General features: G+C 69.8%; 79 protein-coding genes and 1 tRNA gene. 26 read left to right on the forward strand and 54 right to left on the reverse strand.

Annotation, left to right across the window (positions count from 1 at the left end; genetic code table 11):
* Nucleotides 1-742: 742 nt before the first annotated feature.
* Both WBG06_RS25200 and WBG06_RS25205 read left to right on the forward strand, forming a co-directional pair.
* Complete coding sequence (locus tag WBG06_RS25200; protein WP_336740380.1) at nucleotides 743-2,965, forward strand: DEAD/DEAH box helicase family protein; 2,223 nt, start codon at nucleotides 743-745, stop codon at nucleotides 2,963-2,965.
* A gap of 24 nt (nucleotides 2,966-2,989) precedes the next feature.
* The gene (locus WBG06_RS25205; protein ID WP_336740382.1) at nucleotides 2,990-3,112 is read left to right on the forward strand and encodes a hypothetical protein; all 123 of its coding nucleotides are present in this window, start codon (nucleotides 2,990-2,992) and stop codon (nucleotides 3,110-3,112) included.
* A 205-nt stretch (nucleotides 3,113-3,317) separates the two neighbouring features.
* Here WBG06_RS25205 and WBG06_RS25210 read toward each other — a convergent pair whose 3' ends face one another.
* The 3 genes from WBG06_RS25210 to WBG06_RS25220 all read right to left on the reverse strand — a co-directional run bounded on the left by WBG06_RS25210 (nucleotide 3,318) and on the right by WBG06_RS25220 (nucleotide 5,676).
* Nucleotides 3,318-3,821 (reverse strand): RDD family protein, encoded by a 504-nt coding sequence (locus tag WBG06_RS25210; protein ID WP_336740384.1) that lies wholly within the window; start codon nucleotides 3,819-3,821, stop codon nucleotides 3,318-3,320.
* 20 nt (nucleotides 3,822-3,841) lie between these two features.
* Nucleotides 3,842-4,321 (reverse strand): hypothetical protein, encoded by a 480-nt coding sequence (locus tag WBG06_RS25215; RefSeq protein WP_336740386.1) that lies wholly within the window; start codon nucleotides 4,319-4,321, stop codon nucleotides 3,842-3,844.
* A 422-nt stretch (nucleotides 4,322-4,743) separates the two neighbouring features.
* The gene (locus WBG06_RS25220; RefSeq protein ID WP_336740387.1) at nucleotides 4,744-5,676 is read right to left on the reverse strand and encodes an AraC family transcriptional regulator; all 933 of its coding nucleotides are present in this window, start codon (nucleotides 5,674-5,676) and stop codon (nucleotides 4,744-4,746) included.
* A gap of 80 nt (nucleotides 5,677-5,756) precedes the next feature.
* On the opposite strand from WBG06_RS25220, the gene WBG06_RS25225 reads away from it, so the two are divergent.
* A complete protein-coding gene (locus WBG06_RS25225; protein ID WP_336740389.1) occupies nucleotides 5,757-6,404 on the forward strand; it encodes an NAD(P)H oxidoreductase in 648 nt (215 codons plus the stop codon).
* Between the two features lie 149 nt (nucleotides 6,405-6,553).
* Here the strand turns inward: WBG06_RS25225 and WBG06_RS25230 are convergent.
* Both WBG06_RS25230 and WBG06_RS25235 read right to left on the reverse strand, forming a co-directional pair.
* Nucleotides 6,554-6,627, reverse strand: a tRNA-Pro gene (locus WBG06_RS25230).
* Nucleotides 6,628-6,704: 77 nt separating this feature from the next.
* Nucleotides 6,705-7,424, reverse strand: coding sequence for a FadR/GntR family transcriptional regulator (locus WBG06_RS25235; protein WP_336740390.1), 720 nt, complete (start codon nucleotides 7,422-7,424; stop codon nucleotides 6,705-6,707).
* A 95-nt stretch (nucleotides 7,425-7,519) separates the two neighbouring features.
* Here WBG06_RS25235 and WBG06_RS25240 point away from each other — a divergent pair, with 95 nt between their 5' ends.
* From WBG06_RS25240 to WBG06_RS25250, 3 genes are all read left to right on the forward strand, one after another.
* Nucleotides 7,520-8,047, forward strand: coding sequence for a gluconokinase (locus WBG06_RS25240; protein ID WP_442945506.1), 528 nt, complete (start codon nucleotides 7,520-7,522; stop codon nucleotides 8,045-8,047).
* Nucleotides 8,044-9,432, forward strand: coding sequence for a GntP family permease (locus WBG06_RS25245; protein ID WP_336740392.1), 1,389 nt, complete (start codon nucleotides 8,044-8,046; stop codon nucleotides 9,430-9,432). Before WBG06_RS25240 ends, WBG06_RS25245 begins: the two co-directional genes overlap by 4 nt.
* 81 nt (nucleotides 9,433-9,513) lie before the next feature.
* Nucleotides 9,514-10,107 (forward strand): hypothetical protein, encoded by a 594-nt coding sequence (locus WBG06_RS25250; RefSeq protein WP_336740394.1) that lies wholly within the window; start codon nucleotides 9,514-9,516, stop codon nucleotides 10,105-10,107.
* Nucleotides 10,108-10,148: 41 nt separating this feature from the next.
* On the opposite strand, the gene WBG06_RS25255 is transcribed toward WBG06_RS25250, so the two are convergent.
* Nucleotides 10,149-10,643, reverse strand: coding sequence for a VOC family protein (locus WBG06_RS25255; protein WP_336740395.1), 495 nt, complete (start codon nucleotides 10,641-10,643; stop codon nucleotides 10,149-10,151).
* A 125-nt stretch (nucleotides 10,644-10,768) separates the two neighbouring features.
* On the opposite strand from WBG06_RS25255, the gene WBG06_RS25260 reads away from it, so the two are divergent.
* Nucleotides 10,769-11,260 (forward strand): MarR family winged helix-turn-helix transcriptional regulator, encoded by a 492-nt coding sequence (locus WBG06_RS25260; protein ID WP_336740397.1) that lies wholly within the window; start codon nucleotides 10,769-10,771, stop codon nucleotides 11,258-11,260.
* Nucleotides 11,261-11,321: 61 nt separating this feature from the next.
* Here WBG06_RS25260 and WBG06_RS25265 read toward each other — a convergent pair whose 3' ends face one another.
* Entirely contained in the window at nucleotides 11,322-15,071 is a 3,750-nt protein-coding gene (locus WBG06_RS25265; protein ID WP_336740399.1) for a S8 family peptidase, read from the reverse strand.
* A 164-nt stretch (nucleotides 15,072-15,235) separates the two neighbouring features.
* Here WBG06_RS25265 and WBG06_RS25270 point away from each other — a divergent pair, with 164 nt between their 5' ends.
* A complete protein-coding gene (locus WBG06_RS25270; RefSeq protein ID WP_336740401.1) occupies nucleotides 15,236-16,267 on the forward strand; it encodes a DUF7436 family protein in 1,032 nt (343 codons plus the stop codon).
* On the opposite strand, the gene der is transcribed toward WBG06_RS25270, so the two are convergent.
* Genes der through WBG06_RS25290 form a run of 4 tightly spaced genes read right to left on the reverse strand, consistent with a single transcriptional unit; the run spans nucleotide 16,264 to nucleotide 20,182 of the window.
* The gene (gene der / locus WBG06_RS25275; RefSeq protein WP_336740509.1) at nucleotides 16,264-17,640 is read right to left on the reverse strand and encodes a ribosome biogenesis GTPase Der; all 1,377 of its coding nucleotides are present in this window, start codon (nucleotides 17,638-17,640) and stop codon (nucleotides 16,264-16,266) included. The genes WBG06_RS25270 and der overlap by 4 nt on opposite strands.
* A 19-nt stretch (nucleotides 17,641-17,659) precedes the next feature.
* On the reverse strand, nucleotides 17,660-18,400 hold the full coding sequence (locus WBG06_RS25280; RefSeq protein ID WP_336740403.1) for a lysophospholipid acyltransferase family protein: 741 nt from the start codon (nucleotides 18,398-18,400) through the stop codon (nucleotides 17,660-17,662).
* Nucleotides 18,397-19,092, reverse strand: coding sequence for a (d)CMP kinase (cmk, locus tag WBG06_RS25285; RefSeq protein WP_336740405.1), 696 nt, complete (start codon nucleotides 19,090-19,092; stop codon nucleotides 18,397-18,399). The genes WBG06_RS25280 and cmk overlap by 4 nt, the downstream gene beginning before the upstream one ends.
* Before the next feature lie 10 nt (nucleotides 19,093-19,102).
* On the reverse strand, nucleotides 19,103-20,182 hold the full coding sequence (locus WBG06_RS25290; protein ID WP_336740407.1) for a prephenate dehydrogenase: 1,080 nt from the start codon (nucleotides 20,180-20,182) through the stop codon (nucleotides 19,103-19,105).
* A 189-nt stretch (nucleotides 20,183-20,371) separates the two neighbouring features.
* On the opposite strand from WBG06_RS25290, the gene WBG06_RS25295 reads away from it, so the two are divergent.
* A complete protein-coding gene (locus tag WBG06_RS25295) occupies nucleotides 20,372-21,004 on the forward strand; it encodes a type 1 glutamine amidotransferase family protein (protein ID WP_336740409.1) in 633 nt (210 codons plus the stop codon).
* On the forward strand, nucleotides 21,001-21,471 hold the full coding sequence (locus WBG06_RS25300; RefSeq protein WP_336740410.1) for a MarR family winged helix-turn-helix transcriptional regulator: 471 nt from the start codon (nucleotides 21,001-21,003) through the stop codon (nucleotides 21,469-21,471). Before WBG06_RS25295 ends, WBG06_RS25300 begins: the two co-directional genes overlap by 4 nt.
* A gap of 28 nt (nucleotides 21,472-21,499) precedes the next feature.
* On the opposite strand, the gene WBG06_RS25305 is transcribed toward WBG06_RS25300, so the two are convergent.
* From WBG06_RS25305 to WBG06_RS25365, 13 genes are all read right to left on the reverse strand, one after another.
* Complete coding sequence (locus WBG06_RS25305; protein ID WP_336740412.1) at nucleotides 21,500-21,883, reverse strand: VOC family protein; 384 nt, start codon at nucleotides 21,881-21,883, stop codon at nucleotides 21,500-21,502.
* A 4-nt stretch (nucleotides 21,884-21,887) separates the two neighbouring features.
* The gene (locus tag WBG06_RS25310) at nucleotides 21,888-22,682 is read right to left on the reverse strand and encodes a helix-turn-helix domain-containing protein (RefSeq protein WP_336740415.1); all 795 of its coding nucleotides are present in this window, start codon (nucleotides 22,680-22,682) and stop codon (nucleotides 21,888-21,890) included.
* Between the two features lie 94 nt (nucleotides 22,683-22,776).
* The gene (gene thrS, locus WBG06_RS25315) at nucleotides 22,777-24,036 is read right to left on the reverse strand and encodes a threonine--tRNA ligase (protein WP_336740417.1); all 1,260 of its coding nucleotides are present in this window, start codon (nucleotides 24,034-24,036) and stop codon (nucleotides 22,777-22,779) included.
* Nucleotides 24,037-24,238: 202 nt separating this feature from the next.
* Nucleotides 24,239-25,006 (reverse strand): pseudouridine synthase, encoded by a 768-nt coding sequence (locus WBG06_RS25320; protein WP_336740418.1) that lies wholly within the window; start codon nucleotides 25,004-25,006, stop codon nucleotides 24,239-24,241.
* A 79-nt stretch (nucleotides 25,007-25,085) separates the two neighbouring features.
* Nucleotides 25,086-25,751, reverse strand: coding sequence for an SMC-Scp complex subunit ScpB (gene scpB, locus WBG06_RS25325; protein WP_336740419.1), 666 nt, complete (start codon nucleotides 25,749-25,751; stop codon nucleotides 25,086-25,088).
* Nucleotides 25,744-26,661, reverse strand: a complete 918-nt coding sequence (locus WBG06_RS25330; protein ID WP_336740511.1) for a segregation and condensation protein A — start codon at nucleotides 26,659-26,661, stop codon at nucleotides 25,744-25,746. Before WBG06_RS25330 ends, scpB begins: the two co-directional genes overlap by 8 nt.
* A gap of 11 nt (nucleotides 26,662-26,672) precedes the next feature.
* On the reverse strand, nucleotides 26,673-27,023 hold the full coding sequence (locus tag WBG06_RS25335; protein WP_336740421.1) for a hypothetical protein: 351 nt from the start codon (nucleotides 27,021-27,023) through the stop codon (nucleotides 26,673-26,675).
* Complete coding sequence (locus WBG06_RS25340; protein ID WP_336740423.1) at nucleotides 27,005-28,000, reverse strand: ParA family protein; 996 nt, start codon at nucleotides 27,998-28,000, stop codon at nucleotides 27,005-27,007. The genes WBG06_RS25335 and WBG06_RS25340 overlap by 19 nt, the downstream gene beginning before the upstream one ends.
* A gap of 511 nt (nucleotides 28,001-28,511) precedes the next feature.
* A complete protein-coding gene (locus WBG06_RS25345; RefSeq protein ID WP_336740425.1) occupies nucleotides 28,512-28,658 on the reverse strand; it encodes a hypothetical protein in 147 nt (48 codons plus the stop codon).
* Between the two features lie 29 nt (nucleotides 28,659-28,687).
* Nucleotides 28,688-31,294, reverse strand: a complete 2,607-nt coding sequence (locus WBG06_RS25350) for a DEAD/DEAH box helicase (RefSeq protein ID WP_336740428.1) — start codon at nucleotides 31,292-31,294, stop codon at nucleotides 28,688-28,690.
* Complete coding sequence (gene xerD / locus WBG06_RS25355) at nucleotides 31,291-32,187, reverse strand: site-specific tyrosine recombinase XerD (protein WP_336740429.1); 897 nt, start codon at nucleotides 32,185-32,187, stop codon at nucleotides 31,291-31,293. Before xerD ends, WBG06_RS25350 begins: the two co-directional genes overlap by 4 nt.
* A 327-nt stretch (nucleotides 32,188-32,514) precedes the next feature.
* A complete protein-coding gene (gene ald / locus WBG06_RS25360; protein WP_336740431.1) occupies nucleotides 32,515-33,630 on the reverse strand; it encodes an alanine dehydrogenase in 1,116 nt (371 codons plus the stop codon).
* A gap of 145 nt (nucleotides 33,631-33,775) precedes the next feature.
* Nucleotides 33,776-34,417 carry an NUDIX hydrolase gene (locus WBG06_RS25365; RefSeq protein WP_336740433.1) on the reverse strand — a complete coding sequence of 214 codons (642 nt, stop codon included), beginning with the start codon at nucleotides 34,415-34,417 and terminating at the stop codon, nucleotides 33,776-33,778.
* A gap of 22 nt (nucleotides 34,418-34,439) precedes the next feature.
* Between WBG06_RS25365 and pepN the strand changes: the two genes are divergently transcribed.
* Nucleotides 34,440-36,881 (forward strand): aminopeptidase N, encoded by a 2,442-nt coding sequence (gene pepN, locus WBG06_RS25370; protein ID WP_336740435.1) that lies wholly within the window; start codon nucleotides 34,440-34,442, stop codon nucleotides 36,879-36,881.
* 99 nt (nucleotides 36,882-36,980) lie between these two features.
* A complete protein-coding gene (locus tag WBG06_RS25375; protein ID WP_336740436.1) occupies nucleotides 36,981-37,454 on the forward strand; it encodes an SRPBCC family protein in 474 nt (157 codons plus the stop codon).
* 113 nt (nucleotides 37,455-37,567) lie between these two features.
* Here WBG06_RS25375 and WBG06_RS25380 read toward each other — a convergent pair whose 3' ends face one another.
* The 7 genes from WBG06_RS25380 to WBG06_RS25410 all read right to left on the reverse strand — a co-directional run bounded on the left by WBG06_RS25380 (nucleotide 37,568) and on the right by WBG06_RS25410 (nucleotide 46,457).
* Nucleotides 37,568-39,298, reverse strand: a complete 1,731-nt coding sequence (locus tag WBG06_RS25380) for a CTP synthase (RefSeq protein WP_336740438.1) — start codon at nucleotides 39,296-39,298, stop codon at nucleotides 37,568-37,570.
* Between the two features lie 14 nt (nucleotides 39,299-39,312).
* On the reverse strand, nucleotides 39,313-41,247 hold the full coding sequence (gene steA / locus WBG06_RS25385; protein WP_336740440.1) for a putative cytokinetic ring protein SteA: 1,935 nt from the start codon (nucleotides 41,245-41,247) through the stop codon (nucleotides 39,313-39,315).
* A 206-nt stretch (nucleotides 41,248-41,453) separates the two neighbouring features.
* Nucleotides 41,454-43,217 carry a DNA repair protein RecN gene (gene recN / locus WBG06_RS25390; protein WP_336740442.1) on the reverse strand — a complete coding sequence of 588 codons (1,764 nt, stop codon included), beginning with the start codon at nucleotides 43,215-43,217 and terminating at the stop codon, nucleotides 41,454-41,456.
* Nucleotides 43,210-44,190 carry an NAD kinase gene (locus WBG06_RS25395; RefSeq protein ID WP_442945507.1) on the reverse strand — a complete coding sequence of 327 codons (981 nt, stop codon included), beginning with the start codon at nucleotides 44,188-44,190 and terminating at the stop codon, nucleotides 43,210-43,212. The genes recN and WBG06_RS25395 overlap by 8 nt, the downstream gene beginning before the upstream one ends.
* Nucleotides 44,191-44,269: 79 nt before the next feature.
* Entirely contained in the window at nucleotides 44,270-45,133 is an 864-nt protein-coding gene (locus WBG06_RS25400; RefSeq protein ID WP_336740443.1) for a TlyA family RNA methyltransferase, read from the reverse strand.
* Between the two features lie 11 nt (nucleotides 45,134-45,144).
* Nucleotides 45,145-45,411: a hypothetical protein gene (locus WBG06_RS25405; RefSeq protein WP_336740445.1), complete on the reverse strand. Its 267-nt coding sequence runs from the start codon at nucleotides 45,409-45,411 to the stop codon at nucleotides 45,145-45,147.
* Entirely contained in the window at nucleotides 45,408-46,457 is a 1,050-nt protein-coding gene (locus WBG06_RS25410; RefSeq protein ID WP_336740447.1) for an HAD-IIA family hydrolase, read from the reverse strand. Before WBG06_RS25410 ends, WBG06_RS25405 begins: the two co-directional genes overlap by 4 nt.
* Nucleotides 46,458-46,522: 65 nt before the next feature.
* Between WBG06_RS25410 and WBG06_RS25415 the strand changes: the two genes are divergently transcribed.
* Entirely contained in the window at nucleotides 46,523-47,683 is a 1,161-nt protein-coding gene (locus WBG06_RS25415) for a DUF1015 family protein (RefSeq protein ID WP_336740449.1), read from the forward strand.
* Here the strand turns inward: WBG06_RS25415 and WBG06_RS25420 are convergent.
* The 9 genes from WBG06_RS25420 to argC all read right to left on the reverse strand — a co-directional run bounded on the left by WBG06_RS25420 (nucleotide 47,680) and on the right by argC (nucleotide 56,464).
* Nucleotides 47,680-48,099, reverse strand: coding sequence for a single-stranded DNA-binding protein (locus WBG06_RS25420; protein WP_336740451.1), 420 nt, complete (start codon nucleotides 48,097-48,099; stop codon nucleotides 47,680-47,682). The genes WBG06_RS25415 and WBG06_RS25420 overlap by 4 nt on opposite strands.
* Before the next feature lie 146 nt (nucleotides 48,100-48,245).
* Complete coding sequence (locus tag WBG06_RS25425) at nucleotides 48,246-48,815, reverse strand: DNA-3-methyladenine glycosylase (protein ID WP_336740453.1); 570 nt, start codon at nucleotides 48,813-48,815, stop codon at nucleotides 48,246-48,248.
* Entirely contained in the window at nucleotides 48,815-50,239 is a 1,425-nt protein-coding gene (argH, locus tag WBG06_RS25430) for an argininosuccinate lyase (RefSeq protein ID WP_336740455.1), read from the reverse strand. The genes WBG06_RS25425 and argH overlap by 1 nt, the downstream gene beginning before the upstream one ends.
* On the reverse strand, nucleotides 50,239-51,699 hold the full coding sequence (gene argG, locus WBG06_RS25435; RefSeq protein WP_336740457.1) for an argininosuccinate synthase: 1,461 nt from the start codon (nucleotides 51,697-51,699) through the stop codon (nucleotides 50,239-50,241). Before argG ends, argH begins: the two co-directional genes overlap by 1 nt.
* A gap of 25 nt (nucleotides 51,700-51,724) precedes the next feature.
* Nucleotides 51,725-52,267, reverse strand: a complete 543-nt coding sequence (locus tag WBG06_RS25440; RefSeq protein WP_336740459.1) for an arginine repressor — start codon at nucleotides 52,265-52,267, stop codon at nucleotides 51,725-51,727.
* Nucleotides 52,268-52,289: 22 nt separating this feature from the next.
* Entirely contained in the window at nucleotides 52,290-53,213 is a 924-nt protein-coding gene (gene argF, locus WBG06_RS25445; RefSeq protein ID WP_336740461.1) for an ornithine carbamoyltransferase, read from the reverse strand.
* Nucleotides 53,210-54,409 carry an acetylornithine transaminase gene (locus WBG06_RS25450; protein ID WP_336740463.1) on the reverse strand — a complete coding sequence of 400 codons (1,200 nt, stop codon included), beginning with the start codon at nucleotides 54,407-54,409 and terminating at the stop codon, nucleotides 53,210-53,212. Before WBG06_RS25450 ends, argF begins: the two co-directional genes overlap by 4 nt.
* Entirely contained in the window at nucleotides 54,406-55,347 is a 942-nt protein-coding gene (argB, locus tag WBG06_RS25455; RefSeq protein ID WP_442945508.1) for an acetylglutamate kinase, read from the reverse strand. The genes WBG06_RS25450 and argB overlap by 4 nt, the downstream gene beginning before the upstream one ends.
* Nucleotides 55,348-55,426: 79 nt before the next feature.
* A complete protein-coding gene (gene argC, locus WBG06_RS25460; protein ID WP_442945509.1) occupies nucleotides 55,427-56,464 on the reverse strand; it encodes an N-acetyl-gamma-glutamyl-phosphate reductase in 1,038 nt (345 codons plus the stop codon).
* Between the two features lie 74 nt (nucleotides 56,465-56,538).
* Between argC and WBG06_RS25465 the strand changes: the two genes are divergently transcribed.
* From WBG06_RS25465 to WBG06_RS25480, 4 genes are all read left to right on the forward strand, one after another.
* Entirely contained in the window at nucleotides 56,539-57,369 is an 831-nt protein-coding gene (locus tag WBG06_RS25465; RefSeq protein WP_336740467.1) for a maleylpyruvate isomerase N-terminal domain-containing protein, read from the forward strand.
* Nucleotides 57,370-57,378: 9 nt separating this feature from the next.
* Nucleotides 57,379-57,933, forward strand: coding sequence for a TIGR00730 family Rossman fold protein (locus tag WBG06_RS25470; protein WP_336740469.1), 555 nt, complete (start codon nucleotides 57,379-57,381; stop codon nucleotides 57,931-57,933).
* Nucleotides 57,934-58,013: 80 nt separating this feature from the next.
* Nucleotides 58,014-59,021 carry an ATP-binding cassette domain-containing protein gene (locus WBG06_RS25475; RefSeq protein ID WP_336740471.1) on the forward strand — a complete coding sequence of 336 codons (1,008 nt, stop codon included), beginning with the start codon at nucleotides 58,014-58,016 and terminating at the stop codon, nucleotides 59,019-59,021.
* Nucleotide 59,022: 1 nt separating this feature from the next.
* Nucleotides 59,023-59,841: an ABC transporter permease gene (locus tag WBG06_RS25480; RefSeq protein ID WP_336740473.1), complete on the forward strand. Its 819-nt coding sequence runs from the start codon at nucleotides 59,023-59,025 to the stop codon at nucleotides 59,839-59,841.
* Between the two features lie 20 nt (nucleotides 59,842-59,861).
* Here WBG06_RS25480 and WBG06_RS25485 read toward each other — a convergent pair whose 3' ends face one another.
* The gene (locus WBG06_RS25485) at nucleotides 59,862-62,846 is read right to left on the reverse strand and encodes an ATP-binding protein (RefSeq protein WP_336740475.1); all 2,985 of its coding nucleotides are present in this window, start codon (nucleotides 62,844-62,846) and stop codon (nucleotides 59,862-59,864) included.
* A gap of 123 nt (nucleotides 62,847-62,969) precedes the next feature.
* Nucleotides 62,970-64,100 carry an FAD-dependent monooxygenase gene (locus tag WBG06_RS25490; protein WP_336740477.1) on the reverse strand — a complete coding sequence of 377 codons (1,131 nt, stop codon included), beginning with the start codon at nucleotides 64,098-64,100 and terminating at the stop codon, nucleotides 62,970-62,972.
* 145 nt (nucleotides 64,101-64,245) lie between these two features.
* Here WBG06_RS25490 and WBG06_RS25495 point away from each other — a divergent pair, with 145 nt between their 5' ends.
* Genes WBG06_RS25495 through WBG06_RS25505 form a run of 3 tightly spaced genes read left to right on the forward strand, consistent with a single transcriptional unit; the run spans nucleotide 64,246 to nucleotide 68,463 of the window.
* Nucleotides 64,246-65,187 (forward strand): GntR family transcriptional regulator, encoded by a 942-nt coding sequence (locus WBG06_RS25495; protein WP_336740478.1) that lies wholly within the window; start codon nucleotides 64,246-64,248, stop codon nucleotides 65,185-65,187.
* Entirely contained in the window at nucleotides 65,184-66,206 is a 1,023-nt protein-coding gene (locus tag WBG06_RS25500) for a threonine aldolase family protein (RefSeq protein WP_336740479.1), read from the forward strand. Before WBG06_RS25495 ends, WBG06_RS25500 begins: the two co-directional genes overlap by 4 nt.
* Before the next feature lie 52 nt (nucleotides 66,207-66,258).
* Nucleotides 66,259-68,463 (forward strand): acyltransferase family protein, encoded by a 2,205-nt coding sequence (locus tag WBG06_RS25505; RefSeq protein ID WP_336740480.1) that lies wholly within the window; start codon nucleotides 66,259-66,261, stop codon nucleotides 68,461-68,463.
* 66 nt (nucleotides 68,464-68,529) lie between these two features.
* Here WBG06_RS25505 and pheT read toward each other — a convergent pair whose 3' ends face one another.
* Complete coding sequence (pheT, locus tag WBG06_RS25510; protein WP_336740481.1) at nucleotides 68,530-71,025, reverse strand: phenylalanine--tRNA ligase subunit beta; 2,496 nt, start codon at nucleotides 71,023-71,025, stop codon at nucleotides 68,530-68,532.
* Nucleotides 71,022-72,128: a phenylalanine--tRNA ligase subunit alpha gene (pheS, locus tag WBG06_RS25515; RefSeq protein WP_336740482.1), complete on the reverse strand. Its 1,107-nt coding sequence runs from the start codon at nucleotides 72,126-72,128 to the stop codon at nucleotides 71,022-71,024. The genes pheT and pheS overlap by 4 nt, the downstream gene beginning before the upstream one ends.
* Nucleotides 72,129-72,350: 222 nt before the next feature.
* On the opposite strand from pheS, the gene WBG06_RS25520 reads away from it, so the two are divergent.
* The 3 genes from WBG06_RS25520 to WBG06_RS25530 are packed head-to-tail and all read left to right on the forward strand — an operon-like array spanning nucleotide 72,351 to nucleotide 76,288.
* Nucleotides 72,351-73,148, forward strand: a complete 798-nt coding sequence (locus WBG06_RS25520; protein WP_336740483.1) for an ABC transporter ATP-binding protein — start codon at nucleotides 72,351-72,353, stop codon at nucleotides 73,146-73,148.
* 27 nt (nucleotides 73,149-73,175) lie between these two features.
* Nucleotides 73,176-74,192, forward strand: coding sequence for an iron-siderophore ABC transporter substrate-binding protein (locus WBG06_RS25525; protein WP_336740484.1), 1,017 nt, complete (start codon nucleotides 73,176-73,178; stop codon nucleotides 74,190-74,192).
* A complete protein-coding gene (locus WBG06_RS25530) occupies nucleotides 74,189-76,288 on the forward strand; it encodes an iron ABC transporter permease (protein WP_336740486.1) in 2,100 nt (699 codons plus the stop codon). The genes WBG06_RS25525 and WBG06_RS25530 overlap by 4 nt, the downstream gene beginning before the upstream one ends.
* A 24-nt stretch (nucleotides 76,289-76,312) precedes the next feature.
* Here WBG06_RS25530 and WBG06_RS25535 read toward each other — a convergent pair whose 3' ends face one another.
* The 10 genes from WBG06_RS25535 to WBG06_RS25580 form a co-directional block, all read right to left on the reverse strand.
* Nucleotides 76,313-77,353, reverse strand: a complete 1,041-nt coding sequence (locus WBG06_RS25535) for a sensor histidine kinase (protein WP_336740487.1) — start codon at nucleotides 77,351-77,353, stop codon at nucleotides 76,313-76,315.
* Between the two features lie 37 nt (nucleotides 77,354-77,390).
* The gene (locus WBG06_RS25540; RefSeq protein WP_336740489.1) at nucleotides 77,391-78,590 is read right to left on the reverse strand and encodes an oxygenase MpaB family protein; all 1,200 of its coding nucleotides are present in this window, start codon (nucleotides 78,588-78,590) and stop codon (nucleotides 77,391-77,393) included.
* A 106-nt stretch (nucleotides 78,591-78,696) separates the two neighbouring features.
* A complete protein-coding gene (locus tag WBG06_RS25545) occupies nucleotides 78,697-79,893 on the reverse strand; it encodes an MFS transporter (protein WP_336740491.1) in 1,197 nt (398 codons plus the stop codon).
* A 3-nt stretch (nucleotides 79,894-79,896) separates the two neighbouring features.
* On the reverse strand, nucleotides 79,897-80,934 hold the full coding sequence (locus tag WBG06_RS25550) for a MerR family transcriptional regulator (protein ID WP_336740493.1): 1,038 nt from the start codon (nucleotides 80,932-80,934) through the stop codon (nucleotides 79,897-79,899).
* Between the two features lie 33 nt (nucleotides 80,935-80,967).
* Nucleotides 80,968-81,309, reverse strand: a complete 342-nt coding sequence (locus tag WBG06_RS25555) for an iron chaperone (RefSeq protein WP_336740494.1) — start codon at nucleotides 81,307-81,309, stop codon at nucleotides 80,968-80,970.
* A 102-nt stretch (nucleotides 81,310-81,411) separates the two neighbouring features.
* On the reverse strand, nucleotides 81,412-82,182 hold the full coding sequence (locus WBG06_RS25560) for a TrmH family RNA methyltransferase (RefSeq protein ID WP_336740496.1): 771 nt from the start codon (nucleotides 82,180-82,182) through the stop codon (nucleotides 81,412-81,414).
* A gap of 148 nt (nucleotides 82,183-82,330) precedes the next feature.
* Nucleotides 82,331-82,714, reverse strand: coding sequence for a 50S ribosomal protein L20 (rplT, locus tag WBG06_RS25565; protein ID WP_336740498.1), 384 nt, complete (start codon nucleotides 82,712-82,714; stop codon nucleotides 82,331-82,333).
* A gap of 57 nt (nucleotides 82,715-82,771) precedes the next feature.
* Nucleotides 82,772-82,984 carry a large ribosomal subunit protein bL35 gene (locus tag WBG06_RS25570; RefSeq protein ID WP_008359371.1) on the reverse strand — a complete coding sequence of 71 codons (213 nt, stop codon included), beginning with the start codon at nucleotides 82,982-82,984 and terminating at the stop codon, nucleotides 82,772-82,774.
* Nucleotides 82,985-83,059: 75 nt separating this feature from the next.
* On the reverse strand, nucleotides 83,060-83,743 hold the full coding sequence (gene infC / locus WBG06_RS25575; protein WP_336740515.1) for a translation initiation factor IF-3: 684 nt from the start codon (nucleotides 83,741-83,743) through the stop codon (nucleotides 83,060-83,062).
* Nucleotides 83,744-84,106: 363 nt separating this feature from the next.
* Nucleotides 84,107-84,601 (reverse strand): SseB family protein, encoded by a 495-nt coding sequence (locus tag WBG06_RS25580; RefSeq protein ID WP_336740502.1) that lies wholly within the window; start codon nucleotides 84,599-84,601, stop codon nucleotides 84,107-84,109.
* Nucleotides 84,602-84,689: 88 nt separating this feature from the next.
* Here WBG06_RS25580 and WBG06_RS25585 point away from each other — a divergent pair, with 88 nt between their 5' ends.
* From WBG06_RS25585 to WBG06_RS25595, 3 genes are all read left to right on the forward strand, one after another.
* Nucleotides 84,690-85,154: a hypothetical protein gene (locus WBG06_RS25585; RefSeq protein WP_336740503.1), complete on the forward strand. Its 465-nt coding sequence runs from the start codon at nucleotides 84,690-84,692 to the stop codon at nucleotides 85,152-85,154.
* 1 nt (nucleotide 85,155) lies between these two features.
* The gene (locus WBG06_RS25590; RefSeq protein ID WP_336740505.1) at nucleotides 85,156-85,695 is read left to right on the forward strand and encodes a uridine kinase family protein; all 540 of its coding nucleotides are present in this window, start codon (nucleotides 85,156-85,158) and stop codon (nucleotides 85,693-85,695) included.
* Between the two features lie 75 nt (nucleotides 85,696-85,770).
* On the forward strand, nucleotides 85,771-86,676 hold the full coding sequence (locus WBG06_RS25595; protein ID WP_336740507.1) for an aldose 1-epimerase family protein: 906 nt from the start codon (nucleotides 85,771-85,773) through the stop codon (nucleotides 86,674-86,676).
* Nucleotides 86,677-87,018: the final 342 nt, after the last annotated feature.

Below are 87,018 nucleotides of genomic sequence, written 5' to 3' on the forward strand. Positions count from 1 at the left end.
GAGTACGAGACAATCATGACCACACCAGCCACTCAGGCTGCGTGACCCAATCTGTCACCAGATCCTGCAGCAGTCCCATCTCCTCGGCGCGCGGTCTGAGACAGTGCTCGACCGTCCGCTCACACTCCTGGAGCGCAGTGCGATCGACGTCCCGCTGGACGACACCGTCCGCACCACCGACGTGCTGTCCTCCCTCTCGTGGTCGACCGGCTCCTCTCCGCGACCCCGCCGACGATCACGATCACCAACTCAACCACCAACTCACCGAGACGTCGGCTCGTCGCCGATGCATGCTCACCTGTCGATGGCCGGTTCAGGCGGCGGAACCGCGGCGGCTCGTGGGGGATCGCGCCATTCCACCAACCGGTCCCTGCTTCTATCGAGAACGTACAGCCCGAAGTAATCGTGCTCTGGCCCGAGTGGCCAGGCATTTAGCGTTCCGGGAGTGTGCGCCCGGCCAGACAAGAACATGAGGGCCATCCTCACAATTGGGTATCGCGCAGCGGTCCCATGCACGTGTGTCCCACGGGGCAGCGAGAGTAAAGAACCAGTCGCGGTGCCGTTGCGAGCTTCACCTTGGTCGAGTCCGGCGCATCCACGACTGGGCGAACTGTCGGCCACATTTTTGATAGGAACAACGGCTGTGCGCGGCCCGGACGCTTCACGTAACGAACCGACCATCACCCCCACGTCTTCTCTCTCTGGAACATGTCGAAGCCGACTACGTCAGTTGCTGAGTCGAGTGGAGGCAGACCACTCTCTCCTCTGGACGCAGGTTGAACACGAGATCGATCAGACGACCTGCGCGGCAGCGCACGGATTCCAGGCAAGCGAGGTTGGAGGCGAGTTTCTCGCTGTCGACAGTCACGGCCGCGTTCGTCTGACAGCCGAGGGCTCGGATTGGCTCGTCGAAGCCCTGCGACCCGCCCCTGACTGGCAAGCATGCGCGCCTGAGGCGAGCTCCCTGCTGCGAAAGTGGCAGTGCGAGGCGCTCAATGCATGGAGCGATCACGGACGCCATGGAGTTATCGAGGCGGTCACGGGCACGGGCAAGTCACGCGTGGGGGTCGAAGCGGCGCGGGAGGCGATCGGCGACGACTACAGCGTCGTCGTGGTGGTGCCGACCATCGACCTGGTCGACCAGTGGGTCAAGACGATGCGTGAGCACGGCATCCGTGATGTCGGGGCGATCGGAGACGGCCGAACCGCGACGCTGAGCACCAACCAGGTCATCGTCGGCACGGTGCAGTCGCTCTACCTGGCACCACCGACCCGCCCCGACGGCAAGGTGCTGCTCATTGCCGACGAGTGTCACCGCTACGGCGCTGGCCAGTGGGGTAAGGCGTTGCATTCGTCGTACCGCCGGCGGCTCGGGCTGACCGCGACCTTGGAGCGCAACGATGACGGTCTCGACGCGCTGTTGGCGTACTTCGGCGGGCAACCGGTCTTCAAGATTGGCTTCGGCCGCGCGATCGATGACGGCATCGTCGCGCGCTACGACGTCAAGCTCCTTGGCGTGGAACTGACCCCAGCCGAACGCCACCAATACGACGAGGCCGACGATGCGTTGAAGGATGCCCGTCTCAAGCTGCTGTCCGCAGGGCTGTGCCCCGAGCCGTTCGGTATGTTCCTGCACGAGGTTCAGCAGGCCGCCGATGATGACGATGACCCGACCCTCTGCGACGCGGCACGCCGCTACCTGAAGGCGTTCTCGGAACGAATCGACGTGATGACTGGCGCGTGGAACAAGCTCAACGCGATGGAAGTGCTCACGCCGACAGTCCGCGACTCGAAGGGCGCGATTGTCTTCACCCGTCGCGTCGACATGGCAGAAGACCTCGCGTCGGTTCTGGCAGAGCAAGACGTAAGGGCTGCGGCGGTCCACAGCAACCTCACGCGTACCGAACGCAAGGAGCGACTCCTCCGCCTTAAGGCCGGCGGGCTGAAGGCCCTAGTCGCTCCTACCGTGCTCGATGAAGGCATCGACGTCCCGGACATCGATCTCGCCATCGTCACGGGAGGGTCCAAGTCTCGACGCCAGATGATCCAACGCATGGGCAGGGTGCTACGCCTCAAGCGCGACGGGCGCAAAGCGACGTTCATCGTCGTCTATGCCATGAACACTGCGGAAGACCTCACCGAGACCGACGGCACCGAGGGCTGCCTCGACCTCATCGTCGAAAATGCCGACCACGTCCAGGCGCTCACCGTCCGTGACGGCGCCCTCGCCCCGTCGAAGATCGTCTACCGTCGCAAGACCATGGAGCAAGCCTCCATACCTCCAGTGCCTGGGCAGCCCGACCTCGACCGCCTCCATCTCGACGTCGACCCTGACAAGGTGTCGGTGACGCAGCATGTCATCGACCAGTACAAACGGATCCACCCCATCGTCAATGACGAGACCGCGAAGCTCGATCTGGAGGTTCTCCTACGGGCGCTTTTGGAAGGCGGCACGTACGCGATGAGCAGGAAGACTCCTGGAGCGTTCGTCCTGCGCGCCCGTGGGTACGTGCTCGTGATCAAACGAGACCGCTTCGTCCAATACGACTGCAGCCGTGGCGACCGGGCGCGTTGGACCGATCTTCACCCCGCGCAGCCGGACAGGAGCGGGCCAGCTACTGTCGGCGAGCCAACGACCACAGCCGCAACGGCGACGCGACCGGCGGTGCCAGCCGCATCCCCGTTCTCAGCCAAGGCGACCAAGAACCGCGGCACCGTCGTGCGCAGGCCGTCCCAGCCTGTCGACATTCCTTTCCGAAAGCACGCGCCTATCCCAGCCGACGAGGTCGAAACCCCGACTCCCGAACCAGTCCCTGAACCGCCTTCACCGGCACAGCCTGCGGCTGACGATGCCAATGCCGGAGGCCTGCTCGTCGATCAACTCGAACGGCTCGCGGCACTCAAGAAACAAGGCCTGCTGACCGACGACGAGTTTCACCAGGCCAAGAAGCGCCTACTCGGCTGATGAACTCCTGCACTCAAGGAGACGATGAGTCGCGAGCAGGTCGAGCGGCTCAACCGCGACCTCGCCGACGCCTGCGCGACCCTGGACGAGAAGGACGGCACCCATCCATCCGAGCGGGCGCAGGTCATGCGAGAGACCGGGTACTGAAGAATCGCTACCCTCTCACCACGGCGCCGACGTCAGCGCTTCTTCCCTTGGAGCGTGGCGAACACGTCGTTCGCCAGCTTCGCGCACTTCTGCTCCGTATAGAGCCGATTCAATACGCGCTCGAGCCGATGGTCAAGCACCAGCTCGCGCGGTCCGCGGGGCAAGCGACGACACGACCGGTCGCCACCTGCTACCTGCAGCATCGTCAGGGCTGTGGAAGGCCGGATTCGGCGCGGTTGAGGAAGTCCGAGAGCGGCCCCGGCATCTCAGCGCTCCGGTCACCCCAGTCGTAGACGACGCAGGTCTTGGCGATCAAGTCGTGGAGAGAACGATGTTCACGCTGCACCACGATCAAGAGCAGGCCGATCCCGAAGAACATCACACTGAGCGGGAACACGAGCGTCCTGACGAACATGGTTCGCACCCCTGGCGCAGTGCCGTCGGCACGTACGACGCGCAGTCCGGCCAGCCCCTTCCCGATCGTCTGTCCGCTGATGGCGAGGCTGATGAAGACGTAGAAGAAGGCCCAGGCCACGAAGGCAGAGAGCCCGAGCAGGGTCGAGCGGTCGCCGGTGAACGATAGGGACGTGAACGTCTCCAGCAGGAAGCCGAGCCCGGCGACGCCCAGGGTGTAGAGGCCGGCGATGAGAAGGCCGTCGATGGCAGCGGCCGCTGCCCTGCTGATCGCTCCCGCATAGTGTCCGGACACTGAGCGGCGCATCCGGCGGGTCATCGCGCTGCCGTTCCGGTGTCGTGCGCCTCTCCCCTGGCCGCAACCAGACTGAGCGGCCCTTCCCGTCGCTCGTCCGCGCTCCGTCGCATCAGCCGGTCCACGATTCGATCGACGATGACATCGAGTCCCACCAATTGTCGCCGCGCGAGGTCGAGGGCTGAACCAGCCATCGAGTAGGTGCTCTCCGCGACGATGTCGGGGATGCCGGAGCGGCGTACGAGCGCCTCGAGATCGACATTCCTCAGCAGCGCGTCCAGGTCCACGTCGGCGAGAAGCGTGTTGAGATCGACCCGCGCGAGCAACGCATCCATATCGACCCGCGCCAGGACCGCGTCGAGGTCCACCCGGCTGAGCAGCGCATTGAGGTCGACGTGCTCCAGGACGATATCGGGATCGACGGTGACGACGACCCTTTCCGTGACCGCCCCGGCGACTCGGCCGAGAAGCCTCTTGCTGCTCTGCCGACCCTCGGTCATGACTTCGCCGGTTCGGACTCGCGGACCGTCACGACCTTCAGGCCGTCCACGGCTCGGGGGCGACAACCGTGTCGGTCCCGGATCCAGGAGTCGTCGCCGACCGATGCCGCTTGCTGTCTCATCCGGAACCGACGACGCATGTCTGGGTCGTGGTGTCGTCGTGCGCGCAAGATTCCCATCGCAGGCTCCGCCTCTTCCAGTCGTGAATCGCTCGCAGCCTAGAGCCGTCCGATCCGCCTCTTCTCACCCACGTCGGGTGATTCAGCGGTCTGGAAGTGCCCGGTCGCTCAGCTTCTAGCTGTGCTCACCTACGGCCTTGGGCCGACGAACAGGCATTCACACGCTGTTCTGACCGGGATGGATGATGCGCTTCACGCTTCCTCGGCCCCAGTGCGGCCATCGGTGTCAGGTGATGTCTCGGCTCAGGCGGACACGGGCTTCGAGGCTGACAATGAGCGTCTGAACGCGGTGGGACTGCTGCCGCGGACCCGTTTGAATGCCGCGCTGAACCCGAACGAGTCGGCGTACCCGACCGCCTTGGCGATCTGCGCGACGCCCAGGTCCGTACTCAGCAGAAGGTCGGATGCCTCGTCGAGGCGATGCTCGGTGACGTACGTCAGGGGAGGACGGCCGACGACCTCGCGGAATCGGCGCGCGAACAGCGCTCGAGACACGCCCGCCTCGGCCGCCATCCGAGCCACCGTCCATCCCTCGTTCGGTCGGCGGTGGACCGCATCGAGGGCTGGTCCGACCACCGGGTCCGCCAGCCCGCGGTACCACGCCGGCGCCTCGGCGCCAACCCGTTCGAACCAGGTACGCAGCGTGCACACCAGGGCCCAGTCGAGCATCCGGTCCATGAGCGCCTGCGATCCAGGTCGATGGTTCGCGGCGTCACAGGCCACCGATTCCATCCAGTCGCAGACACCGGGCTCCTCCTGGACGATCAGCACTGTCGGAAGCGTGTCGAGAACCCTGTGCGATCGATGACCCACCGTTCGGTATACGCCGACCACGAGGGTCGTCGCGTCCTCGTGGGTTGATGGCGCCGCGTAGTGGTCCTCGTCCTCGCACAGGAAGCAGGCGACCTCGTAGCTCGTTGCGGGGTCATCGACAACGTCGGCACCGTCGGCGAGCAGGAACGGAGCAGGACCGCGTACGACAGCGGTCTCGCCCGGCCTCACCCTCCGTTTGTCTCCGTCGGGGAGGTGAAGCACCCCGCCGCCACGCAGCACCGTGACCATCGTCAGAACCGCCTCGTCCACAAAACGGATGGACCACGGCGTGCTCAGCACGGCCGAGGTCACGACGGAGCCTTCAGCACGGATGCCTGACAGGAGCGAGCTCAATGGATCCATGGCCAAAACGTAGACGAATCCCTATCGATCGGAGCCTTAAACCCATGGATCGTCTACATACATCGCGATGTACTGATCTCATGGCTTCCACACGAACGCTCGTCGTCCTCGCGCATCACCGACCCGACTCACGAACCGCGCACGTCGCCGACCTGGTCGCCGTACGACTCCGCGCGGCCGAGCATGAGATTGATGTCCTCGACCTGCGCGCCGAGGGATTCGACCCCAGGATGACGGTCGAGGACGAGCCCGACTGGGCCAACCGGGACAAGACATACTCGATGCAGGTGCAGCAGCACATGGAACGAGTCCTCGCCGCCGACCTGCTGGTCGTGGTCTTCCCCATCTACTGGCAGAGCACGCCGGCGCTCCTCAAAGGATGGATCGACCGCGTGTGGAACTACGGGTTCGCCTACGGTCGCAGCGCCCCGCGGCTGGCAGGGAAACGCATTCTGTGGCTCGGGCTCGCCGGCGCCACAGCCGAGGACCCGATCGTCGCGCCCATGGTCGACCTTCTGGAGGCTCAGCTGAGCGAGGGCATCGCCTACTACTGCGGGTTCGCGAAGTCTGCCGTCGCAGTGCTTCCGGATGCCGAGGACCAGCCTCAGTCGGTGGACGACCTGGGGAACCTCGTCGTCGGTGAAGCGCCAACCGGGGAGGAACTCGCCGGTCAGCGCCGAGTCTTTGACCGCCGGGTACTGACTGCGGTCGACGAGTTCGCCACGTGAGGACGGCTGCTGCGACTGAAGTCCCGCGTAGACCCGCACTCGACGGAAGACAGCCGGACGGACCGCGACTCCGACGGGCAACGTGGTGACCCTCGCGGACAGACACAAAAATCGCCCCTGACCTGCGATGCAGGTCAGGGGCGAATCTGTCGGGCTGACAGGATTTGAACCTGCGGCCCCTTGACCCCCAGTCAAGTGCGCTACCAAGCTGCGCCACAGCCCGAAACTGCGAGTGGATGACTCCCCTCGAAGCGATCCGAACATTACCGCACAGTGCCGCGCGGCCTCCAATCGGTACCCCTACGGCGGGTCGCCGGCAGACGCGAGGGCTTCGGCGGCCTCGTCGATGATGGCGCGCATGGCTTCCTCGGCCCCGGCGGGATCGCCGCTGCGCACGCAGAGAGCGACTTTCTCGTGCAGCTCGATCGCGGTCGGGTTGGGCGTCGCGGGCATCAGGTGGTGGTGCGTACGCCCGGCGAGGAGCTCGGCGACGAGGTCGCCGAAGGCGGCGAGCATCTCGTTGCCGCAGGCGTTGAGGAGGACGCGGTGGAAGGTGGTGTCGGCCTCGAGGTAGGCCTCGAGGTCACCGGCAGACGCGTGGACGACCATGTCGGCGACCGACCGGGCGAGGGCGCCGTGATGTTCGGGGGCGGCGCGCTCGGCGGCCAGGCGGGCGGCGATCGGCTCGAAGCCGCGCCGCAGCTCGGAGAGTGACAGCAGCTGCTCGCGCCGGCCTTCGCCGTCGAGCCGCCAGCGGATGACGAGCGGGTCGAAGACGTTCCACTCCTGGCGGGGCAGGACGGTGATGCCGACACGTCGGCGGGTCGCGACCATGCCCATGGCCTGGAGCACGCGCACGGACTCGCGGGCGATGGGGCGCGAGACGTCGTACGTCGCCTGGATCCCTTCCAGGGTGAGAACCGCTCCGGCCGCGAGCTCCCCGGAGACGATCTTGCGGCCGAGGGCGTCCCGGACGCTCTGATGCAGACGATGTACGCCATCACCGCTGGAAGTCGTCACGGCGGCATCGTCCCACATCTCACGATCCCGGCAATCAGAATCCGTTTGATCGTTGCGCTTGCGTAACGGATGCCTTTTGATGCACGCTGTGACGCGTGGCACACAACCCTCTCCTCCTCGTCATGGGAGTCTCCGGCTCCGGCAAGTCCACCGTCGGCGCGGTCATCGCCCAGCGTCTGCGGCTCCCGTTCGCCGACGCCGACGACTTCCACCCGCCGGAGAACATCGCGAAGATGTCATCGGGCCGTCCGCTCGATGACCACGACCGACGCCCGTGGCTGGAGTCGCTCGGTGACTGGCTGGCCGAGCACGAGGACACCGGTGCCGTACTCAGCTGCTCGGCGCTCAAGCGCAGCTACCGCGACCTGCTCCACAGCCGCGCCCACGGCCTCCACCTGCTCCACCTGAGCGGCAGCCTCGAGGTGATCGAGGCTCGCCTCGCCGCACGGGCAGGGCACTTCATGCCGCCGGCGCTGCTGCGCTCACAGTTCGCCACCCTCGAGCCGCTCGCTCCCGATGAGCAGGGCACCACGATCGACATCGACCAGGACGTCGACGCGATCGTCGACAGCTACCTCGCCACGGTGACCCCCACTTCGAACCTCACCAAGGAATCCGTATGAACATCCTCGCCGCCGCGACCGAGCCGGTCGCACCGGTCGCTTCAGGAGGCGTGCTCCTGGCCGCAGCAGTGGCCTCGATCGCGCTGATCGTCGTCCTCATCACCTACGCGAAGCTGCACCCGTTCCTCGCGCTGCTGCTCGGGGGCGTCGCCGTCGGCGTGCTCTCCGGCCGGAACGTGATGGACGTGATCACGTCCTTCGGCAACGGCTTCGGGGCGACCGCCACCAGCGTCGGCCTGCTGATCGCGCTGGGCGCGATGTTCGCCAAGCTGCTGGCCGACTCGGGCGGTGCGGACCAGATCGTCGACACGATCGTCGGGCGGTCCTCGGTGCGTACGCTCCCCTGGGCGATGGCGCTCGTCGGCGCGATCATCGGCCTGCCGATGTTCTTCGAGATCGGCCTGGTGCTGCTGATGCCGGTCATCTACCTGGTCGCCCGGCGCGCGCAGGTCTCCCTGATCACCGTCGGGATCCCGACCCTGGCGGGCCTCTCCGCCATGCACGGCCTGGTGCCGCCACACCCGGGCCCGCTCGCCGCGATCGGGGCGCTGGAGGCCGACCTGGGCACGACGCTCGCGCTCGGCGTACTCGTCTCCATCCCGGTCATCATCGTCAGCGGGCCGCTGTTCGGAAAGCTCGCGGGCCGCTGGGTCGTCGTCGACGCGCCGCACACGTTCGACGCCGCTCCGGTGACGGCAGACTCGACCGACGCCCGGCGCCCCTCGTTCGGCATCACCCTCTTCAGCGTCCTGCTGCCGCTGGTGCTGATGCTCGCCAAGGCGATCGTCGACATCGTCATCAACGACCCCGCCAACCAGGTCCAGCAGGTCTTCGACGTGATCGGCTACCCGCTCGTCGCGCTGACCATCGCCGTCCTCGTCGCCATGTTCACCCTCGGGCGCGGCTCCGGGATGGACCGTCGCGGGATCGCCAAGACCATCGAGCAGTCGCTGCCGCCGATCGCAGGCATCGTGCTCATCGTCGCCGCGGGCGGCGGGTTCAAGCAGTCGCTGATCGACACCGGCATCGGGACCCAGCTCGCCGAGTGGGCGCAGGGCTCCGGCGTCTCGGCCATCCTGCTGGCGTGGGTGCTCGCAGTGCTCATCAGGCTCGCAACCGGGTCCGCCACGGTCGCCACGATCACGGCGTCGTCGCTGGTCGTCGACCTCGTGGCCGGTATGCCGGCAGCCGAGGTCTCGCTCGTGGTGCTCGCCGTCGGCGCCGGCTCGGTGTTCTTCTCGCACGTCAACGACGCCGGGTTCTGGCTGGTCAAGGAGTACTTCGGCCTCGACGTCGGCCAGACCATCAAGTCCTGGTCGCTGATGGAGACGGTGCTCTCCGTGTCCGGCCTGGCGTTCGTCCTGGCGCTGAGCCTGGTCATCTGACGCAGGCTGTCGCGAAACTGTCGGTGCCGTCCGACACAATCACTCCTGACACATGGATCACACCCACCACAGGAGCTCACCGTGTCGGATACACCTTCCCCATCCAACACAGCCCCGTCCAACACCGCCCCGTCCACCACGGTCCCGCCCAGCAAGCTCGACCCGATCTCCCGCAAGGGCGCTCCGGCCCACCGGACCAAGTCCAAGCGCGAAGGTGCCGGGCGACGCCAGGGGATGCCGGTGCAGGCGATCAGCCTCTCCGTGCCGGCATCCCTGGCGGCCCAGTGGAAGACCTACAGCCAGGAGGTCCCGCGCTCCCTCGTCGATGTGATGCTCGACGCCGTCGCGGCGACCCGTCCCCGGCTCCCGGTCCTCCTGCGCGCCCACCAGGCAGCTCTGCGGGAGAAGACCAGGCCGGTCTCCGACGGCACCTTCATGCGCAACGTCCCGAAGCCGAAGCGCCTCGAGGACCCGTACGTCACGATGCCGCTGCGCCTGCTCGCGACCAACGTCGACGTGCTGGACGCCATGGTCCACGAGATGGCCGCGGAGTCCCGCTCACAGCTGGTCGTCGTGGCGCTGACGGCGTGGCTGGCCGACCGACGGGCCGAGGAGCAGGTCTATGAGGAGCAGCTCGAGCTCGAGGTGCCCGAGGATCCGTTCGACCGTCCGTGATGGCCGGCGGGACGGGTCGACGACCCGTCCCGGCGGACCGTTCAGAGCACCTTGGTGCCGTACATCTCACCCAGCGGGTCGGCGAGAAGCTCGAGCCGCTCCCCGTCGGGGCCCTTGAAGTAGATCGACGACTTCGACTCGACGATGTAGTCGACCTCCGCGTCGTCGAGCTTGGCGCGCAGGTAGTCCCACGTCTCCCGGGTCACCGAGATCGCGATGTGGTGCAGTCCGCCGAGGACCTCCGCATAGTCCCCGAGGTCGAGCCCGGGGAGCGTGAAGAACGCGAGCAGGTTGCCGGCGCCGACGTCGAAGAAGAAGTGGTCGGAACCGGCGTAGTCGCGGTTCTCGAAGATCTCCGTCAGCGGGAACTCCAGGAGCCCCTGGTAGAAGTCGATCGAGCGGCGTACGTCCGAGGAGAGCAGCGCGGTGTGATGGATCCCGCGAGCCGTGCTGGCCGGTCTGGCTCCCTCCTCGCGGAGGTATTCCTTCTTGATCCGCTCACGATCCTTCGTGATGGAGTCCGTGTCGATGCTCATCGTGCTCTCCCTGCCCTGACTCTTCAGATCCCGAAGAATGACGCCAGGGACCAGTCTAGTTTCTACATCAACCGCTTAGCACGGCAGGCACCGACCCGCGGCGGGGAGTCGGTAAGGTATTCCTCATGGACGAGGTCAAGTGGCTCAGCAACGACGAGCAGGTCGCGTGGCGTGCCTGGCTCGCCGTCAACGCACAGCTCACCGCACGGATGAATCGCGACCTCCAGGCCAAGAACGGGCTCTCCCTCGCCGACTACGACGTCCTGGTCAACCTGACCGACGTCCCGGACCGCTCGCTGCGGATGTACGAGCTCGGTGACAAGCTCCAGTGGGAGAAGAGCCGGCTCTCGCGTCAGGTGATGCGGATGGCCGCACGTGGCCTCGTGGAGCGTCGCGAGTGCCTCGACGACCGACGCGGCGCCTTCGTCGACCTCACCCCGGCCGGGCTCGAGGCGATCGAGGCTGCCGCCCCCGAGCACGTGAAGCTGATCCGCCACGTCATGTTCGACGCGTTCACGCCCGAGGAGGTCGCCGCGTTGACCAAGCTCTACCAGGGCGTGCTCGAGCGCTTGGAGACCTCGCCCGCCGAGTCCGCCGCGGACGGATCCGCAGCCTAGGACGTGCGTCAGGCCCGCAGGTCACCCGTCGGTGACCTGCGGGCCTGTTCCGTCCGGTCTGCTAGCGCGCGACGCCGAACGCCGAGACGATCTTCTGGGTCACCGAGTTGCCGGCGTCGTCACGGGCGGTGGCCCGCAGCGACACCAGGGCGGCCCCCCGCGCCGGGATCCGCAGGCGCGTCTCCCAACGGTCGCCGTCCTTGCGCAGCTTCGCCGGAGCCCAGGTCGAGCCGCCGTCATAGCTGACCTCGAGAGTCGCACCGCTCACCGAGCCGGCACGCTTCGCTCCGGGCACGGTGTAGGGCAGCACCGCGAACGGGACCTCGGATCCTGCGCGCACCGTTCCGTCCAGCGCCGTGTCCACGTCGTAGTCGAGCTGGATCAGCGGCAACGCCGCACCCTGCTCGCCGGACGGGACGGGGTCCGCCTGGTCGGCGACGAACGTCCAGGACGTACGCGTGCTGGTCGAGTAGCGGTGGGTGTCGTCGGCCGCGTCGGTGTCGATCTCGAACCGGTACGTCTGCGGGCCCGCGACCTCGGGAACGGCTGTCTGGACCGCGTGGCTGATGCTCTCACGCACCAGGGTGTCGCCCTGGAAGAGGCGGGAGGTCACCGGGGTCTCGCCCCACGGGAACCCGCCGGTGATGCCGCCCGGCCCGCTGGAGTCGGGGACGTTCACGGCGAACCAGTCGCCGCTGTGCCGCGGTCCCCAGTAGCCGTCGCCCGTGCGGGGCGCAACCACCGGCGCGAACCAGTTGCGCACCGTGGTGCTGCGCGGCTCGTACGCCTGGCGCACGCCTCGCTGCTCCCAGCCGCTCTCGTGGACCACACCCTCGTACCAGGTGACGTCGTCGTAGGTCGAGACGTAGTCGGTCCGCTCGGTGGCCGTAGGCTGCAGCGCCGGGACGCTGAGGCACGGCGGCCACTGGTAGTCGCGACAGTCGGCGCGGTCGTCGACGGCGAGCCGCTTCTCGGTGTCGGTGTAACGGCTCGTCACCGTGGCGAGCTGCTTGGCGGTCGGGGCCAGTGCCAGCTCGGCCGGGATCTCACCGGGCCAGCTCTTGGAGACGTCGTAGAGGTAGGACGGGAACTCCACGGCCTTGCCCTCCAGGGTCAGCCGACCCTTGTCCGCTGCCGCCAGGAGCTTCACTCCCTGCTCGGACCGGACCGACACGACTGGCACATCGTCCTGGGTGGCGATGCCGACCAGCGGGCCGGGTCGGTCGTTGACGACGACGAGCAGAGCAGCGCCGGCGGCCTGGGCGGCCGCCTCCCGCTCCTCGGCGGTGACCGCGTCGTCCCTGGTCACCAGGACGGCCCGGCCCTTGGCCTCGACGCCCTCGTAGTCAGCCGTGGTGCCCGTGCCCGCGGTGACAGCCCGCAGCGCGACCCGGCCGTCGAGCTTGGTCGAGCCGAGCTGGTAGACCGGGTCGAAGCCGACCGGCCGCGGGCTCCGCGCAGTCACGTCCAGTGCCGGCTCGGTCGCCCGCCAGCGTACGGCGAAGTCGAACTCGGCGCTCTCGACGGGGCCGGTGGCCTCGGCGTAGATCGAGTCCACGTCGACCGGGACCGCGTAGGTGGCGCCGAAGGTCGCGTAGAGCCCGCCGATGCCGGAGTCGTTGAAGAACTGGAACCGGCGGTAGGTGACCTCGCTGTCCTTGGGCGTCTTCAGGGTGAGCTCGTCGGCCTGGCGCGCGTCGAGGACGAGTGACCGGTCCTGGTCGGTGATGACGACCTGCGGGTCGCCGACCAGAGCGACGCCGGTCGAGCCGGGGCCCTGGGAGCCGGCGACGTCGAGGAACGCCGTGGCCGAGTAGGTGCCGGGCTGCAGACGCTGGGTCGCCACCGTGCCCGTCTCCGGGTCGATCGGCAGGGTGCTGACGAACTGGTCGCCGTAGCGGTAGAAGTCGACGAAGCCGCCGGTGGGCTTCCCGGACCGGTCCAGGGCGGAGATGTCGAGCGCGTACCGCTCCTCCTCCTTGACCAGTGCAGTCGCGGTGCGCACCGTCACCTCGCCGGAAGCATCGGTCGCGACGACGGCGCCGCTGTACTTGCCTGCGGACGGGGCGTCGTCGGCGTCAGCCGAGATCGTGACCTCGGCGCTGCCGCCGGCCGGGACGACCACCTTGTCGGTCGAGAGCGAGACGAGATCGCTCGCCTTGCCGTCCGGCCCGACGACGTCCGTGCTCAGTGCGAGCGTCACGTCGGCGTCGGTGGAGTTGGTGTAGGTGATGGTGCCGTCGGCCGGCTCGTCGCCGTCGTGCGGCCAGCCGTAGAAGCCGAGGAACCCATCGCCGGACCCGTCCACGCCGTCGAGCGCGGCGGGCACGTCGAGTCGACCGGTGCCGACCTCGTACGCCGGTGCGTCGATGTCCGCCGCCGAGGAGACCAGCGCGTTCTTGAGCTCCTCACCGGTGAGGTCCGGTTTGGCTCCCTTCACGATGGCGGCGGCCCCCGCGACGTGCGGGGTGGCCATCGAGGTGCCGTTCATCGAGCGGTACCAGCCCTCGCCCGACGACTGCTGGGAACGGGCCGCGAGGATGCCGACGCCGGGCGCGGTCAGGTCAGGCTTGATCGCGTGGTCGCCGACCCGCGGGCCGTAGCTGGAGAAGTCGGCACGTACGTCGTCGTCGTCGACGGCTCCGACGGTGAGGGCGGCGTCGGCGGTCCCCGGGCTGCCGAGCGAACCCTCGGCGTAGCTGTTGCCGGCCGCGACGACGAACAGCGCGCCGGTCTCCTCGCTCAGCGCGTTGAGCGCCTGCGCCATCGGGTCGGTGCCGTCGTTGAGGCTGGAGTCACCGAGGCTCATCGAGACGATGTCGGCGTTGGCCGCGCCCCACTCCATGCCGGCGATGATCCAGGAGTCCTGGCCGTAGCCGGCGTTGTCGAGCACCCTGCCGACCAGCAGGTCGGCACCCGGGGCGACGCCCTGGTAGAGACCGTCGCTGGCGGAGCCGGTGCCGAGGACCGTCGAGGCCACGTGCGTACCGTGGCCGTGCACGTCGCTGGTGGCCTCCTCCCCCGGGACGAACGACTTCGCCTCGTCGACCTGGTCGGCGACGTCGGGGTGAGTGGCGTCGATGCCGGTGTCGAGGACCGCCACCGTCGCACCCTTGCCGTCGAAGCCCGCCGCCCACGCCTCGGGCGCGCCGATCTGGGCGGTGCTGCGGTCCAGGGTCGTCTCGGCCTTGCCGTCGAGCCAGATCTTCTCGACGCCACCTGCGAGCTTGCCGGCGTCCGGCCTCGCGGTGTGCGCGCTCGTGCCAGCGGCTGTCACGGCCGACCAGAACGCGGTCGACTTCTTCTTGCTCAGCGCCACGGCATCGGCGTCGATGCTCGGCAGGTCGAGCGTACGCTCCGCCCCCGGCAGCTTCGCCGCCTTCGCGCGGGTGGTGGCCTGCTCCAGGATGAGCGGGGTGGCCTCGACGGTCTCGTCGTCGTACCGCATCTCCAGGAGCGCGGTGACGTCGAACAGCCGACGGTCCAGGGTCCCCGCGGCCAGGAAGGGCTTGGCGGAGGCCGGGGTCGCGTAGACGTGGCCACCCACCTGCTGGGTCTCGACCGCGGTGGCAGCGGCGTCGAGCCCGAGGGTCAGGACGCCGTCGTCGGTGGCGGTCACGTCGATGACATCGCCGGTCACGAGGGTGATCGTGGTCCGGCCGTCCTCGAGGGCGGGCGTACGTGGTGCCGTGCCGGCCGTGGTGCGGCCGGCGTCGGTCCGGGGGCCCTCAGGCGTGGGGTCGGCGCCTGGGGTCGCGTGGGCGCTGCTGGCCACGGTGGCGGCCAGAGCGGTGGCCGCGGCAGCTGCCACGACGGCCTTGGTTGCGGCGGATAAGCCGGATCTGGTTGGGGGTCTCATGGAGATGGACCATGTCAATGCGGTGCGACAGGCGACAAGAGCGATGTCGTGGCGGTTTTACGGCATGGCGCGACTCCGTCAACGCCAGGAAGTCCACTGCGTGTCGCAGAAGTGCCATGCTCGGCAACGTGCTCGGTCTGACCCCTGATGAGACTCTCGCCTACAGCGAGCTCATCGCCATACCCTCCGCCACCGCGGCCGAGTTCGCTGCCGCGCTCAGCGCCTTCGGGACCTCGCCGGGAGAGGCCCAGCTGCTGCTGCGCCGGCTCGAGGAGCACGGCCTGGCCGCGCGGATCACCGGCGACGAGCGGCGCTTCGCCGCCGCTCCGCCCGCGATCGCGCTCGGCGCGCTGCTCGCCCGGCAGCAGGACGACGTGCGGCAAGCGGAGATCGAGCTCAGCCGCCTCGATGAGGCCTACCGGCTGGCGGCCGCCGGTCGCGGACCCACCGATGTCGTCGACGTCATCCACGGCGAGGACGCCGTCCGGCACCGGTTCGAGCAGGTCCAGCTCGGGGCCCGCGAACGGGTCGACGCCTTCGTCCGCCCGCCCGTGATCGTGACCTCCAGCCAGGAGAACTCGGCCGAGCACAAGGCGGTCGAGCGGGGCGTGAAGTATCGCGTCGTCGTGGAGCGCAGCATGCTCGAGAGCCACGACGTGACCGTCGACGAGGCGATCGAGGCCACCGAGGCCGGGGAGGAGGTCCGGTTCACCGACGAGGTGCCGCTCAAGCTCGTCATCGTCGACCGTCGGCTCGCGTTGATGCCGCTGACGTCGTCGGGAGATGTGGTCGGAGCCCTGCTGGTGCGGGAGAGCACGCTGCTCGACGCGTTGATCGCCCTCTTCGAGAACATCTGGGACCAGGCGACGCTGATGCTGGTCGGGACCTCCGGGCTCACCGGGGACGTCGCTGACAAGGTCGACGACGAGGACGCGCAGGTCCTCGGACTGCTGCTCGCCGGGCTCACCGACCAGGCCGTCGCCAAGCAGCTCGGGATGTCGCTGCGTACGGTGCAGCGACGGGTGCGGGCCCTGCTGGACCTGGCGGGTGTCGAGACCCGGATGCAGCTGGGATGGCACGCCGCGAACAACGGCTGGGTGCAGTCCGGGGTGGACGGCCAGCTGCCCTCCACCCCGGAAACGGACTAGCGCTTGCGCTTCTCCCGCACCCGCTGCTGCAGCACGATCGGGGTGCCGACGAAACCGAACTCCTCGCGCAGCCGGCGCTCGATGTAGCGCTCGTAGCCCTGGTCGAGCTTGCCGCTGGTGAACAGGATGAACGTCGGCGGAGCGGTCGAGGGCTGGGTGGCGAAGAGGATCTTCGGCTGCTTGCCGGAGCGGACCGGGTGCGGGTGCTCGGCGACGAGGCGGCCGAGGAACGAGTTGAGCGCCCCGGTGCCGATCCGCGTCTCCCAGCCCTCGAGCGCCTTGTCGAGCGCCGGGACCAGGCGGTCGACGTGCCAGCCGGTGCGCGCGGTGATGTTGATCCGCGGGGCCCACTGCACCTGGACGAGCTCGCGCTCGATCTCACGGTCGAGCTGCCAGCGGCGGTCCTCGTCGACGAGGTCCCACTTGTTGAAGGCGATCACCAGCGCGCGACCGGCCTCGCGGACGGTCTGCAGGATGCGGATGTCCTGCTCGGAGATCTTCTCCCCGCCGTCGAGGACCAGCACGGCCACCTCGGCCCGGTCGATCGCGGTGGTGGTGCGCAGCGACGCGTAGTATTCGTGGCCGCTCGACTCCTTGACCCGCTTGCGGATGCCCGCGGTGTCGATGAAGCGCCACTCGCGGCCGCCGAGCTCGATCAGCTCGTCGACCGGGTCGACGGTGGTGCCGGCGACGTTGTCGACGACCGCCCGCTCCTCCTTGGCCAGCTTGTTGAGCAGGCTCGACTTGCCGACGTTGGGCTTGCCGACCAGGGCGATCCGGCGCGGGCCCCCGATCTCGGTGCCCTCGGGGAGCGGAGGCGGGTCGGGGAGCACCTCGAGGATCGCGTCGAGCATGTCGCCCGAGCCGCGACCGTGCAGCGCGGAGACCGGCCAGGGCTCACCGAGCCCGAGGTTCCACAGTGCGGCCGCCTCCGCCTCGGTGCGCAGGTCGTCGACCTTGTTGGCGGCCAGGACGACCGGCTTGCCGGACTTGCGCAGGATGCGCACGACCGCCTCGTCGGCGTCGGTGATGCCCACCGTCGCGTCGACGACGAAGAGGACGGCGTCGGCCAGGGACACCGCGATCTCGGCCTGGGCCGCGATCCGCTCGGCCAGACCCTGGGCGTCCGGGTCCCAGCCGCCGGTGTCGACCAGCGTGAAGGCCTTGCCGTTCCAGTCGGCGTCGTAGGAGACGCGGTCGCGGGTCACACCGGGGACGTCTTGGACGACCGCCTCGCGGCGGCCGATGATCCGGTTGACCAGGGTCGACTTCCCGACGTTCGGGCGGCCGACGACCGCCAGCACCGGCAGAGGCCCCTGCGGGGCCGTCTCGTCGGACTCGGTGGTGTCTCGCACGCCCTCGGCTGTGTACATCGACACGGGAACGTCGGGGTCAGTCATTGTTCTCCTCGGTAGGTAGCGGACCGGGCAGCTCGCGACCGGTCAACGCCAAGGCATGGTCCAGCTGGACCTGCATGTGCTTCTGGATCAAACCCGAGACATGCCCGACTTGTTCCCTGGTACGCGGCCAGCCTACGCGCTCGACCGGGAAAGGCTCACCATAGACGATGTCGATGCGGGCACCTTTGTGCGGCAGCGACGAGACCCCGCCCCCCGGGTCGCGGCTGCCGATCATGGTCACCGGCACCACCGGAGCGCCCGAGGCGAGGGCGAGGTAGGCAGCACCGCGGTTGAAATGAGCCAGGTCGCCCGCGCCGCGGGTGCCCTCGGGATAGATCCCCATGGCGTTGCCCTCGCGCAGCACCTTCAGCGCCATCTTCACCGCCGCCGGGTCGCTGCCGAACCGGTAGAGCGGGATCTGTCCCGCCCAGCGCAGGAACGGCCCGAGGAACCAGTGCTCGAACATCTCCAGCTTGGTCAGCGCGTGCACCGGCCGGGGCGTGAAGATCGCCAGCAGCGGGCCGTCGATGATGCCGATGTGGTTGGAGGCGAAGACGACCGGCCCGGTCGTCGGGATGTTGCCGGTCTCGTGCAGCCGTACGTCGTAGCGGCGCCGGATCAGCCAGCGCGACGGGCCGTTGAGATGGTTGAGCGGCCACCGGGTGGGGTGCGGGACCCCATCGGTGCGCGGAAGGTCGGTGCGGGGTGCGCCCGCGAGCGGACTCGCGCTCACTCCCCCGCCTTCTCGGCGAGGTCGACGACGAGGTCGATGACCTCCTCCAGCGTGTAGGGCGTGGTGTCGATGTGGGTGGCGCCTTCCGGAACCGCCGCGCCGCCCTGGGTGGAGTCGATCTTGTCGCGGTTCTCCAACGACGCCCGGACGGCCTCCGCGTCGGTGCCACCCTCCTCGGCCGCGCGACGCGCGGCGCGGGCGGCGGGGTCGGCGGTGACGTACAGCTTCAGCTCGGCCTCGGGCCACACCGCGGTGCCGATGTCACGGCCTTCGACGACGATGCCCGACCCGGCGGCGAGCGCCTGCCGGATCTCCTGCTGCTGCAGCGCGACCAGGCGCGCGCGGACCTCGGGGACCGTCGCGACCGGGGAGACGGCGCCGTTGACGCGGTCGCTGCGGATCTCGACCGAGACGTCGGCCCCGTCGAGGGCGATCGTGGGACCGAGCGGGTCGGTGCCGGAGGTGATCACCGGCTTGCCGGCCGCAGCCGCGACCGCGTCGGCGTCGTGCACGTCGACGTCGTTGCTGAGCATCCACCAGGTCATCGCCCGATACATCGCACCGGTGTCGAGGTAGCGCATCCCGAGGCGGTCGGCGACCCCGCGCGAGGTGCTCGACTTCCCGGAGCCGGAGGTGCCGTCGACGGCGATGACGAGGCGGGCGGGGTCGGTGGTGGGGTTGCTGCTGCTCACGGGCGGGAGCCTACCGGTGAGCGACCCAACCCCGAGACTCCAGAACATCTTGCATCCGATCGGCCGCGTCGGCCGCCACGATCAGCTCCATGACACCGACCGGACGACCCGGGTCGTGGTCGATGCGTACGTCCTCGATGTTGACGCCGCTCTCCCCCGCGTCGGCGAAGAGCCGGGCCAGGTTGCCGGGCTCGTCGGGGACCGTGACATAGACGGTCGCCTGGGCCGTCTGCGGTCGGCCGTGCTTGCCGGGGATGGCCCGGGTGCCGGCTTGCCCTTCCTTGAGGAGCACGTCGAGCGCGGCCGCGTCGCCGCTGCCGACGGCCGCGATCATCTCGTCGAGCTGGGCGCGCACCTCGGTCAGCAGGTCGGTGACCGCGCGCGCGTTGCCGGCGACGATCTGGCCGTAGAGGCCCGGGTCGCCGGCGGCCACCCGGGTCACGTCGCGCACCCCCTGGCCGCTGAGGCCGAGGTGCCCTTCCGGCGCCACCGCGAGCCGGCCCGCCACGAGGGCCGCCATCAGGTGCGGTACGTGGGAGGTGCGGGCGACGGCCTGGTCATGGTCGTCGGGGGTGAGGGTCAGCGGGACCGCACCGCACAGCGAGGCCAGCTGCTCGACGAGCTCGGTGGCGCTCGGATCGGCCTCCGCGTGCGGGGTGACCGCCCAGGGACGCCCTTCGAAGAGCGTCGCGGTCGCGGCCAACGGACCGGAGCGCTCGCTCCCGGCCATCGGGTGCCCTCCGACATAGCGGCGTACGTCTGCGGGACTGTGCTCGCGCACGTAGGCCAGCGGCGACGCCTTCACGCTGCCGACATCGGTGACGACCGCATCCGGGTTGTCGGCCAGCGAGCGGGTGATCACCTCACCGAGGTGCGCCGGCGGGACCGCGACGACGACGAGCTGCGGCGCGTCACCGGGCTTGCGGCGTCGGCCTGCCCCGAGGCCTGAGGCAGTGCGAACGTGGCTGGCGACCGAGTCGCTCAGCAGCACCTCGAGCCCTGCCGCCGCGCAGGCCAGCGCCACGGAGGTGCCGAGCAGGCCGACCCCGACGATCTCGACGGGGCCGTGCAGCGCTCGGGGGTTGGTCATGGGTCCAAGGCTACGAGACCGGGCCGGTCGAGGCCGCGCTCGCGGACGCCGTGAGACGGACCACCTCGTCCCCGGCGGGCTGTGCGATGGCGCGGTCGGCGACCCTTGTGTGCGATAGCGCTATGCAGGACCATAGGCAGCATCGAGCAATTCTTTGACAGGATGCTGTCAATATGACAGACTGCTGTCATGTTTTCGACCACACCGCTCGCCGTCCACCTGGCCGTTCCGGAATCCATGTCCGACTGGGAGACCGGCCATGCCACCGCACACATCAACAAGCCCGACTGGCAGGCCCAGCCGGGTCGCTACCAGGTGGTCACGGTCGGACTCACCGACGAATCCGTCACCACCATGGGTGGCCTCCGCGTCGCCCCGGATGTCACCGTCGACCAGGTCGACCCGGCCGACAGCGCGATGTTGATCCTGCCGGGTTCCGACATCTGGCACTCCGCGGACGCCACCGCACCGTTCGTCGACCTGGCACGGCGTTTCCTCGACGCAGGGACGCCGGTGGCCGCGATCTGCGGTGCCACCTACGCGCTGGCTGCCGCCGGGCTGCTCGACGAGCGTAGGCACACCAGCAACGATCCGCGCTACCTCGCGATGAGCGGCTACCGCGGCGCCGAACGCTACGACACCGAGCGGACGGCCGTCACCGACAGCGGCCTGATCACCGCGACCGCGACCCGGCCGGTCGACTTCGCCGCCGAGATCTTCAGCACGCTCGGCCTCTACGAGCCGAGCGTGCTCGAGTCCTGGCTGAAGCTGTATCGCGACAACGACCCGCAGGGCTTCTACGAGCTGATGGCGGTCCAGTGAGCAGCGCCGAGCAGGAGCTGCTCTCGAACGCCGCGATCACCAGCTTCCGCCTCAACGGCCAGTTCCTCGCGGTCGCCGAGCAGCTGGCGGCACCCTCCGGGCTGACCGCTGCCCGTTGGCAGGTGCTCGGCGCGGTGCTCTCCGCGCCTGCGACGGTCTCCGAGATCGCCCGGACCATGGGCATCACCCGGCAGAGCGTCCAGCGCATCGCCGATCTCCTGGTCGCCCAGGGGCTGGCCGAGTATCAGCCGAACCCGGCCCACCAGCGGGCGAAGCTGCTCTCCGCCACCGATGCCGGGCGCGACGCCGTCGCCAGGATCGGCCCCGGCCATGCTGCGTACGCCCGACTCCTCGCCGAGAACCTCGGCGAGGAGCGGCTTCGAGACGCGGTCGAGCTGATGGGCGTGCTCTCGCGGGCGCTCGACGAGCTCGGCCTCCCCGACCAGGCATCGGCCCGGAACCGATGACGGCGAACGGCACGCCGAGCCCGTGCCGTCAGGACGGCTGATAGCTCCCGAAGGACCAGTGGTTGCCTTCCGGGTCGACGACGCTCCCGCCGCGGCCACCGTAGTCCTGGTCGACCATCGGCCGGTCCACGGTGGCGCCGGCGGCGAGCGCCTTGTCGAAGACGCTGTCGGGGTCCTCGGTGACGAGGTAGGCGTTGGCGCCTCCAGGCGATCCGACACCGCCGCCCTCTCGGACCTGCCCGAACATCAGGCCACCGCCCTCGGGCCAGAGCCACTCCGCGTGGTGGACGACGCCGCCCTCGCGGTAGGTCGCGTGCTCGACGAACCCGATCGCGCTCAGCCACGTCATCATCGCCTCGGCGTCGTGGAACGCCATGCACTGCCAGTACTTCACCTTCGCTGCTTCACTCATGACCTCAGCCTTGCTCAGACGCATCGGCGAGGTCTTGAACGAATGGGAACTCCTCCCGCAGCCAGGTCGTCGGCGTGCACCCCGCGAACTCCCGCCACTCGCGGGTCAGGTGCGCCTGGTCGGCATAGCCACAGGCGGTGGCCGCCCGCGCCAGCGGCATCCGGCCGATGAGGCCACGGGACCGGTCGAAGCGCGCCAGCCGCTGGAACTGCTTCGGCGCGACCCCGGTCTCGGCACGGACCAGGTCGCTGATCCTCCGGCGGCTGTAGCCGACGTCGTCGGCCACCTCCTGCACCCCCGCGCCCCCGGTCAGCAGTGCCAGCGCCCGCCCCACCTCCGCCCTCGGCCCGGGCTCGCCGTGTCGCGCCAACGCCGCGACCAGGCTCCTCACGACCAGCCATTCCCACCGCCGCGGGTCGGCACCGGCCAGCTGCTCCGGAAGATGCCGTACGCCGCCAGGACACGCCACCTCGTCGAGGTCCAGCAGCTCGCCGTGCCAGGCCGCTGCCGGCATCCCGAACAGCGCCCGCACCCCGGCGGTGGTCAGCCCCAGCTGTACGCCGCGCTGATAGCCCTGGTGATGGATCGTCGCCGGCCGGGTGTGCAGCCCCGAGACCATCGACCAGGCCGTCACCGGCTCGGCCCCGCTCCCCCAGGACGTGACCAAGGGGTCGTCGACCGACAGCACGAACGTGATCTCGGTCGACGGCATCCCGCGGTGCACCCCCGGCGCCCCGAAGTCGACGTCGTAGGCGACCAGCGAGGTGACGTAGGGCCGCAGGACCTCCGGCACGGTCATGCGTTCGATGGTGCCACGGTTGCTGCAGGTTGCCTATGCGCTATCGCCGCACGCTGACCGGATGTGCGATAGAGCCATGCGGTGTGCAGTTCTCTCACCATGCCAAAGAAGCAGCCCGAGTCACGTACGCCTCCTTCACCGCCCCCACCAGACCAGCGACAGGGACCCGCCCCTCGACACCGGCTCCGACGTCGCGTACCTGCACCTCACCCGCTTCCGCCTCGGCAGGACCGATGACCGCGATCAGCGGCTCGCGCCGACGCCGGGACTCACGGATCCGGGCGCCCAGAGAGCCATCTGGATCCAGGCGCGGGCGAAGGCCTTCGGCAACAAGCGCGTCGACGAGCGCCTGCGCAGCCGCATCCTGGCCCGGAGAGACCGGGAGGATGGCGACCTGGGTCGGGGCCAGCCACAGCGGGAGCCGACCCTGATAGCGCTCGAGCACCGCAGCGGCGACGCGCTCCATGGAGCCGACGGTGCCGCGGTGGACCATCACGACCCGCTTCCGCGAGCCGTCGGCATCGTCATAGGTCAGGTCGAAGCGCTCCGGCTGGTTGAAGTCGACCTGGACGGTGGCGATGGTCTCCTCGTGGCCACGCGGGTCGATGACCTGGAGGTCGAGCTTCGGCCCGTAGAAGGCGGCCTCGCCCGGCGCCTCGACGACCCCGACACCAGCCTCCGAGGCCGCCTTTCTCAGTGCCTCCTCGGCGCCGCGCCACTGCTCGGCGGAGCCCAGGTAGGCCGGCGAGGAGTCCCGCAGGGAGAGACGTACGTAGTCGCCCCGCAGGCCGAGGATCTCCTGGGCCTTCAGTGCCGACCGCAGCGCTTTCGCCGCCTCATCGGCGACCTGGTCGGGGCGGCAGAAGACGTGGGTGTCGTCGAGGTTGATCTGACGGACCCGGCTCAGTCCGGACAGCACCCCGGAACGTTCCGCACGAAACATCGGGGCGAGCTCATGGAGCCGGATCGGGAGCTCGCGGTAGGAGTGCGGGCGCGCGCGATAGACCAGCGCATGGTGAGGACAGTTCGCGGGGCGGAGCACCAGCTCCTCCCCCGCTGCGTCCGACCCCACGGCCATCGGCGGGAACATGTCGTCGGCGAACTTCGCCCAGTGGCCCGAGCGCTCGAACAGGGCCCGTTTGCCGAGGACCGGGGTCTTGATGGGTACGCAGCCGTCGGCCGCGGCCAGCTCGGCGGCCAGCCGTTCCAGCTCGGCGAAGACCACCGCCCCGTCGGGCAGCCACAGCGGCAGCCCGGACCCGGCCAGCGGATCGGTGGCGAAGATGTCGAGGTCGCGGTTGAGGTCTCGATGGTCGAGGCGAAGCCCGAGACGGTCAGCGGGGTCGAGGTTCATGGGTGTGCTCCTGGGGTGAAGCCCGGAGCACCGCCGCCAGAGACGCGAGACCGCCCCGGAGCACTGCTCCGGGGCGGTCTGCGAAAAAGTGGTCAGCAGGTCAGCGCCGGAGTGGGTCCGGCGTCGTCGTGCTCATCGCGCGCTGCTGCATGCCCTTCACCTTAGCGGCCCGAGATCGCGTACGCATCCGAGATTCCGAGCCTCAGAGCTCGGTGGTGTCGAGGAGCTCGCCGAGCTCCTCGCGCGAGAGGTCGCGCATGTCGCCTGGTTTCATCGTGCCCAGGCGCACCGGTCCGATCCGGGTGCGGGTCAGCCGGGTGACCGGGTGCCCGAGGTGGTCGAGAAGGCGGCGCACGATGCGGTTGCGTCCCTCATGGATGACCAGCTCGACGATCGACTTGTCCTTGCGGGTCTCCATGATCCGGGCCTTGGTCACCGTGACCGGGCCGTCCTCGAGGGTGACGCCGGCCAAGAGCCGCTTGCGCACGTTGGGGAAGACCTCACCCTTGACCTCGGCGACGTAGGTCTTGTCGACCTCATAGCTCGGGTGGGCCAGCCGGTGAGCGAAGTCGCCGTCGTTCGTGAGGATGATCAGGCCCTCGGTGTCGGTGTCGAGGCGGCCGACGTGGAAGAGCCGCTCCGGGCGGTCGGCGACCAGGTCGGACAGGTTGCGCCGGCCCTCCGGGTCGCTCATCGTCGAGACCACGCCGCGTGGTTTGTTGAGGACGAGGTAGACCTTGCCGGAGATCGGCGGGAGGCGCTTGCCGTCGACGCGTACGACGTCCTTGGCGGGGTCGACCTTGGTGCCGAGGCGGGTGACCACCTCGCCGTTGACCTCGACGGAGCCGTTGAGCATCAGGATCTCGCTGCCGCGGCGCGACGCGATGCCAGCCAGGGCCAGCAGCTTCTGGAGCCGGATCAGGCCCTCGTCGTCCAGCGGCAGATCGTCTCGCTCAGGAAGGTCACTCACGCGGCCACCTCCGTAGCGCAAGCGCCAGTGTACGGACGCGGCCGCGTGATGATTGTCTGGTTCACTCGCTGACGCTCACTCACGGTGTCGATTCTCCCGCATCCTCGGAGCCGGACCCATTCGCCGCAGCCTCCTCGGGCTGCGCGGCCAGCGCCTCCTGGCTGACCTGCTCGGTCAGCTCCTCCTCCATGTCGGCGAGGTCGGGCAGGTAGGGCGCCAGCTCGGGCAGCTCGCCGAGATCGGTGATGCCGATCCGCTCGAGGAAGTAGCCGGTGGTGCGGTAGAGGTTGGCGCCGGTCTCGTGGTCCTGGCCGGCCTCCTCGACGAGGCCGCGGGTGAGCAGGGTGCGCATCACGCCGTCGACGTTGACGCCTCGGATCGCGGAGACCCGGGCGCGCGAGACGGGCTGCTTGTAGGCCACCACGGCGAGCGTCTCCAGGGCCGCCTGGGTCAGCCGGGCCTGCTGGCCCTCGAGCACGAAGCCGCCGACGACATCGGCGTACGCCTCACGGGTGTAGAACCGCCAGCCGCCGGCCACGTTGCGCAGGTCGAAGCCCCGACCCTGCTCGGTGTATTCGGCCGACAGACCCTCCAGCGCCTCGACCACCGCAGTCGTCGGGTGGGCCACGGCCGAGGCCAGCGCGGCCGCCTCGAGCGGCTCGTCGGCGACCATCAGCACGGCCTCGAGCGCCGGGCGCAGATCAGCCAGCTCGATCGCGAGCGTCTCCTCGGAGGCCTCAGTCATCGTCCTTCTCCCCATCGTCGGCGCCACCCTCGGCAGGCGGCTGCCCCTCGAACTCGTCCTGGATCAGCTCATCGACGTCGAGCGCCTCGTCGCCGGTCCAGCGTACGGTCAGCTCGCCCAGCGCGGTGACCTGGTCGAAGGCGACCGCACCTTCCCGGAACAGCTCGAGGAGCGAGAGGAACCGGGCCACCGTGGTCAGCGTGTCCGGCGAGTCGGAGCACAGGCTGCGGAAGGTGACCTGTCCCGAGGCACGGAGCCGCTCGATGACCAGTGCCGCCTGCTCCTTGACCGACACCTTCGAGCCATGGATGTGGGACAGGCCGATCTCGGGCGGCCCTGGTTTCGGCGCCATCGCGGCCGCAGCCAGCTGGGCGAACTGCTCCAGCCCGATCCCGATCAGCACCTCGGGCAGCAGACCGGCATAGCGCGGCTCGAGCTGGACCGAGCGCGGGTGGCGCTTGGACTCCTTCGCGAGCCGTTCGCCGAAGACGGCCGCGACCTGCTTGAACGCCTTGTATTGCAGCAGCCTCGCGAAGAGGAGGTCGCGGGCCTCGAGCAGGGCCAGGTCCTCCTCGTCCTCGACGTCACCCTGAGGCAGCAGCCGGGCCGCCTTCAGGTCGAGCAGCGTGCTCGCGACCAGCAGGAAGTTGGAGGTCTGCTCGAGGTCCCAGGCACCCGTGCCCCCGTCCGAGGAACGTTCCGCGGCGCCCTTCTTGACGTAGGCGATGAACTCGTCGGTCACCGTGGCCAGGGAGACCTCGGTGATGTCGAGCTTGTGCTTGGCGATCAGGCTGAGCAGGAGGTCGAAGGGACCCTCGAAGTTGCCGAGGTGCACCTCGAAACCCCCGGCACCGCTCGACTCCTGCTCGTCGCCCTCCGCAGGGCCAACCGTCGTCGGCTCTGCCGGCATCTGCGTGACCGTCACTCGGCGAGTCGGTGCACGAGGGCGCTGTCGTCCCCGTACTCCTCCAGGTCGGCCAGCACGATCGCGAGCGCTTCGCGCACCAGCCGGCCGCGGTCGACCGCGATGCTGTGCTTGGCCCGCAGGTTGAGCCGAGCGTGCTCGAGGTCGAGGAGCTCCTCGGAGGTGATGTAGACCGTCATCTTCTCGTCGTGCCGTACGCGGCCGCTGGACCGCTTCTTCGCGGCCGGAGCCTCCGTGGTCGGCTCGGGCACGGCGTGCACCGGGCGGGCCTTCGCCTCAGCAGCGCTGTCGGCCGTACGCCGGAAGAGGTCGTCGGCGGCCGGGACCCTCACTCGCCTCGTTGCCATCGGGCCAGCACCTCCTTGGCGAGCATCCGGTAGGAGTCGGCGCCGGTGGAGGTGGAGGCGTACTCCGTGATCGGCTCGCCGACCACGGTCGAGTCGGCGAACTTCACGGTGCGCCGGATGACGCTGTGGAAGACGCGGTCGCCCCAGCCGTTGACCAGCGTCTCCATGACCTCGCGGCTGTGCATGGTGCGGCTGTCGTACATCGTGCCCAGTATTCCGTCGATCTTCAGACGCGGGTTGAGCCGCTCCTGAACCTTGTCGATGGTGTCCTTGAGCAGGGCGACGCCCCGCAGCGCGAAGTATTCGCACTCCAGCGGCACGACCACCGAGTCAGCAGCGGTGAGCGCGTTGACGGTCAGCAGACCGAGGCTCGGCTGGCAGTCGATGAGGATCACGTCGTAGTTGGCCACGGCGGGAGCCAGGGCGCGGGCCAGGGTCTGCTCGCGCGCGACCTCCTGGACCAGCTGCACCTCGGCCGCCGAGAGGTCGATGTTGGCCGGAAGCAGGTCGACACCGTCGATGCCGGAGGGGACGACGACGTCCTCGAGCGTGATGTCACGCTCCATGAGCAGGTTGTAGACGGTCAGCTCGATCTCGTTGGGCTGCAGCCCGAGGCCGACCGAGAGCGACCCCTGCGGGTCGAAGTCGACGAGGAGGACCTTGCGGCCGTGCTCGGCCAGCGCGGCACCCAGGTTGATGGTGGTCGTGGTCTTGCCGACCCCACCCTTCTGGTTGACCATCGCGACCGTACGCGCCGGACCGCCGGTGGCGGGGCCGGGCTCGGGGAGGTGCGGCCAGGGACGACCGGTCGGCCCCAACTTGTTCTTGCCCGGGTAGTCGAACGAACCCGCGTCGGGCTCAGGGGCGTTGGCACGCAGACGGGCCGAGGGCGGATAGGCCGGCGGCGGTGCTGCCGGCGTCTGCGGAGGCATCTGTGGTGCGGTCGCACCACCTGCTCCGAAATAGCTGTCTTCCATTCCTCCACCCCCGGTTGAGTTGCCGCGGCCCTGGGACGATCACGGCGAGCGGGTCTATATGTCGACACGGCGACTCTAAGACCCGGATCTGCGCGACTGTAGGAGCCGCGCCGGGCGTGTCACAAGGCAAATCCTGATGATTCTGCTACGGGAGGGAAATCTGTTGACGGCCTGTGCATTCCGCCCCGCTCAGCCCCCACAGGTGGCAACGACGAGGTGCAGAACTCTGTGGATAACTGCCAGCGGCCCAGCCGGTCGATCTGGCGATTCCATCCGCCAGTTCCCCGCGCTGCGGCGTCCTGCCCGATCCTGTCATCGGTCGTCGAGAATCAGCATATCGGCGACGAAGCAGACCACGTCGCCGGCCTCGTCGCGCCCGATCCACACCGTCGTTCCTCGATCCGAGCGGGCGGCCATGGAGCAGGCGAAAAGGTGCCGCGACACGCCGAGGCTCGGCGTGTCGCGATCATTCTGGATGCTGCTGTGGCCCTCAGCAGGGCCTCGGCCCGGCTCAGCGCGACTTGCGGCGCTTCTGGAACTGGTCGTAGGCCTTGGTCGCAGCGTCCTTGATCTTCTTCTGGTTCTCGGGCTTGCGAGCCTCGTTGGCGATCTTGGCGACGGCCGCGACGACGATGGGGTTCTTCATCAGCTTGCGCACGGCGCAACGCTAGCGGACCGCCGCAACCCTCACAGCCGGCGCATCGCGACCGTCGCCAGGACGAGCTCACCGGCCTCGTCGCTCGCATCCAGGTCGGCGATCGCCTCGATGACCCAGTCGTGGTCGCCGGCCGGGTCGTCGATGGTCTGGGTGATCCGCCAGATGCGGGTCTCGTCGTACGTCTCGTCATCCTCGTCCACGCCCGCGGGAGCTCCGCGCTCGGCGGTCCAGGTGAGCAGCTTGGGCGAGCGCGAGTCGGCGGAGATGCCGACGTCGTCGTGCTCGCCGAAGTAGGCCTCCAGGGCGTCGTCCCAGCGTGACCTGGTCATCACCACCTCGCGCGCGGGCTCGAAGCGGTCGGCAGCCGCGCGCTCGAGGCGCATCAGGCCGTCGAGATCGTCGCGGGAGACCGCGTCCACCCTCGCCCACATCGCGTTGCGGACCATGATCTCGAAGGCCCGAAGCTGTTGGGACAGGGACCTCGGGGGCGGCGGCGCCTCGTGATGGGCCACGGCCGAGGGGATGTGCTCGGGGTCGGAGAGCGCCTCCCACTCGTCCAGCAGGCTCGAGTCGGTCTGCCGGATCGTCTCCCCCAGCCACTCGACCAGGTCCTCGACCTCGGGGCTCTTGTAGGTCTCCGGGACGGTGTGGCGGAAGGTGCGGTAGGCATCGGTCAGGTAGCGCAGCACCAGGCCCTCGGAGCGGGCGAGCTGGTAGCGGCGTACGACGTCGGTGAAGCTCATCCCCTGCTCGTACATCTCGCGCAGGATCGACTTCGGGTCCAGCGCGTCCTCGGGCAGCCACGGGTGGGTGCCGCGGTAGACCTCGAAGAGCGCCTCGAGCCGCTCGGCCATCGGCTTGGGCCAGGTGATCTCCTCGATGAGCGCCATCCGCTCGTCGTACTCGACGCCGTCGGCCTTCATGTTCTCGATCGCCTTGCCGCGGGCCTCGTGCTGCTGGGCGAAGAGGATCTGGCGCGGCGGCTCCAGGACCGACTCGATCACCGAGACGATCTCGAGGGTGTGCTCCGGCGACTCGGGGTCGAGCGTGTCCAGCGCGGCGAGGGCGAAGTGGGCCAGCGGCTGGTTGAGCGCGAAGTCGGCCGGGAGGGCCTCGGTGAGGACATAACGGCGTCCGTACGCATCGGGCTCGGCCAGCCTCGTCAGGACCCCGCTGTGGACCAGGGAGCGGGTCAGGCGCAGGGCGCGACGGGCGAGCTTGAGCTGGGTGCGCCGGTCCTCGTGGTTGTCCATCGTGATCCGGCGCATCACCGCGAAGGCGTCCTCGTCGCGGGCGACGACGTTGAGGATCATCGAGTTGTCGACCTTCATCCGGCTCTGCAGCGGCTCGGGAGCGCCGTCGACGAGCTTGGTGAAGGTGGCCTCGGTCCACACGACGGTGCCCTCGCGCGGCTTCTTGAGCTGTGCCTTGGAGTTCTTCTTGCCGGCCTTGCGGCGCTCCTCGGACTTCGCCTTCGCCTTCTCGTTCTCGATGATGTGCTCGGGGGCCTGGACCACGACGTAGCCCTGGGTGTCGAAGCCGGCCCGGCCGGCTCGTCCCGCGATCTGTAGGAACTCGCGGGTGCGCAGGATGCGCTGGCGGCGGCCGTCGAACTTGGCCAGCCCGGTGAAGAGCACCGTGCGGATCGGGACGTTGATGCCGACGCCGAGGGTGTCGGTGCCGGCGATGACCTTGAGCAGACCGGCCTGGGCGAGCTGCTCCACCAGTCGCCGGTAGCGGGGCAGCATGCCGGCGTGGTGCACGCCGATGCCCTTGCGCAGCAGCTTGGACAGCGTCTTGCCGAAGCCGGCGGCGAACCGGACCGGCTCGAGCCGCTTCGCGATCTGCTCCTTCTCCTCGGTGGACAGCTTGAGCCAGCCGGCGTTGAGCAGCGAGGTGCCGTGGGTGACGGCGTCCTTCTGGGTGAAGTGGACGACGTAGACGGGTGCCTGTCCGGTGGTGACGAGCTCCTCGAGGGTCTCCTGGAGCGGCGTCAGGCGCCAGTCGAAGGTCAGCGGAACGGGTCGTTCCGCCTGGTCCACGAGGACGGTGTCGCGGCCGTTTCGCCTGGTCAGGTCCTTGGCGAGAGCGCTGGTGTCACCGAGCGTCGCGCTCAGCAACAAGAACTGGGCCTGCGGGAGCTCGAGCAGCGGCACCTGCCACGCCCAGCCGCGGTCGGGCTCGCCGTAGTAGTGGAACTCGTCCATGATCACGAGCCCGACGTCGGCGTGCTTGCCCTCGCGCAGGGCGAGGTTGGCGAGCACCTCGGCGGTGCAGCAGATGATCGGGGCGTCGGCGTTGACCGACGCGTCCCCGGTGAGCATGCCGACGTTCTCCGCGCCGAAGGTCTCGACCAGGTCGAAGAACTTCTCGCTCACCAGCGCCTTGATCGGCGCGGTGTAGAAGGAGACCTTGTCCTCGGCCAGCGCCGCCGCGTGCGCACCCGCCGCGACCAGCGACTTCCCCGAGCCGGTCGGCGTGGCCAGGATGACGTTGTCCCCGGCGAGGATGGACATGATCGCCTCGTCCTGGTGGGGATAGAGGCTGCGGCCGCTCCCCTCGGCCCACTCCACGACCGCCTCGTAGACCTCGTCGGGGCTCGCCCCGACCTCGGGGATCCAGCTGGTGTCGGTCACAGGGCCCTCGGGTGTGCGGTCGCGAAGACCTCTCGGAGATTGTCCACGGTGACAAGAGTGTAGATCTGCGTCGTGGTCACCGACGCATGGCCCAGCAGCTCCTGCACGACACGTACGTCGGCACCACCGTCGAGCAGGTGGGTCGCGAACGAGTGGCGCAGGGTGTGGGGCGAGACGTCCTTGTCGATCCCGGCACGCTCGGCGGCGCGGGTGAGCACCGTCCAGGCCGACTGTCGGGAGAGCCGGCCACCGCGGGCGTTGAGGAAGAGCGCTCCCCCGGAGCGGGCCGAGGCGAGATCGGGACGGGCACGGGTCAGGTAGGCCTCGACGGCCTCGATCGCGTAGGAGCCGACCGGGACGATCCGCTCCTTGCCGCCCTTGCCTCTCAGCAGGACGACATGGTCGACCCGGTCGAGATCGTCGACGTCGAGACCGACCGCCTCGGAGATGCGTGAGCCGGTGCCGTAGAGAACCTCGAGGAGAGCCCGGTCGCGGAGCGCAAGCGGGGTGCCGGGTGCGCCGGCCGCCTCCAGGATCGCCTCGACGTCCGCCAGCGGGAGCGCCTTCGGCAGCCGCTTCTCCGACCGCGGTGGCTTCACGTGGCCGGCCGGGTTGGCCTCGACCAGCCCGTCGGCCACCGCGAACTTGTGGAACCCGCGCACCGCGACCACCGTCCGCGCCGCGGAGGTGGCGCTCAGCGCCGGGTGCTCCTCGCTGCCCTCGCGCAGGTGCGCCAGGAACCCCGACACGGTCGCCTCCGAGACCCCGGAGAGTGTGTCCACGTCGTTCTGGGCCAGGAACTCGGCGTACCTTCTCAGGTCGCGCCGGTAGGACGAGAGCGTGTTCACCGCGAGCCCTCGCTCGACGGTCAGATGGTCGAGATACGTACGCATCGCATGCTCCACCGCCGTCACCCTCCCCATCCAACCAGCCCCGCCGAGTCGGCGCATCTGTCCCACGCCGAACCGCCGACCCGGCGCGTCAGTCCCGGAGACAGCGCCCGAGTCGGCGCATCTATCCCGCAGACAGCGCCCGAGTCGGCGCATCTATCCCGCAGACAGCGCCCGAGTCGGCGCATCTGTCCCAACCAAGCATTCTGTTGGGACATTGGCGCCGACTCGGCAGTCTGAGGTGGGACACAAGCGCCGAGTCGGCAGTCTGAGGTGAGACACAAGCGCCGACTCGGCGCTACGGCATGAGACAGACGCGCCGAGTCGACCTCAGGCCAGGACCGACTCGAGCGCGATCGCGTCGATGCCGACGGCCTCGCCGACCGGGGCATTGGTCAGGTCGCCGGCGTGGGTGTTGAGGCCCTTGGCGAGCGCTGCGTCGTCACGGAGAGCCTGGGCCCAGCCCTTGTTGGCCAGCGCGACGGCGTACGGCATGGTCGCGTTGGTCAGCGCGTAGGTGCTCGTGTTGGGGACGGCACCGGGCATGTTGGCCACGCAGTAGAACGTCGAGTTGTGGACCTGATAGGTCGGGTCGGCGTGGGTGGTGGCGTGGGAGTCCTCGAAGCAGCCGCCCTGGTCGATGGCGATGTCGACGAGCACCGAGCCCGGCTTCATCCGCGAGACCAGCTCGTTGGTGACCAGCTTGGGCGCGGCCGCGCCGGGGATCAGGACGGCGCCGATGACCAGGTCGGCCTGGAGCACCTGCTCCTCGAGCGCGAGCTTGTTGGAGGCGAGACCGTGGACCTGGTTGGAGTAGCGCCAGAACGACATCCGCAGCTTCTCCAGGTCGGTGTCGAGCAGCGTGACGTCGGCGCCCATCCCCAAAGCGATGTTGGCGGCGTTCTGGCCGGAGACACCCGCGCCGATGATGACCACCTTGGCGTTGGCGACCCCGCCGACGCCGCCCATCAGCGTGCCGCGGCCGCCCTGGGCCTTGAGCAGGTTGTAGGCGCCGACCTGCGGCGCCAGGCAGCCTGCGACCTCCGACATCGGGTAGAGCAGCGGCAGCGACCGGTTGGGGAGCTCGACGGTCTCGTAGGCGATCGCGGTGACCTTCTTGGCGAGCAGCTCCTCGGTCAGCGGCTTGTCGGCGGCCAGGTGGAGGTAGGTGAACAGGGTCAGGCCCTCACGCAGGCGGTGGTATTCCTCGGCGACGGGCTCCTTGACCTTGAGGACCATGTCGGCGTTGCCCCAGGTCTCGTCGGCGTCGCCGAGGATCTTGGCGCCGACCGCGGCGTACTCTCCGTCCGAGATCGAGGAGCCGACCCCGGCACCGGCCTGCACGAAGACCTCGTGGCCGTTGGCCACCAGCTCGTGGACACCTGACGGCGTGATCGCCACCCGGTACTCGTGGTTCTTGACTTCCTTCGGTACGCCGATTCTCATTGCCCTGCCTTCATGTGATGGCCCCTGAATGTGGTGGTCCGTGGGTTACGGTCAGCCGGATGTTCGCCGCCTGATGCGGCAGTTCTAACCCGGTGTGGCGCACGTCACCAAAACCACGTTCTCCGGTCCTCGACGGGGCGCCTGATCAGACTCTGCCACGGGATTTGAGGGCGGCGTACGCAAGCACGGCCTGGACCAACGGCGAGTCGGTCGCCCGGCCGCTCAGCACGGCCTCCAGGAGCTCCTCGAACGGCACCCAGTGGATGCTCATCTCGGCCTCCTCGTGCTCGAGCTCGAAGCCGTCGCGGTCGCTCGCGGTCAGCCCGCGGGCCAGGAAGATGTGGTGGATCTCCTCGGAGATCCCGGGTGATGAGTACGTCGAGAGCAGCGGCGTCCACTCGCTCGCCTCGTAGGCGACCTCCTCGCGCAGCTCGCGCACGGCGACGGCGAGCGGGTCCTCGCCGGGATAGTCGATCAACCCGGCCGGCAGCTCGACGAAGCGTCGCCGGGCGGGATGGCGGTACTGGGTGATGACCAGAGCGCGGTCGTCCTCGTCGACCGCCAGCACGACCGCGGCACCCGGGTGCTCGACGACCAGGCGCCGGAACGGTTCCTCGTCGTCGTGGCCGGGACGATTGATGCGGTCCGCACGCAACGCGACCACCCAGCCGTCGCGGTGGAGGTCCTCGCTGGAGACGACCGGCCAGCTCTCGGGGGCGTCCCACTCGGTGAGGGGACCGTGATCCAGCGGCACAGCCGAGGTGGAAATTCGTGCGTCCGATGTCATGGGCCGAGGCTACCCTCGGCTCATGTCTGAGACCTCTGCCGCCGCCCCCGTATCCCTCACCCAGGAGGAGGCGGCCGAGCGGGCCGCCACGATCACCGTCGATCGCTATGACATCGCGCTCGACATGACCGGCCTGCTCGAGGGCGAGACGATCTCCAGCGTCTCCACGATCACCTTCTCCGCCACGCCCGGCACGGGCACGTTCGTCGACTGCGTGGCCGAGGTCTCCGCCGCGACGCTCAACGGCACCGATCTCGACCTCGCCACGATCGAGGCCGGACGGATCCCGCTCGAAGGTCTCGCCGAGACCAACACCCTGGTCGTCACCGCCTCCCAGTCCAACACCGCCTCCTCTGAGGGCATCCTGCGCACCGTCGACCCTTCCGACGGGAACGTCTACGTATGGACCTCGTTCGAGCCCGACGACGCGCGTCGACTGTGGGCCTGCTTCGACCAGCCTGATCTCAAGGCGGTGCACGCCTTCACCGTCACCGCGCCCGAGCAGTGGACCGTGCTGTCCAACTCCGCGCCCGCCGAGGTCTCGGACCCCGCGGCCGGCGCGAGGACGTGGCTGTTCGAGGACACTCCCCCGCTCTCGACGTACGTCGTGGTGGTCAACGCCGGCCCGTTCGTCGAGGTCCGCGAGGAGCGCGGCGGCTACGACCTCGGGCTCTATGCCCGCCAGTCGCTGGCGACTCAGCTGGAGCGGGACCGCGAGGAGATCCTCGACATCACCGAGCACGGGCTCGCCTGGTTCGGCACGAAGTTCGGGATGCCGTTCCCGCAGCGCCGCTACGACCAGATCTTCGTGCCCGACATGGGCGGTGCGATGGAGAACTGGGGCGCGGTCACCCACAGCGACGTGTTCCTCTTCCGCACGGCGCCGACCCGAGCCGACCGCACCGAGCGCACCAACGTGGTGCTGCACGAGATGGCCCACATGTGGTTCGGCGACCTGGTCACGATGCGCTGGTGGGACGACCTGTGGCTCAACGAGGCGTTCGCCTCCTGGGCGGCCGTCTGGGCCTCGGCGGCGCTGCCCGACTACGCCGACGTGTGGGCCTCGATCGCGCTGACCGAGAAGAAGATGGCCTACGACACCGATGCGACACCGGCCACCCACCCGATCCGCGGGGTGGTGCCGAGCGTGGACGTGGCGATGGCCAACTTCGACGCGATCACCTACATGAAGGGCCAGGCGGTCCTGCAGCAGCTCTACGCCTACATCGGCGAGGAGGCCTACCTGGCCGGGCTGCAGACCTACTTCGCCGAGCACGCCTACGGCAACACGGTCCTCGACGACCTGATGGGTGCCTTCGGTGCGGCCGCCGGCAAGGACCTCTCCGCCTGGACCACCGCGTGGCTCGACCACGCCGGCACCGACGTGATCACCCTCGCCGACGGCAAGGTGTCCGTCGCCGGCGCCGACGGGACCGTACGTCCTCACCGGCTCGACATCGCCTCCTACGACGACTCCGGTGCCCTGCTCGCAACCACGCCGGTCACGGTCGAAGGCGAGCCGGTGGCGGTCTCGCTCCCCTACGGCGCCGCCGCGCACCTGGTGAACGCGACCGACGTGACCTTCGCCGCGGCACGCTCCGACGAGGCCAGCGAGGCCTGGCTCGGCCAGCACGCAGGCGCGCTCCCCGACCCGGTCGCGCGAGCCGTCGCGGTCAACAGCGCCTGGTCGGCGCTGTTCCGTGGCGAGATCGGCGGCCCGGAGGTCGTCTCCCGCGTCCTCTCGGTGCTCGAGCGCGAACGGAACCCGCAGGTCACCGGCGAGTTCCTGAGGATGGCCGTCACCGCGGCCGAGCTCTGGACGGCACCGGGCCGGGTCGCCGAGCAGCGCGCGCTGGTCGCCGGCGCTGCTGCGGCTCTCGCCGAGGATCCGGGCAACCGCGACACTGCGCTCCGCGTCGTCGCCTCGCACGCCTCCACTCCTGAGCAGCTCGCGCTCGCCGAGGCGGGCGCCGCCGAGGACGCACAGGTCGCCTGGCGGCTCCTCGGACGACGCGCCGAGCTCGGCGACTACGACGCGGAGGCGGTCGCCGCGCTGGAGGCACGCGACCCGGACCCCGAGTCCTGGGTCAGCGCTTTGGCCGTACGCACCGCTCGACCGCTCGCAGAGGCCAAGGAGGAGGCCTGGCAGGTGACCATGGTCGAGCGTCGGCTGCCGCGCACCGACAGCGCCTACGGACTGGCCTCGGCGTTCTGGCGACCCGGCCAGGACGAGGTCCTGGCGCCTTATGCCGAGCGCTATCTCGACGCCGTCGCCGCCATCCGGGGCGGCGGGCTGCTCGCCTACGGGCTCCAGCTCAGGTTCTACCCGACGCTGGCCGGCGAAGAGGTCGCCGACAGTGCCCGGGCAGCCTGCGAGGGCGACACGCTGGTCCCGTTCGTCCGTCAGACGGTCATCCGTCTCGCCGACGTGCACTCGCGGCAGGTGGCGGCCCGCGCCCGGTGATCCTCACCTGCGGGTGATCTCGAGCAGATGCGGCAGGTATGGCCCGACCGGTCGTCGGGTACCCGCTGTGTCGTACGCAATCGAGAGGAGACGCGAGACATGAGCACCATCCAGAAGAGTGTCCAGGTCGACGTTCCGGTCAGCACAGCGTATGACCAGTGGACCCAGTTCGAGTCGTTCCCGCAGTTCATGGAGGGCGTCGAGTCGGTCCAGCAGCTCGACGACAAGCGTCTGCACTGGAAGGCCGAGATCGGCGGCGTCACCCGCGAGTGGGACGCCGAGATCGTCGACCAGGTCCCCGACGACCGCATCACGTGGCGCGCCGTGGAAGGCACCACCAACAAGGGGACGGTGTCGTTCTCCCCGGACCAGATGGGCAAGGCGACGAACGTGACGCTGCGTCTGGAGTACGAGCCGGAGGGCGCGGTCGAGAAGACCGGCGACCTGCTCAAGATCGTCGACATGCGCGTCAAGGGTGACCTCGAGCGGTTCAAGGACTTCATCGAGCACCGCGGCACCGAGACCGGTGCGTGGCGCGGCGAGGTCAAGCCGACCGGCGAGGTACGCCCCTAGAACCCTGCCCCCAGGACAGGTCCTGGGGCACCAAGTCACGAGCCCCTGGGTCCGGCACACGCCGGCCCCAGGGGCTCGTCAGTCGTTGCTCAGGCCGGTCTCAGACCTCGGTGTCAGACCTCGGCGGGCTCGTCGACCCGCTCGGCCTCCGGGAGCTCGACATCGCTGACCTCGCGGCGCAGCTTGGACTCGTCGATGGGGAACCGCTGCTCCTTCTGCCGGTCGAGGGCCGCCTTCACCAGCCCGGCGAAGAGCGGGTGCGGGCGGGTCGGCCTGGAGCGGAGCTCGGGGTGTGCCTGGGTGGAGACGTAGTAGGGGTGTACGTCGCGGGGCAGCTCGACGAACTCGACGAGCTGGTTGTCGGGCGAGACCCCGGAGAAGACCAGGCCGGCGTTCTCGAGCTGGTCACGGTAGGCGTTGTTGACCTCGTAGCGGTGGCGGTGACGCTCCTCGATGGAGGTCTCGCCATAGACCTCGGCCGCGATCGAGCCCTTCTTGAGCTCGGCCGGATAGAGACCCAGACGCATGGTGCCACCGAGGTCACCCGCGCCCTCGACGTACGCCTTCTGCTCCTCCATCGTCGCGATGACCGGCTCGGGCGTCTCGGCGTCGAACTCGGTGGAGTCGGCCTTCTCGAGGCCGAGCATGTTGCGGGCGTACTCGATGACCATGCACTGCAGTCCCAGGCACAGGCCGAGCGTGGGGATCTGGTGGGTGCGGGTGTAGGTCAGCGCGCCGAGCTTGCCCTCGAGGCCTCGGATGCCGAAGCCGCCGGGGACGCAGACGGCGTCGACGTCGTGGAGGTTCTTCGCGGCGCCCTCGGGGGTCTCGCACTCATCGGAGGGGATCCAGCGGATGTGGACCTTGGCCTCGTTGGCGAACCCACCGGCGCGCAGCGCCTCGCCGACGCTCAGGTAGGCGTCGGGCAGGTCGATGTATTTCCCGACCAGACCGATGGTGAGCTCTTCCTTGGGGTGGTGGACCCGGCGGAGCAGGTCCTCCCACAGCGTCCAGTCGACGTCGCGGAAGGGCAGGTCGAGCTTGCGGACGACGTAGGCGTCCAGGCCCTCGCGGTGGAGCACCTTCGGGATGTCGTAGATGCTCGGCGCGTCGGCCGCGGTCACCACGGCGTCCTCGTCGACGTCGCACATGAGCGCGATCTTGCGCTTGATGCCCTCGGGCAGCTCGCGGTCGGCGCGGCAGACGATGGCGTCGGGCTGGATGCCGATCTGGCGCAGCGCCATCACCGAGTGCTGGGTCGGCTTCGTCTTGAGCTCCTTGGACGGCCCGATGTAGGGCACCAGGGAGACGTGCACGAAGAAGACGTTGTCGCGGCCGAGGCGCTGGCGCACCTGGCGGGCGGCCTCGAGGAACGGCAGCGACTCGATGTCGCCGACGGTGCCGCCGATCTCGGTGATCACGACGTCGATCTCGGGGCCGTGCATCGCCAGGACCCGCTCGGAGATCTCGTCGGTGATGTGCGGGATCACCTGGACGGTCTCACCGAGGTAGTCGCCGCGGCGCTCCTTGGCGATGACGTTGGAGTAGACCTGCCCGGTGGTCACGTTGGCGTGGCCGACCAGGTCGGTGTCGAGGAACCGCTCGTAGTGACCGATGTCGAGATCGGTCTCGGCACCGTCGTTGGTCACGAAGACCTCACCGTGCTGGAACGGGTTCATCGTGCCGGGATCCACGTTGAGATACGGGTCCAGCTTCTGCATGGTCACACTCAGACCACGCGAACGGAGAAGGCGGCCGAGGGACGATGCCGTCAGACCCTTTCCCAAGGAGGAGGCGACGCCTCCGGTGACAAAAATGTGCTTGGTCAAGCTCGCCGACTTCATGGACCTCAATCCTATCAACGCTTCAGCAGGCCACCGAAACCTGACGCACCGAAATCGCCACCTTGTTGCCTCGTCTGCCGATCCAGGACCAGCGGCGCGGCGATCTGACCGGCCTCGGACTCGATGCCGTCGACCGACGCGAACCAGCCCGGCCAGTCCTTGGCGCGGAGCGCCTCGAGGTCACCGGAGCCGGTGGTTGCTCCTACGACCAGGCCTTTCGTGGTCGCCCCGAGACCCTCGACCAGTCCTTCGGTAGCGGTGGTGTCGTCGCTGTCGTCGCCGAGGACGACGAGGACGAGGTCGGCCGGTCCTGCCGGTCGTCCCTGCGCCGTGACCAGGTCTCCGGTGAGCAACGCCACAGCGGCCGTCTTGGCGGGCTGGTCGAACTCCGTGGGTGGCTTCATGCCCGCGTAGGTCTGCCCGATCACCTGGCCCATCCGCTGGTAGGTGGCCTGGTCCGCATCACCGCGGCCGAGCTGCTCGACCAGCTGGGTGGCCAGGCTGTCGACGTACTGCTTGCGATCGGGGTCCAGCAGCTTCGGCCGTACGTCGAGCAACCCGGTCGTCTCGCCGCCGGCGGCCTTGATGGTGCCGGTGAGCGCCTTGACCACCTTCTGGTCCGCGCCCGGGAAGCTGATCACCGCGACCCTCTGCCCATCGAGCCTGCCCGCCAGGAGCGTGTCGCCGGCCTCGGCGACGAGCTGCGCCTCGGCGCTCTGCCGTGGGTCGCTCTCGGTGCCGTCGCCGCCGCTCTGAGCGGCAGCGGTGTCGGCAGCGGCACCATCGCCCGCCTTCGCCCCGACGACGGTCCCGATCTCGGTGAGGCCGTGGTCGGCGGCCCAGATGCCGGCAGGTACGCCGATCGCGAGTGCCGTCACCGCGGAGAGGACCGGCAGCACGAGCCGCCGGGCCAGCGGCTCCTTGCGGCGCACAGCCGGGACGGCCGAGGCGTCGATCAGCGTCGGGCCGAGCGCGAGCCGAGTCAGGTAGGTGCCGGCCAGACCTGGGCGCTGGTCTTCGAGGAAGTCGGTCAGCGTGGTGCTCAGCCCGGCCCCGACGACCAGCGAGGGGTGCTGGGTGTAGGCGACCAGCAGGGCGGCGTCCTCGGGGGCCAGGGACGAGTCGAACCGCTTCGGCTGCACCCCGACCCGGTCGAGGAGCTCGGTAGCGTTCTCGCTCCCGGCGCCGCCGGGGGCGAGCACCACCTCGGCCGCGCCGGTCAGCACCTTCGGTTCGGGGTAGGTGTCGGTGTCGGGGCCCAGGACGAGCACGGCGTGACGTACCTGTTTCTTGGTGAGCGCCTTCGCCGCCCGTCCCACCGCGATGATCACCGGGCGCTGGTCGCGCAGGAACCCCTTGAGCTCGGTCAGGTGCCGGTCAAGGTCCGGGTGCTCGGCGATCACCACGACGGGATGGCCGGCCAACGGCGTGTCCAGCGGGGGTACGCCGTTGCCGTGCAGCAGCACCTCCTCCTCCCGCCGCAGCAGCTCGCTGCTGTTGTGGGTGAAGAGCTCCAGGTGGGAGCTCAGGCCCTGCTTGGCCTTCTCGAGGTCGCTCTCGAGCGCCTCCGCGTCGAGAGCCCGACCAGAGGTCAGCAGCTGCTCGCCGTCGAAGATGTCACCATCGAGGATCCGGGCCTTCTTGCCGTCGATCAGCTTCGCCAGGCCCGCTTCGCCGATCTGGTCGATCAGCTGGATCCCGGCGTCGGCCAGCGTCTTCGGACCACGGTTCGGGTAGCGCCCCGACACCATCGGCTGCGCGTTGACCACCGCGATCACGCCCGTGGCCGCGATCGCCAGCGCGGTGCTCCGGTCGAGGTCGACGTGGTCGATGACCGCGATATCGCCCTCTTTGAGTCGCTGGACCAGCGCCCTGGTCGGCCGGCCCGCGCGGAGCGTGCCGCGGATGCCGGGAAGTACGGAAGGAATCTGGCGTGTCGGCAATCTCATGGCCCACCAATCCTCCCCTGGTATCGCGCTGAGTCCCCGGATCTCACCCCGGCGAGTCCCGCACGCCGAGAAGTCGCCCGCGTCGGCCGAGGCGTCACCGTGGTGACGTCTCGGCCGACCGTGGTGACGTCTCGGCCGACCGTGGTGACGTCTCGGCCGACCGTGGTGACGTCTCAGTCGACGCGCCTGGCGCCTCGGCGGGGTGGTCAGGCCTTGGCGGAGCGGGCGACCTCGAGAAGCTCGCGGGCGTGGGCGATGGCGGTGTCGGAGGCCGTCAGGCCGGCCAGCATGCGAGAGAGCTCGCGCTCGCGGGACTCGTCGTCGAGGACGGTGAGGCCGGAGCTGGTCACCACCCCGTCGCTGGTCTTCTCGACGGCGACATGGTGGTCGGCGAAGGCGGCGACCTGGGGCAGGTGGGTGACGACGAGGACCTGGGCTGTGCGGGCGAGATGCGCGAGGCGGCGGCCGATCTCAACCGCTGCGGTGCCACCGACACCGGCATCGACCTCGTCGAAGACGAAGGTCGGGACCGGACTGGTGGCCGCCAGGACCACCTCGATGGCCAGCATCACCCGGGACAGCTCACCGCCGGACGCGCCCTTGTGGAGCGGGCGCGGCTCGGAGCCGGTGTTGGCGGCCAGCAGCAGCTCGACCTCGTCAAGACCGTTGGAGCCGTAGCGCAGCCACCGGACGTTCTTGCCGGATCCGACCTTCAGCGGCGCGTGCGGCTCGTCCTCGGAGGAAGGCGTGTCGGTCTCCTTCTGGCGGACGTCGACCACCAGCCGAGCGTGGGGCATGGCCAGTCCGGTGAGCTCCTCGCTGACCGCCTCGGCCAGGGCGCCGGCGGACTCGGAGCGTGCGGCCGACAACGCCAGTCCGGCCTCGGTCAGCGCGGCCCGGAGCCGGGTGCGCTCCGCGCGGAGCTCCTCGATGCGGTCGTCGTCGGAATCGAGCTCGAGCAGGCGTTTCGCACCGGTCTCGGCCCAGGCGAGCACCTCGTCGATGGTCTCGCCGTATTTTCTGGTCAGCGCGGTCAGCGCGGCGCGCCGCTCGGAGACCGCGGACAGACGCGCCGGGTCGGTCTCGATCGCGGTCGCGTAGGAGGCGACGTCGGCGGCAAGGTCGGTGAGCAGGTAGGAGACCTCCGCGAGGCGGTCGGCCAGCGAGGCGGCGTCGGGGTCGTGGTCGCGCACACCGTCGAGGGCTTGGCGCGCGGCGGAGATCGCCCCCAGTGCGTCCGGGGCGTCGACCTCGGAGGAGAGCGCCTCGCGGGCCTGCTCCGAGGCGGTGCGCAGTGTGTCGGCGTAGCCGAGCTTCTCCTCCTCCTGGGCGAGGGTGAGGTCCTCACCGGGCTCGGGTGAGACCTCCTCGACCTCGCCGAGGCCGAAGCGGAGCAGGTCGGCCTCCTGTGCTCGCTCGCGGGCGTGGGTGGTGACCTCGTCGAGCTCTCGCTCGACCTTCTGCAGCTCGGCGTGGATGTCGGCGTAGGCCGCGAGCAGCTTGGCGACCGCCTCACCGCCGAAGCGGTCCAGCGAGTCGCGCTGGGCACGCGGCTGCAGCAGCCGGTGCTGGTCGGACTGGCCATGCACCGCGACCAGCGGCGAGGTCACCGATCCGAGCGTCGCGACCGGGACGGTCGCTCCCCCGACGTAGGCCCTCGCTCGTCCTTCGGCAGCGACGGTGCGGGCCACCAGGACCCGGCCCTCCTCGACCTCTCCCCCGGCCTCCTCGGTCGCGTCGATGACGCCGGGAAGCGACCTGGCGTCGATGACGCCCTCGACCCGCGCCGCCTTCTTGCCCTTGCGCACCGAGCCGGCGTCGCCCCGGCCGCCGAGCAGCAGCCCGAGCGCGGTCACGATCATCGTCTTGCCCGCACCGGTCTCACCGGTCACCACGGTCAGTCCTGGTCCGAGCTCCAGGGTCGAGGACTCGATGATCCCGAGCCCGGAGATCCTGATCTCCTCAAGCATGCTCGCCTCCGTTCATCCTGAACGGACGCCGTTCCGCGGCGCCTCGCCATCCCTCCACGGACAGTCCGAACTTCCGCACCAGCCGGTCCGTGAACGGCGCCTGGTGCAGGCGGACGAGTCTGACAGGCTCCACCCCCCGAGTGACCTCGATCCGCGCTCCCGGACCCAGGTCGTAGGAGCGCCGGCCGTCGCACCAGAGCACACCGACACCATCGGCCCGCGAGATGACCTCGACGGCCAGCACCGAGGTCGGCGCGACCACCATCGGCCTGGCGAAGAGCGCATGAGCGCTGATCGGGGTCAGCAGCAGCGCCTCGACGCCGGGCCACACGACCGGACCGCCGGCCGAGAAGTTGTAGGCCGTCGAACCGGTCGGGGTCGCGCAGACGACGCCGTCGCAGCCCCATCTCGACAAGGGCCGACCATCGATCTCGACGACCACCTCGAGCATCCGCTCGCGGGCGGCCTTCTCGACGCTGGCCTCGTTGACCGCGAACGTACGAAAGACCTTGTTCCCGTCCTCGAAGACGCTGACCTCGAGCGCGAGGCGGTCCTCGGAGGTGTAGCGACGATGCACGATCGCCTCGATCGTCGACTCGACGTCGTCGTACTCCGCCTCCGCCAGGAACCCGACGTGCCCGAGGTTGACCCCGAGCACCGGAGTGCGGTGAGGCTGGACGATCTCGGCGGCCCGCAGGATGGTGCCGTCCCCACCGATGACCAGCGCCAGCTCGCAGTCGCGGCTCGCGTCCTGCTCGTCGACGGCGAGCTCGAGCTCCGGTTCGTACGCCGCTGGGTCGATCCCCAGGTCGCTCGCCTCGTCGGCCAGCATCCTCACCACGATGCCGTGGACCGCGAGCGACTTGGCACAGGCGAGGCCGACCTCGCGGGCCTCCTCGCGCCCGGTGTGGATGAGCATGAGGACGCGCCGAACCTCGGCCTGGTCCACAGCAGGGGTAGCGGCGTCCGTCACGCGACTACCTCCGTAGCGCCAGCGCGCGAACAGAGACGCGGTCGCGTGGTGTCTGGATGGTTCCCTCGCTGGCGCTCGCTCACGGATCAACCTTCTCAGACGCCACCGACACAACCCCGGTGGCGGGGTTCTCCAGGCCGCGCTGCTCGCGCACCGCCTCCTCGATCTCGTCCTCGGTGACCGTGGCCTCCCCGCGGCGTAGCCAGAGGAAGAACTCGACGTTGCCGGACGGACCCGGGAGAGGGCTGGTGGTGACCGCACGCGCTCCCCAGCCGCGCCTCGCGGCGGCCGCAGCGACAGCGTTGACTGCCTCGGCGCGCAAGGCGGGGTCGCGAACCACGCCGCCCTTGCCGACCCGGTCCTTGCCCACCTCGAACTGCGGCTTGACCATCAGCGCCAGGTCGCCGTCGGGGCTGGTGACCCGGATGAGCGCGTCCAGGACCAGCTCGAGGGAGATGAAGGAGAGGTCGCCGACGACGACGTCGACCGGTTCGCCGACCACGTCGAGGGAGAGGTCACGGATGTTGGTGCGGTCATGGACGACGACCCGCTCGTCCTGCTGCAGGCGCCAGGCGAGCTGGCCGTAACCGACGTCGACGGCGACCACCTGCCTGGCTTCGTTGCGCAGCAGTACGTCGGTGAATCCGCCCGTCGACGCGCCGGCGTCCAGGCAGCGGCGGCCCTTGACCGAGAGCCCCAGCGGTTCGAACGCCGCGAGCGCTCCCGCGAGCTTGTGCCCACCGCGGGAGACGAAATCGGGCCGGTCGGGGTCCTCGGTGACCACGATGGCCACATCGGTGGTGACACCTGTGGCCGGCTTGGTCGCACGATTGCCCGAGACCGTGACCCTTCCGGCTGCGATCAGCTCGCTGGCGTGCTCGCGGGATCGGGCCAGCTTGCGCCGGACCAGCTCGGCGTCGAGGCGCAGGCGGCGTGGAGGCATGCGCTCGCCTCTCAGGGCTGGTCGGTCGGCCGGGGCGCGCTGGACGCCGCGGCCACCCGGGCCATCGCGTCGTGCGCCTGGCTGTCGGGATCCAGGGCGCGGCGCAGCTCGGTGTGGGCTGCCTCGAAGACGCCGACGTGCTCGGCAAGCGGCAGCTCCCCGAGCCGGTCGAGCGTCTCGAGGACCGCGTCGACGCGGGCGACACCGGTATGCGGGGCCGTGCTGGTGCCACCCGGCCCGGCGGAGGCCGGAGTCTCGTCGAAGTGCTGCTCGCTCATGAGGCCGAGACTACCGTCCCGCCGTCGTCGTTCGGGCCAGGCGGCACGGCCTGTGCACCGATCCTGGCAGCCGCCCCGGTCGCGTCCAGGTGCGCCCAGGCGCTGGCCGCGGCCGCTCGCCACCAGTCGTCGGCGCTGCCCTGGCCCGAGACACGCAGCTCGTCGTCGCGCACCTCTGCGGTCCAGCCGCCCAGTCGCGCGGTCGTGGCCTCGCACTCTGGTGCCTCGTGCGCCACCAGCAGACCACCCAGGTCGGAGGCGATGAAGGTCGGGCGCTGATGTGGCTGGGCCGCGACCAGCTCCTCGAGCCCAGTGACGCCGGTGAGCACGAGCAGCGTGTCGATGCCTGCGTTGTGGCCGCCTTCGATGTCGGTGTCGAGCCGGTCGCCGACCATCAGCGGATGCTCGGCCTCGGTGCGTCGGATGGTCTCCTCCAGCAGCGGCCGCGACGGTTTGCCCGCCACGACCGGCTCGACCCCCGAGAAGCGGCGCAGCGTGTCGACCAGGACGCCGTGGCCCGGCGCGATGCCGTAGGCGGCTGGGAAGGTCATGTCGGTGTTGCTGGCGACCCAGAAGAGCCCGTCCTTGATCCGCACGGCCGCGCGGAGGATGTGCTTCCACAGCAGCTCGGGGTTGTAGCCGGTGACGATCGCCTCGGCATCTTCGTCGACGGCCACCGGCACCAGGCCGGCCGCCTCGAGCGGCTCGCGCAGGCCGGCCGCACCCAGGTTGACCACCTTCGCTCCGGGGGCGAGGCGCTCGGCCAGGACACGCGCGGCGGCTTGGGCGGAGGTGACCACGTCCTCGGCGGTCGCCTCCATCCCCAGGCTGCGGATGTGCTCGGCCACCTTGGCCGGAGGCCGGGCGGCGTTGTTGGTGATGAACGCCAGACGCAACCCGTCCTCGCGGGCTGCCGCCAGCGACTCGGGAGCGCGCGGGACCGCGGCCCCGCCGATGTAGACCACACCGTCGAGATCGAGCATCGCCACGTCGTAGACGGCGGCGAGCGCCCGTTCTGAGCTCTTCAGCTGATGGCCGGTCTGCACACGAAGTTCCTTCTCTGAAGTCGGGGGTGCGGCGAATGGCACCAGGGTGACCCTACGATGTGCGGATGGACGATACAGGTGTGGTCAGGGCGCCGTACCTCGGCCGTCCGCTGCGCCTGGAGCCTTTTCGAGCGCTCTCGCTGGCGCCATCGCGGATCGGCGACCCGACGTCGGCGCGGCTCTACTCCCGGCCCTATCGCGGTGTCGCCTCGCGGATCAGCTCGTGGTTGGCGCGTGGTGATCTGCACGAGCACCGTGTCCCGGCGCTCTATCTGCACGAGTACACCGCAGCCGGGATCACCGTGCGGGGCGTCGTCGGGATCCTCGACGTCTCACACCGCACCGACGAGCCCGGTGAAGCCGCCGTGCTCCCCCACGAAGGTGTGCGCACCGCCCAGGCCGAGCAGCTCGCCTCCAGGATGCGGCAGATGCGGGTGCACCCGGCGCCGATCCTGCTGACCTACCACGCGCCCGACGGCGTCGCCGCGCTGCTCGACCAGGTGCAGAGCGGTCCTCCTGACGACCAGTACGACGACCACGGCGGCCAGCACCATCGGGTCTGGGCAATCACCGACGAGACACTGATCGGCCAGCTGCGCACGGCCTGGGTCACCCAGCAGGCGCTGATCGCCGACGGCCACCACCGGTATGCGGCCTATGCCGAGCTCCAAGGAGCGGCGGATCCCGGCGACGCGGCGGCCACGGACTTCGGCCTGGCGATGCTCATCGACCAGGACGACACGCCGTTGCAGCTCGGAGCGATCCATCGGGTGCTGGCCGGAGTCAATCTGCGAGACCTACGGGCCGCGGCCGAGGCCGTCGGCGCCGCGTGGACCGCGGGCAGTCGTGACGCAGCGCTGAGCAGGCTCGGGCCCGGGGTCATCGTGGTCAGCGACGGACGCGGCTGGGCCACGCTCGAGGTCGACACCACCGACAGTCCTGTCACCGGCGACGTCGGCTATCTGCACGACCGGGTCCTCCCCGAGCTGCGCCGAGAGCCGTCTCGGGTGCTGCACGCCCACCAGGTCGATGCCGCCCTCAAGCGGGCCCGCCCTGGACGCGACGTCGCGGTGCTGCTGGCGGCACCGACCTTCGACACCGTCCTCTCCTCCGCCTCGATCGGCCAGCTGCTCCCGGAGAAGGCGACCTCCTTCCAGCCCAAGCCGCATCCGGGCGTGCTCATCCGGCTTCTCGATGCCGCGCGGATGGAGAAGTCGCGGCACTAGCTCGCCTGTCTGGTGGCGGCAGCAGCCCGGCTCACGCGTCTGGCCGACGAGACCTCGACCTCGGTCATCGACTGTAGCCGTCCGCCGGTCTTGAAGAACCGGCGACGCAAAGAGCCGTTGACCTCGATGACGTCGCCCACCTGCCAGGTCGCCGCCGCGCGGCGGACCCGAGCGACCCAGGTGTGACACTCCAGCGCATCGATCTGCACCCGGCTCCCCCGCCGTTTGTCGCGTGGCCGGTTCACGACCACCCGGAACGCGGTGAGCTGGTCGCCGCTGGGCAGCTCCTTCTCCTCCGCGGCCAGCGAGAGCCGGCCGATCAGCCGCACCTCGTTGACCGTCGCCAGCCCGCCGGCCGGTCCCACCTGCCCACCATCGTCTGGTGATGGTTCCTTCTCTACCTTTGCGACCGTCATCTCGATCACCTCCGACCACCATCCTGGTCAGGGGCACCGACAGTTCTGCCCTCGGAGGCGAGGCCTGTGGAGAACCCTGGTGCGAACATGGCCTGTGGATGGTCATCGGCCCGTCAGGCCGAGATCACAGCCCGTCAGACGGCTGCTCAGAGGGCTTTCGCCGGCCGGTAGCGCGAGACCGTCGGATCGCCCGCGACCCAGAACCGCCACGGACGCTCCGGGGCGAGACGCAACCCCACCCGTGGCCCGGCGGCCACCTCGATCCGCGCCCAGGTCTCGGCCGGCGCCAGATCCAGCTCGAAGTCGTGGGTCCCGTTCATCGTGAGGTCGATGCCGAGCGCCGTGCAGAGCCGTGCCGGCCCACGGGCCAGGTCGACGTCCCGTGCGGCCCCGCGTCGTTCCCGGGTCGTCTCGATGCCCTCGATCACCTCGCCGGCCCGGAGCAGGATGGCACCGGGTTCGCCTGGTGGGTGGCAGACGAGGTTCACACAGTGGTGCATCCCGTAGGTGAAGTAGACGTAGAGCCGCCCCGGCGGTCCGAACATCACCCGGTTGCGGTTCGTCTCGCCCCGGAACGCGTGCGAGCCGGGATCGTCGGCCGCGTAGGCCTCCACCTCGGTGAGCCGCACCTTCACCCCGTCGAACGACAGCGTGGCCCCGAGGAGCCGCGGAGCGGTCTCCTCGGGGCGCTGGTGCAACAGCTCGGTGAGCGACACTACGACGGGCGGAACCCGGCGGAGGCGGTCCGGAGCTCGGCGAGCTGTTCGGCGACCCGCTCCGGAGCCGTGCCACCGCGGCCGTCCCGGGAGGCGACCGAGCCCTCGATGGTCAGCACCAGGCGTACGTCGGGAGTCAGCGCCGGCGAGATCGTCGCGAACTCCTCGTCCGTGAGCGCGTCCAGCTCCACGCCGCGCTTCTCCGCCGCCTGCACGCAGGCTCCGGCGAGCTCGTGCGCGATCCGGAACGGGGTGCCCTGACGGACCAGCCACTCGGCGATGTCGGTGGCCAGCGAGAAGCCCTGCGGAGCGAGCTCGGCCATCCGGTCGGTGTTGTAGACCAGCGTCGCGACCTGGCCGGTGAAGGCCGGCAGCAGCACCTCGAGGGTGTCCAGCGAGTCGAAGACCGGCTCCTTGTCCTCCTGCAGGTCGCGGTTGTAGGCCAGCGGCAGCGCCTTCAGGGTGGTCAGCAAGCCGGTCAGGTTGCCGACCAGACGGCCGGCCTTGCCGCGGGCGAGCTCAGAGATGTCGGGGTTCTTCTTCTGCGGCATGATGCTCGAGCCCGTCGACCAGGAGTCGTGCAGCGTGACGAAGTCGAACTCCTTGGTCGCCCACAGGATGATCTCCTCGGCGATCCGGCTGATGTCGACACCGATCTGGGCGCAGACATAGGCGAACTCGGCGACGAAGTCGCGCGAGGCGGTCCCGTCGATCGAGTTGGCGCTCGACCCGGTGAAGCCGAGCTCGGTGGCGACCAGCTCCGGGTCGAGCCCGAGCGACTGACCCGCGAGCGCTCCGGACCCGTAGGGCGAGTCGCAGACGACCCTCGCCCGCCAGTCCTCGAGCCGGGAGACGTCGCGCAGCAGCGCCCACGCGTGCGCCATCAGGTGGTGGGAGAGCAGGACCGGCTGGGCATGCTGGAGGTGCGTACGTCCCGGCATGATCGCGCCGAGGTTCTCGTCCGCCTGCGTGGCGAGAGCGTCGATCAGGTCGAGCACGAGCCCGCGGAGCACCCGCTCGTGGTCGAGCAGATAGCTGCGGAACAGGGTGGCGATCTGGTCGTTGCGCGAACGCCCGGCCCGCAGCTTGCCGCCGACCTCGGGACCGATCTCCTCGATGAGCAGCCGCTCGAGCGCGCCGTGCACGTCCTCGTCGGAGTCGGCCGGCCGCAGCCGCCCGGCGGTGAACCGGTCGGCGAGGACGTCCAGACCCCGGTGGATCTCGTTCTCCTCGTCACCGGTCAGCAGACCCGCCGCGCCCAGCGCCTTGGCGTGGGCGTGCGAACCGGCGATGTCGTAGAGCGCCAGCCGCCAGTCGAACTGCGTCGAGCGCGAGAGCGCCTCGAGCTCCGGCGAGGGACCGCCGGCGAACCGGCCGCCCCAGAGCTTGCCCTCGTTGGTGGTGTGGGCGGGTGTGTTCGACATCAGTCGTTCCCCGACTCCAGCGCTGCCTCGTCCAGGAAGGTGTCGTCCAGCACGGCCTCCTCGGTCGGAAGCGCTGCCGGGACGGGCTTCCCGTCGGTGGCGGCGATGCGGTCGAAGCCACCGGCGGGCAGCTCACCGAAGAGGGTGCCGTGCTCGACCAGCACCGTGCCCTGGTCCAGGGGATGACCGGCGTAGATCTCCAGCTTGGAACGGGAGTCGGCGATGTCGAGGTTGCGCATGGTGAGCTGACCGATGCGGTCGACGGGGCCGAAGGCGGCGTTCTCGACGCGCTCCATGGAGAGCTTCTCCGGGTGGTAGGAGAAATGCGAGCCCTCGGTGTTCAAGATGGTGTAGTCCTCACCGCGGCGCAGCCGCAGCGTGACCGTGCCGGAGACCAGGGAGGCGATCCAGCGCTGGATCGCCTCGCGCAGCATCAGCGCCTGCGGGTCGAGCCAGCGGCCCTCGTAGAGCAGGCGGCCGAGCTTGCGGCCGTCGTTGTAGTAGTTGGACATGGTGTCCTCGTTGTGCACCGCGTTGAGCAGCCGCTCGTAGGCCGCCCACAGCAACGCCATGCCCGGCGCTTCATAGATGCCGCGCGACTTCGCCTCGATGATCCGGTTCTCGATCTGGTCGGACATACCCAGTCCGTGGCGGCCACCGATGGCGTTGGCCTCGTAGACCAGGGCGACGGGGTCGGAGTAGTCCTTGCCGTTGATCGCGACCGGGCGGCCCTCGACGAAGGTGATCGAGACGTCCTCCGTCTCGATCTCGACCGAAGGGTCCCAGAACTTCACACCCATGATCGGCTCGACGGTCTCCAGCGAGACGTCGAGGTGCTCGAGGGTCTTGGCCTCGTGGGTGGCGCCCCAGATGTTGGCGTCGGTGGAGTAGGCCTTCTCGGTCGAGTCGCGGTAGGGCAGGTTGTGGGCGACCAGCCACTCCGACATCTCGTGGCGACCACCGAGCTCGTGGACGAAGTCGGCGTCGAGCCACGGCTTGTAGATGCGCAGCTCGGGGTTGGCCATCAGGCCGTAGCGGTAGAACCGCTCGATGTCGTTGCCCTTGAAGGTCGAACCGTCGCCCCAGATGTTGACGCCGTCGGCCTGCATGGCGCGGACCAGCATCGTGCCGGTCACGGCGCGGCCGAGCGGGGTGGTGTTGAAGTAGGTGCGGCCTCCGGAGCGGATGTGGAACGCGCCGCAGGCAAGGGCGGCCAGCCCCTCCTCGACGAGCTGCGGCTTGATGTCGACGGCACGCGCGATCTCCGCGCCGTAGGCCATCGCACGGTCCGGGACACCCGAGATGTCGGTCTCGTCGTATTGCCCGATGTCGGCGGTGTAGGTGCACGGGACCGCACCCTTGTCGCGCATCCAGGCGACCGCCACGGAGGTGTCGAGACCTCCGGAGAAGGCGATGCCGACGCGCTCGCCCTTGGGAAGGGAGGTCAGGACCTTGCTCACGAGATGTTGCTCCTTGCTCTGAAAGCTACTGATTGTCTGTGGTCTTGTCGGCGGGGGTCTTGCCGGCGAGGCTGAGGAAGCGCTCGACGAGCGCCGCGCCCCCCGTGGGCTCGCGGCCGATGACGAGCACGGTGTCGTCGCCGGCGATGGTGCCGAGGATGTCGGGATATTCGGCGCGGTCGATAGCGGAGGCGAAGTATTGTGCGCCACCCGCAGGCGTACGCAGCACCACCAGGTTCGCACTTCCGTCGGCGCTCACCAACAGCTCACGGGCGAGTCGTCCGAGCTTGCTGCGTCCGCTCGCGGACTCCCCCGGGGCGACCGCGGTGCGGTCTCCGCCTTCCCCGGGCACGGCGTAGACCAGCGCACCGGAAGGCGCCCGCACCTTGACCGCGTCGAGCTCGTCCAGGTCGCGCGAGAGGGTCGCCTGGGTGACGTTGACCCCATGGGCGAAGAGTGCCTCGGAGAGCTCGGTCTGCGACCGGATCTCCTTGCCCCAGATGATGTCGACGATCAGCGACTGGCGCGCGCCTTTGGTCGCGGGCCGCTGGGCCTCGTTGGTCGTCATCGCGTCACCTCTGCATGCTCGGTCATCGTCGCTCCCACAGGAACGCGAGGATCGCCTTCTGGGCATGGCGCCGGTTCTCCGCCTCGTCCCAGACCAGGCTCCGCGGACCGTCGAGCACCTCGGCCTCGATCTCCTTGCCCCGGTAGGCCGGCAGGCAGTGGAGCACGACCGCGTCGGGATCCGCGTGGCCGAGCAGCTCGGTGGTGAGCGCGTAGGGCGAGAACACGGCGACCCGGGCGGCCGCCTCGCTCTCCTTGCCCATCGAGACCCAGGTGTCGGTGATGAGTACGTCGGCCCCGGCTGCCGCCGCGACCGGGTCAGCGGTCACCGTGACGGAGCCGCCTGTCTCCTCGGCGATCTCCTTGGCCCGGACCAGCACGTCCGCGTCGGGCAGGTAGCCCTCCGGTGCACCGAACCGGACGTGCATCCCGGCGGTGGCCCCGGCCAGCGCCCAGGAGTTGCCCATGTTGCAGGCCGCGTCACCGAGGAAGGCCGCGGTCAGGCCCGACAGGTCTCCCTTGTGCTCCCGGAGTGTCTGCAGGTCGGCGAGCAGCTGGCAGGGGTGGAACTCGTCGGTGAGCGCGTTGACGACCGGGACGCCCGAGTGGGCGGCCATCTCCTCGATGTCGCTCTGCGCGAACGTACGCCACACGATCTCGCCCGCCTGCCGGCCCAGCACCCGGGCGACGTCGGCGACGGACTCCCGCTCGCCGATCCCGGCGAGGCGGCCGTCGACGAGCATCGAGTGGCCGCCGAGCTCGGCGATGCCGGAGGAGAACGAGGCCTGGGTGCGCAGCGTCGGCTTGTCGTAGATCGTGGCCACGGTCACCGGACCGGCGAGGGGCTTGGCGGCGTAGGGGTCCTGCTTCATCGCCGCCGCGAGCGCCAGCACCACGCCCTGCTCGGCCGGGGTGAGGTCGTCGTCACGCAGGAAGTGTCTGGTCACTTCGCTCCCTCCGCCGCTTCGGCTGCGTCGAGGATGGAGGGCCACGCGGCCAGGAGGCTCTCGGCGTCGTCCTCGGTGAGGACGAGCGGCGGCACGATCCGGATCCGCTCGGGGGTGGCGTTGTTGAGGATGAAGCCCGCCTCCAGCGCAGCCGCAGCGACGGCGGCCGAGCCGAGACCGGCGAGAACGACGCCGATGAACAGACCTTCGCCGTCGACCCTCGCAACGCGCGGGTCGGCGGCCAGACCGTCGCGCAGCTTCTGACCGAGCACGGTGACGTGCTCGAGGATCCCGTCGGCCTCGATGGTGTTCACCACCGCGAGGCCCGCGGCGCAGGCGACCGGGTTGCCACCGAAGGTGGTGCCGTGATTGCCGGGCTCGAAGAGCATCGCCGCCCGGCCCAGACCGATGCAGGCACCGATCGGGAAACCGCCGCCGAGGCCCTTGGCCAGGGTGACGATGTCGGCGGTGATGCCGGAGGTCTCGTGGGCGAACCAGCGGCCGGTGCGGCCCAGGCCGGACTGGACCTCGTCGAGCCACAGCAGCGCGCCGTGCTCGTCGGCGATGGTCCGCGCGGCCGCCAGGTAGTCCGCGGGCGGGACGACGACGCCGGCCTCGCCCTGGATGGGCTCGAGGATGATCGCCGCGGTCTGGTCGGTCACGGCCGCGGCCAGCGCGGAGGCGTCGCCGTAGGGGACGAAGGTGACCTCGCCGGGCAACGGCTCGAACGGCGCCCGGTAGGCCTCCTTGGCGGTCAGCGCCAGGGCACCCATCGAACGGCCGTGGAAGGCACCCTGCGCAGCCACGATGTGCGTGCGTCCCGTGCGCCGGGTCAGCTTGAAGCCGGCCTCGTTGGCCTCGGTGCCGGAGTTGGTGAAGAAGACCCGACCGGTCTCGCCGCCCGGAAGCCGGGCGAGCAGGGCCTCGGCCAGCTCGACCTGCGGGTGGGAGGTGAAGAAGTTGGAGATGTGGCCGAGGGACTCCATCTGGGAGGTCACCGCGGAGACCAGCGCAGGGTGCGCGTGGCCCAGGGCGTTGACCGCGATGCCGGCCAGCAGGTCGACGTACTCCTTGCCGTTCTCGTCCCAGACGTGGGCGCCCTCGCCTCGGGTGAGGACCAGCTTGGGGGCACCGAAGGTGTTCATCAGGGAGGCGGCGTAGCGCTCCTCCCAAGAATCGGGCACAGTCGTGCTCATCGGTCCAGCTCCCTTGCCTTGCGGGTCTTGGTGGTGACGCCGGGGAGCACCTGGGTGCCGACTCCCTCGGCGGTGAACAGCTCCAGCAGCACGGCGTGCTGCTCGCGGCCGTCGACGACGGTGGCGCGCTTGACGCCGCCCTTGACCGCCTCGAGGCAGGCGCTCATCTTCGGGATCATCCCGCTGGCCAGGTCGGGCAGGATGCCCTCCAGTGCCTCGGGGCTGATCTCGCCGATGACCTCCTCGGGGTCGGGCCAGTCGAGGTAGAGGCCCTCGACGTCCGTCAGGACGAGCAGCTTCTCGGCCTGCAGCGCGACCGCCAGCGCCGAGGCGGCGCGGTCGGCATTGACGTTGTAGATGGCCCCGTCGGCGTCGGGCGCGACGCTGGAGACGACCGGGATCCGGCCGGCCTCGATGATGTCGAGGACCGCCGCGGGAAGCACGTCGACCACCTCGCCGACCTGACCCAGGTCGACCTCTTCACCGTCGACGACGGTGCTGGCCGGCTCGGCGGTGAAGAGCCCGGCGTCCTCGCCGGAGAGCCCGACGGCCAGCGGGCCGTGCTCGTTGATCAGCCCGACGAGCTCACGCTGGACCTGGCCGACCAGGACCATCCGGACCACGTCCATGGCCTCCGGAGTGGTCACCCTCAGCCCACCGCGGAACTCCGACTCGATGCCGAGCCGGTCGAGCATGCTCGAGATCTGGGGACCGCCGCCGTGCACGACGACCGGCTTGAAGCCGGCGAACCGCATGAAGGCGATGTCCTCGGCGAAGGCACGTTTGAGGGTGTCGTCGGTCATGGCGTTGCCGCCGTACTTCACCACGACGATCTTGCCGTGATATTCCTTCAGCCACGGCAGCGCGCCGGCGAGGGTGCGGGCCTTGGCGGGGTCGGGGCGACCGGGCTCGTGGGCCACGGTCTCCAGGTCGATCACTCCGCCACCCCCGTAGCGCAGGCGCCAGGATACGGGCGCGGCGGCGTGAGGGTCTTGAGGTTCACTCGCTGACGCTCGTTCACGGAGCCACTCCCACCGTGCTCAGACCGGTGGTCTCCTCGAGGCCGAGCGCGAGGTTCATGCACTGGATCGCTCCCCCGGCGGTGCCCTTGGCGAGGTTGTCCTCGGCACCGACGACGACCAGCCGCCCAGCGGCCTCGTCGACGGTGACCTGCAGGTGGACGGCGTTGGAGCCGAGCACAGCCTGCGTCTGGGGCCACTGGCCTTCCGGGAGCAGGTGGACGAAGGGCTCCTCGCCGTAGGCCTTCTCGTAGACCGCGCGCGCTTCCGCCGCGGTGACACCGTCGGCGAGCTTGGCCGAGCAGGTGGCCAGGATGCCGCGGGGCATCGGCACCAGCACCGGAGTGAAGGAGACCGAGACCTCGCCGTCGACCAGCGCGGAGAGGTTCTGGACGATCTCAGGGGTGTGTCGGTGGACGCCACCGACGCCGTAGGCGCTCACGTTGCCCATGACCTCGGCGCCGATCAGGTGCGGCTTGGACGACTTCCCCGCGCCGCTGGTGCCGGTGGCGGCGACCACGACGACCTCGGGCTCGACGATGCCGGCCTCGACCGCCGGGGCGAGGGCCAGGGTGGAGACGGTCGGGAAGCAGCCCGGCACGGCGATCCGGCTCGCCGAGGCGAGCGCGGCCCGTTGCCCGGGAAGCTCCGGAAGCCCGTAGGGCCAGGTGCCGGCGTGGTCGGTGCCGTAGAACTTCGTCCACGTCTCGGCGTCGGCGAGCCGGTAGTCGGCGCCGCAGTCGATCACGACCACATCGTCAGGCAGGCCGGCCGCGATCGGTCCGGACTCGCCGTGCGGGAGCGCCAGGAAGACGACGTCGTGACCGGCCAGGGTCTCGGCGGTGGTGGGCTCCAGGACTCGGTCGGCGAGCGGGAGCAGATGGGGCTGGAGGCTCCCCAGGGTCTTACCCGCGCTGGAGGCGGCGGTCAGGGCGCCGATCTCCACCTCGGGGTGGGCCAGCAACAGCCTGAGCAGCTCACCTCCGGCATATCCACTGGCACCGGCGACGGCGACGCGCTTCTTCGTCATATGCATGACCATACGCTGCACTGCATGTCGCCTGCAAAACCCGTTCGGAGAATGAGACGCCGGCGCTTAGTCTTCGCTCCATGACAACCCGTCTCACCCCCGCCGCGTACCTCGACCACATCCGGTCCGAGTCGGCGCGCTTCCGTGCCGTCCTGGCCGACACCGACCCCACCGCCCCTGTCCCGACCGCCCCGGAGTGGACCGCCGCCGACCTGTTGTGGCACGTCGCCGGCGAGGTGCAGCACTTCTGGACGCACGTCGTGGAAACCCGGCCCGCAACCCCGTCCGACGAAACCTATGACGAGCCGAAGCGCCCCCAGAACGCCACTTATGAGGACCTGCTCGCCCTCTTCGATGAGACGAACACTCGGTTCGTCAAGACCCTCGAACAGACTCCGCCGGACGACCGCGCATGGACCTGGTCGAAGGAGCAGACTGCCGGATTCACCTTCCGCCGACAGGCCCATGAGATCCTGATCCACCGTCTCGATGCCGAACTCACCGCCGGCACGGTGACACCGCTCGACCCCAAGCTGGCCGCAGACGGGGTCGACGAGGTCCTCGACATCATGTATGGCGGCAAGCCCGAGTGGTCGAGCTTCGTCGGCGGCAAGCACTTCGTCCGCGTCGACGCCGTCGACACTGACACTCGGATCTGGGTCCAGCTCGGCCTCCTCTCCGGCACCCGCCCCAATGGCGACCACCTGGAGAACGAGCCCGACCTGTACGTCATCTCCCACGACGAGGTCCCAGCCGGCACCGAGCCGGACGTGATCATCGAAGGCGCCGCCGGCGACCTGGACGCGTGGCTGTGGCGTCGCCGCGACGACGAGGACATCCGCATCACCGGCGATCAGGATGTCTATGCCGAATTCCGCGCGTTGACGAACCAACCGATCACCAACGACTAGCGTCATGCCATGATCAAGCACCTGGCGGTCTTCCTCGGCTCTCGCGACGGCAACGACCCGGCGCTCGCGGAGAGGACCTACGAGGTCGGCAGAGGTCTCGCCGAACGCGGCATCGAGCTGGTCTACGGCGCGGGCGGCGGTGGCCTGATGAGCCAGATCTCCCAAGGTGCGATCGACGGCAACGGCAAGGTCTTCGGCGTGATCCCACGGTTCATGGTCGAACGCGAGTGGGGTCGCGTCGAAGGCGCGCCGGGCATGCAGACGGTCGTGGTCGACACGATGCACGAGCGCAAGGCGATGATGGCCGAGCGTGCCGACGCCTTCCTCGCGCTCCCCGGTGGGATCGGCACCCTCGAGGAGCTCTTCGAGGTGTGGACCTGGCAGACCCTGTCGCTGCACGGCAAGCCGGTCGGGCTGCTCAACATCGACGGCTTCTGGGACCCGCTCGTGGAGATGATGGAGCGCATCGCCGCCGCGGGCTTCCTGCACGGCTCCCCCGCCGAGTCGCTGGTGGTCGGCGAGGACCTCGACGAGGTCCTCGCCCGCCTGGACGCCGCCCGCTGAAACCGTCCGCTGAAACCGTCCCGGAGATCGTGAAACCGCGGTGAAGGCGGGCTGAAACCGGCGTCCCCCACCGTAGGAGCATGACAACTTCCTCCGAACTGGCCGTCTCGGCCTCAGGTCTGGTCAAGACCTTCGGCGACTTCACCGCGGTGGACGGGATCGACCTCGAGATCCGCCGCGGCGAGGTCTTCGGCGTCCTCGGCCCCAACGGCGCCGGCAAGACCACGACCCTCAAGATGCTCGCCACCCTGCTGACCATCGACGCCGGCAAGGCGGAGATCTTCGGCGTCGACGTCAGGACGCAGCCGCACCAGGTCCGCCAGCTCGTCGGCGTGACCGGGCAGTACGCGTCGGTCGACGAGAACCTCACCGCCACCGAGAACCTGGTCCTCTTCGGCCGTCTCCTCGGCATGTCCGGCAAGGCCGCCCGCGCCGCGTCCGAGGAGCTGCTGGAGTCCTTCGGCCTCCAGGAGGCGGCCAAGCGGCAGATCTCGAAGTTCTCCGGCGGTATGCGCCGTCGGCTCGACCTGGCCGCCTCGCTCCTCTCCCGCCCGCCGCTGATCTTCCTCGACGAGCCCACCACCGGTCTGGACCCCCGCACCCGCGGCCAGATGTGGGACACCATCCGTACGCTGGTGGCCGGCGGCTCGACCGTCCTGCTCACCACGCAATACCTCGACGAGGCCGACCAGCTCGCCGACCGGATCGCGGTCATCGACCGTGGCGTCAAGGTCGCCGAAGGCACCTCCGAGCAGCTCAAGACCTCCGTCGGCAGCTCCACGCTGCACCTGCGCCTGAGCGACCGCACGCAGGTCTCGGCGGCCGCCGCTGTGGTCGAGAAGGTGACCGGCGAGCACCCGGTGCTGACCCCTGAGTCAGGCGGCATCAACGTGCCGCTGGCCGATGCCGACCGGGCCGCGGACGTGCTCATCGGCCTGCGGCACGCCGACATCTCCATCACGACCGCCAACGTGCAGCAGCCGACGCTCGACGAGGTCTTCCTCGCCCTGACCGGCCACGGCACCGAGAGCGCCGAGGACACCCACGAACCCGAGCACACCGACTTCCGCACCCAGGAGGTGGCCTGAGATGGCTGCACTGATCTCCACGTACGCCGTGGCCGACCGCCCGCTCAAGACCCACCCGAGCATCGGCGAGACGGTCAGCCAGACGCTGACCATGGCCCGCCGGGCGTACATCAAGATGATGCGCAACCCGGAGCAGTTCTTCGACGTCACCCTGCAGCCGCTGCTGTTCACGGCGATGTTCGCCTACATCTTCGGTGGCGCGATCTCCGGCGACGTGAAGGCCTACCTCCCCACGGTGATCACCGGCATCCTCGCTCAGACCGCGCTCACCGCCTCGATGGCGCGGGGCACCCAGCTGCGTGAGGACATGGACAAGGGCGTCTTCGACAGGTTCAAGGCGCTGCCGATCGCCCGGATCGCCCCGCTGGCCGGACCGGCGGTCGCCGACCTGCTCCGCTACGGGATCGCTGCGACCCTGACCATCGCTGTCGGCCTCGCCATGGGCTACCGGCCCGGCGGAGGGGTCGCCGGGGTCCTCGCCGGCTGGGCGCTCACCATCTTCGCCGGCTGGTCGCTGAGCTGGATCTTCACCTGGCTCGGCACGATCATGAAGTCCGCCGGGGGCGTCCAGGGGATCGGGATGATGATCATGTTCCCGCTGACCTTCCTCTCCCCCGCGTTCGTGCCCAAGGACACGATGCCGGGCTGGCTGCAGGCCTTCGTCGAGATCAACCCGGTCACGCTGGTCATCAACGCCACCCGCGACCTGATGAACGCCGGCGACGTCACCATGAGCGTCGTCTGGGCCATCGTCGGCTGCTCCGCGATCGTCGCGATCTTCGCGCCGCTCTCGGTGTGGACCTACAGCAAGAAGCTCTGAGAGACCACGGTCTCCTGACCTCAGGTCATCCGCGCGATCACGCCGCGGGCCTCGCCCAGGAGGGCGAGCCCGCGGCGTTCGCCGTACTCCTGCGAGATGCGTTCGAGCAGCCCGGGCGCGGCGTGATCGGCGTCGGCGACAGCACGCTCCCAGCGCATATCCAGGAACGAGCGGGAGTAGCCGAACCGGTCGGCGAGGACCAGCAGCCGCACCGACTCCTCGTGCGGGAGTGCGCCACGCAGCAGCCCCCAGACCCCCAGCGCCAGCAGCAGCATGCCGATCACGGGCAGGTCCGGGTTGTGTCGCTCCGCGCTGAGCAGGCGCGGAGCCTTGCTCCGCAGGACGTCGAAGAGGTCGGCGCCGTCCTCGCCCTTCCCGTGGCGGGCACAGGCGACCAGGGTGACGGCCTCGGCGCTGACCCGCCAGGGCACCAGGTCGGGGTCGACGACCAGACCGGGGAACGGGAGCTCACCCATCGTCGCCACGACCTCACGGAGCAGCGCCAGCCCCTCGTCGATCCGGCCTTGGGCCAGGAGCAGCTCCGCGCGGGCGCCGTGGACGGCGCCCCGTGAGCCGAGGCCGCCACGCGGGGGCTCCTCGGCGAGCTCAGCGAGCAACGCGGCGGCCTCCTCGAGGCGGCCCTGCTCCACCGCGTACGTCGCCAGGATCGTGCGCGTCTGGACCAGGTCGTCCTCGGCCCCCAGGCGCCGCAGGACCGGGACGGCCTCGCGAGCATGCTCGGCAGCCTCTCCGAGACGGCCGAGCTGAGCGTAGAGACCACTGAGCTGGGCGTGCAGCATCGCCCGCGTCCACGGCCCGTCGTCGGCGCCGGTCAGCCGCAGCGCCTCCGTGCCCGCGGCGATTGCCCCGTCGGGGTCGCCGTTGTTCTCGCGCTCGTGACTGAGGAAGGTGAAGGCGAGCGCACGGACGTCGAGGTTCGCATCGGCGACCAGCTCCGTCAGCACCCCGTCCAGCGACGAGCGGGGCTCCCCCGGACCGGCGGTGACGAAGCCACCCGCCATCGCCGTCAGGACCTTGAGCATCACGTCCAGTCGCGGGTCGTCGGCATCGGCGCCGACACGGTCCAGGATCGTACGCAGCCGCTCCAGGTCGGACCCGCCGGTGACAGCCGCCCCGAAGAGGAGCAGCGCCAGCACCAGCCGGACCTTCTCCCGCGCCTCGGGCGGAGGCCGCCACGCCTCGAGCACGTCGGTGACCGCGCCCGCGAGGGTGAGCACCCGCTGGTGCTCACCCGCGATGGTCCAGAAGACTCCCATCGCGCAGAACAGCCGCACCACGGACTCGGCCTCACCGTCGCTGAGAGCCTGACGCAGGATGTCGGCCAGGTTGCTCTCCTCGGCACGGATCTCGTCCATCGCCTCGAACTGGTCCCGCGAGTGGATCCGGGCCGCGCTCGCGTCCGCGTAGGCAGCGGCCCACTCGCGCTGAGCAGCACGAGCCAGGCGATCCTCGCCGGCGTCGATCAGGTGCATACGACCGAACTCGCGCACCGTCTCGAGCATCCGGTAGCGGACGCCACCACGACCGTCGAGGACCGTCAGCAACGACTGGTCGACCAGCTCCTCGATCGCGGCGAACGCGTCGCCTCCGAGCATCGCCTCCGCTGCGGCGAGGGTGAATCCGTCATGGAAGATCGAGAGCCAGCGCATCGCCCGCCGTTCGCGCTCGGCGAGGAGGTTCCAGGACCAGTCGATCACCGCGACCAGCGTCTGGTGGCGGTCAGGAGCGTTGCGTACGCCGCCGCGGAGCAGCTCGAAGCGGTTCTCGAGCCGGCGGGCGATGTCCTCGACCGACATGGCCCGCACCTTCACCGCGGCCAGCTCGATCGCCAGCGGCAGACCGTCGAGACGGGTGACGATCTCGTCGACCCGAGCCTCGTCGAGGTGAACGTCGGGGCGGGCGCCGACCGCGCGGCGCCGGAACAGCTCCCGACCGTCGTAGGTCCCGAGCCGGCCGAGCGGGTAGACACGCTCGGCGCCGATCGCCAGGGGGCTGCGGGAGGTCGTCAGCACGGTGAGGTCACGCACCGCCGCGACCAGGAAGGCGACCAGGTCGGCGACCGCGGAGACGATGTGCTCGCAGTTGTCGAGCACGAGCAGCGTCGGGGCGCCGTCGAGCTGCTGCGCGATCCGCGACCGCACGTCGGCGCGTTGCTCCGGAGTCAGGCGGTCGCGCTGAGCGACGGAGTCACGTACGCCGAGGGCCGAGCCGACCTCGCTGACCAGGTCCTCCGGAGCAGTCACGCCGACCAGCTCGACGAAGTGGACCACCGGCTGCTCGGCACGATGGGCGATGACCTGGGCCAGGCTGGTCTTCCCCAGCCCACCGGGACCGAGGATCGTGACGACCCGTGAGCTCTTCAGCAGCGCGGACACCTCGGCGGCGTCCGGCTCGCGGCCGATCAGCATGTCGGCGTCGTAGCGCAGGCCGGACCGCACCGGCCGGTCCCGGGCGAGCAGCTCGGTATGGACCGCCCGCAGCCGCGGGCTCGGGTCGACCCCGAGCCCGTCGGCAAGTCCGGCACGGTAGGCCTCGAATCGCTCCAGCGCGGCCGGCACCCCCTGCACCGCGGCGATCGCCCGCAGCAGCGCCTCGGTGACCTCCTCGTCGGGATCGAGCCGGTCGAGCCGCTCGAGGAGCGGGAGCGCCTCGGCGTACCTCTTCTCCGCCGCCAGCCGAAGCGCCTCCGGCCGCAGCGACCACGCATCGACCTCAGCGGCCGGCAGCCCCAGGCGATAGCCCCGCGGCGTACGTTCGATCGCCCCGGCGTCGGTCGCTGTCCGGGCCCGGGAGACGACCACCTGGAGCGCCTTGGCGGGATTGGCCGGGATGTCGTCACGTCCCCAGATCTCCTCGACCAGAGCAGCCTCTGAGGCACCACGTGGCCCGGCGTCCACCAGCGCGCGCAGCAGCGCCCGGGTGCGCTCACCCGCGACCGGCTCACCACCCCAGGTGACCTCGTCCAGCACACTCAGCGTCGTCACAGCGGCCATTCTGTCATAGCGATATATCGCGTGCGCTCGCGATGGCGCGTCATCCGCGGTAACACGTCGTTCGGAGCACTACTCGCCCTATTAGATAGGGCGAGTAGTGCCCCGAACAACGTGTTACACCGCTATCGCGCCGACCGCATCGAGCTCGATCAGGCTCTTGACGGCATCGAGGCGGCGCGTCGACTCGTCCGGGTCGACCGTGCGGCGGTCGATGAGCGCCAGCTCCTGGTTGGCCTCGACGAACGGGCGCATCCGCCTCTCGTAGGCGGCGAAGGCTTCGACGTGGTCCGCCGTACGTCCCAGCTCGAGCGCCAGCACATAGGCCCCGACGAGGGCGAGGCTCGTGCCCTGACCCGAGAGCGGCGCGGCACAGTGGGCGGCGTCGCCGAGGAGGACGGTGCGGCCTCGCGACCAGGACTCCATCCTGATCTGAGCCATCGAGTCGAAGTAGAAGTCGTCGGCGGTCCACATCCGCTCGATGAGGTTGGGCACCTCCCAGCCGAGCCCCGCGAGATGGTCGGCGACGAGGCGCTTCTGTGCCTCGACGTCGCGGTAGTCGTAGTCGATCGGACCGGAGGCGAAGCCGAGGAAGACCCGGAGCTCCTCGTTGTCGCGCACGGTCATCACCGCGCCGCCGTCGGTGCCGTCGTTGATCCAGGTCTGCCAGCGGTCCATGCCGAGGAAGTTCTCCTGGCTGAACACCGACAGGTACGTGCCCAGATGGTGGATGTAGTCGGACTCCGGGCCGAAGACGAGGCGGCGGGTGTTGGAGTGCAGACCGTCGGCACCGACCACGAGGTCGAAGCGGCGCGGGTCGGCGTGCTCGAACTCGACCAGGACGCCGGCGGCATCCTCGTGGATCGCCGCGATCGAGTCGCCGAAGAGGAACTCGACGCCCTCGAGACGCGCATGAACGAGGTCGACGAGGTCCTCCCGGAGGATCTCGATGTCCTCGGAGTCGAGCTGCCCGGAGGAGAGCGCGAAGTCCTCCGAGCGCATCAGCTCGTTGCCCTCGGCGTCGAGCACGTTCATGCCGAGGGACTCGTTCTTCATCGTCCGAGCCGGGGCTTCGAGCCCCATGCGGCGCAGGACGGTGAGGGCAGCGCCACGTACGTCGACGGCCTGCCCACCTCGGCGCAGCGCGGGAGCGCGCTCGACGACGACAGGCGTCAGGCCCTGCTCGCGGAGCCAGAAGGCGAGCGCGGTGCCGGCGATGCTGGAGCCGGAGATGAGGACGGTGGTCATGATGGTTCCTTCCGATACGCTGTACAAGCAGTTGTCGGAACCGTAGCGATTGTGCCTTTGACCTGGCAATACTTTAATCATCTGGACTAGAACAGTGACCCCCCTACTAGGATCTGTGCTAGAACAGAGACCGAGGAGGACCCCCGTGGCAGGCTCGACCGAACCGACTTACGTCCGCATCGCCGCCGAGCTCACCCGGCGCATCGACACCGCCGAGATCGCACCGGGCGGCAAGATGCCCTCGACGCGCCAGCTCGCCCAGGAGTTCGGGGTCGCGCTCGCGACCGCGACAAAGGCGCTGGACGTGCTGCGCGCCGAGGGGCTGGTGATCACCCGCCCGCGCTCGGGCACCGTGGTGGCGCCGCGCGAGCACATCTCGCGCAACCCTGACACCGGGGCGCTCACCCGCCATCGGGTCCTCGCCGAGGCGGTGGCGATCGCCGACACCGAGGGCCTGGACGCGGTCTCCATGCGCGCGGTGGCCGGGCGCTGCGGCGTGGCTCCGATGTCCCTCTACCGCTTCGTCGAGGGCAAGGACGCCTTGGTCGCCGCGATGGCCGACTCGGTCTACGCCTCCTCGCGGTTCGCGCTCGACTCCGACGCACCCTGGCGCGAGCGCGCCGAGTCGCTCGGCCGCGAGCTGTGGCGACTCCACCGCGACCACCCGTGGCTGGGTCGCACCCAGCCGCTGACCCGCCCGATGATGCTCCCCCACCTGCTCCGCTTCGGCGACCGCCTGCTCGGCGCCCTCGAAGGCCTCGGGCTGCCACCGAAGACCCAGTTCGACGTGCACGTGCTGCTCTTCAACCATGTCGCCGCCCTGGCCGCCAACATCGAGCGCGAGGACGAGGCGATGTCCCTGACCGGGGTCTCGGCCGAGGAGTGGACCGACCGCCAGTACGTACCTCACTTCGGCAACGACTCCTTCCGGAGCGCCTTCCCCCACATGGCCCGGCTCTTCGGCCCGTCCGCCCTGCTCGCCGACGGCTACGACATGGACATCGACGAGCTCTTCGAGCTCGGCTTCGGCCTGCTCCTCGACGGGATCGAGGCTTACGCACGGCGACACGCAACAATGGGTGCGTGACCGTCGAACTGCGCTCTGACAACGCCGCCTCCGTCTCTCCCGCGATCCTGGAGGCGATGGCCGCCGTCAACTCCGGCTCCGCCCTCGCCTACGGGGGTGACGAGGTGACCGCGGCGCTCGAGAACCGTGTCCGCGAGGTCTTCGAGCACCCCACCGCCCGGGTCTTCCCGGTCCTGAGCGGCACCGCCGCCAACGCGCTCTCACTCTCTGCACTGACCCCGCCGTGGGGTTCGGTGGTCTGCCACGAGACCGCCCACATCCTGGGCAGCGAGGGCGGCGCGACCTCGTTCCTGAGCGGCGGCGCGGTGATGACCGGCATCGCGGGCGATGGCTACAAGATGGCCGCGGACGCTCTCCAGGCCCACCTGGACGGCGTACGTTGGGGCGACCCGCACCACTCCCAGCCGGCCGTCCTCTCGCTGACCTCACCGTCCGACTACGGCACGGTCTACTCCGTGGCGGAGGTCGCCGAGCTCACCGCGATCGCCAAGACCCGCGACCTGCGGGTGCACCTGGACGGTGCCCGGTTCGCGAACGCCGTCGTGGCCACCGGCGCGGCGCCGGCCGACCTCACCTGGCGAGCGGGCGTCGACGTGCTCTCCCTGGGCGCCACCAAGAACGGCGCCCTCTCCGCCGAGGCGATCGTCTGCTTCACCGACGCTCCTGCGGACGAGCTGGTCTACCGCACCAAGCGCAGCGGTCACGTCACCTCGAAGATGCGTTATCAGTCGGCCCAGCTGCTGGCCTACCTAACCGACGACCTGTGGCTCCACAACGCCCGCAACGCCAACGAGCGGATGGCCGACCTGGCCACGGGCCTCCGCACGGCAGGCGTACGCATCACCAACTCCGTCGACGCCAACCTCGCCTGGGTCGATCTGCCCGAGGAGACAGCCGACCGTCTGGAGGCCGCCGGAGTGCTCTTCCATCGCCTCGACGGGCAGGTCCGGTTCGTGACCTCGTGGCAGACCACCGCCGAGGAGATCGACGTCGTCCTGGGTCTGCTGGGCAGAGGCTGATACCCCGTGGGGGCCCGGGCATCCCGGTCGAGGTTGCTAGCCTCGCATGTCTATGTCTTCTGACATCTCGGTCCCCACCTCTGTGTCCACTGCTCCTCCTGACGCCCCCGCGAAGCGGTTACGCGGCGACGTCCAGGGGCTTCGCGCCGTCGCCATCCTCACCGTCCTCGCCGCCCATGCGGGAGTCTCCTGGTTCACCGGGGGCTACGTCGGGGTCGACGTCTTCTTCGTCATCTCCGGGTTCCTCATCACCCAGCAGCTCGTCGGAGAGATGGCACGCACGGGCCGGATCTCGCTGAGGCGCTTCTATGCCCGTCGGGCCCGGCGTATCCTCCCGGCCGCCACGCTCACCCTCGCGGTCACCGTGGTCGCGGCGGTGATCCTGCTGGGGCCGGCTCAGGTGACTCCACTGACTCTCGACGCAGTCTGGGCCTCCGCGTTCGCCGCCAACATCCGGATGGCGGTCGCCGGGACCGACTACTTCCAGGCGGAGCTGCCACCCTCACCGGTCCAGCACTTCTGGTCGCTGGCGGTGGAGGAGCAGTTCTATCTGGTCTGGCCGCTGGTCGCGCTGATCTGCGTCGTGATGGCCGGCCGGATCGGCGCCGCCCGGGGAGCCGGGTCCGGTGCCGCCGACGGCGCACAGGGCTACGTGCGGGCCCGCCACCTCCTGCTCGCCGCGCTCGCTCTGATCACTCTCGCCAGCCTCATCTGGTCGGTGGTCCACACTCCGGCCGACGCAACTGCGGCCTACTTCTCCTCGCTCACCCGGGCCTGGGAGCTCGGCATCGGCGCAGCCCTGGCGGTCCTGGTCACCAGCGGACGCGTGCTGAGACGGCTCGACGGGGCACCCATGGTGCGCGAGTCCCTCGTCCTGGCCGGTCTCGCCGCGATCCTCGCCGCCTGCCTCCTCTACGACGAGTCCACGCCGTTCCCCGGCTACCAGGCGGCGCTTCCGGTGCTCGGTTCTGCGGCCGTCCTTCTGGCTGGGGCCGTACCCGCGGGCGAGAACACCATCGGCGCCCGCCTGCTGTCGGTGCCGCCGATGCGGGCGATCGGCGACTGGTCGTTCTCGCTCTACCTGTGGCACTGGCCGCTCCTGGTGATGCCCGAGATCGTCCTCCAGCGCGACCTGACCTGGCCCGAGCGGAGCGTGGCGGTGGCGGCCGCGTTCGTCCTGGCGTACGTCTCGTTCCGGTTCGTCGAGGCTCCATTCCGTGAAGGCACCTTCTGGCGCCCTACCTGGCGTGCGCTGACCTTCTATCCGGTCAGCATCGCGCTGATCGCGACCACCGCGTTCGGCGGCCGGGCGTATGCCGACTTCGAGGCCACCCGAGGCTCCTTCGAGCCTGCGGTCAGTGTGGCCGACGCGCCCGCCGCCGACCCGTCGCTCGACGACCAGGAGGCGCTGGTGCGCGCCTCGGTGATCGCCGCCCGCGAGGACGCGCCGATCCCGACCGAGCTCCGCCCGGCCCTCACCGACCTCGACTCCCTCAAACCGGGCCGAACCAGGTGCGACTACACCGACGACACCGAGCGTGACCTGTGCGTCGACGGTGACCCGAAGGGCACGAAGACCATGGTGGTCTTCGGCAACTCCCATGCGCTCCACTGGGTCCCGACGCTGAATCGGATCGCGAAAGCGCACGACTTCCGGACGTACTTCCTGGTGAAGAACCGCTGCGTCTCCGCCTCGATCACCACCGATCGCGGCACCGACGAGCAGGACCCCTACACCGAGTGCGACGACTTCAACCGCTGGGCCTTCTCGCAGTACAAGCGGCTCGACGCCGACCTGACCGTCGTCTCGACCGCTCCCCCGATCAAGGGCGTCTTCGACGAGGACGAGAGCTGGGTCGGCGACAAGGACGAGATCAACGAGCTGATGCGTCCCGCCTACACCGACTTCCTCGACCGGGTGGACAGGCACACGAAGCGTACGGTGCTGATCCGCGACATCCAGGGCTTCGACGCCAACGCCGGCACCTGCCTCTCCCGGCCCGGCGCGACCCTGGGCGACTGCCTGATGAAACCGGTCGAGTCACGAGAGACCGCGATCGACGTCCAGGTCGAGGCGGCCGAGGATGCCGGGGTCGATGCCGTCGACATGGGCTCCTACTTCTGCTGGGACGGCTCCTGCCCGGCCGTCGTCGGCGACACGATCACCCACTACGACGGCACCCACATGTCGCGCCAGTATGCGCCCCAGCTGGCCGAGCCGCTGGCCCGGCGGATGGGACTGCGTGAGCGCAACTAGTCCGTACGCAGCAAGGGGAGGTCCGCTCGCGCGCAGCGAGCGGACCTCCCCTGTCCGATCAGCTTCTCAGCGCTGGACGGCGCCGGTGAGCTCGGCTGCCCGCGCGACCGCGGCATCGCGGGCGGCCGCGGTCTCCTCGGCCTTCAGCGTGCGGTCAGAAGCACGGAACCGGAGCGCGAAGGCGAGCGACTTCTTGCCCTCGCCCACCTGGTCGCCCTCGTAGACGTCGAAGAGCCGCACCGTCTCCAGCAGCTCGCCGGCCCCCTCGCGCAGGGCCGCCTCGACGGCCGCGACGGTGACGTCGGTCGACACGATCAGCGCGACGTCCTCCTTCGCGATCGGCATGGTCGAGAAGACCGGACCGGCGGCGGTGGCGGGCACCTTCGAGATCAGGAAGTCGAGGTCGATCTCGACTGCAGCCGAACGGGCAGGCAGCCCGAACGCCTTGCACACGTTGGGGTGCAGCTCGCCGGCGTGGCCGAACTCGACCCCGTCGACGGAGACGACCGCACAGCGACCCGGGTGCCACGGCGCCCGCGACGCGGAGGCGACCTCGACCGGAACACCGAGCTCGGTGCCCAGGCGGCGTACGACGTCGATGGCGTCGGACCACGAGGCGGTCTCGGCGGAGCCCCACCAGCCACCCCGCGTACGCTCCCCGGCGAGGACGACGGCGAGGTGCAGCGGCTGGCGCGGGATCGCGGCGAGGAGCTTGTCCAGCTCCTCCTCGGTCGGACGGCGGTCGACGCCGTAGATCGGCGCAGCCTGGTCCACCGGGAAGGCGACGGTCGCGGTCTCGAACAGGGCGACCCCGTCCTGACCTCGGGAGACGTTGCGGGCAGCCACCTTCAGGAGCCCCGGGAGGAGCGTGGTGGTGTAGCCCGGCTCCTCGCTGCTGAGCGGGTTGGCCAGCTTGACGGTGTGGCGACGGACGTCGTCGGCGGCCAGTCCGAGCCGATCGAAGTCGGCCTCGCCCACGAAGGGGAAGTCGACGACCTCCACCAGCCCGGCACCGGCCAGCGTCCGTCCGATCCGGCGGCGCAGCTGCTGGGCACGGGTCAGGCCACGGCCGGTCGCACGGCGCGGCAGCACCGAGGGGACCTTGTCGTAGCCGACGATGCGGGCGACCTCTTCGACCAGGTCGTAGGGGTCGACCAGGTCGGTCCGGTAGGTCGGGGCCTTCGCGGTCAGCGAGTCACCCGAGACACTCACCTGGCAACCGACCAGCTCCAACGACTTCACGACCGTCTCGACGGGAATGTCGATGCCGATGATCCGTGCCGGCAGGTCGGTGGCGATGGTGATCTCGGTGAGCGGCGCACGTGTCTGCGGCGAGGACGTCGGGCCGACCTCGGTCACGCCCTCCTCGACGACGCCGCCGCCGTGTTCCACGAGCAGCTCGACCACGCGCTGGGCCGAGACCGGCGGCAGCAGCCGATCGGTGCCGCGCTCGTTGCGCTTGCCGGCCTCGGAGGTCAGCTTGTGGCGACGCCCGGTCCGGAACATCGAGCGCGGCTCCCAGTGAGCCACCTCGACCAGCACGTCGGTGGTGGACTCGGAGACCTCGGTCGAGGCACCACCCATCACCCCGCCCAGGCCGATCGGCCCGGAGTCGTCGCAGACGACCAGGTCCTCGGGGTCGAGGGCGCGGACGGTCCCGTCGAGGGTCTCGAGCTTCTCCCCCGCGTTCGCGCGCCGGACGACGATCGGACCCTGCAGCTTGGCACGGTCGTAGGCGTGGATCGGCTGGCCGAGCTCGAACATCACGTAGTTGGTGATGTCGACAGCCAGGGAGATCGAGCGCACGCCGACGGCCTCGAGCCGCTTCTTGATGAAGTCGGGCGTCGGAGCGGTGGGGTCGAAGCCGGTGACGGTGCGCGCGACGAAGTAGTCGCACCCGTCGGTGTCCTCGATCCGGACCGGATAGCCGGTGTCGTTGGCCACCGGCGTGTCCCGCTGCGCCGGGTCGTGGAATGGTACGTCGAAGCCGAGCGCCGCGTCGCGCGCGATGCCGCGCATCGACAGCGCGTAGGCACGGTCCGGGTTGATCTCGAACTCGATGATCTCCTCACCGAGCCCGAGCACCTCCCGGGCGTCGGTGCCGGGCGCGGGCGCGTCGGCCGGCAGCACGATGATGCCGTCGGCCTCCTCCCCCAGCCCGAGCTCCTTGGCGGAGCAGATCATCCCGGCGCTCATGTGGCCGTAGGTCTTGCGCGCCGAGATCTGGAAGTTCCCGGGCAGCACGCCACCCGGCAGGATCACGACGACCTTGTCGCCGGGCACGAAGTTGTGCGCGCCGCAGACGATGCCCTGCGGCTCACCGGTGCCGTTGGCGTCACCGACGTCGACGGAGCACCAGTTGATGACCTTGCCGTTCTTCTGCGGCTCCTTCTCCGCGGTGAGCACCTGGCCCACCACGAGCGGGCCCTCGATGCCCGCACCAGAGGTCTCGATCGCCTCCAGCTTGAGGCCGAGCGCGGTCAGCCGGTCGGTGATCTCCTCGACGCCGAGATCCTCCGGCAGCGAGACGTACTCCTTGATCCAGGAGAGGGGGGCCTTCACAGTTCACTCCCGAAAGCAGTAGTAAGCCGGACGTCACCCTCGAACAGGGTGCGCAGGTCGGACAGGCCGGTGCGGAACATCAAGGTGCGGTCGATGCCCATCCCGAAGGCGAAGCCGGAGTAGCGCTCCGGGTCGACGCCGCAGGCGACCAGGACGCGCGGGTTCACGATCCCGCAGCCGCCCCACTCGATCCAGCCCTCGCCCTTGCACGTACGGCACGTGACGCCATCGATGACCTGGGCGCCCCGGCAGACGAAGCAGGTCAGGTCGACCTCGGCCGAAGGCTCGGTGAAGGGGAAGTAGGACGGCCGGAACCGGGTCACGATGCCCTCGCCGAACATCTGGGTGGCGAAGTGGTCCAGGGTGCCCTTCAGGTTCGCCATCGAGATGCCCTCGTCGATGGCGAGCCCCTCGACCTGGTGGAACATCGGCGAGTGGGTCGCGTCGTATTCATCCGTGCGGAAGACCCGGCCCGGGCACACCACGTAGATCGGTGCCTCGCGGGTCAGCATCGTCCGCGCCTGGACGGGGCTGGTGTGGGTCCGGAGCACCACGTGGTTCTCGGCCGGCTCGGTCCAGAAGGTGTCCTGCATCGTGCGCGCAGGGTGGTCCGGGCCGAGGTTGAGCGCGTCGAAGTTGAGCCACTCGGCCTCGATGAGCGGACCCTCGGCGACCTCCCAGCCCATCGCCACGAAGATGTCGGCGATGTATTCGGCACCGGTGGTGAGCGGGTGCCGCCCGCCTGCCGGGACCCGATCGGTCGGGAGCGTCACGTCGACGGTCTCCTCGACCAGCATCCGTGCCTCGTGCTCGGCCTCGAGCACCTTCTGCCGTGCCGCGAGCGCCTGGTTGACCGCGCCACGGGCCTTGCCGACGCGCTGGCCGGCCTCCTTGCGCGCGGCCGGGGGCAGCGCGCCGATCTCGCGGTTGGCCAGGGCCAGCGGCGAGCGGTCGCCCGCGTGGTCGAGCCGTGTCTGCTTGAGCTCCTCGAGACTGGTCGCGGCGTCGATGGCCTTCAGCGCAGCATCGCGCGCGGCCTCGACCTCCTCAGCCTTCAGGGGTGTGACCTCTACCGGGTCATAGTCGGTGTTGGGACCGGACATCACTGGCTTTCGTCGCATCGAGTGTTGAGAGATCGCGCAGGTAGGGCCACCTGCTACGCGCCGGCGCCCCTACCTGCGCGATCTCTAAGCGACAGTCTAGGAATCCGGCGGCCCGGGACGCGAACCGGTTCCCGGTGAAGGGTGTCGCCGGTCGCAGATTTAGCCGATCGATTGACGGGACCCTCTAGACAGCCCCGGATTTAGTTAGGCTAGCCTCACCTCATGCCCTCTGCTCTGTCCGGTCATGACCTCGTCCTCGGCTACGCCCGTGCCACCGTGGTCCATGGCGTCTCGATCGGCCTCGAGGCGGGACGCGTCACCGCGCTGATCGGACCGAACGGCTCGGGGAAGTCGACGGTGCTGCGGTCCCTGGCCCGGCTGCACCGGATCACGTCCGGGGCGGTCCAGATCGAGGGCGACGACAGCGCGCCGCTGAGCGCGCGGGCGTTCGCGCGCAAGGTCACACTGCTCTCCCAGTCGCGTCCGCACCCCTCGGGGCTGACCGTCCGCGACGTCGTCGGATTCGGGCGCCACCCCCATCGGAGGCGCTTCGCCGCGCTGACCGAGGATGACCTGAAGAGCATCGACCGGGCCATGGAGCTGACCGGCACCTCCGCGATGGCCGACCGGGCGGTCGACCAGCTCTCCGGCGGCGAGCTGCAGCGCGTGTGGCTGGCCAGCTGCCTCGCCCAGGACACCGGCGTACTGCTCCTCGACGAGCCCACGAACCATCTCGACCTGCGCTATCAGGTCGAGATCCTTGACCTGGTCCGCGATCTCGCGGACCACCACGGGACGGCCATCGGCGTCGTCCTGCACGACCTGAACCAGACCGCCGCAGTGGCGGACCAGGTCGTACTGCTGCACCACGGCGTTGTGCACGCCGCCGGCGAACCCGCTGACGTGCTCACCGCCGAACACCTCTCCGAGGTGTACGGGCTCCCGATCGAGGTGACCTCCGATCTGGAGACCGGGCGCGTCCGGGTCGAGCCACGCGGCAGGCATCACGCCCGGCTCTGACGCCGGCGGACACGAAGAGGAAAGACGATGTTTCGACGTACGACGACTGCTGCCCTGACGGCAGCCGGCGCCCTGATGCTGGCGGCCTGCGGACAGACCACGACCGCAGCCGACTCCGGTGACTCCGAGAAGAAGACCTCGGCCGGCTGCGAGGGCGTCGCGACCTCCACCGGGCCGGTCAGCCTGACCGACTCCTTCGGCAACAAGGTCGAGCTCGACAAGCCCGCCGAGCGGGTCGCGGTGCTCGAGTGGCAGCAGACCGAGGATCTCCTCAGCCTCTGCGTCGACCCGGTCGCGGTCGCCGACGGCAAGGGCTTCCGCACCTGGGACTCCGCCGAGGAGCTCCCCGAGAGCGCCACCGAGGTCGGCACCCGGGGCGAGCCGAACCTGGAGACCCTCTTCGGCACGAACCCCGACCTGATCGTGGTCGAGGCCTACACCGCCGAGGACGAGATCCTCAAGCAGCTCGCGAAGTACGACGTCCCGGTCCTGGCCACCAAGGGCGCCGACGCCAAGGACCCGGTCGCCAACATGGTGACCACCTTCGAGCTGATCGCCGAGGCGACCGGGCGCGAGGAGCAGGCGGAGAAGGTCGTCGGCGAGTTCGAGGACAAGCTGGCCGCGTCGAAGAAGGCGGTCGCGGACGCCGACGCCGCCGGGACCGAGTTCGTCTACTACGACGGCTGGGTCGACGGCGCCAACGTCGCGATCCGCCCCTTCGGCCAGGGTTCGCTGGTCGGTGAGCTCGGCGAGGAGATCGGGCTGAAGAACGCCTGGACCGGCAAGGTCGACCCTGCGTACGGTCTCGGGCAGACCGACATCGAGGGCATGACCACCCTCGGCGAGGCCACCTTCTTCCACACCGGCACCGTCGATCCCGCCGGTGACGTCAACGCCGAGCTCGCCAAGAACAAGGTCTGGACGTCGATCCCCGCGGTGAGCGAAGGTCGCGACCACGCCTTCCCTGCAGGGATCTGGACCTTCGGTGGTCCCCGTTCTGCCGAGCAGGTGCTCGACGCGTACGTAGACCTGCTCACCAAGTGACCGATGTCGCCAAAGCCCCGCGAGCAGGTGTCGGAGGTGCCTCTGTCGTCCTCCTGTGCCTGCTCGCCGGGCTGCTGCTGACCGCCTGCTGGCATCTCACCCAGGGCACCTCGGGAGTCGGCCCCGCCGACTTCCTGGACGCGCTGCTCGGGCGCGAGCAGGCTCACAGCGCGACCGCGTCGACGCTGGACATCATCACCGGGTCTCGGATCCCGCGCCTGGCCGCGGGCATCGCCGTCGGGTTCGCGCTCGGCGTCGCCGGGGCGCTCCTGCAGTCGCTCGCCCGCAACGCGATGGCGGCACCTGACACCCTCGCGGTGACCGGCGGTGCCTACTTCGCGGTGACCCTGGTCGCCGCGCTCGGCCTGTCGGTCCCGCTGTGGGCCTCGGGCATCACCGCGTTCCTCGGCGGCCTCGTGGCGGCAGCCGTCGTCCTCGCACTCGCCGGTGGCGCGGGCACGTCGACGACCCGGCTCATCCTGGCCGGATCCGCGGTCGCACTCGCCCTCCAGGCCGCTACGTCGACGCTGCTCATCCTCTACGCCGAGGAGACCACCAGCCTGTTCGCCTGGGGCAGCGGGTCGCTGAGCCAGCTCGGACTGCAGGCGTTCTGGCAGGTCGCCCCGGTGGTGGTCGTCGCGACCGTCGCCGGACTGCTGCTGGCACGCCGCCTCGACCTGCTCTCCGCAGGTGACGACGCCGCCTCGGTGCTCGGCGTCCCGGTTCGCTCCACCCGGGCGCTCGGGACGATCCTCGCGGTGCTGCTCACCTCGGCAGCAGTGACCCTGGCCGGACCGATCGGCTTCGTCGGTCTCTGTGCGCCGGTCCTGGTGCGCCTGCTCGGCCGGTTCGTCCCGACCCTGAACCGGCATGCCGTGCTGTTGCCGGCGGCCGGCCTCATGGGCGCCCTCGTCGTGGTCGTCGCCGATGTCGTCGTACGCGCCGCGCTGGGCGCCGACGAGGCCATGTCCGTGCCGACCGGGGTGACCACGACGATCGCCGGTGCGGTCGTGATGGTCCTTCTCGCCCGTGGCGGGCGCGACTCGGGTCCCACCCGTCGGCCACCGGGCGCCAACGTCACGGTCCGGAGCCGGCTCCGGTTCCTCGTCGTGCTCGTCCTGCTGCTCGCTCTGACCGTCGGCGCCACCGTCGTCGGCCTGCTGGCCGGTCATCAGTGGCTCTACACCGGCGACATCATCGCCTGGCTGCAGGGCGACGGCATCCCGCTGGTCCGGTTCGCCCTCGACGAGCGGGCGCCGCGGGTCGCCGCCGCCGTCCTCGCCGGAGGTGCCCTCGCCCTCGCCGGCAGCTTCGTCCAGGCCACGTGTCGCAACCCACTGGCCGAGCCGGGGATCCTCGGCATCACCGGCGGCGCTGGAGTGGGCGCCGTGATCGTGGTGACCGGTCTGTCCGCAGGCTGGAGCGGCGGCTCGTCGGCCGCCGCCTCGACGACCACCATGCTCATCGCCGCGACCATCGGATCGTTGGTCGCCTTCGGCCTGGTCTACGGACTGGCCTGGCGGCACGGGATCGACACCGACCGACTCGTGCTCATCGGGATCGGCGTCTGGTACGGGTCGGTCTCGCTCAGCACGTTCCTGCTGGTGCGCTCCAACCCGTGGGACACGCCACGCATCTACACCTGGCTCTCCGGCTCGACCTACGGTCGCAGCTGGGAGCAGGTCGTCCCGGTCGCGGTCGCGCTGGCGCTCGCGATCCCGATCGCGTTCGTCGTACGTCGCGAGCTCGACCTGCTCACGCTGGACGAGGACACCCCACGCCTGGTCGGGGTGCCCTCGGAGCGGGTCCGGCTGCTCATCCTGCTGACCGCCGCGGTGCTCACCGCGATGGCTGTCTCCGCAGTCGGTGTCGTCGGCTTCGTGGGTCTGGTCGCTCCACACATCGCCCGGGCGCTGGTCGGCGCCCGGAGCGCGCGGGTCGTCCCGGTCGCCATCCTGGTCGGAGCATTGCTCCTCGTGGTCGCCGACACCATCGGGCGCACCGCGATTAGCCCCGCCCAGGTCCCGGCCGGTCTCGTCGTCGCGCTCATCGGCGCGCCGTACTTCATCTTCCTGCTGGCTCGCTCCCGGCCGTGACCGGCGGCTCGAGCGGCCGGCCGTTCAGGTGGCCGGCTGCTCTCGGGGCCAGGTCACCTCGATCCGGGCACCACCTTCCTCGGCGTCGGCGATCCTCACCGTGCCGCCGTGGGCGTGGGTGAGCCCGCCGACGATGTAGAGGCCCAGGCCGGAGCCCCCGCGCGCGCCGTGCTTCCAGAACTTCGTGAACACGCGCTGGCGCAGCTCGACCGGGATGCCCTCGCCGTGGTCCTCGACGACCAGCAGGATCTGGTCAGGGTCGGGCGCCGCGTCCAGGATCACGGTGACGACACCGTCGCCATGACGTACGGCGTTCTCGACGAGGTTGGTCACCACCTGGGTGAACTTGTCCGGGTCGGCGTGGATCTCCAGCTCGTCCTCACGGGTGCGGATGTCGAGCTCGATGGCACGAGAGGTGGCCGATCCCACGGACTCGACCACGCGGGTGACCAGCACGGAGGCGTCGCTGGCTCGCGGGTAGAGCTGCAGGCGGCCGGTGTCGATCCGGGCGACGTCTAGGAGCTCGGCGATCAGCCTCGAGAGCCGGTCGGAGTCGGAGGCGACGGTCTTCAGCATCAGCTTCTTCTGATCGTCGTTGAGCCTGTCCCACCGGTTCAGGAGCGCCTGGACGAACCCCTTGACGCCGGTCAGCGGCGAGCGCAGCTCGTGGGCGACGGTGGCGACCAGGTCGGAGCGCTCCCGGTCGAGGCGTTTGCGGCCCCGGCCGGAGCGCAGCGAGATCGAGACCTGATCGACTGCGGCGTCCAGGGACGGGCGCCGGATCGTCGAGACGACCAGCACCTCGGTGCCGTCCGGAAGCAGCCAGGCCTGCTCGGGGGTCCCGGTGACGGTCGGCAGAGTGTCGTAGGGCCGGTTGACCTCCGCCCAGGTCTGCCCCTCCGTGTTGCTGAGCCTGAGTACGTCGCCCAGCGTCCGCCCGATGCTCGCGCACGGGTCGACGCCGAGCATCCGCCCGGCCAGGGCAGAGACCAGGACGACCATGCCGTCCCCGTCGGCGACGACGACACCGTCGGGCAGGGCATCGGCGAGATCTCGGGCGTCCACGCCGACACCCTAGTCCGATGGCCGGGTCGATGGACTGCTACTCCGGCCGATTGCTCAGTGGCAGCGTGATCGGGGCCGGGTCACCGGGCGAGAAGTAGATCTTGATGAAGGTGTGCACCGCCTCGGGGAGGAGGTTGGAGACGATCGGAATGTTGGGGACGGTGCTCTGATAGGAGGTCACCAGCAGCGGCACGGCGCCCGCCCACAGCGGCGCGAGCACCGGATCCCTGTCGAAGCCGATCATGTCGGCGTACGCATCCCCGATCACGTAGCGCCCCAGCGACTCCAGCTCGTGGCGCAGCAGCGGGTTGCCCTCTCCGATCACCGAGTCGAGCAGAGCCTGGGCGAGCTCGACGCCCTCCCGGGTGCCGCCGGTCGCCGGCCCCATCACCTGGTCATACTGCGCGTAGGCCGCGGCCCAGTCCTTCGGCAGGTACTGGTCCTGCACACCGAGGAGATGCAGATCCACGTTCCAGGCATGGAGGAACGCCTCCGCGAGCTCCTCGCTCGGCGCGATGTTCCACTCGGTGAACTTCCTCATCACCCAGGTGCCAAGGCTGTGGAAGGTGACCAGGATGTCGGCCTGGCTGATCGGGATCTTCTGGCCGGCGCCGACGCGCGACCAGTGCGGAGACTGCGGCAGGAGGTGCCGTACGGCCGCGTGGACCATCCGGGTCTTGACCGAGTTGACCATCAACCGGCCTGATGCGGTCCACCCCTGGGCGTCCATCACGTCATAGCCGAGCACGGTCGTCTTGGCGATCCGGTCGCGCATGTCGGACCCGCCGTAGGAGTAGTAGACCGACCACGCCTCACGCTTGATCGCACAGCTGATCAGGCCGCTGCCGAGGGTGTAGAGGAGCGCGAGGAAGAAGCCGTATCTCTCCTCGTTGAACGTCCCGGCCAGCTGCAGCTTCCCCTGGTCGGCCCAGGCCGGGAGCCGGCGCGCCTCCTCGATGAAGTCGACCAGATAGCCCGGCAGCCCGTCGGGAAGGGGCTGGTCGTTGGTGGTCCAGCCCTCGAGGATCTCGTTGACCTCCGCGACCTTGTCGATGCCCTCACCGTAGAGGCGCTCGATGACCGGGTCGGCCCGGACGTCCCAGACGTGGTCGGGGTCCAGGCCCGCCCCCGTGCCCGCGATCGACGCGCTCGGTGCCCACGTCCACAGCGGGAGCGTCACGCTGGTCGCTGCTGCCCCGCCAGCGGCCAGCAGCCGTCGTCTGCTCACGTTCGTCATACCGCGCTCCTTCTCGACGCCCTGAGAGAACCTCCGCAGCTCGAGTGAAACAGGTTTGCCATTCGTGTATCAGACCCACCGGGGTATCCACGCACCCCGGTGTCCGTTATCCGCTGATCGGCTCCAGCACCGGCTGACGCGGCAGCCGCGCGACCCGGGCAGCGGCAGGCACCGTGGCCAGGAGCAGGACGGCGACGAGGACGAGCGCCAGCCGGAGGTCGAACCCGGCCGCCACACCGAGCATGGGCGTGGCGAGCAGGACCGGGACCGTCTGGGCGGCCTGGGTCAGGCTCGAGAACCGAGCCAGCATCTCCGGCGGCGTGCTGGCGACGAACGCCGGGATGAGGTAGCTGGTCAGCATCGTCGTGCCGACGCCGACCAGGCCGATCGCGACGACCCCCACCCAGAGCTCGGTACGCACCGCCAGGAGGACCACGCCACCGGCGGCCAGCGCGGGCCCCATGACCGCGACGGGCGCGCGGGGCGCTCCCCACCGGGCGACGGCGAGGGACATCACCAGTCCCCCAGCCACCCAGGCCCCCGAGACGAGACCCGTCTCGGCCGCGGTCCAGCCGCGTTCGCGGCCGGCGAGCGGCAGAGCGAGCATCACCAGCGGGAGCACCGTCGCCGCGAGGCCGGTGATGGCCACCAGCACCGGGACGACCCCCGGGGTTCGTGCCGCGGTCCGCATCCCGTCGACGAGGCTGCGCCACACCGAGCCCTGACGGGGCGTCGGAGCCGGCTCGTACGGTGGGCGCACCGCCAGGAGCACGGCAAGGACGACGGCGAACGTCGCGGCATCCAGCCCCGCGGTCAGGGGCAGGCCACCGTGGCCGATCAGCACGCCTCCGACCGCGGGCCCGGCGGCACGGGCGATCTGATGGACCGATCCGACCAGCGCCATCCGCCGGTCCAGATCCTCAGACCCGAACAGCCGCGGAAAGACTCCTTCGGCCGGACGCCGGAGGGCTTGGACGGTGCCGGAGAGGACTCCGAGGGCGATCAGCATCCACAGCCCGGCGCCACCGATCGCGCCGATCGCGAAGCCGGCCATGATCAGCACCATCGCGGCATCGCACACGGCCATGGTGCGACGGATGCCGATCCGGTCGGCCAGCACGCCACCGACGAGCACGAGCAACGCCAGCGGGATCCCCTCGATGGTCAGCACGAGACTGGCAGCATCGGCCCCGAAGCCGGCTGCCGCCCAGCCGATCGCGAAAAACGTCACCGAGTCCCCGAACACCGAGGCGGTCGACGCTGCCAGCCAGGGGCGGAACCCCTGGCTCACGATCCTTCCCATCGCTCAGCCCTCGTGGCGCACAGGCATGACCAGTGCGGTGAACCCGGGCTGATACGGCGAGGTGAGCACGACCGGCCGGTCCGGCGCGGTCACCGCGAGCTGCACCTCCTCGCCCAGACACGTTGCCAACGCGCGGCCGAGCAGGGCCGTGCCTAGCCGGAGCCGGGTCGGCGGACCGGTCACCACGCCGCGTACGTCGCTCTGCTCGGCCGTCTGCGGTGACCGCAGCCGAGCGTGGTCGCCGAGGAAGAGGTCGACCTCGGCATATGCGGCCGCGTCGAGCCCGGCGAGCAGATCGGCCCGCGCAAGCACCGCGCGGGTGGGGGCGGGGTCGAGGCCTGCCAGCACGAGCCGGTGAGCCGGGTAGGTGGCGTCGCGGCCCAGCGACCGGCCGGCGAGGGTGAGGGTGCCGTCGGCGATCCGCAGCTCGGCGCTCGTGATCGCGTCGAGCCCGTCGGCCAGCGCCGCCGCGTCCGGCAGGGACAGCACCGCCCGGCCGCCGTCGCCCTCGGCTGCGGCCGCCAGCGTACGTACCGCCATCCAGTAGCGGTTGGTCGCCACCACGTCGACACCGCCGCCATCGACATCGATGAGGACCGAGGCGAGCTCGGAGGCCGGGTCGGCCTCGGCCGCATGACGCACCTGTCGGATCGCAGCGGCCAGCACGGGCCCGGGGACCTCGACGACGGCCGGCCTGGCGGCGGGACCGGCGTCGACGGCGGCCAGCACGCCGCGCACCGCCTCCTCGGCCCGCGCGGTGCGCGCGCTCTGGTCCTCGAGGAAATTGGCCAGCGCGGCTCGGGCCTCGGTCGCCGGCGAGTCGAGGACCACCCTCATCGTCCCGATCGGGACCCCTGCCTCGCGCATGCCGACGATCAACCGAGCCCGGTCGGCGAGCTCAGGGGTGTAGTAGCGATAGCCGGTGCCGGTGTCGACCTCCGCAGGCACGAGCAACCCGCACTCGTCGTAATGGCGCAGCGCGCTCGCGGTCAGCCCCACGGCGCGCGCGAACGCCCCGATCGTCAACAGTGGTTCATCCATGCCGACACCATCGGCCTTCAGGTGAGATGAAGGTCAAGCGATCTGAGCAGCACGCAACCGCACGAGCTCGCTGAAGGCGTCGTCCGGCAGCGGATGCTCGACCGTGCAGTAGAGCGATCCCCCGCCCTCGGAGACCTCGAACTCCCCCGCGACCTGGGCGTTCAGGCTTCCGCTGAACGGGATCACCGACAGACCGGCCTTGGTCGCCACCACCGAGACCAGCCCCTTCCCGCGCAGCGTGTAGCACGCCATCGCATACTTCTTCCCGGGGACGGCTTCGGGGAACAGCTCTCGCACCAGCTCGTAGTAGTGCTCGATCAAGGCGCGCTTCGCCGGCTCGATGCCGGAGAGATAGTCCATCACTGGGTCGCTCACGCGGCCACCTCCGTAGCGCGAGCGCGATGATACGGACGCGGCCGCGCGATGACTGTCTGGTTCACTCGCTGACGCTCGCTCACGATCCCACCATAAGCGGACTCAGCGCTGAGCGCGGGCGCTGGCGTAGAGGCAGAGCGCGGCTGCCGTGGAGAGGTTGAGCGACTCGGCGCGGCCGAAGATCGGGATCGAGACGACGTGGTCGGCCGCGGCGGTGAGCTCGTCGGTCAGGCCCCAGGCCTCGTTGCCGAAGAGCCACGCAGACGGTTCGACGAGCAGATTGTCCGCCTCGAAGATGTCGGCCTCGCCGTGCATGTCGGCGGCGAGGACGGTCAGCCCCGCGGACTTGGCTGCCTCGACCGCGACCAGCGGGTCGCGCTCGATCGCGACCGGGAGGTGGAAGGCGGATCCCACCGAGGCCCGGATGGTCTTGGGGTTGTAGAGATCGACCGAGTCGCCGGCGAGGATGACGCCGGACGCGCCCGCCGCGTCCGCGCAGCGGATGACGGTGCCGGCGTTGCCGGGGTCGCGTACATCGGCGCAGATCACCACGAGCGGGCCGGCGACGTCGGTGATCGGGACGTCGAGGAACCGGCACAGCGCCACCACACCGGCAGGGGTGACCGAGTCGGACAGGCCGGCCATCGCTCGGTCCTCGACCAGCGTGACCGGCTGATCGGCCAGCAGCGAGGCGTACGTCTCGGCGCCCGCCTCCGTCGCGAAGATCTCGAGCACGCAACCCTCGATGCCGAGGGCCCCCTCGATCGCCTTGGGCCCGTCGGCGAGGAACTGCCGCCGCTCGGTCCGGACGGCTCGGCGAGCGAGCTTCCGGATCTCCTTCAGGCGGGCATTTCCTGCAGCCAGCGGCGTCATCCGGTCTCCTTCATGGGGCATCTCCCCGCCATGTCGGGGACTGAAACGGCGTGCAGGACGAGGGAACGTCCCGAGCATGCAGCGACGCCCGCCTCCGCTGCTGCGTCGACGGGCGTCCCTACGAGATCTAACTCGGCCGAGAACTGGCTCAGGCGTTCGCCGGGGCGTTGACGTCCTCCGGCAGGGCGGCCTTGGCCTGGGCGACGAGCGCGTTGAACGCGGTCACGTCGTTGACGGCGAGGTCGGCGAGGATCTTGCGGTCGACCTCGACGCCGGCCAGGTTGAGACCCTGGATGAAGCGGTTGTAGGTCATGCCCTCGGCGCGCGCCGCGGCGTTGATCCGCTGGATCCACAGGCGACGGAAGTTGCCCTTGTTCTTGCGGCGGTCGTTGTAGGAGTAGACCAGCGAGTGGGTGACCTGCTCCTTCGCCTTGCGGTAGAGGCGCGAGCGCTGGCCACGGTAACCGGAGGCCCGCTCGAGGGTGGTGCGACGCTTCTTCGCAGCGTTCACTGCGCGCTTGACGCGTGCCATTTCAGTGCTCCTTGAATGCTAGGGAAAGTTTCGGGGTGCTCTGCTGTCCGAGCAGGCTCAGCGACCGAGCAGCTTCTTCGCGCGCTTGACGTCGGCGGGGGCGAGCTCCACCAGGCCAGCGTTGCGACGGTGCTTCTTGCGCGAGCCCGTGGTCGGCGCGGAGGCGAACGCAGCGCCGGACTTGCGGCCGGCCTGCAGACGCTGGATCTTCCCGGAACCGGTCACCTTGAAGCGCTTCTTGGAACCGGAGTGGGTCTTGTTCTTCGGCATGTTCTTCTCTCTCTCGTCGTCCGGCCGGTCACGGGGCGCCGCGGCGGCGGAAGTCTGTTGGGTCGGCCCGGAGGCTCAGACGTCGATGTCGGGGTCGAGGTTCTCCGAGCGGCGCTTCGCCTTCGGAGCGGAGACCGGACGTGCGGCGTTCGCAGCCGTACGCTCCGCCTTCTCGGCAGCCTCGTCGGCGGCGCGCTCGGCGGCCTTCTCCTCCTTGGCCGTCTTCGCCTCGACCTTCGCGTCGGCCTTCTTCTTGTGAGGGCCGAGCACCATGATCATGTTGCGGCCGTCCTGCTTCGGCGCGGACTCGACGAAGCCCAGCTCCTGGACGTCGTCGGCCAGCTGCTGCAGCAGGCGGAAGCCGAGCTCGGGACGGTGCTGCTCACGACCGCGGAACATGATCGTGATCTTGACCTTGTCCCCCGCGTTGAGGAACCGCACGACGTGACCCTTCTTGGTCTCGTAGTCGTGCTTGTCGATCTTGGGACGAAGCTTCATCTCCTTGATGATCACGTTCGTCTGGTTTCGACGGGCTTCACGGGCCTTCTGGGCGTTCTCGTACTTGAACTTCCCGTAGTCCATGAGCTTGCAGACCGGCGGCTTGCCCTGCGGGGCGATCTCGACGAGGTCGAGGTCGGCCTCCTGGGCCAGGCGCAGCGCGTCAGGGGTCGGCACGATGCCGACCGTCTCTCCGTTGGGACCAACGAGGCGGACCTCGGGAACCCGGATCCGGTCGTTGATACGAAGCTCAGTGCTGATGTGTCCTCCAGTTGTTTGGCTGCGGAGGCTCTGGCTCTCGGTCCCGGGCCGCGTGCACGGGCGGTCCGGAAATGAAAAAGGGCTTCCGCTGGATTGTCACAAGCGGAAGCCAGTCAGACGCTCACCCATGCACGGGCTCGCACCACCGAGTACGTCGACCCATCACTGGGGCATCGTCCTCTGGACCGGACCCGACGACCTGTGTAGCGGGCGGTCGATGCGGGTGGGAGAACGCTTTCGTGATCTCCGCTTGTTGGATCAGACCCACGGCGTACGTCGGTCTGATCGGTCAACACGGAACACTACTGCAACATTCCGCACTGCACCCAATCGTGGGGCGAGCTCGCGCTGGTCAGCGCAGCCTCAGGGCCGCACCCAGGCCGTACGCGGCCCGACGGTCGCCAGCTGCCAGCCCTCGGCCACCTTCTGCAGGTCGTCGCCCTCGATCGCGAACGGGACCGGCCCGGCGAGATCCAGCACGAGGGCGTCGGCACCGTCGTGGACGGCGGCCTGGGCGGCGTCACGCAGCGAGACCGGCACCGGGCGGGCATCGGCCTGCCACGCCTGTAGCGGAGCGGTGCCGCTGAACCCGAGCAGGGCCTGTCGGCCGTCGGCGCCGGTGAGCAGCACGGTGGCCATGTCGGAGGTCTTGTCGTGGGCCAGACCGGCCTCGTCGATCTCGACCTCGCCCAGCACCGCGACGACCGGGACCAGCACCCGGGCCTCGGCCAGGACGATGAGCACGTCGGCGTGGGTGGCTCGGCCTGCGGCGTACGACCCCAGCACGCTTGCGACCTCAGGACTCGTCTCGCCGGTGTCGCCGGGAAACGCTGTGCCGAGGAGTCGCTTGTCGTTCATCGGACCCATTGAACCTCAGCAGAAGATCAGGGCTGATATCGGGGACAGTCCGGGTGCCAGACGACCACGACAGTGGAAGACTGCAGGTATGGACCAAGGCGCCTACCTCGCACTCGCTGCCGCGCTCACGATTCTGGGAGCGATCTGGACCTGGGTCGCGTTCCGACGGCGCGGTCTCGGAGCCGGCACGAGGGCCCTCGGGTGGACGCTGCTCGCCCCTGCGGCCTATCTGACCGGCCTGCTGCGCGCGAGCGGCAGGATCGTGGACGCGATCGCCGACTGGGCTGCGCGTCTGGTGTTCAGCCCGACCGTCTGGATCGGGTTCGGTCTCGCCGCGCTCGCGATCGTGCTGATCTTCGTCGCCCGCCTCCTGCCGACGAAGGAGAAGCCGAGCCGGGCAGCACGGAAGGCTGCAGGCGCCGCACCCGCCGGTTCTGCCGGCCCCGCCTCGGTCACGGCGCCGCCGCGTACGGCCAAGGGCCCGGTGCTCGACGACGATGACGAGGACATGGCCGACGTCAACGACATCTTGAAGAAGTACGGCATCTCCTGAGTTGACCGACTCCCCCTCCGCCGACCTCCTGATGGTCGCGATGAGCCGCCCGGCCACCCTCGGCCCCGGGCGGCTGGTCTGCATCGACGGGCCCGCCGGGTCGGGCAAGACGACGCTGGCCACCGCCCTGGCCGAGGCGACGCAGGCGCCGGTGGTCCACATGGACGACCTCTACGCCGGCTGGGACGGCCTCGCCGACGGCATCGCCCAGCTCGAGACAGTCCTGCTCCCCCTCGTCGAGGGCGCCCCCGGGTCCTACCGCCGCTACGACTGGCACCGAGGGTCCTACGCGGAGACCGTCCTGGTCCCACCGAGCCCACTGCTGGTGATCGAAGGCGTGGGCAGCGGCGCGGCCGCCTACGACAGCTTCCGCAGCGCCCTCGCCTGGGTCGACGCACCGGAGGATGTGCGCAAGACGCGCGGTCTCGACCGCGACGGCGACACCTTCGCGCCGCACTGGGACGCCTGGGCCGCCGCCGAGGCTGCGCACTTCGCCGAGAACCAGACCGCGGCCCGTGCCGACATCATCGTCACGACCTAGCCTTCCCGCGGCGGGCCCGCCGAGTAGCGGCACTCGGTAGCAGCACCGGATGGGCCCACTGGATAGCCTGGGCGCGTGCTGAGACCGAGTGGAGAGCAGTTCACGATCGACGGCGGGGGTTACTCCGCGACGGTGACGGAGAGCGGTGGCGCGCTGCGGCTGCTGTCGTACGAGGGGCGAGACCTGGTCGCCGGGTTCGGTGACGACCAGCAGTCCAGCGGCGGCAAGGGACAGCTGCTGGCGCCGTGGCCCAACCGGATCCGTGACGGACGCTACGAGTTCGGCGGGAAGACCCACCAGCTCGGGCTCACCGAGGTCGCCCGCAACAATGCCTCCCACGGGCTGGTCCGGTGGGCACAGTGGCTGCCCATCGAGGAGGCCAAGAGCTCGATCACCCTCGCGACCCGGCTGATGGCGCAGAGCGGCTACCCGTGGACGCTCGACCTCGAGGTGACGTACGCGATCGGGCCCGACGGTCTCACCGTCACCCAGTCGGCGACCAACCACGCCGACTCCCCCGCACCGTACGCCGCCGGAGCCCACCCCTATCTCACCGTCGGCGCCGGTCCGGTCGACACCTGGACGCTCACCCTCCCCGCCCGGACCCGCCTGCTCTCCGACCCCGAGCGCAAGCTGCCCACGACCAGCGAGGCGACCGCCGGGACGGACTACGACTTCACCTCCGCCAGACCCATCGGCGACGTCGTCCTGGACCACGCGTTCACCGACCTCGACCGCGGCGAGGACGGCCGGGCCACCGTCACGATCCAGGGTCCCGACGGTGGCGTCGCGCTCTGGGTCGACCAGCGTCACCCGTGGCTGATGGTCTACAGCGCCGACGACCAGTCGCCGGTGCGCGGCAGCCTCGCCGTCGAGCCGATGACCGCTCCCCCGGACGCCTTCAACTCCGGCACCGATCTGATCACGCTGGCTCCTGACGAGCGGATCGAGGTCTCCTGGGGCATCGCCGCAATCGGCTGACGGGCCGATGACCTTGCTGGCCTACGGCGAGCAAGGCATGTTTCGTCAGGCTATCTGGGGGCTGGGGTTGGGCCGCCGACCCTCCTTCGAGGGTCTTCTCGATCTGTCCCGGAGTCATGGACGGCCTGCGGCCGCCGGCTGACGCCGGCCGCTTCGCGGTCCTTGACACCGGGCCTGATCGAGAAAAGATTTGGCTGGCTATCGGGACGGCGGCCCCGGTGTGGCCGGGAGGCACGCTGTCCCCTGGGATGAGACACGCTCTTCGCGCTGAACGAACGTTCGTTCATCCCAAAGAGAGTCCCCTCCGCCGGTGAAAGAAAAACTTCCTTCACCGCCAACCCG

Source organism: Nocardioides sp. CCNWLW239 (assembly GCF_037137035.1).
In the GTDB taxonomy this organism is placed as follows: domain Bacteria; phylum Actinomycetota; class Actinomycetes; order Propionibacteriales; family Nocardioidaceae; genus Nocardioides.

Bases quoted from the DNA above. Each gene is read 5' to 3' on its own strand.
- argH (WP_336740455.1), bottom strand. From the start codon at position 50,239: ATGTCGAACACACCCGCCCACACCACCAACGAGGGCAAGCTCTGGGGC.
- WBG06_RS25415 (WP_336740449.1), top strand. From the start codon at position 46,523: ATGGACGATACAGGTGTGGTCAGGGCGCCGTACCTCGGCCGTCCGCTG.
- WBG06_RS25540 (WP_336740489.1), bottom strand. From the start codon at position 78,590: ATGACGAACGTGAGCAGACGACGGCTGCTGGCCGCTGGCGGGGCAGCA.
- WBG06_RS25205 (WP_336740382.1), top strand. From the start codon at position 2,990: ATGAGTCGCGAGCAGGTCGAGCGGCTCAACCGCGACCTCGCCGACGCC.
- WBG06_RS25560 (WP_336740496.1), bottom strand. From the start codon at position 82,182: ATGACGCCGCTGGCTGCAGGAAATGCCCGCCTGAAGGAGATCCGGAAG.
- argC (WP_442945509.1), bottom strand. From the start codon at position 56,464: ATGCATATGACGAAGAAGCGCGTCGCCGTCGCCGGTGCCAGTGGATAT.
- WBG06_RS25215 (WP_336740386.1), bottom strand. From the start codon at position 4,321: ATGACCGAGGGTCGGCAGAGCAGCAAGAGGCTTCTCGGCCGAGTCGCC.
- steA (WP_336740440.1), bottom strand. From the start codon at position 41,247: ATGAGATTGCCGACACGCCAGATTCCTTCCGTACTTCCCGGCATCCGC.
- thrS (WP_336740417.1), bottom strand. From the start codon at position 24,036: ATGAACCTCGACCCCGCTGACCGTCTCGGGCTTCGCCTCGACCATCGA.
- WBG06_RS25305 (WP_336740412.1), bottom strand. From the start codon at position 21,883: ATGAGTGAAGCAGCGAAGGTGAAGTACTGGCAGTGCATGGCGTTCCAC.
- WBG06_RS25520 (WP_336740483.1), top strand. From the start codon at position 72,351: ATGCCCTCTGCTCTGTCCGGTCATGACCTCGTCCTCGGCTACGCCCGT.
- recN (WP_336740442.1), bottom strand. From the start codon at position 43,217: ATGCTTGAGGAGATCAGGATCTCCGGGCTCGGGATCATCGAGTCCTCG.
- WBG06_RS25525 (WP_336740484.1), top strand. From the start codon at position 73,176: ATGTTTCGACGTACGACGACTGCTGCCCTGACGGCAGCCGGCGCCCTG.
- xerD (WP_336740429.1), bottom strand. From the start codon at position 32,187: ATGCGTACGTATCTCGACCATCTGACCGTCGAGCGAGGGCTCGCGGTG.
- WBG06_RS25340 (WP_336740423.1), bottom strand. From the start codon at position 28,000: ATGGAAGACAGCTATTTCGGAGCAGGTGGTGCGACCGCACCACAGATG.
- WBG06_RS25380 (WP_336740438.1), bottom strand. From the start codon at position 39,298: ATGAAGTCGGCGAGCTTGACCAAGCACATTTTTGTCACCGGAGGCGTC.
- WBG06_RS25545 (WP_336740491.1), bottom strand. From the start codon at position 79,893: ATGGGAAGGATCGTGAGCCAGGGGTTCCGCCCCTGGCTGGCAGCGTCG.
- WBG06_RS25255 (WP_336740395.1), bottom strand. From the start codon at position 10,643: ATGAGCATCGACACGGACTCCATCACGAAGGATCGTGAGCGGATCAAG.
- WBG06_RS25405 (WP_336740445.1), bottom strand. From the start codon at position 45,411: ATGAGCGAGCAGCACTTCGACGAGACTCCGGCCTCCGCCGGGCCGGGT.
- WBG06_RS25270 (WP_336740401.1), top strand. From the start codon at position 15,236: ATGCTCGGCAACGTGCTCGGTCTGACCCCTGATGAGACTCTCGCCTAC.
- pheS (WP_336740482.1), bottom strand. From the start codon at position 72,128: ATGTCCGGTCCCAACACCGACTATGACCCGGTAGAGGTCACACCCCTG.
- WBG06_RS25220 (WP_336740387.1), bottom strand. From the start codon at position 5,676: ATGGATCCATTGAGCTCGCTCCTGTCAGGCATCCGTGCTGAAGGCTCC.
- WBG06_RS25400 (WP_336740443.1), bottom strand. From the start codon at position 45,133: ATGCCTCCACGCCGCCTGCGCCTCGACGCCGAGCTGGTCCGGCGCAAG.
- WBG06_RS25310 (WP_336740415.1), bottom strand. From the start codon at position 22,682: ATGACCGTGCCGGAGGTCCTGCGGCCCTACGTCACCTCGCTGGTCGCC.
- WBG06_RS25225 (WP_336740389.1), top strand. From the start codon at position 5,757: ATGGCTTCCACACGAACGCTCGTCGTCCTCGCGCATCACCGACCCGAC.
- WBG06_RS25365 (WP_336740433.1), bottom strand. From the start codon at position 34,417: ATGACATCGGACGCACGAATTTCCACCTCGGCTGTGCCGCTGGATCAC.
- WBG06_RS25420 (WP_336740451.1), bottom strand. From the start codon at position 48,099: ATGACGGTCGCAAAGGTAGAGAAGGAACCATCACCAGACGATGGTGGG.
- WBG06_RS25470 (WP_336740469.1), top strand. From the start codon at position 57,379: ATGATCAAGCACCTGGCGGTCTTCCTCGGCTCTCGCGACGGCAACGAC.
- WBG06_RS25295 (WP_336740409.1), top strand. From the start codon at position 20,372: ATGTTTTCGACCACACCGCTCGCCGTCCACCTGGCCGTTCCGGAATCC.
- WBG06_RS25480 (WP_336740473.1), top strand. From the start codon at position 59,023: ATGGCTGCACTGATCTCCACGTACGCCGTGGCCGACCGCCCGCTCAAG.
- ald (WP_336740431.1), bottom strand. From the start codon at position 33,630: ATGAGAATCGGCGTACCGAAGGAAGTCAAGAACCACGAGTACCGGGTG.
- WBG06_RS25330 (WP_336740511.1), bottom strand. From the start codon at position 26,661: ATGCCGGCAGAGCCGACGACGGTTGGCCCTGCGGAGGGCGACGAGCAG.
- pepN (WP_336740435.1), top strand. From the start codon at position 34,440: ATGTCTGAGACCTCTGCCGCCGCCCCCGTATCCCTCACCCAGGAGGAG.
- WBG06_RS25570 (WP_008359371.1), bottom strand. From the start codon at position 82,984: ATGCCGAAGAACAAGACCCACTCCGGTTCCAAGAAGCGCTTCAAGGTG.
- der (WP_336740509.1), bottom strand. From the start codon at position 17,640: ATGTACACAGCCGAGGGCGTGCGAGACACCACCGAGTCCGACGAGACG.
- WBG06_RS25490 (WP_336740477.1), bottom strand. From the start codon at position 64,100: ATGACCACCGTCCTCATCTCCGGCTCCAGCATCGCCGGCACCGCGCTC.
- WBG06_RS25260 (WP_336740397.1), top strand. From the start codon at position 10,769: ATGGACGAGGTCAAGTGGCTCAGCAACGACGAGCAGGTCGCGTGGCGT.
- scpB (WP_336740419.1), bottom strand. From the start codon at position 25,751: ATGACTGAGGCCTCCGAGGAGACGCTCGCGATCGAGCTGGCTGATCTG.
- rplT (WP_336740498.1), bottom strand. From the start codon at position 82,714: ATGGCACGCGTCAAGCGCGCAGTGAACGCTGCGAAGAAGCGTCGCACC.
- WBG06_RS25245 (WP_336740392.1), top strand. From the start codon at position 8,044: ATGAACATCCTCGCCGCCGCGACCGAGCCGGTCGCACCGGTCGCTTCA.
- WBG06_RS25505 (WP_336740480.1), top strand. From the start codon at position 66,259: ATGTCTTCTGACATCTCGGTCCCCACCTCTGTGTCCACTGCTCCTCCT.
- WBG06_RS25450 (WP_336740463.1), bottom strand. From the start codon at position 54,409: ATGAGCACGACTGTGCCCGATTCTTGGGAGGAGCGCTACGCCGCCTCC.
- WBG06_RS25440 (WP_336740459.1), bottom strand. From the start codon at position 52,267: ATGACGACCAACGAGGCCCAGCGGCCCGCGACCAAAGGCGCGCGCCAG.
- WBG06_RS25580 (WP_336740502.1), bottom strand. From the start codon at position 84,601: ATGAACGACAAGCGACTCCTCGGCACAGCGTTTCCCGGCGACACCGGC.
- WBG06_RS25475 (WP_336740471.1), top strand. From the start codon at position 58,014: ATGACAACTTCCTCCGAACTGGCCGTCTCGGCCTCAGGTCTGGTCAAG.
- WBG06_RS25375 (WP_336740436.1), top strand. From the start codon at position 36,981: ATGAGCACCATCCAGAAGAGTGTCCAGGTCGACGTTCCGGTCAGCACA.
- WBG06_RS25465 (WP_336740467.1), top strand. From the start codon at position 56,539: ATGACAACCCGTCTCACCCCCGCCGCGTACCTCGACCACATCCGGTCC.
- WBG06_RS25550 (WP_336740493.1), bottom strand. From the start codon at position 80,934: ATGGATGAACCACTGTTGACGATCGGGGCGTTCGCGCGCGCCGTGGGG.
- WBG06_RS25335 (WP_336740421.1), bottom strand. From the start codon at position 27,023: ATGGCAACGAGGCGAGTGAGGGTCCCGGCCGCCGACGACCTCTTCCGG.
- WBG06_RS25290 (WP_336740407.1), bottom strand. From the start codon at position 20,182: ATGACCAACCCCCGAGCGCTGCACGGCCCCGTCGAGATCGTCGGGGTC.
- WBG06_RS25585 (WP_336740503.1), top strand. From the start codon at position 84,690: ATGGACCAAGGCGCCTACCTCGCACTCGCTGCCGCGCTCACGATTCTG.